Origin of the sequence: Kosmotoga sp. DU53, from assembly GCF_001639905.1 — a bacterium.
GTDB classification, from domain to species: domain Bacteria; phylum Thermotogota; class Thermotogae; order Petrotogales; family Kosmotogaceae; genus Kosmotoga; species Kosmotoga olearia.
The window spans coordinates 57,672-146,460 of sequence record NZ_JGCK01000032.1 but is presented as its reverse complement, the minus strand read 5'-3'; the positions used below and the strand labels follow the sequence as shown (position 1 = coordinate 146,460).

Sequence of the window (88,789 nt, the reverse complement as noted above, 5' to 3'; positions counted from 1 at the left end):
ATACTGTATGGTCCTGTAGGAACAGGAAAACAACACATGGCAACAGCATAGGTATCGCAGCTTGTAACCGGGAAAGAAAGTCAGATTTTACAGAACGGCCACACTGGTAAACGAACTTGTGGAAGCAAAAAGCAACGGAACATTGAAGAGATTCTTGAAGACACTCAGAAAGACAGATTTGCTCATATGCGACGAATGGGGTTACATACCTTTAGACCGAGAAGGAGCGCAACTCTTGTTTCAAGTGATTGCGGAAAGATATGAGAGGAACAGCGTAATAATCACAACGAACCTCGAATTCAGCAAATGGAATGGGGTATTCTACGATGAGAAACTCACCAGTGCCATAATAGACAGATTGATTCACCATTGCCATTTATTGGTGTTTACAGGCAAGAGTTACCGATTGGAACATTCGAGTATTAAGGCTTAATTTTTTTACCCCGGGTGCTGGTTTTTTATTTTTCCAAACGCTGGATTTTTATATTGCCAAAAACATGTATATGATCAAATAAAGCCGTCCCCTTCCCCTGGTAAAAAACACCTTCTTGGGCAGGATAATAGAATCAATTTATTCAAGGAGGTGGACAAGGGGCAAAAAACGTGTGCGAGCTCAAAGGGATTCAAAATGGGCAAAAAATTTCCATAACAAACCCCTAGCCATGACATTGTTAAACAGAATTACACACAATGATTTGATTCTCATATGCCCGGAAGGAGTTACAGAATGGGAATTTTAGGTGCTAGAAGTGGATTGGGTCAATTTCTTGTGGCCTCAAAAACCTATTGGCTTTATACAACGTGCTGGGTATTTCTGACGTGTTCGTGTCGCCAGTCCTGTCACAAAGCTTGTCAATCGCCATACTAACTTCACTAATTGCAGGCTTTGTAACTGAGAACATATCCCAAAGGACAAGCTACATTAGGAGCGCCGCGGAAATACCCTGTTATACGAAGTCAGAGTAACGTAGTAAACATTAATCGATTTCTTTCCCACACCAATGACATTTGTTTAAAACCATTGATATAGGCTTTCCGCAATTTTTACACTTCCATTTTTCCTCTTCCTCTTTTAACCATTCCTCAATTTGTCCATTCTTAATTTGTTTTAAATTGTTTATGAGATCTTCCCCATACTTTTTGAATACACCATACCATTTTTGAAATTTACTGCAATCAGGATAATTATCACATTGAAAACAAAAATCTAGTTTTTTCCCTTCCAAGCATTTTACAATTACACAATTTCTTCCCCAAATATTATCATTCTCCCATCCAGAAGTTAAAACCAATTGACAACCTTCGCATTTAACATCTTCCGGCTTACAATTGTTGTCTTTTGCGATGCCTTCTTTAAGTTTTTGAGAGCCATCTTTGTAAGCTCTATAAATAATGCATGCTCCACAATATAACCCACATCGCCCAACCAGATTTTTGTTAACCATTTTAATCCCCCTAAAGAACGTAGTTTGTATTTAAAAATCATTACCTCTGAATTTGTATGACTTATCTATATTCGCAATACGAATATATTACTTGTTTGGTGGTATATGCGTAGTATTGCTGATATACATTTTTTTGCACTCAAAGCTTCTTTTTTAAAGGTATAAGGTAAAAATGAGGGTCATTATTTCAGAAAATCCTTCCACATAGTTTTAACTTTTTTGGCTGTCAGAGTTTATAAGCGTTTAACATCACAATATATAGCAAAAAAAAAGCAAAAAATCAAGTTCACGAAATTCCTCATAAAAAATCTACTCGAAAAGGAAGCGTTGCGGCAAAAATAAATCCGCTCAAAAAAGGATGATTTTCTCGAGTACCAGGAAAGGTGAGTGAGAGAATAAAGAGGTTGGATATGAAGAATGTTGAGAATTCGCAACTTTAGCGGTTTAAATGAGCATTCTCAATACATAATTCCCTTGACTCTATTTGCCTTGTCATAGTTTTTTCTGCTTTGATTCTCCTTCTCTTCACTGGTTAAATCAGTAAAAATTCGGAAGAACAGGAAAAAACTTTTTCGATGACTCTTTCTCATTTAGTCTTTCATAGGTTGAACAACTTCTTATAAACCAGCTAACACTCACATAAAACAAGAGATGTACAAACTTAGTAACCCGCTAAAGAACAAAAAACGTACAGGAAAACGTGCTCAATTAAAATGCTTAGCATGGAGTATATACCAGGATATTGTTTTTTTATTAATATTTTGTCTAAGGACTCAAGATAATGCCTTCTTTACATTGTTTTTGTGCCCGCAGTGATATAAGTTTATAGTGCTTGAAATGAGGTTTTGGAGCCACGCGATTAGACTATTTACGATTTTGAAAGCAAAATGAAATATTATAAGGTTAACATGTGAACGAATGTTCAGCACAAATGTGCAGGAGGAGATGCAGATGTCAGGAAAAGCATTGAGGTTGAATAGAATTTTTAAGGACGATGGTAAAACGGTTATCGTAGCGCTCGATCATGGGCAGTTTCAGGGGCCATTACCTGGCATTTCAAACATGCCGGAAACCTTAAGAAAGATTGTTGCAGGTGGTCCTGATGCTTTGATATTGAATCCGGGAATTGTTGCAAAACATTATGATCTTCTCGCGGGCAAAACTTCTGTTATAGTAAGGATCACCGGTGCATCGACAAATTACAGCCCTTCTTTCGATTATCACCGACTCACAACATCTGTCGAACACGCCCTTTCGATAGGTGCAGATGCGGTTATCGTTATGGGCTTTATCTGTGGACCTGGCGAAAGCAAATCTCTTGAACTGATCGGGCATGTTGCTGAAGCCTGTGATAAGTGTGGTCTGCCATTGATTGTTGAAATGCTGCCGCAGGATCTTGAGCATTTTACAGATCCAACGTATATTTCAACCGGTGCAAGGGCTGCATATGAACTCGGTGCTGATGTACTGAAAGTCTACTACACTGGAAATGACTCTTTCCGCACCATCGTTGATTCAGTTGCGATACCGGTGGTAATTGCTGGTGGACCGAAGGATAAGGATGCATTTGTTATGGCAAGTGAGGCAATTCAACTTGGAGCAAAGGGAGTTGCCTTTGGTCGAAATGTCTTTCAGGCAGAGGATCCCATGAAATACGTAAAAGAGCTCTCAAAGATCGTACATGGTTAAAAGTGTAATTAGAAAATGATGTGAGACAAAGGAGTTTAGCGGAATGGATTTAAACGAACTTGCGTATCGTGTTGCGCGGCTTTATTACCTTGATGGTCTAACCCAGCAACAGATTGCCAATCGCCTTGGTATATCCCGGCCAAAAGTATCGAGGCTTTTAACTTATGCACGGGATGTTGGGATGGTTGAGATAAAGTTGAAAGCGCCTGACGTTGAGAGTAAGGAGTTTCTCTCGAAATCCCTGAAAGAGCGCTTGAATCTAATGGATGTGATAGTAACAGAGACAATTGAGAGGAATGAGGAAGACATTCTAAAAAGGGTTGCAAAAGCCGGTGCTGAGTTTATATCCAGAACGTTGAGGAACGGTCAGATTGTAGGCTGGGGTTGGGGAAGAACTATGTTTAGGACTGTGCAATCCCTAAACAGCACAGATTCCCATTTTTCAAGTTTGTTCATTCCTCTTATTGGGGGAACAGGACAGTCAGTTAAGTATTATCAGGTTAATTCCCTTGTTGAAAAAGCTGCGGAGATCTTCAAAGCTCAGGTTATGTACCTCAATGCTCCGGCGTTTTTTGCGGATAAGAATACATTTGAGTTATTTCTTAAAGAAAAACAGGTTTTAAACGTTCTGGAAATGTGGAGAAGATTGGATGTTGCTATCTTCGGTCTTGGAAAGCCCATTCATGATTCTGAGATTATAAAGTCCGAAATCGATAGTTCAATGATAATAGATCTCATAAGGGAGAAGGCTGTTGGTGATATCTTAGCCAGATTTTTCAATAAAAATGGCGAAATCTGCAAGTCTTCACTGAATAAGCTTATCCTCGGCATAAATATAGATGATCTTCTAAAAGTGCCTCTGAGAATATGTTTGTGCGGTGGAGAAAAGAAAGTGGATGGAATAATAACAGCTTCTAAGAAAGGGTATTTTAATGTGCTTGTAACAGATTCCATAACGGCTAATTTTGTCCTTGAGAAGCTGAGAGAGGAGAGAGGGGAATGAAGGCACTCTTCTATTTAGGACCTAAGAAACTTGAGTTGAGGGATATTGAGGAACCAAAGAATGAAGACGGTGTAGTCATCAAGGTTTTGGAAACAGGCATATGTGGGACCGATATTAAAACCTTTTTGCGAGGGCATCATCTTTTTAAACCGCCAACGATACTGGGGCACGAATGTTACGGAATTGTCGTGGAAAAACCTGCTTTTGTAGAACATCTCGAAGTCGGTGATTATGTTGCGGTCGCTCCGTACGGTGAATGCGGTGTCTGTGAAAAATGCAGAAAAGGGCTTCCCGAGCTTTGTAAGAATAAGACATATCTTCCGAGCGGCTGTTTTGCACAGTACATAACAGTTCCTGCGAATCATAGTTTGAGGGGTCTTTTCAAGATAGAGAAACCGGGAAAACAGGTAGTACTGGCAGAGCCTCTTGCGTGCGTAATTGGTACGGTTAGAAAGTTTGGTGTTCCCGAACGTGTTCTGATAGTTGGCGGAGGAGTTATGGGAACGCTTTTTGCCATTTATTTAAGCGTTAGGGGAACATCTGTCAGGATTGTAGAACCTTTCGAGTGGAGAGCTTCTTTTTTGAAAGATATGGGGCTTGATGTCATGGAACCTGATGCTCTTAAAGAAAAAGGCTACGATATGGTAGTGATTGCCGCAACCATAGATGAACCTTTCCAGTACATGGATTTGATGCGGGATGGCGGGAGTTTGCTACTATTCGGTGGTTACCCGAAGGATAAGAGGCTCACATTAAATCCATTCCATCTACATTACAGGGAAATAGTCGTTAGCGGAAGCTTCGGATATAGCTTGCCCGATTTTGCTGAAGCACTTGAAGAACTTGGAATAGAAAATGAGCTTTATTCAAAGCTTGTTACGCACAGTTACTCAGTATCTGAATACGACAAGGCTTTTGAAAAAGCTATGGACAAGGAGTGTATGAAAATCTCACTGAGGATGTGGGAAAATGATGAAAAAGCGTAAGCTTCGCGAAACCATAACCGCTTATGTGTGCCTTTCACCGACATTGGTACTTGCCACCATTTTCATGATAATTCCCATGATCGTGGTATTTTACGTCAGTTTCACCAACTGGGATTTCGTAAGCCCTGTTAAAAGGTTCGTTGGTTTGAAAAACTATATCTATATCTTCAGTGATGAAAAGTTTCTCAAATCAATAAGGAACACATTCTACTTTGCCTGTGTGAAGATACCGCTTGATCTTGTGATATCACTTTTTATTGCCGTTTTGCTTGACAAGAAGATCAGAATGAAGAAATTCTACAGAGTATCTTATTTTGCACCTGTGGTAACACCTATGGTTGCGGTGGCACTCATATGGATATGGCTTTTCGACCCAACTTTTGGTCCGTTCAACCAAATTTTGTCTTTTGTAGGTTTGAAGCCCATAAAATGGTTGTATGATCCAAATTGGGCAATGCCGTCTGTAATCCTGTTTTCTCTCTGGAAAGGGCTTGGTTACGATATCATCATATTCCTTGCAGGGCTTCAATCTATACCAAATCATTTGATAGAGGCTGCTTACATAGATGGTGCCAATTCAAGGCAAACCTTTTTCAAAATTACTCTTCCCCTTCTCTCTCCGATCGTTTACTTTGTTGTACTTATGGGGATTATTAATTCGTTTAAGGTCTTCGCACAGATATCTGTAATGACACCTAAAGGTGGTCCTTTGTACAGTACCGGTGTGATGGTGTTTTACATATACCAGCAAGCTTTTGAAAATTACAAGATGGGAAGGGCATCTGCAGCGGCGTTGATTCTGTTTGGCATGGTTATTGCTTTGACACAAGTCCAAAAGAGACTTGGCAGAAAATCCGTTGAGTATTCTTGAGCGGGGTGATGGGAATGAAGAAGACATGGTACATACATTTGATACTTTTGATCGGTGCTATGCTCATGATTTTTCCTTTTGTTTGGATGTTTTTATCTGCTTTCAAAACGGATATGGATGTTTTCTCCTATCCCCCAAAATGGCTGCCATCAACCTGGACCTTTGAAAATTTCTCCAGAGTTCTTGAGATGATCCCCTTCGGGAGATATTATCTGAACAGCATTATAGTGACTTTTGCAATAACCTTTGGTCAGGTTTTCTTAGCTATACTGGCGGCTTATGCTTTAGCAAGGTTGCACTTTCCAGGAAAGATCCCAATAATGATCTTTCTTCTATCGACAATGATAATGCCGTTCCAGGTCACTCTAATACCCACTTTTATCATTGTGTACAAGCTCGGATGGATTGATACCTATCAGGGACTTATTGTTCCGTTTCTTTACAGTGGGTTCTCCATATTTTTCCTCAGACAATTCTTTGTAACGATTCCCAAAGATCTTGAAGATGCTGCAAAGATAGATGGTTGTGGCTACTTCAGAATCCTTTTTAACGTCATTGTTCCAAACTCTAAAGCTCCCATAGGAACGATTTCCCTTTTTGTATTCCTGACATACTGGAGAAGTTATTTGTGGCCACTTGTAGTTACCAATTCTCCTGAAATGAGAACCCTGCCGATAGGTCTCAAATATTTTGTAGAAGAAGGCGGTACACAGTATAACTTGATGATGGCCGCATCACTGATGGCTATTGTTCCTGTATTAATTGTATATATATTGGCCGAGAGATATCTGGTTAAATCCACAACGTTAACCGGTTTGAAGTTTTGAACTCTAAAGGAGGAGGTGTTTTGTTATGAGAAAGCTTCTTTTAGTGGGGTTGTTGGTTCTTTTCACAATTACGGTGCTTTCTGTGGAGATCGTGTTCTGGTATCCTTTGAGCGGAACAAAAGGGCAGGTATTGAAAGAGATTGTCGAGAGGTTCGATAAGGCTCATCCGGATATAAAGGTAAAGCTTGTTTACACTGGAAAATACAGAGAAACTGCTCAAAAGGTTATGTCGGCATTGGTAACCAAGAGCCTTCCGAATGGAGGAATAATTCCTGCCGGTCCAATATTCACAGGTGCTTATGGGAATTACAAGATACTCGAGTATATGTTGTACGATCCTGATTTTGATATTAGTGATTTCTATGATGTCGCCTGGGATTATGCAAAGTACAAGGGTAGAATATGTGCTATACCATACAACATAAGTACCCCGGTTCTCATATACAACAAGAAACTTATGGAAGAAGCCGGACTCGATCCCAACAGACCGCCCGAGACATGGGAGGAATTACTGGAATACGCCAAGAAAATAACAAAGGACCTGAACGGCGATGGTGAACCAGACGTATGGGGATTGAATATTAAAGACACTCCATGGCTTTTCAAAGCAATGCTGTTCCAGAATGATTGTGAAATAATAGATGCAGATACTATGACCCCTCTCTTCGATGGTCCGAAAGGGGTAGAAGCCGCTGCTTTCTGGAAGAAATTAATCGATGAAAAGGCAATGCCCGTCGGAATGCATAATTTAGCTGACAAACAGTTTATATCTGGAACCCTCGGTTTTTATATGGGAAGCTCTTCAAGGATAGGAAAATGGTGCGGAAAACTGCCCTTTGAGGTTGGAGTCGCATTCCTTCCAAAGAAGGTTAAAAGGGCTATTCCGATAGGTGGAGCTGTTCTCGTTATGTTCCCTCACAGCAAAGAGGAAGATGACGCCATGTGGAAACTCATAAAATGGCTCGTATCACCCGAGAATCTCGGTGAATTCTGTATAAAGACCGGTTATATTCCTATAAGAGAATCTGTTTTGGAAGTACCTGAGGTTAAAAAATTCATGGAAGAAAACCCAGATTATAGAGTTGCTTTTGAACAGATGAAATATGGAAAAGCTTACTGGCATTTTGAACAGATGGGAACAATGGACTATCTATTATACGAATACCTCGACAAGATCGAGAGGGGTATATTAACACCAGAAGAGGCAATGAAAGAAGCAGCAGAAAAGCTTAAGAAGGAGATAGAAAACGAATGAAAATGAACCTGTCATTTTCGACTGCAGCCTTGTTTCCGAGAAACAGTCTTGATTCTTTAAAAATTGTAGAAGAAGCGGGATTTCAGTATGCAGAATTAATGCCTCAGTGTATGGAGGAAACAAAACCTTGCTTTGCGAAAGAAATAACGAGCAGAGTGAAGATAAAAGTTGCCTCCATACACTTCCCGCTTGTCTTTTTCTCGATGTTTTACAACCCTTATCCCGGAATGGTGAGGGAAGCAAAAACTCTGATAGACAATATCACCACACTTGCGGAAACCCTCGGAACGGAAGTCATTGTCATTCATCCGCCCTATTTTGGTAATGAAACCACGGAAAGATTATTTTACACCCCTATAATGGATAATATGAGATATCTATGCGAAAAGTCCAAGGAAAACGGCGTAAAAATTGCTCTTGAAAATTCACCAAAGGGCGGGCGTACACCTGAAGAGATGCTGCAGGTAATTCGTGCTGTGAACCATGAGAATATTTTTCCAATGCTTGATACAACAGAAGCGGTTGAGTCCGATCAAGATCCCGTGGAGATGCTGAAAAAACTGGATGTGATACACATTCATGCAAGTGATCATAAAGGTGAAGCCAAACATATTCTGCCGAACGAAGGAGATCTCGATTGGGTAAAAATCGTTTCTATTTTGCAGGAAAAGGGATTTTCCGGGTTCTTCACCGTAGAACCATCCTACAGATACTTCCTTGAAGAACCGGTGGAGAAGATGAAGGCCGTGTTGAAGTTTTTAACGAATTTGCAGGGGTGACATGCTTGAGAGCTGGAGTGATAGTAAACACATCGGCTGGTAAATTCGAATATATAAGAAAAAGGATATCGAAGCTAAAAGAAGTATTCGATGAGATAGTTACTGGTTCGGGTAGATTTGGTGGAGATTTCCTGGAAGACGTTAAGATAGTTGACATTGTTTCAAGCGATTTTAAAAGCGCGATCAGGGAATTAACGATTGAGCTCTCAAAATGTTCAGACGTTATAGTAAGTGTTGGAGGAGACGGCACGGCCAATTTCATTGCTGCAACGCTCATTGATGAAAAATTAAACACCCCCATAATGGGTATAGCCGGGGGGACCGCAAATGTCGGTCCCCTCGTCCGCTTTTCATTGGAAAATATAGAAAAGCCTTCACATATAGACTTCGTGGATTGTCTGAAGGTCTGGAAAGGGAACGAGCACATAGGTTATGCATTTATCGATGTCGTTTTTGGGGATACTTTTCTGGGAACGTTGAATGGAAAGATGGTTAATCTCAGCGTAAAAGATTTTCTGGAATCCGGCAGGAAAGTTGAGATAATACCCTGCGACGATATAGCAGAAGAACTGGATGATTTTGAAAAACGGCAGGAGAATTTCTCTCAGCTCAAAAAAAGTTGCGCAAATTATAGCATCTCCTTTGAATTTTTCGGAATTCTATATAGGAAAAGCAGTTACAGGAAAACTTTCCTGGGCTTCTTTTTTCAAATCAGTCGGAATCCTGACTATCTCAAACAGGGTTATTGTGGATTCATACCTTAAAGAGCACGATCTGGAGGATCCTGTACTCATCGAGCAAATCCTTTTTAGAGATGGGGAAACCATCGAGGTATCTGGAATTAAGAGAGGTGTGTACATCGTACTTGACGGAAACCCAATGTGTGAATGTGACTACCCGATAAAACTGCAAGGGCTCAGAAAATGTGTTAAAGTCCTTTCAGGTAGCCAAAAAGCTGGTTGGCCAGTGGGGTGGAAAAAATGAAGATAAAAAGAGAAAAGTTAATGAACTTTACCGCTGATGTGATGAAAAAGATGGGATGCGACGATGAAAAGGCGAGAGTGGTTGCCGAAGTACTCGTTGAAGCAGATATGAGGGGAATATCGTCACACGGAGTAGCAAGGTTAAAACGATACGTAAATCATATAAAAGAAGGGATTATAGATCCGAATGGTGAACCGGAAATAATCTTTGAAACTCCTGTTTCTTTAGTTATAGACGGAAACAACGGGGTAGGACAACACATTGCTAAATTTTCAATGGAAAAGGTCATAGAAAAAGCGAAAAAATACGGAATTGGAATGGCAACCGTCCGAAATTCAAACCACTATGGAATAGCTGGATATTACGCTGAAATGGCTGTGAAAATGGGTTTAGTAGGAATATCACTCACCAATACAGCCCCCCTGGTTGTTCATACATTCTCGAAGGAAGCCCTTCTTGGAACAAACCCAATAGCTTTTGCTTTTCCAACGAGTGAAAAATATCCGATACTCATAGATATGGCAACAAGTGTTGCGCCCCGGGGAAAACTGGAAGTGTATTCCAGATTGAACAAAAAGATTCCGAAAGGCTGGGCCGTAGATGAAACGGGGCATACAACAACAGATCCAGAAAAAGTTCTTTCTAATTTAAAACAGAGAAAAGGCGGAGGACTTCTGCCTTTGGGTGGAGAAGGGGAAGAATTTAGCGGTCATAAAGGTTATGGATTGGTGCTTCTGGTTGAGCTTCTGACTTCGGGGTTGTCACTTGGTTCTTTCAGTTACGATACTTATAAAGGAAAAGGTAAAATAACACACTTTTTTGCCGCGCTTGACCCGGCGATTTTCGGCAATCCTGAGAAAATAAAGGAACATGCGATGGAGTTGATAAACAGTTTGAGAAACGCTAAAAAAGCGGATGGAAAAGAAAGGATTTATGTGCACGGAGAAAAAGAATATGAAAAACGCGAGAAATCACTCGAATGCGGAGTGGAGATTGACGAACCTACATATTATGAATTGAGAAAAATCGCTGAAAATTTAGACATTCCCTGGTAGAGAGGAGAGGAAAGATAAAGTGCTCATTTTTAAGCAAGTTCTTGAAGCCTTTGCAGTCGGAGACGCTATGGGGATGCCCACTGAATTCATGACCTTGAAAATGATACGTAATAGATTTGGTTTGATCGATACATTGATCGACCCTTCAATTTCTCTTATTCACAAAAACTTGAAAAAAGGGCAGATAACAGATGATACAGAACAGGTGCTTTATCTGCTCGAGACATTTTATGAAAAGAAAGGGGTAACAGTTGAAGGGACAGTCGAAGGACTTCGTCGCTGGATAGAAGAGACCCATGCAGATGAGAAAGGATATATCGGGCCAAGCTCTCTAAAAGCGCTGAAGAAGATACAGGACGGTGAAAATCCTGAAAAAGCAGGTACAGGTGGAACGACATGTGGAGCCGCTATGAGGGTTTTGGCACCGGCACTCAGCGTTGAGAAGGGCAACAAGGAAAAACTCAAAGAAGCTATACGCGCGTGCTCTATTCCCACTCATAATACAAATATAGCTTTAGAAGCAGCCATGAGTCTTGGTTTTGGTTTTCATACCGCTGTTATGGGCGCTTCTTTCGATGAGATACTCGAGTCAATTCTTGAAGGTGCAAAAATAGGCAGAGAGATATCGGGCAATGAGTTTGTGGGAGCATCCACAGGTGAGAGGATAAGATATGCGCTGGATAAAATAAGTAATCTCCATTCACCAGAAGAGGTAATGTCTTTTATATATGATGTTATTGGAACTAATATGGAATCTAATGAAGTGGTTCCCGCAGCAGTATCAATCTTTGCCTACGCAAGAGATGATACGTGGCTTTCAATACGGATTGGTGCTTCTATTGGTGGAGATACCGACACCATAGCAGCGATTTCTGGAGCTCTTTCCTGTCTTTACAGCAGAGGTCACAATATTCCCAACGAAGTCGTCGAAGAGGTACTTCGAATTAACAACCTGAATCTAGAAAGATACGCTAAAATGGTTCAAGAAATGCTTGGGGGTAAAAAATGATAGTGATCTCTCTGGGAATAATCAGTGTAGGTGTTATATTTGGGATATTCAATTTGATACTCATTCCCTATCTTTCCGCGCAATTTGGCTCACAATCCATACCCGGACAGCTTATTTCTCTGGGAATGCTTTCAACGATTTTTCTAAGCCCATTGCTAGGCTTTCTCAGCGATAGGATCAGGAAGAGAACGCCTTTTATTTTTGCCATAACGTTGATGGCATCACTGGGAATAATTGGGTTGACATTACACTCGCTGGTGTTAAAAGGAATATCAGCGGTTATCCTTGTAGCCAGTGCTTACAGTTTTTTAACTCCTTATTCCGCACTGGTAAGTGACTATAGCACCATCGAAAGCAAAGATAGAAATTATGGCTTTGTGACAGGAGTAATGAGCCTTTCCACTTTCATCACATCGTTGTTTATAAGAGCTATCTATGATTCTAAACCAAATCTGACTTTCCTGGTTTTGGGAATAGTTGTGTTGATTTCTATAGCCCCCACGATGATATACACCAAAAAGCACCCTGTAAAGTTCTCGGAATTTGAAGCAGGACAAAAGAACAGCAATTCTTTCAATGTTCTCAGAAAATATCCAGGACTACTGGCTTATTTCATAATGGAATTTGGGTTATGGTTCGCCCTTGGAGGGCTTTTCCCTTATTTAACCTCTTTTTTGAATTCTGAGGCAAGCATGAATATAGGGACGGCCTCAGCATGGATTGGAGCTTCCACCTTTTTTAGTGGTATCGTATCTTTCGCTACCGGAAAGTTCAGCAAAATAATCGGGCAAAAAAGGCTGTTTATAATTTCGTTAACTACAATCACTTCGTTTTCAGCGGTTATAGCGCTTTTCTATCACTCCATTTTAACTGCCTCTGCAACATCAGTGTTTGCAATAGCATGCTTCATCACGTTGAGCATAGCAACAGGTTTTTTATACTCCTTAAATTCCTCTATACTCTCAACTATGGTTTCTGAAATCGATCAAGGAAAAGTATTTGGGATAAACAGCGTAATTGTGGTTATTTCCCAATCTATCTCTGTAAGTCTGATCGGTAGTGTAATCGACAGCAGAGGGTATCAATGGATGTTTGTGGTCATTTCTCTCAGCCTTGTTTTGGCTAACATCAGTGCATTTTATATATCATCTTTTCCAATTGGTAAGAATAAGAAAAATCAAACTGTAAGCCCCTGAAAATCACAAAGAGAAGGTGAAAAATGTTGAAAATATGGATTCTAATAAATGATAAGGCTAAAGCCGGATTTGAATCGGAACATGGATTCAGTGCCTTGATTGAATTCAGAGACAAAAAAATTATCTTCGACACCGGTCAAAGTGATGTCTTTCTCAAAAATGCCAGAAAACTTGGATTGGATCTTAGAAACATAGATGCTGTGGTTATAAGTCACGGACACTATGATCATGGAAATGGGTTGGAATCATTATTGAGGGAAACCGGTCCCAAGCGGATTTTCATTGGAAATGGATTCTTCAACCATAAATACGGCGGAGGGAAGTACATAGGTCTCGAACACACCATAGATTATTACGAAAAGCTGGGCGGTAAGTTTCAAACGATAGAAAAGGATTCTGAAATCTTCGATGGCATTCAGCTTTTAACAGCCGTACCTATGATAAGTTTTGAGCAACCAGAAGAGAAATTTAAAGTTGAAGATGAATCGAAGAAATTAAAACGAGATTTTTTTGAAGAAGAGCTATATCTCTCTCTTGAATCTCCTGAAGGCACAATTATAATCACCGGATGTTCTCACCGTGGAATAATAAACATAATGTCGCGTTTGCCTAAGGACAAAAAGATAAAAGCGGTAGTTGGAGGATTTCATCTTATAAAAAAAACAGACGAAGAACTTTATAAGATTGCCGAATCTCTAAAAGCTTTCAAGCTTGAAAGTCTTTATCCGTGCCATTGTACAGGTGATAAAGCCATTAAAATCCTGAAAGAGATTTTCAACTCACAAGTTAACGAATGCCTTTCTGGCGGATTTATTGAGATCCGATAAAATTCGTTTTCCACTTCATTCTGGTATTTGTGGTATATTCTCTTTGCATGTACAGTTAAAACCACTATATAATCCGTCAGGGGGTATAATGCTTTGTGGTACCCGGGACATATTGAAAAAGCAAAGAAAAACATTCAGAAACATCTGAAGATTGTCGATGCGATCGTTGAATTGGTAGATGCACGCATTCCATATACAAGTAGAGCATATGAATATGAAAAGCTCTTTGGGAATAAACAAAGAATCCTCGTGCTCAATAAAGAAGACCTCGCCGACCCGGCCATCACCTCCAGATGGCAGAAATACTTTTTAAAAGGTAACGTCCCTATTCTTAAAATCAATCTAAAAAGTGCGGATGCTAGAAGATTCCTTACAAAAAAGGTCTTTCCTCTCATAAAAAGTCGATATGCCGAAAAAAGAATCATAATAGTTGGAATACCAAACGTTGGAAAGTCGACGTTCATAAACCGCTTGAAGGGGAAAAAGTCTCTTGCTGTAGGAAATACCCCCGGTGTTACCAGGGGAGTTCAATGGATTACCGTCAGTAAGCAGCTTATGGTTTTAGATACCCCGGGTATTCTGTACACGCGGCTCCATAGTCCTTCGATAATTACTAAACTCGCCGCAGTCGGTTCACTTCCGCTGGAAAAACTTGATATTCTGGAAGCTTTCAAGGATGTTTTCACGTTACTTACTGAACGTTATGGAACGGCAGTATTATCCGGTCTTATTGACATAAATACCGATGATCCATTCGAATTCCTTGAAACCTTTACAAAAAAGAGAAGGTTTCTTCAGTCTAAAGGAGAATTGGATCTCGAGCGCGGAGCATTTACTTTCCTCAGAGAACTTGCTAATGGCAAGTTAGGTCGCTTTTCTTATGAAACCCCTGAAGAAATTGAGCAACTTGTGTCTCAAAAGGGAGGAGAACGATAACATTTCAAAATAACTGCAAAACGTTTGTACGAAACCATCTTGGGAGTCTGGTTAGGGGAAAAGAAAAATGAGAAAAAAAGGGGAGAAGAAATCTCGTAAATTTCTTGTGCTGAGTGGTGGAGGCGCAAGAGGTTCTGCGCACGTTGGCGTGATTCGTGCTCTTGAGGAAAGAGGATTTGTTCCCGATGCGATAATTGGTGTGAGTATTGGTGCCGTCGTCGGAGCTGGATATGCTGTCCTGAAAGATGCAGAACTTCTCTGGGACTATTCGGTGAAAATCTACAAGCGCGCCGCTAAGTTTTTTCCTTTTAATTTTTCTTCAGTCTCCTATGGTCGCAATCGTCTTCTTGTGAAGATAAGCTGTTCCTACATGGCAAAGAAATCTTCTGTTTTACCATCAAAATTGTATTTCAGGGTTTTCCGGAAATATCTTGGCAAACTACACTTTGAAGATTTACTGATTGAGTTTCACTGCGTATCTACCGATCTAAAATCCGGCAAAACTATCCTTCATTCTTCAGGGAAACTTTTTCAGGCGCTCCAAGCATCCATGGCAATCCCCGGAATCTTCCCTCCGGTCGTACTTGAAAACAGCATCATGGCTGATGGCGGTACGCTGAACAATCTACCGGCAGATATTGCAAGAGACCTTGGGGCTGATTATGTGGTTGCGGTTGATTTATCTGGAAAAAGCTATCCAATCACCATCCCCGAAACTTCAAACGCTTTGTTGAACGCGATGAATCTTATATGCGAGAACAGAATTCTTTCTTTTTTAAGGAAAGAAGCAGATTTTATAATTCGTCCACCTGTCCAAGATATAGATAGTCTCGATTTCAGCCGTTGTCTTGAGATCATGGAGAAGAGCTACGAACAAACCCTTAATCTCACACTTCCTGAGGAGATGTTCCAATGAGAATACACGTCGGTGGGTTCTGTCTTCAAGGGTTAGTTGCCATACCGGTTTTAGAAAAACTTTTGTCTGAAAAAAAACAAAGATTGGAGATAATTGCTAACGGACTGGCTGGTTTTTATGCGATTCTTTTTGAAAGTTTTGGTAAAGAAGAAGCCCGGAAGAGACTTCAAGGGTTTATTAAGAAATTTGAAGGAACCCTGCGTGTGATAAATAGAAGGCAAAAAAGCGAGAATATAGACAAAAAAACGGACAAGGAAAAAGCAGATAGAGTATTGTGTTCTCTGGTCCACCTCGATAGCGGCCCACACCTGGGAGCAAGCCGACGAATTTCTGACAGGGTTAAGTGGGAACACCAGTGTTAAAGCCGAAGTAATAGATCTTTCCAGACAAACTGTTGAACTCTATGAAGCTTCTTCAGTTGATGTAGCAAGAGCCTGTCTGGCTTTTCCGGGAGTCTTCCCGCTTTTCAAAGGAAAGTACGTGAACACCACATATCTTTCTCAGATACCCGTGTCATTTCTTGAAGATGGCGACACTGTCGTCGTTAATCTTCGTGACCCCTCCCGGATTGAATTTGAAAGCGCCAGCGAGATCCTTCTTCAGGCCATGGAATGCAGGATGATAGAGCTTGCAAAGCGTTCGCTTGCTTCGAAAGACGTCAGGAAAATAGAAATCATGACACAGGTTCACTGGAAAGATATTAAAGGACTTGAGACTTCTCAATGGCGGTTCCTGGAATCTGTGGAATTCTCCTTATCCGAGATTGAGTTTTGAGTTTTCTGATGGCTTCTGGTATCGTGCAATCGCTGCCTCGAGAATTGAGTTAACGAGATCCTCGTACTTCCAGCCGATGGGACTAAGCATCTTCGTCAGATCTGAATAAACAGGAACAAGAAGTGGTAATGAATTAACTTCGATTATATAAAATTCACCGCCGCGCATTCTAACATCAATCCGTGCAAAATCAAAGAGACCTATAGCTTTAAAGGCTCTTTTTGCGTAATTTTCTAACTTCTTTCTCTGGCTTTCTTCCAACCTTGCAGGACAAATGTAGGTCGTTTTTTCCCCATAATGATGTTTCACCCTGTGGGAATAAAAACGTTCCAATCCTTCAGGAAGATTTGAAAAATCGATCTCCAGTATGGGTAAAACCCTCAGATCATCGCCATTACCTATAATTCCAACGGTAAATTCTCTTCCGTCTATAAACTCTTCTACGATCGCAGGTTGATTGAATTTGTTCATGATCATCTCAACCTGTTTTTTCAATTCCTTCTTGGTTTTTTACAACGGAATCTCTGGAGATGCCGAGAGCACTTCCTTCGCAGGAGGGTTTAACAAAAGCTGGGTAAAAGTCTATTTCAGGAATATTATTCGGGTCATCTATCTTGACGAACCTTGGGGTGGGGATACCGGATTTTTCCAGTATCAGTTTTGTTATGCTTTTATCAACGCATATTGCGTGGACGATCGCCGATGAGCCGGTGAAAGGTACTCCAAGCCTATCTAAAATTGCAGGGGCATGAACCTGTTTAGAATGTTTTCCACCACCGGTTGAGAGGTTGAAAGCAAAGTCATATTCTTTCACTGTTTCTATAAATTTTTCGTCTATTGGAAGAGGTTGAGGATCATACTTCTTAGAGAGAGCCGTAATAACGGCTTCCACCATCCTTTTATCTTCTTCACTCATTGGAAGGTCATAAACCACCGCAACTTTCATTTTTTCATCTCCTTTACACTTCAAATCCCAACAACTTCAACCTTTGAGCTTCGGAAATCGGGTTTCCCTTTTCATCCACAGCGTAATAAGCACCATTTATTGCTCTTGTATGAACCTTTCCGCAGGCGACTGACATCTTTTTAAGTCCCGGTGCATCGAGTATGCCTGTTTTTATAGCGGCCTGGATGACTCTTGGATCGATTAAAGGATCGTCTAAATCTTTGCCTAGGCTTTCTATCGCTCTAACGATAAGCATTGCTTCTTCCTTTAACTGTTCCTTTCTTTCCTTAACAACTGGATCTGCTTCGAAATCAGGCAATCCTTTCATTGCCTCGAGATACGCTTTTTTCACCATTTTGACGCTTTCAATTATCTCTTTTGAAGTAGCCCTTTTTATGGCTTCAGAGTAGGCAACCACGTGAATTATATTGGGTTTCAGATATGCTGCGGTGAACATGGAAGAAACGAGCTGTCCCATCGCCATATACGGATCGGCGGGAAAAGACATCAATCCTGTTCTCACCATGCGATACGAGATGAAATCATTGTCATGAAGTGATTCGATAAGCTCTTTTTTTGCCAGCATTTTTGCTGTATCCATCTTTGGTGATATCTCGGGGGGAGTATTGAACATATACTGTGCAATGTAGTACTTTACTCCAAGCTTTTTTGCATTGTAAGCTGCGATGTACGCTGTGGCAACTTCCACGGCACCGTGACAGTATCTCAATGCCCATTGATGGGATTCATTTATCTCTACGGGTATTCCCATGGAAGCGTTCCAGCGAATTGCTTCCTGGTTTTCCTTTATAGCTTCAAGGAGGGGTCTATCGGAACGCCTGTCAAGGTCGGAATACCATGTGAGGGGTATCGCTGCCCAGGCATTGTGTATCGTTTCGTGTAGCAAAGCGGAGAATTTGATCAAATTTCTGGTTCCTGAATAGCAACGTAAAAGAGGATAGTTTCCCCTTCTACTTGCCTGGTACATGCGTGTAAAATCATCGCGAGTTCTAAAAGGAGCACCGCCAGCGCCATCCTGTGCTGGATCCATCTCTTCGGGCGTGAAAAAGAATTGCTGGGCGTTTTGATCTGGTGCGAGTGAAATGATATCGAGCAAACCGGATTCCGCTAATTTTTCTATTTCTCTTTCTGTTTCTTGGAGTGTGGGGAGGCCTATGTGGTGTCTTATCAACGGGTAAGGGGATTTGTACTTTATTCGTTCAGTAAGGGTCTGAGGAGGTATCTCATCTTCTTTTTCATCACGCTTTCCTCTTAAGAACATCGCTATCTGATCAATGCTCATGCTTCCATCAAAAACTTTGGAGATAAAAGAAAACTCCCGTGCTGCTTTTGCTGTTTCTACAGTTCCACCGAAGATGTATATTTTATTTTGAAGACCGTACCTTTTTATTTCCATCTCAAATTCCTTCAAAAGATTCCGAAGGGCATCCGAATCGAGACGGTAGCTTATTGCCACAATATCTGGGTCAGTTTCGATTATTCCCCCAATGAATTTTTCCAGTGGTACAGCCCCCCCAAGGTATACAGTGTCATATCCTTCTTTGTTTGCTAAATCGAGAAAATTGAGCACACCGGCTACATGAACATCGCTTCCAAGGGCACCTGCGATTATTTTCTTTTTCGACATCATGTATCTCTCCCGTTCTCAACAAAGTTCCATATCTGATCCACGGTCATATTGGCAAGTCCAAGGTGCTCAACCGTTCTTCCGTCTTTCCAGAAATTTCTTCTGAGCGCAAAATTAGCAATGTTGACAATCGAATCGATAGCTGGTGTCGGAATACCGAGGTACTTTCCGAAAGAGCTTATAGGCACGAGACTCATGGGTACATCTTCGAGAATGTACCTATTAGAAAGACTAACGGGTGCAGCTATTCCCTGATATCCTTCATTGTTATGAATTGCGTCGTACAGATCGATACCCTGGACGTCGTAGGCGAAATCGATCCATTCAACAGCCGTCATCGGTTCTGCCCCGAGTGCACGGGCTATCTGGCAACGTTCCTCATCGATTTTTTCCAGAACTCTTGCCACCGAAGGGCTTATTCCCTCAAGGTAAAACTGGAAATTTCCATGCCTTGATTCTACCCAACCAGCGTTCATCAAAAGTGCTCCGGGGTGGAATACGGCTCCTATGTTGTTGAAACTAGTGTAAAGAACATTCGGAGAAACCACGAATTCAGGAAGCACTTTAGGTAGAGTTTCGAAAAGTAGATCGTTTTTAGACGCAGGTAATGCGGCAACAGGAACAGCATTTTTAATTTTAAATATCTTTACTGTTCCCGGCCCCGTGATTCTTGAGGCGAAAACAAAGGTTTGAGCTTCGGCAATAACGATATCTTTCTTGACATTCATCTCGTCTAATACTCTTCTAAACTCCAGTGCACCACCGGTTCTGCCAGGATTAAGGACAATGACCTGACCATCTTCAAGATATGGAGCGACTCTTTTAGCAACGGAAGCATGCGCAAAAGCGGGAACTACCACCATAATTAATTTTCTTCCTTCTATTGCTTTTTCGATGTTTGTTCCAACGTAACTTAGCGTAGCAACGCCACTGGATTCGCCCTCTATTCTGATCTTTCGTGCATAGAGAATTCCGGATATTCTTTTCCGGCTTCGATTAAAAAGAGCAACGTCATGTCCATGCATTGCGAGATAAGCGGCGATAGCCTGTCCACCATTGCCAGCGCCAACAACGCAGATTTTCATGTTGCCACCTCCCATATCCTGGAACCGGTGGAAACTTGAAGAAACTGAATTTAATGGGTAAGAAATAGAATAAAACGAAAGTGAAAACCCGTCAAATCAATTATAACCATAATCTATTAAGAACCGAAGACAATTAAACACACTTGGAAAAGGTACTGAGAAAGAGTTTTTAAACTTTTTTAGGAATGTTGTCGAGAATCTTCTTTATTTCAATTTCAATGGATCGATGAAAGGCAAAAACAATAACCGAAAGGAATAGTGATAGAATAAATTTCGAGAAATATACGACAAACAAAAAATTTTTCAAGAGTGGGTGATAAAATGTCAGGCAATGATCATGATTACAGGCATTGGAGGGGTTTACTTGATGTACTAATCGAAGGAGCTTATATTGTTGATAAGCACAGAAAAATACTTTACTGGAACAAAGCAGCAGAAAAGATAACCAGCTACCGTAAAGATGAAATTCTGGGAAGATCCTGTATGGATAATATCCTTATGCATGTTGACGAAGCGGGAAATAGTCTTTGTAAAGGAGATTGCCCGCTTGCAAAGACACTTAAAGATGGAAAGATTAGAGAAGCAAACGTGTATCTTCACCACAAAGATGGTTACAGAAAACCTGTATGTATCAGAGTGGTTCCACTCAGAAATGACTATGGCGAAATACACGCCGCCCTAGAGCTCTTCAATGACAAAACACCTGAAGAAGCACTTAAACAGAGAATGACTGAACTTGAAAAACTTGCCATGTTTGATGAATTGACGAAACTTCCAAACAGACGTTACGTTGAAGAAAGATTAGAAGATTTCATGAATGATTTCATGAGGCATAAATTGAGATTCGGTGTAATTTTCATGGATATAGATCATTTCAAAAGTTTTAATGACACCTATGGCCATGTCGCAGGCGACAAAGTATTGAAGATCGTGGCTAATACGCTTCTCGGTGCCTCAAGAGTTTCCGATGTTGTCGGTAGATGGGGTGGTGAAGAATTTGTTGCGCTCATCAAAAACGTTAACATGAAAACTATTGAAACAATAGCTGAGAGATATCGCCTACTTGTTGAGAGCTCCAGTTTCGAACTAAATGGAGAAAGTTTGAGTGTAACCATCTCGATTGGAGCTACCCTTGCAAAACAAGGCGACACAAAAGAGAGTATCATAAAGCGTGCCGATGAGCTGATGTATATAAGTAAACAAAGGGGTAGAAACAGGCTTACTATCGGTTAATTCACTTTGCTCTTGCTAATTCGGCAACTATTTTGTTTCCCTTTATCTTGCAGCGATTGAGAGAATCAATAACCAATTCAGCATATCTGCGCTCAACTTCCACATAACTATGCTTACTCAAAAGTTCAATTGAACCTATGCGATCACCGGGAATACCCGCCTCGCCGGTAATTGCTCCAACAATATCTCTAACGCTTATGTTATGCTTACTCCCCGCGCTGACGAACAGCTTTATCATCTCACGGTCACGATTGTTATTCTTAGCCCCAGCCTCATTCTGAGAATAGGCTCTTTTTGACATCATTCATTTTTATTAGTGCAGCAGCTATTTCCATTGAGGTGTAACCCCTTGCAATAAGTTCCTCTACAGCAGGAACGTAATCACTTAGATTGCCCTGTTCGAGGATATCATTGATTTCACCAAGAAAGCTTTCCATTCTTTTTGTGTTCACATCCTTTTCTGAGGGCACGTTTAAGGATTTTATCTTGATTTTTGTATAACGTTGTATTTCTCTCAACCTGTGAAGAGAACGACCGTAGGCGAAACTGAAGGCTTTTCCGGTTTTTCCTGCCCTTCCAGTTCTTCCTATTCTGTGAACATAATATTCCTCATCCTGGGGTATATCGTAATTAAAAACTGCCTCGATATCATCAACGTCTATACCACGAGCAGCAACATCGGTGGCTACAAGAACTTTAATCGATTTATTCCTGAAACTGTTCATGACTCTGTTTCTCAATGATTGACTCATATCTCCGTGGAGCCCGTCGACAAGATAACCTTTAGCCTGAAGCATCGGAACAAGTTCATCTACTTTCTTCTTCGTGTTGCAAAAAACCAACGAAAGTTGCGGATTGTAATACTCAATGAGCTTTGAAAGAGCATCAAACTTTCTGGATTCCCCTATTTCAAGATAATATTGTTCTACCGTGGAAACAGTCAATTCTCTATTTATCACCTTTATCAGTTCAGGTTCTTTCTGAAATTCCTGAGCCAGAGCTATAATTGCTTTCGGCATGGTGGCTGAAAACATAGTGATTTGTCGTTCTTTTCCAACATGGCTGAGTATGTACCGTATATCCTCAAGAAACCCCATATTTAGCATCTCATCAGCTTCATCCAGCACTACAAATTTTGTGTCATCGAGCTTGAGCGTCTTTCTTCGCATATGATCCATTATTCTGCCGGGAGTACCAACAACAACTTGAATTCCTTTCTTTAGGGTATTTATCTGTCGTTCTATGGATTGCCCACCGTATATAGCAAGTACTTCTATTTCCTTGCGATTAGAGGCCAACGCAGCTATTTCGCGTGCCACCTGAACAGCCAGTTCCCTTGTTGGGCAGAGAATAAGCGCTTGTACTTTTTTTGATGAGTAATCCAGCATTTCAAGAAGAGGTATTCCAAAAGCGGCTGTCTTACCGGTTCCGGTATGTGCCTGGCCAATTATATCTCTTCCATTTAAAATCACCGGTATTGCTCTAGATTGTATCGGAGTAGGTTCTACAAACCCCATTTTTTCAATGGAGTTCAACATCTTTCGGGATAAACCCATTTCACTAAAATTCATATTCATTCGTCATATCCTTTCAAATAGATTCCATAAATTATATACTTTGATAAAGGTTCATTTATCACAAATGATGTCAGTGAGGTAAATTTCTCTCTGGCTGTAAAGAGTAAAAAGCAGCTGCTCTACCCAGACCCGATACCCGCTCTTCTACTCTTCCCGCCGCAGACACGTGTCACCGACAGAATTAATCGTTTCCTCGGCGAAGTCAGTCGCGTCGATCTCGAACATCGGATTCTCGTGTTTTTTGTCGCAAACGTCACTCTACCAATTGACAGCCTTTGCAAACGTCTATTGTTTCCCACTCCGAAGGAGTGCTTACCAGATCTTTTTCGTTGTTACTATTATTATAAATGCGTTTGTTAGTTAAACTAACTATCCATCAATCGATTTCTCATGTAACATCATTGCTCCTTGCTTCTCTACAAAACGATTGTATAATTTAGAGTACCTCAGAACACTATTGCGGGAGGGATTATATGTTTACCAGAAGAAGGGGGTTTACTTTCATAGAGCTGCTTATAGTCCTTGCTGTTATAGCGGCGCTTCTTGCCAGTATTACACCTGTTGCCATGAATGCGATAAGAAAAGCCAAGGCGATTCAGGTGGCATTTAATCTCAAAGTTCTTGCCGGGGGTATTCAGAACAAACTATTGTTAGATCGCGAGCTGCCTTCCAATATTTCTGAAATTGGTAGGGACATAGATACACAAAATTACGGAATAGCTTATACTTCTTCTGGCGGTCATTATGTCATTGTGGTTTTTACAACCGAAGAGGTGAAATTTGACACCGTTCACGAGATACTTCCGGCTTCGAGCGATTCCACCGCGATAATTCCTGCTGGTGCGGATTATCTGGCCGGAGGACTTCAGAATGCGAACAATGCTACTGTTCTTTATCGTATAGAATTTGATATTTATTAATCTCTTTTGCAAAAATCAGAGCAGCCTCTTGTGAGGCTGCTCTGACGCTTCGTGATGGGGAAATCTTTCGAACAGGGGTGGGGTTAGCACGTTGTATTTAATCGAGGCTTCCTTATTGTTCTCCCAAGTGTATCTCTATCATACTTCCATTCTTTAGAAAAAGCTTTAAAGCTCGTTGAATATCTATTACGCATTGATTTATTTATTGACAACTTGATTAATCCGCATGTTGACGAAAAGCGCGAAAGATGAGAATATTATAGTGAGACCAATATTTGGGGTGATACGATGCGAATGGTACTCACAATTGAAGGTATGAGTGATGATGGGTCCGTTGATTCTGTACGGCGAGTAATCAAATCTGTTCTTGGCAGGGAAGTTAAAAGCGTTGAATTCTCTTCAGGAAAGGTTATTGTGGAAGCAGATTCTCTTGAAATCGTTGAGAATCTTGAGGAGAAACTTTCAGCAAAGGGATATCGGATAATCAAAGTTGAAAGCTATTAAAAAGGCGGGTTTTGAGCCCCGCCGTTTTAATTTTCTTCATCTTTTGGCCATTTTTGGAAAGTAAGGAAGTCGGCTATATAAAACCAGATGGTTGTCAATATCGTTAGAAAACTTGCTCTAAACGCCATGTTCTTTGGATAAGCTATTAACTCCATACCTTTAGGTTCTTCATCTTCTCTCTCTGGCTCGTAGTCATATCCTCTGATAAGTGTCGCAGGAGTACTTTCGTTCATCTGGCCCATGACAAGGCCTGCGATTCCTGCCATAGAATCGACAACAAGGTCGTTTCCTCCAAGATGAGGTTCTCCAAAAAGATCTTCCTTACCGCTTTTTCTTGTAATTGGATCAATACCAGAATAACCTATGGCAACGTCTTGCGATCCCATTCTCCCTAACACGGAAACGGTATCGGTGATAATCACAGCAACTTCTTTACCGGTTAAATCTGTGATTTCTTTTCGAATTCTTTTGGCGCTGGCACAAGGATCCTTTGGTAGTAGCGTAACATAGTCTGGTGGGGAATTGGAAAAATCTATACCAGCGTCGTCGAGATAAGCCGCATGGTTATTGACAACAAAAACATATGTTGATATATCGAGTGCTTGGCGCGTACCTTCCGGGTTGGCTGAAAACTGAAGCATTCGCTTCCATATGACGGGGTTTTTCGCAATTTTTTTGAAAGGTATAACGGCCAGAACCTTTCCTTCACGCATTATCAGTTCAACTTCACGGGGATCTTTATGGAAAAGTTTGCCGAGAATCTTCGCTTTTCTCGAGGGAATCACTGTATTCAAATTAATCGTTCTACCATCGAAAAGCGAGACTAATTTTGAAGTGAGTACAAAAACATCCTTATCCCGAACCTCTATCCCTTTTTCTTTAAGGGCATTAACAAGATATTCTCCCGCTGTGGTTCTTCGGGCTTTTTCGGGTACGATAGCCTCCGAAACACTTATCGGTATAACCCTGAGCTCTCCTTTTACAGTTTGTTCCGACACATGTGTGCCTCCTTTCAGATCTCGCTTTTTCTTTTTTTTTTATTATATCACCGGAACATATTGAAGATATGTTCAATCTAAGGGGGTATAATTTTTTCGAGGTGATAGAATTGAATTTCAAAATCTTTGCTACTATAAGGGACTTTTCAATTGCCCGAGAGCTGCTGAATGCTGGAGTAACTGCTTTCAGAGTTAACTCTTCACATATGGAGATTGGTAAGCTAATAGAGTTTTTAGAAGAATACCAATTCCATTTCTATAACATCCCGCTTTATATTGATCTTAAAGGCAACAAACAGAGACTTCGCAAAGATCAACGAACCGTTGAACTTATTCCAGGGGAAAAGATTGTTTTTGCTACAAGTGAAAGCCCGGAAATAAAAACCCTTTTAGTAGAACCTGCTGTATTGAAACTTCTTTCCCCGAACATGAATGTTTCCCTAAATGATGGAAAGATAAAGTTGAAGATTCTCGATAACGATGGAAATAGAGCCTATGCAATAGTACTGAAAGCTGGAAGAGTCCATGGAGCTAAGGGAATAAACTTTGAATTCCTTTCGGATAAAAATTTCAGATCTTTTTCTTTAACCGAGAAGGACGTGGAAATAATCTCAAAAACACGTGATTATCCCTTTGTGAGATACGCATTATCCTTTGTTAGTTCTCCTGAACAGATAAAAAATCTAAGAGCAATTTCACGAAGGTATGTGGCTGCTAAGATAGAAAATTATTTGGATTTGGATAAACTGAAGGAAATTTCAAGTGAAACCGACGAAATCTGGTTTTGTCGGGGTGATCTTGGAGCACATCTTGGAATGAGGGGACTTGCAAAATTCTATGGTGAATTTGTGAAATCTATGCGGGATTTTACCTGCCCTGTCTTCATGGCAGGTGAGGTTATGGAACACATGGTAGACAATCCCCGACCAACGAGAAGCGAAATTTGTCACCTTTATGACCTGATAGAACACGGTTTTTCAGGCATAGTACTTTCCAATGAAACAGTATCCGGGAATTTCCCAATTGAAGTAGTTAAGGTTGTCAGGGAGGTTATCAGCGGTGATTGATTTTACAGTAGAGATAGCGAAAAAACTTGGTTTGCCAACATGGAAGGTCAAAAACTCCATTGAACTCCTTGAAGAAGGAAAGACAATTCCTTTTATTGCAAGATATCGAAAAGAGAAAACAGGAGAATTGAATGAAATTCAGATTAGGGAAATCGCTGATATGCTGGAGTATCTTAAAAAGCTGGAAACAAGGAAAGAGGAAGTTTTAAGATTAATAAGTGAAAAAGGCAAACTGACTCCAGAGCTTGAAAAGGCGATAAAAACCTCTGAAAGCCTTCAGGAAGTGGAAGATTTGTATCTTCCCTATAAAACCCGAAAGAAGACAAAAGCTGACATGGCGAGGGAAAAAGGGCTTGAACCGCTTGCTGAATTCCTTTTATCGGCGAAATCTCGTGATGACAACTTCGTTCAAAGCTTTATATCGGAGGAAAAGGGGATAGTGTCTATCGAGGAAGCTTTGGTAGGCGCGAAGGATATTATAGCGGAAAAGATATCTCACAATGTTGAAATAAGAGTTTTTTTACGAACGTTGTTCAGTGAAAAAGGAATAGTGAAATGCTTACGAGGGGACGCCGAAGACCCGAAAGGCATTTATCGAGACTATTATGAGTTTTCGCAACCTATTAAAAAAATCCCTTCACATAGAATTCTCGCCATATTTAGAGGAGAACGGGAAAAAGTTCTAAAAGTTACTCTGTCACTTCCCTTCGACCCTGGCTCTTCGCTTCAAAAGAAACTTGGAATTTCCTCTTCTTTAGCGTATTTTTCCGAACTTCTGGAAGCGTTGAAAGACTCTTATGAAAGGCTGTTGAAACCATCTATCGAGCGAGAAGTCAGGAGTGATCTAAAGGTTTCTGCCGAAGACAGGGCGATCAAAGTTTTCGCAAAGAATTTGAGAAACCTCTTGCTGCAACCACCGATGGGCGAAAAGGTTGTTATGGGAATTGATCCTGGCTACCGTACAGGTTGTAAGATAGCGGTGGTTGGAAAAGATAGCTCAGTTCTTTACCACGATACTATTTATCCGACACCACCGCGAAATGATAAAAAATCCGCGCAGATGAAAGTGGCTAATGCGGTAAGACTGCTTGGAGTAGAGATAATAGCCATTGGAAATGGAACCGCTTCACGTGAAACTGCGAGTTTTGTGGCTGAAACCATTAGAACCTGCAATCTGAATTGTAAATTCATGATCGTTTCCGAAGCCGGAGCATCTGTATATTCGGCGTCCAAGACGGCTACTGAGGAACTCCCAGAATATGATGTAACTACCCGTGGTGCAATTTCAATCGCGAGAAGGGTTCAGGATCCCCTTGCCGAGTATGTGAAAATCCCGCCTGAATCGATAGGTGTGGGAATGTACCAACACGATGTGTCGAGAAAAAACTTAAAAAAAGCACTCGATAGAGAAGTGGAATCTGTGGTCAACTACGTGGGAGTTAACCTTAACACCGCTTCAGAACATTTACTGAAGTACATATCCGGCCTAAATGCGAGAATGGCAAGAAACATTGTTGAGTACAGAAAACAGGTTGGACTTTTCAAAAAGAGGGAAGACCTATTGAAAGTCAAAGGAATCGGTAACAAGGCATTTGAGCAGGCTGCTGGATTCTGCAGGATAATAGATGGTGAGGAACCTTTAGATAACACCATTGTTCATCCTGAATCCTATCATATTGCCCGTGAAGTATTGAAAGAAGTAGGAATTCTCCCGGAAGAAATAATCCGGAAACGTGAAGAGTTAAGAGGAAAACTGGAAGAATTCGATATAGAAAGTTTCGTAAAAAAAGCGGGGTTCAATCCCATTACTGTAAAAGAGGTAGTAAAAGCATTAAAGAATCCCGGGCTTGATCCACGGGACGAATTGCCAAAACCCATACTGCACGATGATGTTCTTTCAATAGAAGACTTAAGACCTGATATGGAACTTGAGGGTACCGTAAGGAACGTAGTGGATTTTGGAGCTTTTGTCGATATCGGCGTCAAGCAGGACGGATTGATCCATAAAACAAGAATGGGAAAAAATGTTTGCGATCCTCTCGAAGTTCTGTCTGTTGGACAGATTGTAAAAGTAAAAGTTCTGAGTATTGACCTCGAAAGGGAAAGAATCGCCCTTGAACTCGTAGAAAAACGTTTTTGATTTTACCGTTGTTATGATAATTTCCAGCCTGTTATTACGAAACTTGCGCCACCATCAGGTGGATCCTCAACCTTTACGGTTAATCCCAACGTATCACAGATCTTTTTGAAAATTGATAAACCAAGGCCATGTCCAGAACCGCTTCTTGAGCGTTCTGCCTTGAAAAATCTGTCAAATATTTTATCCTTAATTTCATCTGGTATCCCGGGACCATAATCCCTAACATATAAAGCCTTTCTTTCGCTATCCCAACCAATTTCCACTGGCTTACCTTCGCCGTGTTTTGCCGCATTCTCCAGGAGTATCTTTATAGCTATGGAAAGCAGGCTTTCATCGGTTTTTACATTTAAATCGGGCACGACGTTTTTTATCTTTATTCCATAAATTCTAGTGATATCCGAAACGTTTCTTTCTACCAGGGTCCTCAGATTCAAAATTTCCAGATTTGGTGAAAGGTTTGGTTTCGAAAGAAATAGCAAACCTTCAGTAAGGGTAAGCATCTTTGCAGCTGTTTCTGCTATATTTTTCGCTGATTCTTCAACGATTTCTGGGTCTCTTGCTCCCCAACGCTGTATCATTCGTGAAAAACCAAGTATAGCAGTTAATGGGGAACGTATCTCGTGGGCTACATCAGAGGAAAACTGCTCCTGCCTTTTATAACCATCTTCTATCCTGTCCAATGCTGAATTTATCGCCTGAGTAAGTTCCAATATCTCTTTCGTGTTAGAGTCAACAGATATTCTCTTTGAAAGATCACTCACCACAACTTCTTTTAAGAGTTCCATCGTTCTTTTAAGTGGTGTCGATATCTTGGAGCTTATATAATATCCCACAATGCCTGAAAGAATCAGCGATAACATAATGGCAACAATAAAAGCTTTTTTCAAGCCACCAAGCAGAAAATCGTATTCAGCAGTTCTTATGCCCAAAAGCACCTTTTTTCCGGAATCTATAAATCCATAGAACAGGTAGGTATTTCCATCTATTTTTAGGAGTTTTCGTCCTTCAAAAAAATCCGGTGCTGGTATTCCATCCGGGTTTTGAAGTACACTATCATCAACCATAATAAAAAGACTTTTTGAAATCCTGCTTTGTGGTCCACCCGACATTCCGCGTGGCCCTGATGCTATACCATGCCTTTGGGCATTAAAGTTGAAGAAATTTCTAAAATTCTTCTCCAGCTCGGTAGCGTAATTTCGTACAAACAGCTCGGATGAAAGACTATAAACAAAAAGGGCAAAGAAAACCATGACGAGCACGGTTATCATAACAATACTGATAAATAACTGAAGTGAAAATGGTATGGATTTACTCCTTCGCAACGTAACCAACACCTCTTACCGTTTTTATGATCTTCCCCGCTGATCCAAGTTTCTTTCGCAGATAATTTATGTACACTTCCACAACGTTAGGATTCCCCCATTCTTCCGTTCCCCATACCAGCTCTAACAGCCTATCTTTTGACATAACGATTCCTGCATTCGTAAGAAGGACTTTTAGCAAATCAAACTCTGTCCTACTAAGCTCGACAGGTTCACCATTAACCTTTACCTCTCTGGAAGAGAGGTTCATTTCTATATTACCGTATAAAATTTTTTCTGAATAGCCCTTTCTTCTCAGGACTGCTTCCAGTCTGGCCAAAAGCTCTTCAATGTGGAAAGGTTTTACTATGTAATCATCAGCACCACTTTTCAATCCCCTGACCCGATCTTCCAGCTCTCCTCGAGCTGTCAACATAATTACTGGAAGCTCCGTTGAAAAGTCTTCCCGGATTCTTTCTAACACGGTAAAACCATTCATCTCCGGCAACATCACATCCAGCAAAACAACATCTGGAAGCTCCTTTTCAAGTTCGTCGAGAGCTTGTGGACCGGTAACGGCTGTTTTTACTTCATAGCCTTCGTGTTCGAGTTCCAGCTGAATGAATTTTCTTATGTGAGGATCATCCTCTACGAGAAGCACTTTTGCTTTCAAGTTATCCCACCTCACTTTCCTGTTCTTTTTCTTTAATCGTTGACAAACTTCCAAGAATTATCCCGACGACCATCATTATCAACCCAAGTCCTTCAATCATTGTGATTTTTTCCCCCAGCAAGATAACTGCAAAAAGTAGTGCAAAAGCGGGCTCACCAACGTAAACTAACGATGAACCGAGAGAGCCTACATACTTCTGATACTTCAATTGAATAGCTATGGCAAAAATTGTAGCAAAAATAGCGGCAAAAACGGCTGTAAAAAATATTTCCCGGTTCAAAATCACTTTACCTGGAATAACCGGTATCAAAATAACGTTAACCAGCATAACTGTTACAAGCTGTGGTAAGAGGAGAGAAAGTTCAGATTCATTTTCCCGGGTGAAATGTGTTATGAAAAGGACATGCAAAGCATACGATATTGCACATAACAGAGTCAGAAAATCGCCTAAATTAAAACCGCCACCGGCTGGACTCGTGAGGAAATAAAGTGCCATGATAGAAATTCCAAGCGCCACAATTTGTAAGAATGTAGGAGCTTTTCTTTCTAAAAAAGGAGCCATAATAGCCACCAATCCAACATACAAAGCTGTTATGAAGGCACTTTTGGACGCTGTTGTATAAACTAACCCCCACGTTTGAAAAACATATCCACCAGAGAGAAATAATCCAAGAATTACTCCATGAAATAATTCTTCTTTTGTCAAAGAGCTGAAGAAGTTTTTCCTAAAAGCCTTAAAAGGAATCAAGAAAATGATAGCCATAAAAAAACGTAAAGCATTGTAAAAAGCCGGCGATAATGAGTTTATAAGAATAACTTTCTGCAGCGGAAAAGTTAGTCCCCAGAAAACCACGACAAGAAGTAGATAGATATTCGCCAGAATTTTCTTACTTAGCACAATTATGTATTCCCTCCCGCAATACCTCAGAAAAGTCTAAGATTACTATCATATTACATACACAAAGCTTGACTAACCATGATTCTTGTGGTATAATTTAAAACAGAGGCGCGAAAAAAAGCGCCTCTAATTTTTTATTGTGATAGTATAATCAGTAATGCTATGATACTGACCGCGATGCCCATAACCAAAATCATTGTATTTATTTCTTTTCTTATCTCTTCTTCAGTCTTGGGAACAAGCTGAACATCGATTGTGCTTACTTCACCTTCATCTACATATACTTCTTGCGTAACAGAGTGATACTTCCATTTTGAAACTCTAACCGATCTATACCCAACCCTGGCAAAATCGTGATAGGGGGTTTTTCCAACATATTTTCCATCAACGTAAACATTCGCGCCAACAGGGTCGGAGAAAACATCTATGAACCCATAAGGATAGGTTGGAAATAACTGAAAATCAAATTGCCTCGAAACAGCACTTACATTTATGACATCCGGACCGTAAGCGAGTTCCTTGTCGTTGAACATGTAAACACTGTGTTTTCCTTCCTCAAGTTTCAATTCGACCGGAGCGATTCCAGAATAAAGTCCATCGACATAAACTTTTGTGTTCGGGCGATCGGAATCTAACCTCACACGCTGGAGGTTCGGAAGGTAGTTGATATAATGATATGTTGCAGCAACAGTCCAAGGAACGTTGTCAAGCGAACGAGTAACCGTAGGGACGAAAGCAGTTACATCGCTCAAGAAATAAGTAAAAATTGAATATTGTAATCGTATAAAAACAGGATCCAGAAAATACAATGGTTCTGTTGACGCTATTAATATGAACACTTCCTTGCCTGTGATATCTCCAGTTAACAAGCGATACTCTGAAGAGGTCCCTGGAAGCGTGTATTCAACATCTGCTTGAATAAAATTATCCTTCTCGAATTTATTCGGAAACAGAACTTTTATTTTCCCATTCGGAAGGATGTCGAGAATGGTTACGTAAGCATCTTTGTTTGTCTTAAAATGAATTACCATCTCTTCACCAGAAAGATACATTGAACCAGTAGGTTTGTTAGTCCATAATAGTGCTTTTAAGTCGCTTTCTGGTGGAACAAGTCTGATATTTTCAGGTTCGTATTGTATGCCAGCATAAGCGAATAGTACCCCTGAGAAAAATAGGATCATCGCAAAGAATGAAAAAGAACTTTTACTCACCCAAATCCCTCCTTGGTTCATGTGATGAAAAAGATACTCCGAGAACCGAGATCCGAGAATCCGAGAGAGCAACGAAGCTGCGCTCCGGACGCTTGCAGAGGCTGATGAAACCCGTTGTTGGTTGTATGTTATGCGTTGTACGTTTGTTTTTCCAAACTCTAAACCCGCTCTTTTCTAAGCCCTAACCTTCAACATTCATTTTTGCTCTTTACGTACGACCTACAACCTACAACGACTACATTCTCGGCTCTCGACTCCCAGTTTTATTTTCCATCTCTCGGCTCTCGGTTCTCGACTCCCGGGTTTTATTTTCCATCTCTCGGACTCTCGGCTCTCGGCTCTCGATTCTCTAATATGCTTTCTATAGCAGCTTTTATAACTTTCGCGGAATTTTCTAATCCTTTCAATTCATCGTCCGAGAGTTTTAAAGGAAGGATTCTTTCTATTCCTTTTTTACCCAGAACACTGGGAACACTAAAAGGAACATCCCGCATTCCTCTAAACTCTTCATGGACACTGGATACCGTTAAGACAGAATGATGATCTCCAGCGATAGTTTCAAGAATTCTTGCCACAGCAAGGCCGATACCATAGTATGTAGCGCCTTTCTTTTCAATGATTTTATAAGCAGCATCACGGGTATTCTCGAATATTCTTTCGAACACCTTATCTCTTTCGCACCCTTTAGCCAAGCAGCCATTGCAGAATTCTTTTATTGGAACTCCTCCCACATTCGCCGTGGACCAACTGGCGATTTCACTATCCCCATGTTCTCCTATAATATAGGCATGTACACTTCTCGGGTCAAGTTTGCAATGATCTGCTATATTCTGTCTGAGCCTTGCCGTATCAAGTGTCGTACCTGAACCGATAATTCGTTCTCTTGGTAGCCCGGATTTCTTCCACGCTACCCACGTAAGCACATCTACGGGATTTGAGACCATCAGTATTATCGGATTTTCGGAATATTTGAGACAGCTTTCAACTATCGAAGAGATGATCTTCGCATTACTTTTAAGAAGCTGTAATCTCGTTTCACCAGGTTTTTGAGCTCTACCGGCAGTGATAACGACAACATCGGAATTTTTCGTTAAACTGTAATCATTGCCGCCTTTTATCCTTACAGGATGAACATAGGGAGCTCCATGACTCAAGTCGAGAGCCTGACCTTCCGCTAAATCACCGTTTATATCCACGATGCTTATTTCCCTTGCTACCCCTTTTATCATCGTTGCATAGGCGATTGACGATCCAACCATTCCCGCACCAATTATGGATACCTTCATGTTTTTTTCCTCCCCAATAAATTCTCCAGGTGAAAGAAGAACCTTTCCTTTAGTTTACCTTTTTCCACCTGTTCCACGATTTTCCCCTTAATGAATATAACGGCTTGATCTTTTGTTCCTGTCACACCTATATCCGCATGTTTTCCTTCGCCGATACCATTTACAACACAACCCATGACAGCTACTGTGAGTTCCTCATCTATTCCTTCCAGCCATTCTGTTACTTCTTTTGCAAGAACTTCTACCTCTATCTCGGTACGCGCGCAGGTGGGACAGGCAATCACCTGCGGCCCTTTCAACTTACCAAGTGATTTAAGGATTTCTTTTGCTATGAGAACTTCCTTTATCGGATCCCCAGCCATAGAAACTCTTATAGTGTCTCCAATTCCTTTGATGAGCAATGCCCCAATCCCTATGGATGATTTCACGATCGCGCTCTCACCAACACCGGCTTCAGTAACACCTATATGAAGTGGATAATCAACTTTAGAGTGGATATAAACATTCGCCTCGATAGTTTCCATGACAGATGAAGACTTTGCGGAGATGACTATTCTATCAAACCCCATGGATTCAAGAATTCTCACTTCTTCCAGGGCACTTTCGGCAAGAGCTTCAGCTTTTTGAAGATGAGTGTAACCTTTTTTTATGGACCCGGAATTCGCCCCTACCCTTATGGGAACGCCATATTCTTTTGCTACCCTAACAACTTCCCTGACCTTCCAGTCAGCACCTATGTTTCCCGGATTTATTCGAATCTTGGAGGCACCGGCTTTTATAGATTCTATGGCGAGACGATAGTCAAAATGGATATCGGCAACAATCGGGATCTTTACGTTCTTAACTATCTCTTTCAGGCTTTTTATACTCTCAAAATCCGGGACAGATACTCTGACTATCCCGCATCCAGCTGATGAGAGAGCTCTTATTTGCGAGATAGTGGCATTTACGTCTGCGGTCTTGGTATTTGTCATAGATTGAATTACGATAGGGTTATTTCCGCCTATTTCAACATTCCCAATTTTTATTATTCTGCTCACAGAAATCTTCCTATATCTATAAAGGTTATGTAGATTAAAATTCCCATAATTATTATAAACCCGATTGTGTGAATATAACCTTCTACCTTTGGATCAATTCTTTTTCTAGTAACCATTTCAACGAACGCCAGAACCATTCTCCCACCATCGAGAGCTGGAAGGGGAAGCAGGTTTATGACACCTATGTTCAGGGTAATGAATCCAACAAGGATTAGGATGGTTTTTAACCCCGCTTTTGTTGCCTGACTGACAAGGGTAACCATTCCGATAGGTCCTGAAAACTCATTCAGACTGGTCCCACCGGTGAATAACCGTGAAAGTATCTTGACCATTGAGAATAAAAGCTCGTTAGCCCATTTGAAACCCAAAGAAAAGGCATGAAATACATTTTTGGGATACCAGTAAGAATAACCAAGCTGGAAAACATTGGGTTCTTTCATCAGATTGGTTATTTCAGTTTTACTTGTTTCCAGCGTTAGTTCTTTACCATTGCGAAGAACCTTAATGGTCAATTCATCCGGTAATCCTCTACCAAACCATTCCATTTTATTCCCTGAAAGGTGGATGAAAAGCTGATTTTCATTCAAACCTATTATTTGAGCCAGCCTTGATAGATCAACTCCATTTTCGAGTTTCATGCCGTTGACTTCGAGAATTCTGTCACCAGCCTTAAATCTTCCAAAGTCCTTGTTCAGAACAGGCTCGAAATTGCTGTAATATATTCCAATTGCATACCTCTCTTTGGTAACCGAAACACCTTCAATTACCCCGGAAAGCTGAGTACCATCTTTAAAGGTTATCTTGATGGTATTCTCAGGAGTTAAAACGCTGGAGAAATCGCTGTATTTCCCATCAAAAGGTACTCCGTTGAATAATTCGATAATACTTCCTTCTTCTGGTATCATCTCAGCATCTTTGATCACGAGAATAGCTTCTTCGGGAAAGAGAGCTGGCTTCACGTTCAGTTGAAGTTCTTTTCCGTCTCTTTCGATTGTTAGAGTCAACTCTTTACCTTTCGAAATGAGATCACTGAGAGTATTTTCCTGAATCAGGACCCTGCCGTTAACCTCAAGAATTCTATCTCCAGCCTCTAAACCGGCGTAATATGCCGGAGTACCTGGTTCCACCTGTTCGATACGAACTTCAGGGAAACCCCAGAACGCCCCAACAAGAGCGAATATAATAAATCCAGCTATTATCGAAAATAACGGTCCGGCAAAAGCTATCAGGAAACGTTGCCATGAGGGTTTGTTGGAAAAAAGCTCGTCTTCGGGAATTTCTTCAGAAAGTTCTCCAAAATCTTCACCAGCAAGTTTCACATATCCTCCTAGAGGAAGAACGTTTATTCTGAATTCTGTTTTTTTGCCTTTTTTAGAAAAAATTCTGGGGCCAAATCCAACAGCAAATTCTAAGGCCCTAACACCAAAAATCCTTGCGAAAAGATAATGTCCGAACTCATGAACAACGACTATCGCCGTCAGTATAAGAAAAAAGTAAACTAACGTGAGCATTTTCTCACCTCTTCCTGTGCAATTTTTCTTGCCAATACATCGATAGCCTGAACCTCTTCGAAGTCTTTAGGACTTATCGGTTCAATACGCTCGATAGTTTTTTCAATTATCCTATAAATGCTACCAAAAGAAATTCTACCCTCCACAAAGTTTTTGACTGCTATTTCATCAGCAGCGTTGAACGCGATTTGTTTCGACGGTATCCCGATAATTTCACGTGCTAGTTTCAAAGCCGGATATCTTCGATAATCGATTTCCTCCAGAGAAAGGGAATAATCCAGAGGAGAAGCCGTGAAGTCTTTCAGTGCAGCCCTTTGGGGATAAGTTAAAGAATAAGCTATCGGAATTCTCATGTCCGGTTTGCCGATGTGAAGTTTTATTGTTCCGTCTGAGTAGATTACTCCGGCATGGATTGCGCTATTCTTGCAAACATATGTCAAAATGTCTTTTTCATCATAGGAAAAGAGATAATGGGCTTCTATAATCTCAAGTCCTTTGTTCACCATAGTAGCACTATCAACAGTTATTCTAACCCCCATAGACCAGACAGGGTGATTCAAAACATCTTTCAGTGTAACTTCATTGATTCTATCGAGCGGATAATCTCTGAGTGCACCACCTGAAGCGGTGATGAATATTTTCTCTGGTCGAACATCGCCTCGAAGCAACTGAAAGAGCGCACTGTGTTCACTATCAACAGGAATAATTTCTGCCGAATACCGCTTTGCCTTTTCCAGCAGAAGTTTTCCACCACAAACGATGGACTCTTTATTAGCAAGACAGAGCCGTTTAGAATGCTCAATCGCCTTGAGACTGTATCTCAACCCTATCGCGCCGCTGGCCGCAAGAACTGTGTAATCAGGTTTGGCTGTCTCCAGCATCTCTTCAATTCCTTCAGCACCATAAAAAAACTTCACAGATGGAAAATTAACTTCTAGCTCTCTATTTGGCTCAAGCATAGCAGCGTATTCTGGAGAAAATTCGTGGAGTTGTCTTTCAAAAAGTGAAAAGTTGTGGCCACAAGCCATGGCCACAACTCTAAAATTATCAAGTTTTCTAATCACTTCAAGTGTTTGAGTTCCAATGGAACCTGTGGAACCTACTATCGCTATTTTCTTCAAGAGCTACACCTCGAATCTTTTCTTCAGTTCCTCTATATCTCCTTTGGCTTCCTCTACGATTTTTTTAATCTCTTCCGGGGATTTTTCCTTGATATTCTTCACCTTTTCCTCAACTTTCTGACGTTTACCGGGGATACACTTACTCGGGTTTTCTTTCTCCTCCACTATTTTAATAGCGAAAGCTGCACAACCGGGATACCCGCAGAGACCGCAGTCTATTTTTGGAAGAATGGAATAAACTGCCTTGGCAACCGGTTTTTCATCAAGCATTGCTCTGTACTTTTCCACTTCTTCTTTGCTTGGCCTTGAAGGTTTCTTGGGCTTTGTTTCTTCGCTTGGCGCTGCACCAGCGAAGAACTCTTTAACAGCTGCTTCTGGATCGCCACCGGCTTTTTCCCATATCTTTTCTATAGCGTCATCAGAGGCTTCAAGGAGTTTCTTTATTTTCTCCGGAACGCCGGCTCTTCTCCCGGGAATACAACCATCAACAGACGCTTTACTTTCGCTAACCGCTTTTGCGAATCCGGAACATCCGGGATATCCACAGGCCCCACAATTTATTCCAGGGAGTACAACCTCAATTAATTTCTCTTTCGGATTTTCTTTTACAGCGAATTTTGCCGCTGCAAAAGCGAGAAATGTACCGAAAACAAAACCTAGAACTCCTAAAATCAAGGCCGAATAAACTATTATCATCCACCATACCCCCTCACAGCTTCACGAGGCCCTGGAATCCTGTGAACGCCATTGAAAGCAAGCCGGCTGTTATGAGAGCGCTTGCGGTACCTTTAAAAGCTTCCGGTAACTCTACAAGATCCATTCTTTCCCTAATTGTTGAGAAAATTATTAAAGCAAGAGCAAAACCTATTCCTGCACCAACAGAGTTTATTATGGTTTCCAGCAGATTGTATTCAAGCTGAACATTGAGAACAGCAAGACCAAGAATGGCACAGTTCGTGGTTATTAGCGGCAGATATATTCCGAGGCTTTCATACAGTCCAGGACTGGTTTTCTTCAAGACGATTTCAACGAACTGAACAAGAACGGCTATAACAAGTATAAAAACTATGGTAGTCAAAAATGGTAGCCCGAGGGCAACTAATAGAACATTCAGCAACCATGTGATCACGGAAGCCATAACCATAACGAAAATAACCGCAAGACTCATCCCGATAGCAGTATCCACTTTTCTGGAAACCCCAAGGAAGGGACATATCCCAAGAAACCTTGAAAGAACAAAGTTATTAACTAATACAGCGGAAAGAAATATGAAGAACAATCTTGTTCCCATTCCCATCGTCATAATCACTCAACCTCACTTTCCGGCTTTGGCTTTCGAAGCTTTGTTCCTTCTTGCACCGATGTAATTGAACAATCCGGCTAACAGACCAAGAGCAATGTAAGCCCCCGGTGGGAGCACCATTGCAAACATCTTTATATCGGTCAAATGAACATTGAACACACTACCGTTACCGATAATCTCTCTCACAGCTCCGAGCAGCACAAGTGAACCGGTAAATCCAAGACCCATTCCCAGACCGTCCAGGAATGAAAGAAAAACGCCGTTTTTCGATGCGAAGGATTCCGCACGTCCGAGAATTATACAGTTAACAACGATAAGTGGAATAAACAACCCAAGAGTCTTCCAGAGGTCATATACAAACCCATGCATTAGCAAATCTACGACTGTAACAAAGGAAGCGATGATGACTATGTAAGCCGGGATACGTATTTTATTTGGAATAACTTTTCTTAAAAGAGAAACAACTATGTTCGACATGATGAGAACAGCTGTTGTGGCCAATCCCATACCCAAACCATTCACAGCGCTGGTTGTCGTTGCAAGCGTTGGACACATTCCCAAAACCTGTACATATGTTGGATTCTGAGCTATGAATCCGTTGGTGAGGACCTTCATCTTATTCAGTTTTTCGGCCATTAGTTCACACCTGCCTTCTTGAGAAACTCATACATTGCATTGATTGAAGTCACAACAGCTCTAGGGGTTATTGTCGCACCGGTCATCACGTCACTTGTTTGAATGATGCCTTCGGTGTTTCTGCGCCTTTCCATTTCCATTTCGTCATTGACAGCCCCTTTACCGGAATCCTTATCAACCTTCAGGTGTTTCTCAAGCCCTTCTTTTGTAATCGGATAGAAACGCTTCTGTATGTTTTCATCAGCTATTTTTGCTCCTAATCCGGGAGTTTCTTGAGAGTATTCAATAACCTTGATAGCGTTTAATCTGATACCTGAAGTATCTTCCACAAAAGCTGCTATTGTAATAACATTTCCACCGTAACCAACGGCCTGTCCGGTGAGAATATATATCTTACTGCCATCTTTTGCTCTGAAAACATAAGCGGGTGCCAGAACTTTTCCTTTACCATCGGATGAAATATATAAGAAACCTTCTTTCGGTGTGAAGCCTGAGGGAAGCCATTCGTACTTTGAAAGTTCTTGAGCAGTTTCTGGAATAGCCGACCTTTCGATGAGAAGCTCACCAGTATTCGAATCTGTCAGGACTTTTTCTATTGCTTTTATTTTGGCACTTATTTCTGCTTTTTCTATTGGTTCTTTAACGAGTGTATATACAAGTGACAATCCCAAACCGGCTATGAGGGTTATCAACATGAGTGTTAGTCCTGTTTTGATATACTCACGCATTGGCTTTCACCTCGCCAAATCTCTTCGGGCGCGTTACAGAATCTATCAGTGGCACAAAGGAATTCATTATCAGGATTGAGAAGGAAACACCCTCTGGATAACCTCCAAAATATCGGATAACCATGGTGATCACACCACAACCCAATCCGAAAATCCATTGCCCTTTCGGTGTCATAGGACTTGTGACCATATCGGTTGCCATGAAAAGCGCTCCAAGCATTAATCCGCCACCAAAGATGTGGTACAACGGATCCCCGTATGCAGGGTTCACAAGGTAGAAAATTGCCGAGATCAAGGCTACGCTTCCCACATAAGCGATCGGTATCATAAGCTTTATTCTTTTACGAATTACCAGCCATACAAAACCAAGAATCAACAATAATGCACTCACTTCACCCAGAGAACCTGGAACCGTTCCGAGGAAAAGGTCTTTGATTCCCCAGATGGTTTCCTTCCCATCTTTTAACAACGCCATTGGTGTGGCGGTTGTTTGCAAATCAAAGGGTGTGTACCAGGTTGTCATCTGTACCGGGAAAGAGATCAGCATGAAAACACGTCCAACCAGGGCTGGATTCCATATATTCTTTCCCAATCCGCCAAATACATTTTTCGCAATCCCTATTGCTGCAATAATTCCAACAAGAGTCTGCCACCATGTCACCGCCAGGGAAAGGTTAAGAGCCAAAAGCAGGCCAGTAACCGCGGCACTACCGTCCGGTCTGTAATCTTTTTTGCCTCTTAGAATTCTCATGAAAAAGAAGTCCAAAAGTTCTGCGGTTACAACGCTGAACACTATCAGGAACAAAGCTTTCGCACCGAACAGTATTACAGCCATCACACTGGCAGGCAACAACGCTATAAGAACATCAATCATAATCTTCCGTACGCTATTGGTTGATCGTAGGTGAGGTGCTGCTGCAACATTTAGCTTCACTTTTTTGCTCCCCCTTTCAACGCACGGTAAACCTTTTTAGCCAGCTTAAAACTCTTGACAAGGTCAATGTTTGCTGGACAAACATAAGAACAACTTCCGCATTCCATACAGTCCATAAGTCCTTCATCAACGGCTCTGTCGTAAAGCCTGTTACTGGTGTAAAGATAAAGCTGAAAAGGTTGTAGATACATGGGGCAGGCTTTAACACATCCTCCACATCTGATACAGGGGAAGCTTTCCCTTTCTCCTACAACCTCTTTTGTCATTACCGTGATACCTGAAGTTCCTTTCATCACAGGAATATCTATTTTGGGAACGGCTATTCCCATCATTGGACCACCAAAGACAACTCTATCGACGTTTGCTTCCATACCACCAGCCAATTCAATGAGCTCGCTGGCAAGGGTCCCGATTCTCGCTACAATGTTTATGGGTTTTTTAACTCCTTCACCGGTTACAGTAACAGCCCTCTCGATGAGAGGTTTTCCCAGTTCGATAGCTTCATAAACAGCAAAGGCAGTTCCAACATTTTGTACAACAACACCAACGTCCATTGGAAGACCACCAGACGGAACAATTCTTTTCGTAAGGGCATAAATAAGCTGTTTTTCAGCACCCTGGGGATACTTAGTTTTAAGAACTCTAACCTCAATTCCATCACCTGCGGCTTCTTTCATTCTTCTTATAGCTTTTGGTTTGTTATCTTCTATACCTATAATTGCTTTCTCAACCCCAAGTGCCTTCATTAATGCTCGAATCCCGCGAATAATCTTTTCTGACATTTCCAGCATCAAACGATAATCAACAGTAAGATAAGGCTCACATTCAGCACCATTAATTATAAGAACGTCGATTTTCTTATCCTTAGGTGGATTTAATTTAACGTGGGTTGGAAATGTGGCTCCACCAAGACCAACTATACCGGCTTCTTTAATTCTTTCTATGATTTCATCTCGACTGAATTCTTCGTACGATTTTGCTGGTTCGAGGAGTTCCCAGTCATCGTCGCTAGTTTTTTCGATTACAATTGCATCCTGAGGTTTTCCGAGAACAGGATGATACATCTTGGAGATCTCCACAACCTTCCCTGTAACCGGGGAATGTAAATTCGCCGAGATGAAACCAGCAGCTTCAGCGATCTTCTGTCCTGTTTTGACATCATCACCGGGTTGAACAATTGGTTTTGCGGGTACACCTGCATGATTGGCGAGGAAAACAAAAACCTTTCCTGGTAGTGGGGCTCTGGATAGTGGAACATCTTCAGAAAGAGTTTTTTTCTCAGGCGGATGAACCCCACCTTTGAAGCTCAACAGTCCCATCATCTACCACCTTTCTATCCAATAGATTTTATGTATTGATAACGCCGGTAAGAAATGAAAAATAGGGGCTTACGCCCCTATTATAATACAGGAAATATTTATAAACTACTCCTCAAATTTTCGAGGTTTTAAAATGTCAAATCAGCGACATTTTCAATTGGCTTATTCAGCTTCGACTTTTATTACCCTTGGAGCATCGTCGTACTCGGTAATCGGGCTGATTTCAGAGATATATTCCATGACGACATCGGCAAGGACGAATCCGGTGTCATAACCTTCGAGTCCTTTGAGCATTTTGTAACCGTCTCCACCGGCAGCCATATAGTTGTTTGTAACGAGAGTGTAGGTCTTACTGAGATCTATTGGCTCTCCTTTGATCATAACATCCTTGACCTCGCCGTTTTCAATTTTGTAGCTAAGATTTGCTACTTGTGGTCTGGCACCTTTTCCAGCTGGAATCGTTGTGGTGTATTTGAGTACTTCCATCAACTGTTCCCCTGTGATCTTTATGATGTAAAGGGTATTGCCAAACGGAAGAACCTTGAGAATATCGCGGTATGTTATCGGTCCGGGCTGAATTGAGGCTCTGATTCCACCTGCGTTGGTTATGGCGAGGTCGGCACCAGTCTTCCAGACCATGGCATCAGCTACAAGGTGACCGAGATTTGTATCCTGATTTCTGATTATTGCTCTTGTTCCTTCAAGCAGAATCTTGGTTTCACCAACAACGGTATCGAGTTTTTCATCCCCAAGCTTCTTGAAATAATCAAGAACGATATCAACAGCTCTGTTGGATTCTATATTGGCTTTCTTTATCGGGATGGATTCGTAGCTGACGAAAACGATTCCGCCATTTTCTACTTCGAGATCGAGCTTACCGAGGTATTTGCCCCATTCTCCAGCTTGAATGATGAGAGTTTCATTTACAACCATTGGTTCGGTGAGAAGAGAATGACTGTGACCGTCAACAATGACATCTATGCCATCAACTTGTTCAGCGAGTTCGATAGAGTTAACACCTACGATAGGTTTGCCAGTACCAAGATGTGTTAGGGCAATAACAAGGTCTGCCTGTTTTTTCAGTTCAGGAACCAATTCCTTGGCGACTTCGATGACACTCTTCCATTCATAACCTTGAGCATAAAGGGCTTCGAGGATTTCCGTTTCCTCGGTGGTGAAACCAACGATCGCAACTTTCAATCCACCGACTTCTTTAATTATGTAAGGGGTGAAAGCAGGTTTTCCATCTTTATAAATGTTTGCACTCAAGAATGGGAAGTGAGCCCATTTTATCTGTTTTGCCAGAACTTCCGGTGGGTTGTCGAATTCATGGTTTCCAAGGACGATCGCATCCAGTCCCATGAGGTTCAATGCAACGATATCCGCTGCGGCGTCTATGAGGTCGGATTCAGGTACACCGGTATTGAGATCGCCAGCGTGCAAAAACAACGTATTGGGATTCTCTTTCCTGAATTGATCAACCAGGGTTGCAATCAAAGCAAAACCACCTATATCGGGATTTTTCCATTCACTAAAAGTCCATGCATGCCCGTGTGTGTCGTTGATGTGCAGGATGGTTATCTTTTCTGCAAGAACAAATACCGCAATGAGTACTAATAGCGATACTAGAAGCAGTTTTCTCATTTTCCCTACCTCCTTCTTCCTTTTTTGTTTTTTCTCCTTCCCCTGTATCTAAGGGTTCGATAGAGCCTATGAATTCGAATGTGACACCTTGCTCAGGTGTATTTATTTTAACAGAAAGAATCTCTATTTTTGTATCGTTTTGATAGATGGTTTCTGTGGTGATTTCTGTTGTTTTATTTGCGTTATTCGGGAATGTATGGAAAATACTCCTTATATCAAGACTTAGTTTAAAGGTATCTTCAACGAGTTTTTCCTGTTTTTTTGTATAACTGTCGAGGAACCATATCATAGCAACTAAAATCACTGTGAGTGCCAGACACAGTGAGGTGAAAATCAAAGAAATTCCATTTTTTCTATCTGTTTTTTGGAAAGACAGTTTCGCCACTGTTGATGTCACCATCTATATCGGATTCTTTTACGTGATTCCATATAGCAACGTTCTTTCCAACACGCCTTCCAGAAGGAATAACGACATCGGAGCCGACAACAACAAGCCCAGCGTTGTATATATCCGGGAACATATTGTTCTCTTTTTCTTCACCTTCTCCGAGATGAGTGCCGTTTCGTATGATGCTGTTCTCACCTATGATTCCCTTATCGATAACACAATTCTCTTCGATTATAGTATTGGTCATAATCACGGAGTTTTTTATTGTAACGTTCGGTGCAATATAAACTCCCTGAAAAATAACGGAGTTCTCCACATATCCGTGAATAACAGCTCCTTCACTGACCAATGAATTCCGAATATTTGCGTCGTTAGCAACGAAAGCTGGTGGATATTCCTCGGTATGAGTATAAAATCTCCACGTTGGATCATGGAGATTAAGAGGAGGAAGCGGACGTGTCAACTCCAGATTGGCTTCCCATAAAGACCTTATGGTTCCAACATCTCGCCAGTATCCTTCGAAAGGGAAAGCAAACAGAGAACCCTGATTTTCTTCAACAATTCTTGGCAGTATGTTCTTACCAAAATCATGGAAACTGTTGGGATCTTTTTCATCTTCTATAAGCATTTTTTTCAGGAATTTCCATTTAAAAACGTAGATACCGAGGGATGCCAGATTTGATCTTGGTTCTTTTGGTTTTTCTTGGAATTCAACGATTCTCTCATTGAAGTCAGTTACAACGATTCCAAATCTCGAAGCCTCGGACATAGGAACCCTCATACAGGCGATCGTACCATCGGCAGCTTTCGAATAATGGAAATCTATGAGTTCATTGTAATCCATAGCATAGATATGATCACCAGATAGTATAAGGACAAGTTCTGGATCGAAGTCGTCAACATAATCTATATTTTGAAAAACCGCGTTGGCTGTTCCGGAATACCAATCAGAATCCTCTCGTCCCTTATAAGGTGGTAGTATTACAACGCCACCGTCTTTTCTATCTAGATCCCATGGTCTGCCAATCCCAATGTGTTTACTGAGTGTATGAGGCCGATACTGCGTCAGAACCCCAACGTTGTATATACCTGAATTTACGCAGTTACTTAAAGTAAAATCAATTATTCTGTATTTCCCACCGAAAGGAACAGCGGGTTTTGCCATTTCTTCTGTGAACAATCCCAATCTGGTCCCTTGTCCCCCGGCGAGAATGAGAGCAACGGTTCTGTTTGCCATTCGTATCACCTCATAAAACCGCGAACTTTTCTGCAATAGCTGGTTTCTCAGGAGACCCAATAAATCTTCTTCCAGACCGTATCACTGTATTCTTATCTAACACCGCATTTTCAACGTAAGCACCTTCTTCTATGAGACAGCCTTCAAGTACTACCGAATTTTTCACAATAGCTCCCGCAAGTACCTTAACGTTTCTGAAGAGAACGGAGTTATGGATCCGTCCGGATATAATGGAACCATCGCTTATCATGGAATTTGAAACCCGTGCTGTACCGGTTATCTTCGGTGGTGGCAAATCTTTTAGCTTGGTGTAGATCTTTCCGTGCTGGTAAAAAAGTTCTTGCCTTACTTCTTCAGAGAGTATGTCTAAATTGGTTTTATAATAACAATCCAAACCACATTTAAGGTTTCTCCAGTATCCTTCAAATCTATACTCAACTACTCTGAGTGAATCTACATTGGACGCGATGATATCCTTGACGAAATCTACCTTACCTTCGGGAACATTCGCATAAAGCAATTCTCTCAGAAGGAATTTGTTCATGAAGTAAACGCCGAGAGGAACGGAAAATTTTTCATTTTCAATGTTTTCGTCTTCCATTTTCCATTCAACGACTCTTCCCGTTTCGTCGGAAATGGTTTTCTGGTGAACGGCTTGATGCTTTACAAATTCAGATCTTGCGGTTAAAACTGTTATATCAGCTCCAGTTTCGATATGTGCTCTGAACATTTTGCTGAAATCGATCTTGTATATACTGTCACCATCACTGATAAGAGTGTAGTCTTCATTTCCTCTTTTCAATATGGTCATGTTCTGAAAAAGGGCATCAGCACTTCCTACATATCCAAGAGTTTCTTTGGATGCTGTATCGTAAGGCTGGAGTATAAAAAGACCTCCTCTTTTTCTGTCGAGATCCCATTCCTTTCCTGAGCCGAGATGATCCATAAGGCTCCGGGGACTGTATTGAGTAACTATTCCAATCTTTGATATACCGGCATTAACCATATTGCTCAACGTAAAGTCGATGGCTCTGTATTTTCCGAAAACCGGTAAAGCTGCACTCGTACGCTTCTTTGTTAAGGGTCTGAGGGTTTCTGCGCGGTGATTTGCCATAACCAATCCAAGGACTTTCACAATTATCACCTCAATAATCTACGCATGGAAGATTCGTCATGAATGAAAAATCGGGGATTTGTGGTGGTCGATGAGTCTTCAGAGAAGGGAGAATTATCTTAGCAGCTTCTTCAACGGCATTATCAAATAACTCAAGGAAAGTGGCCCGGCTTTCCCAGCCGGTGGTTGGATGATACCAGGAACGCTTGTTGAGGTTCAACACGTCTTCGTTCAGTAACAGCTGTTTTTGGGAACTTCCAGGTGTAAATATCTTTGTGAATCCTCTGAAGATATTCGCTAAAGCTGAGCGGTCTTTTCGCGTTAGCATTTCTCTCATTCTACCGTAAGCTTCAGAAAAGCTTATGCCGTCTATTCTGAAAACATCATAAAGGAATGTTGCATAAAGCTGATCGATGATTTCAGGGACCTCTTTAGGCAATATTCCCAGTGGATTCAATGTATCGATGGAAATTTTTAAGAAACGTTTTACCATTTGAATGTCTATTACCTCTTCAAGATCGGTATGTTTGCTGCTGTTTCCAGCACGTGAGATTATGTATGGATGAGTCAATCTATCTAGTGTGTGATGACAGATTATGCCGTATACATAGGGACTAAAATCTTCAAATAAATTTTCTGAAAGGTAGGAGAGAAACTTACCGCACTTGTGATTATGCAGTCTGTGACCGGCGGTTTTGTATTCTTCATTCTCGTGGTAAAAGAAAACATTAGGTCCCTGGGTTCCCAGATGGAACAGGAAAAGGGAATCCTCCTCAAAACCGATATTCAGTTCTCTTAAAACCCTGTCACCGTGAATGAGGTGGGTCCATATAGCTGGCACCTCTATCACCTCTTTTCAACAACTGTCCACACACACTTTAAATAAAGCGATTCCGGGATTTGCAAAACCCAGGGATGATCTAAAGACTGGTAGGTTATCCCAATATTTTTATACTGAACGTCTAATTCCAAAGATACCTTTCTTAATGCTTCAATAAGATGTTCCAGCCCAAGATTATAAGCGCAACTGCAAAGGCAAATTACTCCGTGGCTTTTAACCACCGGAACGGAGAGAGAGACTAATTCTTTTAAAAGTTCTATTCCTCTACGAAGTTCCTTCCTTCTTTTTATCAACGATGGAGGATCTAAAACAACTATATCAAATTGTTCCTTCTTTTCCAAAGATTTCAGATATTTGAAGACGTCCATCTGAACAAAACTCATGCGTTCTTTTACATCATTCAACGCTGCGTTGAGTTCAGCTACTTCTAGATCTTCACCGGATTTATCGACGCAAACAACTTCAGCACCCGCTTTGGCCATATTTATTCCAAAACCACCGGTAAACGAAAAGAGATCGAGAGCTCTCTTGAAAGCGAATCTTTTTACAATTTTCCGTGCCATTTTTCTCGAATCTCTTTGGTCGAAGAAAAACCCGGTTTTTTGCCCGTTTGTAAAGTTCACGATATACTTCAATCCATTCTCTTCGACCTCTACAATTGGGGTTTTTATCTCGCCATAAAGTAGTCCCGTCTTCTTTTGTAAAACTTCACCGGTGCCCATTTCAAAATCGCTTCTCTCATAAACCGCAGCAGGAAGAAGAAGCTCTACGATAGAATTTACCAGCTGTTTTTTCAATAGTTCTACAATGGAATTTCTGAACTGTACAACTATAACTTCACCATACCTGTCGGCAATGAACCCGGGAATTCCGTCGGCTTCACCGTGAAATAACCTGTAATAGGGCTTATCAAAAAAACGTGTTCTCCATTCCAGAGCTTTATATAATCTTTCTCTGAAAAAATTTTCGTCTAACTCTACATCTTCAGTGGTCAGAAACATTATCTTTCTGTTCGAAAAGGGATTGTATAAGCCTTTTCCCACGAAGGCCCAATCATTCGAAAAAACATTCACCGGGGAGCCAAGGATTAGCTCACCCTGAACTTCACTGATTTCATCTTCAAAAACCCACGGGTAACCGTTGAGGAGCTTCTTTTCCTTTCCTTTTTTTAAAACAGCTATGACCATCAGAATTGTTCCTCTAGTAAGAGCTTATAATCCACGATTTCACTGGTATCGAAGAAAATCGACATTTCGTGTTTGGCATGCTCGGGACTGTCGGAAGCATGGACTATGTTCTTTCTTATCGTGACTCCAAATTCTCCCCTGATCGTCCCGCTGTTAGCTTCAAGAGGATCCGTTTTTCCTATAACATGGCGAACAACCTCAACAGCCCGGGGTCCCTCAAGGATCATCGCAACTATTGGACCGGAGGTAACAAACTTCAGAAGCGGCTCATAGAAATCCTTCCCTTTGTGTTCCTTGTAGAGTTTCTCCGCCTGCTCCATTGTCATTTTCAGCATTTTTAAAGCTACGATTTTCAGCCCTTTCCTTTCAAATCTGGATATCACTTCCCCGATCAATTGCCTCTGTATCGTATTTGGTTTCAAATAAACAAATGTTCTCTCCATAAAATCCCTCCCATTTAAAAATATATCATACATATAACATTTGCTAGCTTTCAGCTATAATTAAATTATGGGAGTTATGAATGAGACCTTTCTAAAAACATTGGAGAACCTTATACATCTGGATAAAGGTATAACGGTAGCGTTCATTGGAAAAGCGCCAAGTTTTTTGTTGCAGAGAGCTTTTGAGTTTGTTCGGAGTGATACGAAATGGAATTCGCAACGAGAAACCGAGGATCTCCTGGTAGTACAACCATCTTCAGGAAACATAGGAATTGACGATATATTGGATGTTGAACGTTTCTTGCTCCATAAACCTGCAAATGGCAAGAAAAAATATGTTGTCATTCATAGAGTTGAAAGGCTTACTCCTGAGGCCTCCAATGCTTTTTTGAAAACACTTGAAGAACCACCGGAATTTGCGACATTGATACTGACAACGACTTCGTGGGAATCTCTTCTTCCAACGATAAGGAGCCGGAGTATTTTCTTTGAAATGGATTATCCTTACGAAATGTTAGATGCTCTGAAGAAAAAGTACAGGGAGGATGTTAAGTACATTTACGCGGGTTGCTTTGAAGATTTCGAAGTTCTGAAACATTGTCTCGACAATGATGTGTCACAATTGATAGAAGCATTGAAGAGCTTTGAGCAATTGAATTTTCAGGATCTGGTGACAAAATTTGAGAAACTTACGGATTCTCGGCCTGAAGAATATTTGATGCGACGAAAGTTTTATCTTGAGGTTATTCGTAGGATTGTTTCTGAGGGGGAACACGAGTTTTTTAAGAAATTTGTGGTATTGAAAAAAACTTTGAACACCAACGGTAATTATTTCCATACTCTTCAGGAGATTGCAGCGGTTTTGGGAACGTTGATTCATGACTCGTTCATTATCAGTAGAACTTCAAGATGGAATCTCATACAGAATTTGGAATTACTCGAATGGTTGATGGACCTGGATCTTAAAAATACGGCAGAATCTGAGGAAGTTTTCCTGTGGTGTCAAAGGTTATCGAGATTGAAAATTGGTTCGTTGAATAGAGATCTCATATTACACAGAATTCTTTACAGCGCAAGAGAAATTTTTGTGAAACGCTAGAAATGGAGGGAAAATATGCCTGAGATATATGGACATGTTTATGGTGTGGAATTCCACGCTGTTGGAAAACTCAGTAAATACACCGCAGAAGATTTGCAATTACGTCCAGGGGACCGTGTGATCGCTATGGGCGAGTTTGGTCTTGATGTTGGAACGGTTAGATATGGCCCTGTTATAATGAGAATAGATCAGTTAAGCGAAGAGATAAAGCCAATCTTGAGAAAGATGACAGAAGAAGACGAAGAGGTTCACAGAAAGAACCAGGAAGATTCAGAGAAAGCCTTTGAGATTTGTAAAGAGCTCATCAAGAAACATGGTTTGCCTATGAGGTTACTTGAAGCAAGATATATGTTTGACCGTTCGAGAATCGTATTTTATTTTGGAGCCGATAGCAGGGTGGACTTTCGGGAACTGGTCAAAGATCTCGCAAGGACATTCAAAACGCGTATAGAGTTAAGACAGGTTGGTATCCGTGACGAGGTTAAAATGCAGGGAAGTCTCGGACTGTGTGGTATGGTTGCATGTTGTGTGAGATTTCTCAGAAATTTTGAAAGCATTACGTTAAAGCATGCGAAAAAACAGCAACTGTTAATTAACCCTGCAAAAATCTCAGGACGATGTGGCAGGTTGTTGTGCTGTCTTGCTTACGAGCAGGATCTGTACGAAGAAGAACTTAAAGATATACCCGATGAAGGGACCGTGGTGGAATACCAGAACAAAACCTGCAAAGTTCTCACCGTCAATATTTTTCTCAAGATGCTGACGCTTGTAGCGGATGACGGTCAGCTATTGAAAATTCCTTTCGATGAATTCAGAAAAAGCCAGGTTTCTTTTCTTTCAGACACAGATCCAGAAGAACTTCTTAGAGAGAAAGATGAAGACATAGAGCTTGAAGAAGATGATAAATAGTTGAGGATTGGAGGTATCAGAATGGCGAAAAAAAAGCTTTCAGAACAGAAAATAGCTGAACTCAAAGAACTTGGACGTATCTGTCGTGGTGATATCTTAAAGATGACCACAGTTGCTAAATCAGGTCATCCTGGTGGTTCGATGTCATCGATAGATATCTACCTTATGCTTTATGCGTATGCAAATATCGATCCTGAAAATCCTTTCGACCCTAACAGAGACAGGGTTGTTATTAGTCATGGCCATACTTCTCCAGGTGTTTATGCGGCACTTGGGAGACTTGGTTTTTTCAATATTGACGAAGTTATTGCAGGATTCAGACATGCTGGCAGTATTTATGAGGGTCACATAACCCGTGGCATACCTGGTGTGGAATGGACTACCGGTAATCTCGGGCAAGGGCTTTCTGCCGGTGTTGGTATGGCCCTTGCTTCTAAGATAAGCGGCAAGAATTTCCAGGTTTACGTTGCAATGGGTGATGCTGAACAGGCAAAAGGACAGGTTGCTGAAGCCAGAAGGACAGCGGTGAAGTACGGGTTGAACAATCTGGTGGCAGTTATCGATTATAACGATGCACAGATATCTGGAAGAGCTCATGATGTTATGTTTGTCGATATAAAGGCTAATTATGAAGCTGACGGCTGGAAAGTCATCGAAGTCGATGGCCACGATTACGAAGCTCTTAACGATGCGCTGTGCGAAGCTTCCAATTATTCGGAGGGACCTGTGGTAATAATTGCGAAAACAGTTATGGGTAAAGGTGTCAGCTTTATGGAAGATGTCGTTGGATATCACGGAAAGCCACTAGATCTGGAAGCTTGTAAGAAGGCTCTCGCTGAACTCGGAGTAGAAAATGATCTTGAAAAGTACCTTGAGATGAGAAAGAAATTACCTTCCTATCACGAGCCAATTGTACCGCCGACGGAGTTCGTTGAAATCGATCCCGGAACACCGATAACTTACGGCGCTTCTGAAAAACTTGATAATCGTTCCGCTTTCGGGAAGGCTTTAGCGGATCTTGCAAAGATTAACAAAGGAAAGGCGCCCATAGCGGTTGTTGATTGCGACCTCAAACCTTCAACGAAACTTGAGGATTTCGAAAAAGTATGGCCCGAGAATTTTGTCCAGATCGGTGTGCAGGAACACAACGCTGTAACGGTTGCTGGCGCCATGTCCATATCAGGTGCGAAAACATTCTTTGCAGATTTTGGGGTCTTTGGAATTGATGAAACCTATAACCAACAAAGACTCAACGATATAAACAAAACTGACTTGAAGGTTGGTGTAACCCACGTGGGTATAGATGTTGGGGAAGATGGAAAGACCCATCACTGTCTCGACTATATAGGTGCCATAAAGAATCTATACGGTTTCAAGCTAATCGTTCCTGCAGATCCCAACCAGACAGACAGAGCTGTAAGATATGCGGCTGTAAACAAAGGAAATTTCATTATAGCCATGGGACGCTCGAAAATGGATATAATAACGGACGCAAATGGCAAACCTTTCTTTGGTGATGACTATAAATTTGAATATGGAAAGGTTGATGTCATTCGCGAAGGAAAAGATGCCACGGTTGTCGTTACAGGACAGGTAACAACAGAAGCAGTTAAAGCTGCTGATGAGCTTAAGGCTGAAGGAATAGAAATCACCATTTTGAATGTAAGCTGTCCTCTTGACGCAAATTTTGAGGAAGTAAAGGAATATCTTAAGGGTAAAGTTTGTTCTTTTGAAGATCATAACGTGAACAGTGGCCTTGGAACGCTCCTTGAAAGCTACTTTGCATTGGCGGGATTCCTGCCGGAGAAATTCGAAAAAATCGGAATCGATAGGTACTTCATTTCTGGAAGTAAAAAAGACCTTTATAAAATTGCCGGACTTGACGCGGAATCGATAGCTGAAAGAGTCAGGAAATGGGTGAGATGAAAGAGTATTATAAGAAAGTTCAAGAGTTTTGCAAGAAAAACGATTTGGATATTGACACAGAGTGGATTTTCAAAGCTCTGTGTCATTCTTCTTATGCAAATGAAGTTGTACGTAAGGGAATGAATGTTGAATCGAATGAAAGATTGGAATTCCTTGGGGATGCTGTGCTGGCTCTTTCGCTTGCAGATCTCTTGTACAGAGAGTACGACGTAGATGAAGGTGTGATGTCAAAAACACGTGCGGTCGTAGCAAGCGAAAAAGTTCTGGCAGAGGTTGCTCGGAATATGAACATAGGGGAGTACCTGCTTCTTGGCAAAGGAGAGCTAAAGACTGGCGGAAGGGGACGGGACTCGATACTGGCCGATGCTTTTGAGGCTATCCTTGGCGCCCTTTATTTGAGCGAAGGATTCGAGATAGCGAGGAATTTTGTGAAAGAGAAATTAGGAATCTATATAGAAAAAGCTTTGAATAAAGAACTTGTGCTTGATTACAAGACGACCCTTCAAGAATTAACACAGGGTAATCTGGGTGTACGACCTGAATATTCTTACATAGAAAACATCGGCACTCCTCAGAACAAGCTCTTCCACGTAGAGGTGCGGGTTAATGGAAAAGCGCTTGCCGTTGGTTACGGGAAAACGAAGAAAGCTGCGGAACAGGACGCCGCGAGAAAGGCTTATGAAAAACTTCTTAAAGATTTAGAAGAGCAGGGGATTGAGCCAAAAAATAGTGAAAGACTGACGTAGTTTTTTGCTTCAGAGAAATATACCGGTTTTGTATCGAAAAAGAAACCATGTGAACAGGAACTGCCCTTTTGCAAACCTTTGCTGGTGAGCGTTTGATTCTGTCAAAGCCTCCTTTCCCACGTGAAGAGATTGTTCTATCTCTTTCGCAGATTTTCAGGAAGTAAAATGGTAAAGCTGGAGGTGTTGTTTTGGCAAAGAGTTGTACTCGAATCCTTGGTATCGATCCTGGCTTTGGCACTTTAGGATACGGTTTGATAGATGTTTCTGGCTCAAAAGTCTCGCTGGTTGGTTACGGTGTTATTCAAACAAAACCGGGTGAGCCGATCCCAAATAGACTGTTGAAGATATACGATCGCCTCCACGAAATTGTGGAAGAGTATCGACCAGATGAAGCTGCTATCGAAGAGCTTTTCTTCTTCAGAAACGTTACAACTGCCATTCAGGTTGGAGAAGCGAGAGGGGTTGTTTTGCTGGTTTTGAAGCAGCTTAGTATTCCCATTTTTGAATACACACCGCACCAGGTTAAACAATCAGTTACTGGATATGGTCGTTCTGAGAAGGGGCAGATCCAGCGGGTTATGAAAAAGTTTCTGGGAATGAACGAAACTCCAAAACCTGATGATGCTGCGGATGCTCTGGCAGTTGCATGGTGTCATATCTCCTTTCGAAGATTTCCCGGAGGTGCTCATAGGTGAAGTTACGTTTCAAAGAATTGAATATACCAATCTCCAGGATTGTTGAAAGAATCCTTGGTTTTTATCCGGAGTACAGCTGTGATTCATTTTATGTGCTGGATGCAGTTGTGGACCTCTCAAAGAGAGAAATGACTCTTGTATTCGATGACAAACTTCCAGAAAAAATCAAAAGATTTCTTCTGGAGCGTTTTGTAAAAGTAGCTTCTGCGCAACTAAACATAAGGGTTTCTCTTGGGTTCAGACCCGTCAGTGAATCTTTACATCATCCGGATGGAGTTCCTTTGGCTGGCAAAGAGCCCTCCGGAGTAGATGATGCTGAATTTGACATCGACGCTTTTATTAAACACACGAATGGACTGGCTTCTTATCTAGAACAGTCGGATATCAAATTTGATGGTGAGAAAATAATCATACACGTTAAAAATAGTTTTGCAGAAGCGCGTATAAGATCAAAAAAAGATGATTTACGACAGGCGATAAAGAAGACTGCAGGGAAAAATATCCCTTTCGAAATAATTTTTGAACCCATACAGAATGAAGCTAAGCCAGATATTGTGCCCGAAACACCTTTAATACTTTCGCCTTCTTCAGCGACTTCTGGCGAATCAGCACAGGTTTTGAAACCCTCTAAAAAGGAGAGTACAGTAATTCTCGGGAGAAGAATCAGACAGGCACCACAGAAGATTTGTGATGTTATGGGTAGAGAAAAAGATGTGGTTGTTGCTGGAAAGGTCTTTGGTCTTGATAAATGGAATGGAAAGGTGTCTGTTCTTACCTTCAATGTAACGGATTTTACAGATTCGATAATCTGTAAGTTGATCGGCGCAAAAGCCAGAGAGGTATGGAATGGAATAAATAACGGGGACGAGCTTTTGGCAAGAGGAAAGCTTGAATATGATGACAGGATAAAAGAAGAAGTTTTAATGGTAAGAGACCTGAACCAGATCGAACTCCCGAAGCGGAAAGATAATGCCGAGGAGAAACGCGTCGAACTTCACCTCCATACAAAAATGAGTGCACTCGATGCTATTGTCGATGTTAACGAATTGTTCAAAACCCTTAAAAGTTGGGGACACGATGCTGTAGCCCTTACGGATCACGGTGTTGTTCAGTCCATTCCAAATTTCTACTTTGCCGCGAAAAAAAGCGGGATAAAACCTATCTTTGGAATGGAAGGTTACATGGTAAATGATTCAGAACCCATCGTAAGGGAAATAGAAGATAAAAACCTTGAGTTGATGAACAGCATTTATGTGGTTTTTGATCTTGAAACCACCGGGCTTGATCCTTCAGCAGATGAAATCATTGAAATAGGCGCTGTTAAGCTGAAAGGAACCGAAGTAATAGGAGAATTCTCATCTTTTGTAAAACCAGAAAGAAATCTTTCTGAAAAAGTTACCAGAATAACAGGGATCAGTGATGGAGAATTGGAAGATGCCCCATCGCTTTCTGAAGTACTACCGAAATTTCTCGAATTTTGTAAAGATTCTGTTCTGGTTGCTCACAACGCAACTTTCGATTACCGCTTTGTAAGAAACGCGGTCAAGCATCTGTACAACGAAGACTGGAAATTACCTTATATAGATACTCTGGCTTTATCCAAAAGCCTTCTCAAATCGAAAAGCTATTCTTTAGACAATGTTGTTAAACGTCTAAAACTCGGAGATTTTGAACATCACAGGGCTTCAGAGGATGCGAGAATAACCGCTGAGGTTTTCAAGAAGCTTCTCTCTATGGCGAAGAAGAGAGGAATAAAGAAGATAGCAGAGCTCGAAAATTTGAGAAAGCACATAAACATCTCGAGCTTGAGACCGCTTCATGTAACCATACTCGCAAAAAATAAAACGGGTTTGAGAAATCTCTATGAGCTTGTTACGTTGTCACACACAAAATATTTCTATAAGAAGCCTCGAGTACCGAAGAGCATTCTTCTCGAAAAGCGTGAGGGATTGATCATTGGTTCAGCTTGTATATCTGGAGAACTTTCGAAGGCGTATCTTTCCGGAGCAAATGCTGCGGAGCTTGAGGAGATCGCGAAATTTTTTGATTTTATAGAGATTATGCCGCTGGATGTTCTGGACTACAACGAAGCAGAAGCTCATATAACACGAGAGAATCTCAAAAATATGATACCGCGAGTTCTACAGGATAGGCAAAAAACTGAACATTCCTGTGGTGATGACCGGAGATGTTCATTTCTTAGAACCAGAGGATGCTATTTACCGTGCCGTACTTGAAGCTGCACAAGAGTACCAGAATTTTGACAAGCAACCCTCTCTCTATCTTAGAACCACAGAAGAAATGCTTGAAGCTGCAAAGGAGATTTTTGAAGACGAAGAGATCGCTTACGAAGTTGTTGTAAAGAACAGCAGAAAAATAGCCTTAATGGTTGAGAATATAGCACCTATAAGAGGGAAACTTCATCCACCCATTATCGAAGGAGCGGACGAACAGGTACGGGAACTAACATACAAAACGGCCCATGAGATCTATGGAGATCCACTCCCGGAAATCGTTGAAAAGCGTCTTGAAAAAGAGCTTCGTGCTATCATAGGTCATGGTTACGCTGTCCTTTACCTTATTGCTCAGAAGATCGTTAGAAAGTCCAACGAAGACGGATATGTTGTTGGTTCCAGAGGTTCTGTTGGAAGTTCTCTGGTTGCGACGATGCTGGGAATTACCGAAGTGAACCCGTTACCACCTCACTATGTATGTCCTGTATGTAAACATTCGGAATTCGTTCTGGACGGTTCAGTTGAATCCGGATACGACCTTAAAGACAAAAGCTGTCCCGAATGCGGTGCGCTAATGCAAAAAAACGGCCAGAACATTCCTTTCGAAACCTTTTTGGGGTTTGAAGGTGACAAAGTACCAGATATAGATTTAAACTTCTCGGGAGAATATCAGGAAAGAGCTCACGCATACCTTGAAAAACTTTTTGGTAAAGATCACGTTTTTAGAGCAGGCACGATAAGCACGCTTGCTGAAAGAACCGCTTATGGGTTTGTAAAAGCCTACATGGAACGTTCCAAAAAGCAGTTGAGGAGGGCGGAGATAGACCGTCTTGCTTCTGGAATCGTTGGAGTCAGAAAAACCACAGGACAGCATCCTGGCGGTCTTATGATCGTTCCGAAGGACAGAGATGTGCATGAGTTCACCCCTGTACAGTTTCCAGCAAACGACACGAAATCTCGAACAATGACAACACATTTCGCTTACGAAGTGATTCACGATGATCTGGTCAAGATAGATGCGCTGGGACACGATGATCCAACTTTTATAAGGATGCTCAAAGATATAACAGGTGTCGATCCAACGACTGTTCCCATGGATGATAAAGATACTTTGTCTATATTCTCTTCGACGAAGGTTTTAGGAATAAATCCTCGTGACTTAGGTACAGATGTGGGAACTCTCGGGATACCCGAGTTTGGTACACAGTTTGTTCGGGGAATGCTCCGGGAGACCCGTCCGAAAACCTTTGGTGAGCTTGTGAGAATATCCGGGCTCTCCCATGGAACAGATGTTTGGTTGAATAACGCTCGTGATTGGATAGTTTCGAAAAAAGCAACGCTGTCAGATGTCATTGCATGTCGAGATGACATTATGAATTATCTGATTTCAAAAGGAATAGAGCCGTTAAAAGCATTCAAAATAATGGAAAAGGTGAGAAAAGGGAAAGGCATAACGGATGAGGAAGTTGAAATGATGCAGGAAGCAGAAGTACCAGAATGGTTTATTGAATCTTGCCGAAGGATCAAATATCTTTTCCCGAAGGCTCACGCTGTTGCTTATGTTAGTATGGGTTACAGGGTGGCGTATTTCAAGGTTCATTATCCCCTGGCCTTTTATTCAACTTACTTTACGATAAAGGGTGACGAATTCGATGTAGATCTCGCTCTTGGTGATGTAAGTGGTATAAGAAAGGAAATTACAAATCTCAAAAATAATGCAAACAAGAATGTCAAAGAAAGATCCAAAGAAACGCTTCTTGAGATCATGCTGGAAATGCGCCTTAGAGGTTATTCCTTTCTGCCTGTTGATTTAGAGAAATCAGATGCGAGACGTTTTTTGATAGAAGGCAACGCCTCAGAATACCTTTTAACAGGCTAAAAAACCTTGGGTATAAAGTAGCCATTTCGATAATAAAAGAGCGTGAGAAGAGGCCATTTAGTTCAGTGGAAGATCTTTTGAAAAGGACTTCGATCAACAAAACGCACGTGGAAATACTGAGAAAGTATGGGGCCTTCAAAGGACTTCCTGAAAAAGAGCAAATAACACTCTTTTAGGGTGAAGATGAATGCAATTCGTTCTGAAAAACGGGGAATACAAAAAAATACTTGAGCTATGTGAAAAATTTGCCGGGACAGTTGAACCCGGCTTTCGCTTCGTGAGATTGCATTACTTCAAAGGGCTCAGGTTCTTTGTGAGTGATGGTTGTGGAAAGCTTGAATTAGCTGTAAATAAAGAGGTATCTCCGTTCTCAGGAACATACATCTTACCTATTGACCAGGTAAGGGTTTTGAAAGAACGGAAGTCGAAGGAGGAGAATATCCAATTTTCTCTTGGCGATAAAAAGCTTGTGATTTCTGCCAATGGCGATAGATTGATCATAGAAAACTCAAAGATAGAAGAGCGACCTAGAATGGAACGGAAGTTTGAAGCATTGTTCAAGATGGAATTATCCGAATTCAGGCGAAAATTAAACTTCGCTTCCTCAATAAACGTTGAAGGTGAGATGGTAACGATCTTCGGTGGTGGCAATGAAACCGCTATGGTTTCAACGAGTTCGAATATGACCGTTATTGCATTTTTGAAGACCGAATCAAAAAGAAATTTCCAGGTATCTTTACCTTACGTAACGGTGAGACATTTATTCAAAGCACTGGAAACTTTGAAGAATGTGGAGATCGTTTTCGGAGACGGTATCAATGACGTTGGACTAAAGGCGGGTCCTTTGCTGTTTTCTTTCTGTAATGACAGAACACCGGTATATGAGGAGAGGATATTTTCTTTGAAGAAAAATACTTACAAAGAGACACCGATAGACAGAAATCTTCTTCTCACAGGTTTGAAGAAAATGGCAAGACTCGTGAAAAAGGGATTCAGTGTTCTTTTAATTTCAAAAGCTGAAACACTGAAACTTCTGGTAAAAACCGGAAATTTTAAGTACGAAACCACTCTCGCAATAAGTGAGTTCCCGGAATTTTTTGCTAAAATTGATCCTCACAGATTACGTTCGGCGGTTTCACGGTGTAGCTCAAAAAAACTTTTTATAGCGATTCACGGTAAAGAGCTTCTCATATCAGATCGACTAAAAGAATATATGGTTTCCATACCCATCACATTATGAAAACTTTGCTGAAAAGATAGAAGACAAATCCAGAAATGCCTGCTGTAACCGGTACTGTTACAAGCCATGCCCAGAGGATATTCTTGAGCACCCCTTTATTAACGGCTTCGAACCCCCTCGCCATTCCGACTCCGGTAACAGCCCCGACAACGACGTGAGTCGTGGAAACGGGCATTCCAAAGACGGAAGCTATGAGAACAGATGTGGCTGCCGCGAAGTCGATGCTGAAACCACGGGTGTTGTTTAGTGTTGTGATTTGCGTTCCGACAGTTGCCATAACCTTTCTCCCCCAAAGCCCTACGCCCAGAGCTATACCGAAGCCACCGATGGCAAGCATCCACGATGGGATGTTCACGGTTTCTCCAATTCCCCCGGCTGTCAGGGCGAAATAAACCACCGCGAGAGGTCCAATCGCATTAGCAACATCGTTGGCTCCATGGGAGAAGGACACATAACAAGATGTCAGGATCTGCATTTTTCTGAATGTAGATTCTACAACCTCGTAACAGTCTCCTGTTTGCTTCTTTTTGAGAAATCTTCGTATTAGCAAACTGCTGATAACAAAAGAAATAACAAAGAACAATAATCCCCAGAATAATGACATATTGACAGGGTTTTTAAGTGTTTTCACGGTGAAAAGGAAAGCAATTGTAAAGAAGGCAAAACTGATGAAAATGGGTGCGTAACGCTTTGTAGCAGTCATCAAATCTTCTTTTTTGAGAATACTGGCTGCAATTAATTTGAATACCACATATGCGATGAATCCACCGACAAGAGGTGATATAATCCAGCTACTTACGATCATGAGCATTTTTACCCAGTTTACAGCCTGCAGTCCTCCAGCTATCAAACCGAATCCAACCATTCCGCCAATGATAGAGTGGGTTGTCGATACCGGCATGCCACCAAGAGTAGCCAGGACGAGCCAGGCAAATGCTCCTATGAGAGCGGAAATAGCCCCAAAAACAAGAGCATTTTGAGAACCTATAAAGGCCGGTTCCAGTATTCCTTTGGTGATGGTACTTGTAACGTGTGTGCCAAAAAGGAAAGCACCGGAGAATTCGAGAACAGCCGCAATTAGCACAGCCTGTCTAACGGTAATTGCTTTAGCACCAACAGCGGTTGCCATGGAGTTAGCGACATCGTTTCCTCCGATGGTCATAGCAAGACCGAATCCTAAAGCTAGCGAGATATATAAAAGCAAGAAAATCCCTCCAGATGAAAAAATTTGGGCCTTCTTATGATTTGATTACCATAAGAATAGCTTCCGCAACGTTTTCAGCGCTATCAGCAATGTCCGAAATTGTTGTCGTCAATTTCTCGAGGTAGAGAATATCCACGGGATTCATCCTATTCTTTTGGGTGTAAAGCATTTTTCCGAGTTCTACCGAACGAACATCCGTGTCGAACTCGTAATTTTCTAGTTCATCTATTTCCTTGACTTCTTTACCGATCTCTTTAGGAGCAAAGGAGCTTTCAACAATGTCAAGCAGTGTTTTTATTAAGTCGTGCATAAGTTGTACCGACTTAAATGAATCTTCGCCAAGGCTGATGAAATTTTTTGGAATGTCGGTTTTTTCGAGACCTTCAACCGAGTTCATTTGCAATATCTTTAAAACATCATCAACCCCATCTATAACACTATCGGCTTTGTGGAGGATGGTCATTAGATCTGATTTTTCGAAATACACGAATTTGAGTTTCATATAGCTTGCGCGAATACGTGCTTTGATATCATCAGCCTGGCGTTCCAGTTCCTCAACTTCTTTTGACATCACGGTGATTTTCTTTAAGTCTCCTTCGAAGTAAAGCTCCAGCGCTTCTGGTAAATAAGAGGAAGCCTTTAAGACCAGATCGGCATGTTCTTTAAGGAGTCTCAAAGGGCTTTCTTTTGGAAAGAGCTTGTCAATTAATCTGGGCAACTCATCACCTCCTACTTGGAGTTTAGCATTATCACGATAAACAGACACTAAAAAAAAGAAACAAGAATCGACCAGATAAATTTGGCATTCTTTAGTAACGGTCGCTATAAGATTATATTGCGATTAGATTGGTATAATTATATATATGAATGAAAGCGGACCATACAAAACCACATTTTTGAAATGGCAAACTTGACATTCGATTGCTAACTAAATATAATTAAAATGCGAAGATAGAACACGAGGTGAAAAAGGAGGGAATGATATGGCTGAAAAAGAATACATTGTAGGTATTGACCTTGGAACAACAAACTCTGTTATTGCCTGGGTTAAGCCTGATGGAAATGTTGAGGTTATCCCCAATGCTGAAGGTTCAAGAACCACACCATCTGTGGTTTCGTTCAGTAAAACCGGTGAAATAATCGTTGGTGAACCCGCAAAGCGTCAGGCTATTCTCAACAGTGACAGAACTATCAGATCAATAAAAAGAAAGATGGGGTCTGATTATAAGGTCAAGATAGATGACAAAGAGTATACACCCCAGGAGATAAGTGCCTATATTCTGAAAAAACTCAAAACAGACGCTGAAGCCTATCTGAACGGTAAGGTAACCAAAGCGGTTATAACTTGTCCAGCTTACTTCAATGATGCTCAAAGACAGGCTACAAAAGAAGCTGGTATTATAGCAGGATTCGAAGTTCTGAGAATCATCAATGAACCTACAGCCGCGGCAGTAGCCTATGGGCTGGACAAAAGCGAAGGTGACAAGAAAATCATAGTGTACGACCTTGGTGGAGGAACCTTTGATGTGTCGTTACTTGACATCGGTGATGGAGTTGTTGAAGTTCTTGCAACGGCTGGAAACAACCACCTTGGTGGTGATGACTTTGACCAGAGACTCATTGATTACATAGCCGAAGAGTTTAGAAAACAGCATGGCGTTGATCTCAGGCAGGATAAACAAGCCTACCAGAGACTTAAAGATGCGGCCGAGAGGGCTAAGATAGAGCTTTCTTCAAAATACGAAACGGAGATCAGCTTGCCTTTCATAACAGCGACAGCCGAGGGACCGCTCCATCTTGAAATGAAGATAACAAGATCCACTTTTGAATCGCTGATAAGAGATCTTGTTGAATCAACAAGAGAACAAATTGAAAGAGTTCTGAACGATGCCAAGATGTCACCTCAGGATATTGATGAAATCATACTTGTTGGTGGTTCTACGAGAATTCCATACGTACAGAACTTCATCAAGAATATATTCGGTAAAGAACCCAACAAAACCGTTAACCCTGATGAAGCAGTGGCTATTGGTGCGGCGATTCAGGCTGCTATACTTGGAGGAAAACTGGAAAAGGATCTTGTCCTTGTCGATGTAACGCCACTCACGCTGGGAGTCGAAGTAAAAGGAGGGCTCCTGGAACCGATAATCGAAAGAAATTCAACGATCCCGATAAAGAAATCCAAGATCTTTACTACAGCTGAAGACGGTCAAACAGAGGTTGAAATAAGGATCTACCAGGGTGAACGAACCATGGCCCGCGACAACATATTCCTTGGAAGCTTTAAGCTTACGGGTATTCCACCGGCACCGAGAGGTGTACCTCAGATAGAGGTTACCTTCGATATCGATAGTGACGGAATTGTGAACGTTTATGCCAAGGATCTTGGAACCGGAAAACAGCAATCGATGGTTGTTACCGGAAGACACAAGCTATCCGAAGATGAAATCAAGAAGATTATCGAAGATGCGAAGAAATATGAAGAACAGGACAAGAAGAAGAAACAGGAGATCGAACTCAAAAACCAGGCTGATGAACTCGCTTATCGTGCAGAAAAGATGCTCAAAGAGAATGGGGACAAGATTTCACCCGAGGACAGAGCAAAAATAGAGAATATAGTAAAAGACTTGAGAGATGCGATAAGTTCAGATAATATACAGAGGATCAAACTACTCTTCGATCAGTTGCAGCAGGAGATTATGAAAATCGGCCAGGCTATTTACCAATCGGCTCAGGGTGGGCAGACTGATCAGACCGGAAATCCTGGAGACCAAGGTGGAAATTCTGAGTACATACCACCGAAAGACAATGCCTAAAATGAATAAACTGAAAATTTTGTCGGGGAGGTGATAGCATGTTGGTTCCAAAGAAGAACGTTTCTGAACTCTTCAGACCCTTTGAGGAAATTCAGAAAGAGATCGATAAGCTTTTCAGCGAAGCCTTTAGAGGACTCGATGTAAGAAGAGGAGAGTACGGCATGCTCATCCCCGAAGTCGATATCTACGAAACGGACGATGCCATATTTGTGGAAATGGAAGTACCTGGCATAAAGAAGAAAGATCTCGAAATCAAAATTGAAGATGGAATCCTGACAATCAAAGGAGAGAAATCCTCTGAAAAAGATGACAAATCTAGAAACTACCATCTCTACGAGCGTTCCTATGGTATGTTCCAGAGAGCTTTCAGATTGCCCGACAGTATCGATACGACCAAAGTTAAAGCAAAATACGAAGACGGCGTCCTGAAAATCGAATTGCCTAAGAAGGAAGAAGTCAAGAAAGAAACGGTAAGTGTGAAAGTTGAGTAATTGAGATGAAATCATACGGGGCGCCTTTAAGGCGCCCTTTTTAAAACTGGAGGTGAGAGAATGATAAATTATGAAGAATACACGGAGAAGGCGAAAAAAATCCTGATGGATGTTCAGGATATATTGACAAGATATCGCCAGAATCAATTTGGCAGCGAGCATATTTTGCTTGCTATCCTCGAAGATGAGGATAACTTTGCTTATGAGATTCTGAAAGAGTTGAAGGTTAATATGAGATCCCTTCGCCGTGATGTCGAAGAGGTTATTGCGCGCTATGGTGGGCGTGTTGAATCTTCCAATCAGATTTATATTACACCCGACGCACGCCACATCATAGAAGCAGCCAGAAACGAAGCCAAAAGAATGCACGACGCCAAAGTTGGTACGGAACATCTGTTACTTGCTATGCTTAGAGAGGTTTCGTCAGTAGCGGCAAGAATCCTGATGAAACACGGATTGAACGTTGATACCGTTTACAATGCCATGCTGAGTGCCAGGCAAAAGGGTGAAGCGTCCGAAAACGAGAATGTTGATGTTCTCAAGCGTTTCACCATAGACTTAACCGATTTGGCAAAGCAAGGAAAACTGATGCCTGTTATAGGCAGGGATGAAGAAATAAGAAGGGTCATCCAGATACTCGGTAGAAAGACCAAAAACAATCCTGCCTTAGTCGGGGAACCTGGTGTTGGTAAAACCGCAATAGTCGAGGGGTTGGCTCAGAGAATCGTTGATGGTGACGTTCCCGAATACCTGAAAAACAAAAAAGTGCTTGCTCTGGATATGGGAAGAGTTGTTGCTGGAACCAAGTTCCGTGGAGAATTTGAAGAGAGAATGAAGGGGATAATTGATGCGGTGAAACGTCTTGCTGGAGAAGTGATTTTGTTCATAGATGAGATTCATACCGTTGTGGGTGCCGGTTCTGCGGAGGGTTCAATGGATGCTGCCAACCTTATGAAACCAGCTCTCGCGAGAGGAGAGCTTCAATGTATAGGGGCAACTACTCTCGATGAGTATAGAAAGTACATCGAAAAAGACAGGGCTCTTGAAAGACGATTCCAGCCAGTTTATGTAGACGAACCTTCAAGGGATGAGGCACTGGAAATTGTAAAAGGATTGCGAGAGTCGTATGAAAAGCATCACCAGGTTAAGATAACGGATAAAGCTCTTGAGGCGGCCGTTGATCTAAGTATGAAATACATAACAGACAGATACCTACCAGACAAGGCTATTGACCTTATAGATGAAGCTGCATCTTATGTACGCCTTAAAGCCGGATATCTTCCGGATGATTTGAGGAAGATGGAAAAAGAGCTCCAGGAGCTCGACAACAGGATATCCGAGCTCGTTCAGGAAGGTGATTACCAGAAAGCCGCGGAACTCAAAACGAAATTCGAGAAAATCAGAAAAGAATACGAAGCCAGAAAGGCTGAATGGTTTAAGAGTGACAACGCTCAGAACAATGAAGTTACGGAAGAAATAATTGCTTCAATCGTCGAGCAGTGGACCGGAATACCAGCCGGGAAACTTCTCGAATCTGAAAGGGATAAATTGAAAAATCTCGAAAAGCTAATTCACGAACGTTTCATAGATCAGGAAGAGGCTGTTAGTGCGGTTGCCCATACCATAAGAAGGGCACGTGCTGGTCTAAAAGCACCGAACCGACCATGGGGATCATTCCTATTCCTTGGACCAACAGGTGTCGGGAAGACGGAACTTGCGAAAACACTGGCAAATATACTTTTTGGTAGCGAAGATGCGATGATAAGAATCGATATGTCCGAATACATGGAAAAGCACTCTGTATCGAGGCTTATTGGTGCGCCTCCGGGATACGTCGGATACGAAGAAGGTGGTCAATTAACTGAGGCGGTTAGAAGAAGACCCTACTCCGTCATATTACTTGATGAAGTTGAAAAAGCACATCCTGATGTTCACAATGTTCTACTTCAAGTGATGGACGATGGAAGATTAACTGATGGAAAAGGAAAAACCGTTAATTTCTCCAACACCATACTCATCATGACCAGTAATGTGGGTTCTGAAGAGATGACGAAGGGTAAATTCGACGAAAACACAACGGCACTTGTCGAACAGAAACTTAAGTCAGCATTCAAACCGGAGTTCCTGAATAGACTCGATGCCATCGTGTTCTTCAAGCCGTTGAGCAAAGAGCACCTGAGAGAGATCGTTAAATTGAGATTGAAAGAGGTCGAGGAAAAACTCAGCGAACAGGGTATATCCATGCGTTACACCGATAAAGCCGTCGATTACCTTGCGGATAGAGGATATGATCCCGTATATGGCGCAAGGCCGATAAGGAGGCTCGTTGAAAGAGATGTGGAAGGACAGATTGCCGATATGATAATCAGCGGCGAGCTTTCCGAAAACGATGTTGTCGTTGTGGGTGCCGATGATTTCGGCATAAAGATTTACAAAGAAGAATAATCATTTCGAAAGCTCTAAGGCATACGCGGCGGGATATTCCTGCCGCGTACTTTTTTTGTTGTATAATTGGTTCTGTCAAAATTCTTATGGAGATGATAGCGTGAGTTATCAAACAGTTGTAGCGGTGTCGATTTTTCTTATTTCCTATTTCTTCCTCATCACCGAACGGCTTAACAGGATGCTTGTTGCTTTATTTGGCGCAACCTTCATGCTTATTTTTGGGGTGTTTAGAGATCCTGCAATTGTTTACAAAGAATACGTTGACTTCAACACCATATTTCTCCTCATAGGAATGATGATCTTCGTAGCCGTTATGAAAAAAAGCGGTATCTTCGAGTACTTTGGCGCGTTGGCGCTAAAGCTCTCGAGGGGTAGTATGGTGAAACTATATCTGTATATGGTTAGCGTAGTAGCCCTTGCTTCCAGTATTCTTGATAACGTTACAACAATCCTTGTTTTTGTTCCTATTACTCTTGCTATCGCTGATGCTGTAGGTCTTGACCCATTTCCTTTGGTGCTTGGTGAAATTTTTTCATCAAACATCGGTGGTGCCTTAACGCTTATTGGTGACCCGCCAAACATAATGATAGGTTCCGCTGCGGGGTTGTCTTTTATGGATTTTATTGTCAATCTTGGTCCCGCAATTGTACTCATATTCATCGCCACCCATACGATGATAATTTTTCTGCTTAAGAAAAAGCTCAGTGTAGATCTTACAGACGCAAAAGGTATCGAACTAACCAAAGCAGTTACTAACAGAAAAAACTTCAGAATATCTATTGTATTACTAGTCATTACGACGTTTCTTTTTCTCTTTCAACATGAGTTACATTTAGAAAGTTCAACGATAGCCCTTCTGATGGCAGCGTTATCTCTAACGATTATGGACAGAAAAAATGTAGAAGCAACTCTGGAAGAAGTAGAATGGTCAACGATATTGTTTTTTATTGGGCTTTTTGTTGTAGTTGGAGGTCTTGAAGAAACCGGTGTGCTGGAAAATTTTGCACATTTACTTATAAAACTTTCAAGAGGTTCTTACCATCGTACCATGCTCTTTATAACAAATGCTTCAGCAGTAATTTCAGCGTTTATAGATAACATCCCTTACACTGCTACGATGATACCTGTAGTAGAATCAATGAAAAAAATAAACCCGGAAACCTTTTCAAACCTGAATCCTCTCTGGTGGTCCCTGTCTTTAGGAGCGTGTTTGGGAGGTAACGGCACTCCCATCGGAGCATCGGCGAATATCATAGGTCTCGCGGTTCTCAAAAAATATTATGGTAAAGAAATCAGTTTCGTGAAATTCATGGCTTACGGTATGCTGGTTGTCCTTGTAAGTATGATCATATCCAGTGTATATTTGATGGTGAGATACTGATTGACGAGAATCCGAAAAAGCCGCTTCGCGGCACGAATCCCTTCGGGATTGTTACGACCGGCTACGCCGGTGTTGCGAACTCCTGCGGAGTTGTCGCGAACTGCTTCGCAGTTGACATGCGCCTGCGGCGGATTAAAGCATGTTCTATTCCGGCTCGAAGAGCCGCATGGCCGTGACGAAGTCACGCATAGCCTGGGCAAAGCCCAGCACAGCCGCTGCGAAGCAGCGCACAGCGTCTGCAAACCTCAACCTCGTGAGCGTCCGGAGCGTAGCTGCTATCTCGGATTCTCGGTTCTCGGATTTCTTAGGAAAGGAGGTAGTTCCCTTGGAAAAGATTTTTGTAACCTATAAGATTCCGGAAATAGGATTGAAACTACTGAGCAAATTCAATGTTGAGGTCAACGAGGAAGATAGAACCCTTTCGAAAAAAGAGATAATAGAAAGGGCACAAGATGCGACCGCTCTGGTAACGCTTTTATCCGATAACATAGATGCTGAAATAATAAACGCACTTCCAAGACTCAAAATAATTGCCAATTATGCTGTTGGATTCAATAATATTGATATAGAAGCTGCGAAAGCAAAAGGAGTAATCGTTACAAACACGCCGGATATTCTTACAGATGCCTCTGCCGATCTTGCAATGGCTCTATTGCTTGCCACTGCTAGAAGGATTGTTGAAGCAGATAAATTTGTAAGGAAAGGCCTCTTCGAGGGATGGAAACCGGAGCTGTTCCTCGGAATTGAGTTGAACGGAAAAACTCTCGGGATAATTGGACTTGGAAGGATAGGAAAAGCTGTTGCTAAGCGGGCTCAAGCTTTTGGGATGAAAGTTATATATCATAATAGAAGGCCACTAACAAGTGAAGAGGAAAAAAATCTTGATGTCGAGTACAGAAGTTTGGAACAGCTGTTGAAGGAATCTGATTTTATATCTCTTCACGTACCTCTGACCAGTGAAACTTATCATCTCCTTAGCAGAAGTAAATTGAAGCTCATTAAGCCATCAGCGGTACTGATTAACACATCGAGAGGCGCCGTTGTGGACGAAGAAGCTTTGATAGAGTTTTTGCAGCAGGGTAAAATAGCTGCTGCGGGACTGGATGTTTATGAGAACGAACCTGAGGTTCCGTATGCTCTTAAGGAACTTGACAACGTGGTTTTACTGCCGCACATCGGTTCGGCAACAGTAGAAACCAGAAACAACATGGCTGTTCTCGTAGCAAAAAACATTCTCGCGGTTCTCGAAGGAAAGAAACCTTTGACGCCTGTTTATTGATGTCGCCAAATATTTAAGGTGATAACGTGCAAAAAAAGTATTTTTACGACAATCCAGACTTTGAATTTACGATAACGAGAGAGATAAGCGGTTTCACGTTACCTGAACCTTTTCACAGGACAATAAAACCTGAAATGACAGGCAATGATGTTTGGAGAGCAAAATACTTACTCTCAAGGTATCTCTTCTACAGAGGGTTCGGTACGCCATTTCCAATAGACCAGAAAGCTTGTTCAAATTTTTTTGACGCTTTGATTGAATTCAAAAAAGAGGAAGATATAAAGGAGAAACACTGCGGCTTCGAGACACTAAAGAAACTCACGAAATATGCGGAAAACAGCTATTATTTTTTCCTGAAAATCACCCTTCCGGATGACAGAAGCAAGCTTGGAAACCTTCACCTTTACGACGGAGAAGGGAATGAAATTTATTCCTGTCTCGCTCGAGGTCACGGACAGCATGATTCAAAAACGGAAGAGAGCCAGAAAATCGAAAACGGTGATACACCTATCGGCATATATCTTTCTTCCTATGAATCCGGGATTTTGAAGAATACACCAGAGAAATTCGGACCAGCTGGTCTGTTCAGATTATGGCAACCTTTATATGGATACGCACTTGGAATTTACAAAGTCAACAGAGACGGTATTCTCGTTCATGGGGGAACAAAAGCAAAAGAACTTAGAAGAAGCCATGGATGTGTCATAATACACGATACAGACCAAATAGAAATCCAGAAAAAGATGATAGAGTTAAACCATCCATTCCTTCTTCCTTCACATTATGTTCAGTTTTACACAGGAATTGTTTTTGTTGAACGGATGATATAAAAATTAGAACGGCAAAGAAAGCTTTCCAAGCGTCGCTTCTCTTTCTGCACCCGTAACATTCGGGATATTTGTAGTGACGCCGTTCAAAAACTCATTTGCCAGAACAGCAATGGCGATCGCTTCTTTCGCTTCGACGAAGGTTTTGTCTGGTATTTCAATTTCGTATCCAAAGGAACGGATATCGTCTATAAGTACAGGATTGAATGCTCCCCCTCCAGTAACGATTAACTTTTTCGTCTTTGGCACATGTTTCTTGATATTCAGATGAATGGAAAGCGCTGTGAATCTGGTCAAAGTGCGCACAAGATCCTTAGGAGGGCATTTGATACCATCCAGAAATTCTTCGTTGTACCTTTCCCTTCCCGTTGTCTTTGGGGGACTTTTTTCAATATAGTCTGCGTCTTTCTTCACCAACAATTCAATAACATCATCGTGGATTTTGCCTTTTTTTGCTATCTTTCCATCAATATCAAAGGGTTGTGAGTAATACTTATTGACAACAACGTCTATCAAACAATTACCCGGTCCCGTGTCAAAGGCTATAACGTTTTCTCTTTTTTTAGATAAATAAGTCAGGTTTGCAATACCGCCAATATTCAATGTAGCAGTACCGCTTTCTCTTCCAAAAACCACCCAATCAAAATACGAAACGATTGGAGCACCCTGCCCTCCCAGAGCCATGTCTTTTGTCCTAAAGGAATGGACTACCGGTACTCCAAGTTCGACAGCCAAAACATCAGCTTCCCCTAACTGTAAAGTTGCACCGGCTTCCGGCATATGGTAAACCGTTTGGCCGTGATAACCAATCAAATCAAATTGCAAGCCTAGACCTTTAATCATTTTCACATGCTCACGTGCCAGAGTAAAATTCAATTCCGTGATATCCTTAACCGTTGAAACATTCGGGTTATATGCACGAATAATTTTTTCTCGTAGGTCTTTTGGGTACGGGATAGATTTAAAGAATTCTAAAGAAAATCTCAAATCTTGAGTTTTACCACTGACCTTGACTAAAGCGATATCGAGTCCGTCAGCTGATGTACCGGACATTAAACCGAGGACTACCCGTTCATCTTTTTTTAGCAGCTTCAGAAACTTTTCCCACACTTCATAACCCTCCAAAAATGACGTTGTGAAGTAATATCCTGATACGTCCAATTCCCTCACTGAATCTCTTTATAAAAACACGATTCGTGAGCAAGATAACGAATTTCTCACCATCACACCATATGCTTGTCCCCGTAAAACCGGTGTGCCCGAAAGCATGATCCAAGTGCAGAAGAATGTCACCAGCACTCGAACCATTATAAGGTGCTTCCCACCCAAGATGTCTTCTTTTTCCGTTTGAATCGACAACATGCTGTGAAAAGAGATTCACGACTTTCTTGCTCACGATTTCGCCTTTTAACAGAGCACTCATAAAGATAAAAAGATCGCGTGCACTTGAAAAGAGTCCAGCATTTCCGCTGACCCCACCTAAGTAATATGCAAGCTCATCATCAGGTTCTCCTATGAGCCTTTTGCCTTCCCGTATTGACGTTGGGGCAATATTTTCATATTTTTCAGGATTGAAAGAGGTATTGTTCATTCCTATAGGATAAAGAATCGAATAAACGAATTCATCAAACGATGTCCCGGAAACGGCTTCAACAACAGCCATTAACGTAATAAAATTCAGACATGAATACACGATTTTTCCGGGTTCATAAACGGGTTGAATCTTTAGAATTTCCTCTAACAGCGCCTTTCCCTTCAAATGTTTCCAGAGTTCCGTATACGGTGCCATACCTGAAGTGTGGGTTAGTAACTGGAAAATAGTAATGTCAGCTTTTTTTCCTTCAACAGGCAAAAAGTAACCGAGCCTATCGTTCAGATGCAGCAATCCCTCTTCAAACAGCTTCATTACGGCAGTAGTTGTTGCAACAACCTTTGTGAGGCTGGCAATATCGTATATAGTATCCAATTGAGTTTTTCTGACTCCGTCAATTGTCCCATAACTTTTTTCGTATAATATCTCTCCAGGTCTTCCAACAAGCAACACAGCTCCCGGATAAATCTTGTTTATTCCGCTTTTAACGATCTTATCCACTGTCTCCCACATTTTCTCCACCTCTCTCCATCTCTTATGTATTATACAGATTGATATATAATAATATAAAAAACTTACCCTATACAAGGAGGAAAACTATGATAGAAAAACTCGAAACCGAACAGTCAAATCCAAAGTCTCACAATATCGATTCTTTAAGTACGATCGAAATGCTCAGGCTTATGAACCACGAAGACGCTACTGTACCTTTAGCTGTCGCTGAACAACTCGAAAAAATAGCAACAGTAATTGACATGACGGTAAGCTCGATTAGATCAGGCGGAAGGGTAATATACTGTGGGGCTGGAACCAGTGGAAGATTAGCCGTTATTGATGCAGCGGAAGTCGTTCCCACCTTCGGAGTCAATGAAGGTCTATTTTTACCGTTGATGGCAGGAGGAAAAGAAGCATTTTTTAAAGCCGTAGAATCTGTAGAAGACGATGAAATTGGCGGCGTAAATGATTTGATAAGTATCGGAGTAAAAAAAGAAGACACCGTGATCGGTTTAACCGCCAGCGGACGCACCCCTTATGTGAAAGGAATTTTGAAAAAGGCAAAAGAAGTAGGATGTAGAACCGTGTTAATTGCCAATGTAGAAAATCCTGAAATAGCACAATGGGCTGATGTAGTTATAAAACTGCGAACCGGTCCAGAGGTTATAACAGGAAGCACGAGATTAAAAGCTGGAACTTCACAAAAAATGGTTTTAAACATGATAAGTACAGTGACTATGATTAAACTCGGTAAAGTTTATAAAAATTACATGGTCGACGTCCAGATCCTCAACACGAAGTTAGAAGAACGAGCAACCAAAATTATTTCTGAAGTCACAGGAATCAGCAAAGATGAGGCAAAGAAGTTTCTGAAACTATCAGGAAATAAAACAAAGCTTGCTATTTTAATGGTACTCTCAGGGAAAACAAAAGAGGAATGTAATAACGTACTTGAGCGCACGGAATTTTTGTCTGAGGCCCTCAAAATGTTGTCAAATGGCAATAACGCTGATTAAACAGAATTTGACTTCGATGGAAGTTTTTTTATAAAATGAAGTTGTATATATAACTAGACATCATAACAAGGAGATGAAGGTTTTGGAATCTGTTGATAGGAGTAGCCCGATTCCCCTCTATTACCAGATAAAGTTGAACTTAAAAAGGTTTATCGAAGATAACAAGCTGAAACCAAACGATCCTCTGCCTCCAGAAGAGGAATTGGCAAAGTATTACAAGGTAAGTAGACTAACCGTTAGACAAGCGATGCAAGAACTGGTAAAAGAGGGCTTAATATATAGAATACAGGGTAAAGGAACATATGTAGCAGAAAACAAGATGATTTCTGACCTTTCCCATCTTACTGGCTTTAGTGAGGAAATGGAAAAAATTAGAAAAAAAGCCTGGTCAAAAGTTCTTACAAATAAACTCGTTAAACCTCCTGAAAAAGTTGCAGATGCTTTCCATATTTCTGGTGAAGCAAAGGTACTGCTCTTATCCAGGTTGAGATATGAAGGTGACCGCCCAAGATCAATCGAGAACGCATATTTGAATATTTCAAAATATCCCATACTCAGAAAAATTTCACAGTACGATATGTCAACCAAATCACTCTATAAGCTTCTAAAAGACGAGTTTTCGATTTATCCGACTTTTGCTGAAGAGGAAATTGAAGTGGTTCATGCCGAAGAAAGCGTAGCAAAGATCCTTGGAATAAAAGAAGGGGATTGTGTTTTATCGATTGTTCGTATCACTTTTTCACAGGAGAAAATTCCCATTGAATATGTTTACTCGAATTACAGAAAGGACAATTTTAAACTCAGGGTCACTTTGAAAGCCAGGTGAATTTGATGTTTTCTGAAAGTTTTAAGATGCTCCTGCTTGGAACATTAACACTCTCTCAATTTGTAAGTATGATGTCCATTGAACAGAAAATTGGACAGCTTTTCCTCTTTGGATTTCAGGGAATCTCTTACAATGACCAGATCCAGTTGTTGATAGATAAGAGAGTTAGAGGTTTTGTCATTTTTGGACGAAACGTTAAAGATAAAGATCAGGTAAAAGAACTTGTTGAACAGATCAAAACACACTGTGATGATATCCCGCCTTTCGTTGCCGTTGACCAGGAAGGCGGTATGGTCGCCAGAATCAGGGATATCTTTGTACCTCCAAATGCTATGCTGTTGGGCTCTGTAAACGACACGGAATTAACCTATAAAGTAGGTTATCTAACGGGAAAAGCGTTGAGAGATCTGGGAATCAATATGGACTTCGCACCGGTACTTGATGTTAATTCAAATCCCTTTAACCCAATCATAGGAGTGCGATCGTTCTGGAACGAGCCAACAAGGGTAGCTACGAATGGAGTTGCTTTCTTTAAAGGTCTTCTTTCTGCCGGGGTTATTCCAGTGGGAAAGCATTTTCCTGGGCATGGAGATACGGATACAGATTCCCATACTTCACTTCCAGTTATCAATAAGCCTGAAAGCAACTTTATCGAAACTGATGTATCCCCTTTCAAAATCGTTGTAGAAAATAAGATACCGGCATTGATGACTGCTCATATATTATTGCCTTTTTGGGACAACGTTCCAGCCACAATATCTAAGAAAATAATCTCCTATTTGAGAGAAAAGTTAGGTTTTGATGGAGTAATCATCAGCGATGACATGCTTATGAAAGCAGTCTCGGAAGGTAAATCCGTGAAAGAAGTGGTGAAACAATCACTGTTAGCCGGTGTCGATATGTTCATCATTTGGAAAGACTTAAAAACCCAGCTGGAAGTAGCGGATTACATCCTCCAGGAAGTAAAAAACGGAAATATCCCTGAGGAAGTTATAGATAATGCGGTTAAAAGAATCACGAAACTTCGTCTGTTAGCGTACGCTTCCGAACTTAATGAACTCGATCTACAAGTAGAAAAGATCTGGGAAGAAATTTCTGATGGAATAGCACTGTGCAAGGGTAATTTTTCCCTGGAAAAGGACAAAAAGTATCTCATCTTCTTCCCCTATAACCCGGGTGTATCGATTGTTCAAGAGCGTGCTTATACCAGGGAATACATAACGTCTTTACTAAAGAAAGAAGGAATAACTTTCAAACTGGTTAAATACAATCTACGCTCAACCCCATACAGATATATAAAAACCATAAAAAAAGCAAGTACTTATGATGGGGTAATAATATTCACGATGGATACCTACAGAAACAAGTATTCCGCTGAACTCGTAAATCTGTTGATTCACGAAAACAAGAATAACCTCTTGATTGCGATGCAATCTCCTTACGATTATCTTTTTGTCAAAGACAAAGAGTTGGTTAATGCGTATATAACAACATATGATTGGAATGAATATCTCGCTATTAGATTGTTAGATTATTTGATTGACAACACCCCACTTAAAGGCGAGTGCATTTTAACAAAGGGAGGGATTTAGTCATGAGGCGTGTTTTGCTGGTAACCGTATTGCTTATTAGCTTGCTTGCGGTTGTTGCCGAAGGTAAAGTTGTGCTCAAATTCTGGAATTTCTGGTCTGACAAATGGATGGGTCCGGTGATCGAAGAATTCATGAAGGAAAACCCGGATATCGAAGTACAGATGGAAAGACTGACGTGGTCCGACGGATTCAACAAAATAGTCACTGCTTTTGCTGCTGGCGATACACCAGATGTGCTGGAGCTCGGTTCAACATGGGTCGCTCAATTTGCGGCTGACGGTGCGCTTCTGGAAGTTGATGTCAGCGATCTGCTGGATAAGTACAACATGTGGGATCCTGTGATCTACAAAGGTAAATATTACGGTTATCCATGGGTTGTTTCTACCAGAATTCTTTTCTACAACAAGGAACTCTTTAGAAAAGCTGGACTCGATCCTGAAATAGCACCGAGAACATGGGACGAGCTTCTGGATGCCGCGAAAAAAATCAACGCATTAGGTGATGATATCTTTGGATTTGGAATCAAAACAGGACAGTACACAACATGGCAAACATTCCTGCCCTTTGCATGGTCAAACGGCGGAAGTGTGTTGTCAGAAGACTGGAAGAGCGCTGCTGTAAACTCTCCTGAATTTGTTGAAGCACTGAGTTTCGTTCAAAAACTCACAAAATACTCCATGATAGACTCGAACCTCAACGTAAGACAGGCTTTCATGCAAGGAAAAGTAGGTATCATCATGGACGACGTTGGAAGAATCAAGTCATTCGCGAAAGATGCTCCTGAACTAGATTTCGGTTATGCTGTTTTTGTTAGACCGGATAAGTTGTGGTCAAAACCAACTCAGTTTGGTGGTGCCGAGGTTATTGTTATCCCAAGAAACACCAAGTATCCAAAGGAAGCTGAAAAACTTGCCAGGTTCATAGTTGAAAAAAGATCCGCAATGGCTATTTCCTCAAGAATACCGACATTGCTTCCGGCTGACAAAAGCGTTAAAGACGACGAGTTCTTTAAGAACCAGCCCGGTTTCTTTGTTATCATGAACCAACTCCAGTTCACAAAGACACCCCCTGCACATCCAAAGTGGGTTGAGATCCAGGAAATTCTCACCCAGTACATAACCGAGGTTTACAACGGAACGATAGATCCGCAGTCCGCAATGGATATGGCAGCGGAAGAAATAAACGTAATTCTTGAAGAATTTGAAGAAGAGTACGGCGAATAATAGCGATAACAAATAATAGAAAATGGGGTGGGGCTTCCCACCTCACCCCTTTTTTTGAGGTGGTATCCACATGGCAAGTAAAAGACTTAGAAATTCTCTCAAAATTTTTCTGTTGCTATCACCGTGGATAGTTTCTTTTCTAACTTTCAAACTCTATCCCGTTGGTTATTCTTTTTATTTGTCTTTTACCCGTTACAACCCCATCAGAGGGAAACCTCCTACTTTTGTTGGTTTGAAAAATTACATAAAACTGTTTTCTGACCCGACTTTCATGAAAGCTCTGAAAAACACTCTGATTTTTGTGGTTGGCACTGTGCCAATTACAACCATAATAGCACTGCTGATAGCGGCGGTTTTGGTGAGTAACCTTAATATCAAAGGGAAGCAAATTTTTCAATCAGGTTATTTCATGCCTGTTGTTACCTCGATGGTAGTTATAGCAACCATCTTTTCTTATCTTTATTCACCGTATGGATATTTAACGGCTTTAATGAAATTCTTTGGAGCTTCTGTAAGGTACGGTAGAGGAATCCTCGCTGAACCGAAATATGCGCTGCCTGCGATTATGGCAATGGATATCTGGGCCAGTTTCGGATATTATACAATCCTTTTTCTGGCTGGCTTACAATCAATCAACCAGGAAATTTATGAAGCTGCAGCGATCGATGGTGCAAAGGGATTCTATCTGTTCAGAAAGGTTACATTACCCCTGATTTCCCCAATGCTATTGTTTGTGCTCGTTATAAATACGATAAGGTCCTTTCAGATCTTTATCGAAGTTTATGTAATGACCCAGGGTGGCCCGCTGAAAGCCACAACTACGATTGTTTATTATCTCTACGAAACAGGGTTTCATAAAATGAAGATGGGTTACGCTGCTGCAATGTCTTATGTGTTGTTTATGATCATACTTGCATTTACGCTCATACAGAAGCTGGTTATCAGGTATCAGAGGTGATATTGTTATGATAATAAAAAGAGACTGGAGATACAGGTTACGCCAAACAATCGCATACTCACTTTTGATTTTTTTGCTAATAACAACCCTGTTTCCGCTCTATATAATGATTTCAACATCGCTAAAACCTGAGGGCAACATACTCCCAAGCTGGGATACCCTTATCCCGAAAGAAGTTACATTTAAAAACTATGTTGATGTTTGGAAGAGCGCAAATTTTAACAGGTATTTCCTTAACAGCGTTATTGTCACCGTGTCCGTTACCATTTTGAATATCATACTCGATTCAATAGTCGCTTACGCATTGTCCAGGAAGAATTTCAAGGGAGCAAACCTTGTACTTTTGATAATTTTGGCAACAATGATGATCCCCGCACAGGTATTGATGATTCCCCTTTTCATACTCATTAAAAAACTCGCAATGTATAACACTTACTGGGCTTTAATACTTCCCTTTGCAGTTCAGGGATTCGGAATTTTTCTTATGAAGCAATATTTCGACGGACTTCCAAAATCCCTCGACGAAGCTGCTCGAATAGATGGTGGCGGGGATTTCACAATACTTTTCCGGGTTCTTTTTCCAATCTCCAGGCCAGCAATAGCTGTTCTGGGTATCAATACATTCCTGACCACATGGAACTCGTTCTTATATCCTTTAATCTTCACGAATACCGATAGCATGCGGACACTTCCGATAGGAATCGCATATTTCAACACACTTCACGGAATTGATTACGTTCATTTGATGGCTGGTTCGAGTATTGCGACTATCCCAGTAATTGTGGTTTTTCTGGCCTTTCAGAAACAAATCATATCCGGTCTGGTCAGAGGGGCTGTTAAAGAATGAAAAAAGTAATTTTCTTAATTTTCATCCTTTTAACTACCTCAATATTTGGGGATACGGTGAGAGAACTTGTGGATAACTTTGATGGATTCGTTGGGATCTATGTTGAAGATATCGAAACAGGGGAAATTATTACCCAGTATAACGCTACAAAGCTGTTTACGCCAGCATCCGTCACAAAGTTATTTACACTGTTAGCTGCCTTAGAAAACCTTGGTCTGGAATACACCTACAAAACGAAATTTTATTTGATCGGAGAAGATTTCGGGGTAAAAGGTTCCGGAGATCCAACTATTTACGTATCCACACTTCACGACATCATAGCCAAAATAGTGGAAGATAAGAAGATCGTTGAGATAAATAACATAATTCTCGATGACAGACTTTTCGATAGAAAAGAGATCTATGGAAGAGGTTGGATGTGGGATGATCCCAATCCGATGATAGGCGCTCTTACGATAAAAGGGCCTTCGTATCCATCGATCTCTTCTGGAATTAATCAGTATACACTAACCAGAAAATTTTTTGAGACATTGAAAAGCACCTTTGAAGAACTGGGTGTTTCCGTAAAAGGTGAAATGGTTGTCAAATACATATCAAAAAAACACGAACCGGTTTATATCCACGAATCCAAACCATTGAGAGAGATTCTGAAAAGCATGATCGAGGTAAGCGACAATCAGGTAGCCGAACAGATTTTCAGGACAGTGGGAGCAAAGGTATTGAAAAAAGGAACGATCAACAACTCCATAGCAGCCCTGATAAGAACCGTTAAAAATGTCACAGAGTACGGCGTGAACGATTTTACGATCACCGATGGTCCTGGTCTCTCAAGATACAACCTCGTTTCCCCAAAACTGGTTGTGGAAATCCTGAAGCACATGTACAAAAAGTATGGAGATACTTTTCTCGACATCCTTTCATATTCGAAAAATGATGGGACAATAAAAGGGAGATTCGATTTTGAAGTCTGGGGAAAGACGGGAACGCTTACGGGAGTTTCCGGATTGGCAGGTTTTATGAAAACAAAATCGGGGAAAATGGTGGGATTTTCGTTGTTTGAAAACAACTTTTCAAAGTCAAAAACTGATGCTAAGGGGTTTGAAAACGAAATTTTGGAAATAGTGTATGAGGGGAATTGAAAACTGAGAACCGAGAGTCCGAGATAGCAGCTATGCTGCTGAAGTGCGGAGCTACGCTCCGGACGCTCACGAGGTTGAGGTTTGCAGACGCTGTGCGCTGCTTCGCAGTGGCTGTGCTGGGCTTTGCCCAGGCTATGCGTGACTTCGTCACGGCCATACGGCTCTTCGAGCCGGAATAGAACATGCTTTAATCCGCCGCAGGCGCATGTCAACTGCGAAGCAGTTCGCGACAACTCCGCAGGAGTTCGCAACACCGGCGTAGCCGGTCGTAACAATCCCGAAGGATTCTTATCTGCCGCGAAGCGGCTATCTCGGATTCTCGGGTTCTCGGATCTCGGTTCTCTGCGCTGTTCCAAACAGATCATTTAAAGTTTCTCTTCGCCTTATCAATACTATTTCACCGTTTTCTTTTACCAGTACCTCCGCTGGCCTGAGGGTAGAATTGTAGTTGTTAGACATTGAGAATCCGTACGCTCCCGCGTTTTCAACGTACAACAAACTGCCGACTTCAGGTAACTCTATTTCTATATCCCATGCCAGCTTATCTCCAGATTCGCAAAGGGGACCGACTATATCTATTTTCCCGGATAAAGCAGTGGGCTCGAGAATCTTGATACCATGATGCGCACCATAAAGTGCTGGCCTGATTAAAGTATTCATTCCTCCGTCCACAACAACAAAATATTTGTCATCAGTCTTTTTCAAGTTCAGAACCTTTAACAATAAAATCCCTGATGGGCCAATGATGTACCTGCCGATCTCGCATATAACTTCCTTGAAATTCTTCAAAAGCGGGACAACTTTTTTCCTGTATTCTAATAAATCCAGCTCCTTTCCATCGTAATTTATTCCCCATCCCCCACCAATGTTGATCTTCTCAAATCCATATTTTTTTGATATCTTCAGAGACTTTTTCGAACGCCTCAACGAAAGGGGCAACGGTGGTTATCTGAGACCCTATATGAACGTGTAATCCCTTGATTCGGCTATCGGGGAATTTCTTCAGAAATTCATCGAGTTTATCCAACGGGATACCGAATTTATGTTTTTTCAGACCAGTGGAGATATGAGGATGTGTACGCGCATCTATATTAGGATTCACTCTGATAAACAATTCAACGTTTGCTTCTGTCTTTTTCCAGATCTCCATTTCTTCAAAAGAATCTACGTTCACATATTTCACGCTTCCAATGAACTTCTTTATGTCTGTTTCTGTTTTTCCATTACCGTTCCATACCAGTTTTTCAGGCGAAGCACCTGCCAATTTTGCAGCATAAAGCTCTCCCGGGGTAATTACATCCATCCCGAAGCCTTTATTGTAAATGACCTTCAATAAGTGGGGGTTGTTGTTTGCTTTCACAGCAAACGTGGGAAAAACATTTATTCCCTCAAAAACTCCTAAAACGTTGTCTATACGGTTTTCGATCTCTTTCTCAAAATACACATACACGGGTGTCCCATAAACTTTCGCAATCTTTTTCAATAATTCTTTCATTTTTTCACTCCTAACACCGTAAACTGGTTGATGTAATGCCTAAATTGGCTATGTTAGTTGTGAAGCCGAGTACAACCAACAAAGAGGTATTCATACTTACAACTAATATACCACAATTTTTGGTTGCACAACCAAAGGGTTATGAAGGGTTATAATTGGATTGAAAACATGCCAACGCCTGTTTTCTGGAAAGATCCAGGAGGTGTGCACTCTGGGATTTTTAGAAAAGCTGTTGATCAAGATTGGAATAATAGCGTTCATTTTGGCTGCCACTGTCTTTTTATTTAGAAAAATAGGGATTCCTTTCGGGAAGCTACCGGGAGATATACACATTTCGAGAGATGGATTCGAGTTCTGGTTTCCAATTACTACCTGTCTCGTTTTGAGTGGCCTTATCAGTGGAATAATATGGCTGCTGAGATTCATCGGCAATCTTTTCAATTGACTCTGGGGGATGGCTTATGGACAGCGTGGACGTTTTAAGAGTGGAATCCCTTGAGGCAAAGCTCGGGGATTTTAAGCTTGGTCCTGTAAGTTTGAAAGCCAGGGAAAATGAGATCGTAGCTCTTCTAGGCTCTTCTGGGTGTGGAAAAACTCTTCTTTTAAGGGCAATAGCTGGCCTTCAGGAACCAAGTGGAGGGAAAGTGTTCATCGCCGGCAGGGATGCAACTGCTCTATCTCCAAACACGAGAAATATAGCATTTGTCTTTCAGAATGACGCTATTTTTCCTCATCTGGATACTTTCGAAAATGTGGCCTTCCCTCTCAGATTGCGAAAAGACAAAGAAGCGGAAGGAAAGGTAGTAAAAAAAGCCCAAGAACTCGATGGGCTTTCTGACTATCTCGATAAGCTTCCAGAAAAACTACCGGCAGGAATAAGAAAGTTAACGGCAATAGCGAGAGAAACTGTCAGAAATTTTGAACTGATTCTCATGGACGAGCCTTTCGAAAGACTTGACAGAAAAATCAGGAATGAAATGCGTACGCTGGTGAAGAAAATTCTCATGGTGTTGGGACGTTGTGTTGTGATAGTCCTCAACGACCCTGAAGATGCTATGGCGATAGCCGACAGGGTTTACGTGATGAAGAAGGGAAGGTTCATAGCTTCAGGAAATCCGGTTGAGCTCTACGCCAACCCACCTTCAATAGAAGTTATGGAGATCTTTTCACCGCTAGGGGTCAATCGAATCAAAAATATAGTGTTCAGACCGGAAGATGTGGAAATAGCGGAAGATGGTGAAGAAATTGAAATCATTCATTCCAGCCCATATGACAGCAAGAAAGCTTTATGCAATGTGATTTTCAGAGCTCAACCTGCTGTGATGCTTCTACCGCTGAAGGCTATATATACGAAGAAAGGAAAAGTTAAGTTGAGAAGAGTCTTCAAAGAAGAGTGAAATGAATAGCATAAAATCCTTAGCGGGAGGAAAACCTACCTGTAATAGTAAGAAACTATAATTTTTTTGTAGAGTGCGACCCCCCTATCCCCCCTTGGATAGACAGCACTCAGGGACCCTTGAGGGTCCCTTTTTTTGTTCAACCTTTGAACTTCTGTATTCGTCTAAAACCTGCTTTTGAAAAAAGGCGCGGGTATTTTCCCGCACCTTTTTACAAGTTCATCCTCGAAAGTTTTTTATCCGACAGATAATACACTTCTCGAGCATGCCTTGAGATGAAATGCCTGTCGTGACTGATAAACAACATTCCTCCCTTGAAATTTTCGATTAAGACATCCAGCACTTCAAGAGATTCAATGTCCAGGTGATTCGTCGGTTCATCCATAAACAGAAATTCAGCTTTTGAAAGTGTAGCCCATACTATCGCAGCTCGTGTGAGTTCACCCTTGCTCAGGGTGTCAACTCGCTGAAAAACCTTTTCCCTTCTGAACTTTGCAGCCCCAAGTATAGTCCTTATCTCAGTTTCAGATATGCCGAAAACCATGAAGTTATCCAGCAGGATCTCTTTCTGGAAAAAAGTTTCGATTCTCTGGGGCAGATAAACCCAATTTACGTTCTTGTTCATATAAATCTGCCCTGTTTTTGGTTTCAGGGCTCCAATCAAGCATTTCAGCAGGGTTGTTTTCCCAGTTCCATTGGGCCCAACTATTGCAGCTCTGTCTTTAGTGGTTAGGTCTAAGTTTATATCAGAGAATAAATCCTTCGTATCGTAAGAAAAGCTCAAATTTTCACAGCTCAACAATTTTCTTTCCGCAACCTCATAATACGGGAAAAGCATTTTCAACCTTTTTTCGATGAAGGGCTTTTCGGCTTTCAATTTATCGATTAGTTCTTCTACCCTCTTCTCAACAGCTCTCGCCCTTTTTGCCAGTTTGGCAGATTTCCTGCCGATGTACCCTTTGTTCATTACCTTGTCTGCGAATTTTTTCTGAGATTCTTTCTTCCTCGACCACTCTTTTCGCCTGGCCACCTCCTGCTCGAGTTGCCGGATTTTTCGGGAGATTTCCTGTGCACGCCTTAAATCGGATTCAAATTTGTTTTGAAGATGGGCTCTCATAAGGCTGAACCCACCTCTTACCGTAACCGCTTTTCCGCGTTCTATAAATAGCGTCCGATCAGCGATTTTGTCGACAAACGTTCTGTCGTGGCTTATTACGATAAATGCTTTTCCTGATTTTTTCAACCTGAGTATTTCCTCTTCCAGTCGCATGATCATTGAAATGTCAAGGTGGTTCGTAGGTTCGTCCAGGATAATCAAATCCGGGTCTTTAAGTATTGCGCGGGTTACAAGGAGCAACCGTTTTTCTCCTTCAGAAAAATCGGAAACACTTTTTTCGAGTTCCTGTCTTCCGAATCCTAATCTTAGAAGTTCCCTTACAATACGATCTTCAAGCTCGAAACCACCCATTCCGGCATATTCGTCGAGCAGGTTCGCATAAATGAGCGGGTCGTCGACTTGGGATTCCAGGAGTTTCTTTATGCGGTGAATCTCCGGAAACTCTTGTAAAATAAATTCGACAACTCTTTCATTTGACTCCGGATTTTCCTGAGGTACGAAGGCTATCTTCTTTCCCTTTTCGACAAACACGGTTCCTTCATAAGGAAGCTCTCCTTTTATGGCGCGTATTAAAGAAGTTTTCCCGCAACCATTTGGTCCTGTTATAGCAAGAACCTCACCCGGAACAACATCGAAAGAGATATTATCTATCAGAATAAATTCATCGAACTCTATTCGAAGATTTTTTATATGCAGCATAAAACCACCTCCTCGTAAAATACGAAGCAAAAAACTTCCCGAATTAAACGGGTTCAATTAGATAGATTGGTCTTAAGAATAAAATTAAAGGTTAGCACTAGAAGTTATTAATTTGTGGTAGTAGAGGAGATGGTTTTATGCATCTTTTCACCAGCTTTTCACTAGTATTGCGCTTTATTTTAGCAGTTTTTGTATTTCTTGTCCAGTTAATTTTTTTATGTCTCCAGGGTTGGGAACAATGTCTACTTTCAAACTGCCAATAGCCGTTCTTTTGAGGTAAAGGACGTGTTTGTTGAACACTTTAAACATTTCCCTGATCTCTCTTTTGTGCCCTTCATGAATGGTTATTTCGACCAGGGTATCTCTTAGTGAAGTCCGAATAATCCTGACAGAAGCCCCGGAAGTTTTGAATCCGTCTCTCAAAACCACGCCGTTCTCCAAACGTCTTATTTCTTGGGGGCTCAGCTTCCCAGTAACCCTGGCAACATAGGTTTTCTTTATTTCAGAAGAAGGATGTGAGAGCCTTCTGGCCAGCTCACCGTCATTGGTGAGGATTATCAACCTTCGGTATCCATATCGAGCCTGCCAACGTGAAAGACTTTTTCCGGTATTTTCCCCTTTATAAGATCGGCAATTGTCTTCCGACCTCTATCATCGCTCATACTACTGAGATAACCTCGCGGCTTGTTCAAAGCATAAACCACTCGCTGTTGCTTTCTGGGCCTTACTTTCTTCCCGTCGAGTGTGATCGAATCTTTTACGGGATCAATTTCAAACCATGGTTCCGTCACGGGCTTACCGTTTATGAGAACCCTATTTCCCTTTATCGCTTCCCCCGCTTTCCGCCTCGACAGGTGGCTGTTCAGTTGAAGAAACCTCTGAAGTTTCAGAAGGGTTTACCTCCTTCGTTTCCACAATTTTTCCTTCCAATCCCTCCACTATTTCAGAAAGGTCGTTTAGCTGGAAGGTATCATAGAATTTCTGGGTTACTTTATACAGATAAGGCCTTCCAGGAAGTTTTGAACGCCTCTTCCTTAAAAGTCCCATTTTTTGAAGTTCGAGGAGCTGCGATTGTGAGGATTTTCCGCGCATCAGCTCGACATCGGTCCTTGTTACAGGCCCTCTTATGGCGACTATGGCAAGGACTTCAAGTTGAGAATCGGTTATTCTTGCGATAGGACGTCTGATTACTTCTGTGACATATTTTTGTACCTCTTTTTTTGTGTAGAATCTGAATTTCCCGTTGACCTGTCTTAAAATGACGCCTCGGTTCGGATTATTGGCGTACTCCTCCTGTAATTCTTCCAGTATAAGGAGAAGTTGATTTTCCTTCAATTCAAGAATTTTCGCCATCTTTTTGGAGGTAATTCCCTGGCGAGATGCGAAGATCATCGCCTCTATGGCTGCTTTTTTGGAGATACCTTCACTCATTTATGTACCCTCCTGAACAATGGCGTGGGCTCGAGGGTTACTATTATGTACCTACCAAGCTTAATAAGTTCAAGAACTGCAAGAAAGGTTACCACCACTTCAATACGGGTCTTTTGTTTAAGTATTTCCATTAATCTAATTTCTTCGTATTCCTTTTCTATTTCTTCCATTCTGTCTTCTACGCTGTACAATTCGGATGTTATCGTATAAACTCTTTCTTTTTCTACGGTTTCCTTCAGTATTGCTCTGAAAGCTTCTGCGAGTTTTTGTGGTAATTCTTCGGAATATGATACTGTTTCAGGGGTATCGACCTTGACTCTTTCGTAGGAAGAAGATTCGTAGAGCTTTATCTTGAGCCGCTTTGATAGTTCTTTAAGCGTTTGATATTCTTCAACCTGCCTGTACAATTCTTTCTGTTGTTTTTCAAGTTCCTGTGCCTCTTTTGGACTTAGCCTTGGAAGGAGTGCCTTTGATTTCATCTGCAATAAAGTCGATGCCATGAGCAAAAAATCGGAAGTTACAACCATATCAAGAGACTTCATCTTTTCTATGTGTGCGATAAACTCATCTGCGATAACCGTTATGGGAATCGACCTTATATCCACGCGATGTTTTCTAACAAGAAAGAGTAGAAGGTCAAGCGGACCTTCAAACTCTGGAAGCGTGAATATAAGTTTCATCTGTTCCACTATTACCACCCGAATTTCATAGCATCGTAAACGAGTCTCATCGTTTCCTGTGCGAACGCCCGAGCTTTAGCATTTCCTTCTTTAATTATCTTCTTCACCTCTTCAGGATTTTTATCGAACTCTCTCAGTTTTTCCCAGATCGGGCTGAGCTTTGCACTGAGATTCTTGTGCAGAAGCTTCTTACAATCTATACAACCTATTCCGGCCGTTTTACAGCCATTAACAACCCAGTCTAACTCCTCCTGCGAGTGGGTAAAAGCTTTGTGATATTCCCAAACAGGGCACTTTTCAGGATCACCCGGGTCCGTCCTTCTCTTTCTTGCCGGATCGGTCATCATAGGAGCTATCATTTTCCAGAGCTGTTTTTCATCTGTATCGATTGGTATAAAATTGTTGTAGCTTTTTGACATTTTCCTTCCGTCGGTTCCCGGAAGTTTTGCGACTTTTGCCAGTATCGGTTCAGGTTCAGGGAACACCTCACCGAAAAGGTTGTTGAATCTTCGTGCTATTTCACGGGTAAGCTCTATATGGTAAACCTGGTCTTCGCCAACGGGAACGCCATGGGCACGGTACATCAATATATCTGCAGCTTGTAACACCGGATACAACAAAAAGCCAGCGCTGGAAAGATCTCTATCATTTATTTGCTGTTTCTGTTCTTTGTAAGTTGGTATCCTTTCAAGCCTTGAAACGGAAACCAGCATGGAGAAAAGAAGGAATAGTTCCGCATGTTCCTTCACAGCAGATTGAATAAAAATTACAGATTTTTCCGGATCAAGGCCAGCGGCGACATATATCTTCACAATGTCCAGACTCCAACCGGCAAAATTATTCGTAGAATCTATATGAGAAGTTAATGCATGCCAATCAGCGACAAAAAAGTAGCATTCATTTCCTTCATTCTGCAGTTCGACCCATCTTTCGAGGGCTGTAAGATTTCCAAGATGTAATTTTCCTGTCGAACGCATTCCACTAAGGACACGCATTTAGACACCTCCAAAATAGTAAATTCCACTGTTAAGCTGCTTTCCATGATATTTTAACACATACGCCATTTCCAACAACATCGCTACAACCAGCAGTCAGGTTTTCAGAGGTGTGGTATCATATTCGTGGAAACTATCAAATTAGGAGGTTCAACATGAAGTTCAATACTTTACTAATAATTGTGCTAGTAGTTATGATTGGTGTTACTGTAGTGAATATGTTTTTAGGTTATTCCAACCGGTTGAAAGTGGAAACAATAAGATACACCAGTGATTATCGATATTCCTTTGATGGAACCGTTATCATGGACAGTGCCGTGGATCTGAAATTTTTAAAACCATCACAGATAGAAAAATTCCTGGAGCAATTTCAAAAGCCGGCATCCGAAAAGATATCCGAGTTCCAGAAATCTCTTGATGGGCTTTCAAGCAAAGTCAATAGAACGATGCTTGTTCAGGATTTTCAGTCAACAGCTACTCAGCTGGATTACGATGTCGTAAGAGTCGAAGAATACGCTGTGGTAAAAGGGTTCGCTACTGTGAGTGATGGGAAAGTAAATACATCCCTTGGTGATATGGAAATAAACCTGGCTGACGAGTCATTTCTGACGTTCAGTTTGCCTAAAAATGCA

Annotated in this window: 82 protein-coding genes and 3 pseudogenes (1 of these 85 running past the window's edge); 46 read left to right on the top strand and 39 right to left on the bottom strand. The window is 41.3% G+C overall.

What is annotated here, in order from left to right; all coding sequences use genetic code 11:
• Positions 1-433 (top strand): annotated as a pseudogene (locus DU53_RS04790) (ATP-binding protein); the annotation flags it as partial.
• 544 nt (positions 434-977) lie between these two features.
• On the opposite strand, the gene DU53_RS04785 reads toward DU53_RS04790, so the two are convergent.
• A complete protein-coding gene (locus DU53_RS04785) occupies positions 978-1,445 on the bottom strand; it encodes a DUF3795 domain-containing protein (RefSeq protein WP_063727745.1) in 468 nt (155 codons plus the stop codon).
• A 951-nt stretch (positions 1,446-2,396) separates the two neighbouring features.
• Between DU53_RS04785 and DU53_RS04780 the strand changes: the two genes are divergently transcribed.
• The 17 genes from DU53_RS04780 to DU53_RS04700 all read left to right on the top strand — a co-directional run bounded on the left by DU53_RS04780 (position 2,397) and on the right by DU53_RS04700 (position 16,552).
• Positions 2,397-3,134, top strand: a complete 738-nt coding sequence (locus DU53_RS04780; protein ID WP_015868312.1) for a class I fructose-bisphosphate aldolase — start codon at positions 2,397-2,399, stop codon at positions 3,132-3,134.
• A 43-nt stretch (positions 3,135-3,177) separates the two neighbouring features.
• Positions 3,178-4,137, top strand: a complete 960-nt coding sequence (locus DU53_RS04775) for a sugar-binding transcriptional regulator (protein ID WP_063727743.1) — start codon at positions 3,178-3,180, stop codon at positions 4,135-4,137.
• Complete coding sequence (locus DU53_RS04770) at positions 4,134-5,123, top strand: zinc-binding dehydrogenase (protein WP_063727741.1); 990 nt, start codon at positions 4,134-4,136, stop codon at positions 5,121-5,123. Before DU53_RS04775 ends, DU53_RS04770 begins: the two co-directional genes overlap by 4 nt.
• Entirely contained in the window at positions 5,107-5,994 is an 888-nt protein-coding gene (locus DU53_RS04765; RefSeq protein WP_063727740.1) for a carbohydrate ABC transporter permease, read from the top strand. The genes DU53_RS04770 and DU53_RS04765 overlap by 17 nt, the downstream gene beginning before the upstream one ends.
• 14 nt (positions 5,995-6,008) lie before the next feature.
• Positions 6,009-6,821 (top strand): carbohydrate ABC transporter permease, encoded by an 813-nt coding sequence (locus DU53_RS04760; RefSeq protein WP_041288655.1) that lies wholly within the window; start codon positions 6,009-6,011, stop codon positions 6,819-6,821.
• A 25-nt stretch (positions 6,822-6,846) separates the two neighbouring features.
• The gene (locus tag DU53_RS04755) at positions 6,847-8,076 is read left to right on the top strand and encodes an ABC transporter substrate-binding protein (protein WP_015868307.1); all 1,230 of its coding nucleotides are present in this window, start codon (positions 6,847-6,849) and stop codon (positions 8,074-8,076) included.
• A complete protein-coding gene (locus tag DU53_RS04750) occupies positions 8,073-8,855 on the top strand; it encodes a sugar phosphate isomerase/epimerase (RefSeq protein ID WP_063727736.1) in 783 nt (260 codons plus the stop codon). Before DU53_RS04755 ends, DU53_RS04750 begins: the two co-directional genes overlap by 4 nt.
• Before the next feature lie 5 nt (positions 8,856-8,860).
• On the top strand, positions 8,861-9,619 hold the full coding sequence (locus DU53_RS04745) for a diacylglycerol kinase family protein (RefSeq protein WP_063727734.1): 759 nt from the start codon (positions 8,861-8,863) through the stop codon (positions 9,617-9,619).
• Positions 9,603-9,839, top strand: a complete 237-nt coding sequence (locus tag DU53_RS04740; protein ID WP_063727731.1) for a hypothetical protein — start codon at positions 9,603-9,605, stop codon at positions 9,837-9,839. Before DU53_RS04745 ends, DU53_RS04740 begins: the two co-directional genes overlap by 17 nt.
• Positions 9,836-10,894: an Ldh family oxidoreductase gene (locus DU53_RS04735; protein ID WP_063727730.1), complete on the top strand. Its 1,059-nt coding sequence runs from the start codon at positions 9,836-9,838 to the stop codon at positions 10,892-10,894. The genes DU53_RS04740 and DU53_RS04735 overlap by 4 nt, the downstream gene beginning before the upstream one ends.
• Positions 10,895-10,913: 19 nt before the next feature.
• On the top strand, positions 10,914-11,903 hold the full coding sequence (locus tag DU53_RS04730; RefSeq protein WP_063727728.1) for an ADP-ribosylglycohydrolase family protein: 990 nt from the start codon (positions 10,914-10,916) through the stop codon (positions 11,901-11,903).
• A complete protein-coding gene (locus DU53_RS04725; RefSeq protein WP_063727725.1) occupies positions 11,900-13,099 on the top strand; it encodes an MFS transporter in 1,200 nt (399 codons plus the stop codon). Before DU53_RS04730 ends, DU53_RS04725 begins: the two co-directional genes overlap by 4 nt.
• Before the next feature lie 23 nt (positions 13,100-13,122).
• Positions 13,123-13,926, top strand: a complete 804-nt coding sequence (locus DU53_RS04720) for an MBL fold metallo-hydrolase (protein WP_082853823.1) — start codon at positions 13,123-13,125, stop codon at positions 13,924-13,926.
• Between the two features lie 93 nt (positions 13,927-14,019).
• On the top strand, positions 14,020-14,862 hold the full coding sequence (gene ylqF / locus DU53_RS04715) for a ribosome biogenesis GTPase YlqF (protein WP_063727723.1): 843 nt from the start codon (positions 14,020-14,022) through the stop codon (positions 14,860-14,862).
• Positions 14,863-14,929: 67 nt separating this feature from the next.
• Positions 14,930-15,778 carry a patatin-like phospholipase family protein gene (locus DU53_RS04710; RefSeq protein WP_063727722.1) on the top strand — a complete coding sequence of 283 codons (849 nt, stop codon included), beginning with the start codon at positions 14,930-14,932 and terminating at the stop codon, positions 15,776-15,778.
• A complete protein-coding gene (locus DU53_RS04705) occupies positions 15,775-16,140 on the top strand; it encodes a hypothetical protein (protein WP_063727720.1) in 366 nt (121 codons plus the stop codon). Before DU53_RS04710 ends, DU53_RS04705 begins: the two co-directional genes overlap by 4 nt.
• 118 nt (positions 16,141-16,258) lie before the next feature.
• On the top strand, positions 16,259-16,552 hold the full coding sequence (locus DU53_RS04700; protein ID WP_063727718.1) for a hypothetical protein: 294 nt from the start codon (positions 16,259-16,261) through the stop codon (positions 16,550-16,552).
• Here the strand turns inward: DU53_RS04700 and DU53_RS12470 are convergent.
• The 4 genes from DU53_RS12470 to DU53_RS04685 are packed head-to-tail and all read right to left on the bottom strand — an operon-like array spanning position 16,532 to position 20,231.
• The gene (locus DU53_RS12470; RefSeq protein WP_201029996.1) at positions 16,532-17,047 is read right to left on the bottom strand and encodes an ATP-grasp domain-containing protein; all 516 of its coding nucleotides are present in this window, start codon (positions 17,045-17,047) and stop codon (positions 16,532-16,534) included. The two genes, DU53_RS04700 and DU53_RS12470, sit on opposite strands and share 21 nt — an antisense overlap.
• Complete coding sequence (locus DU53_RS12465) at positions 17,031-17,498, bottom strand: hypothetical protein (protein WP_201029995.1); 468 nt, start codon at positions 17,496-17,498, stop codon at positions 17,031-17,033. Before DU53_RS12465 ends, DU53_RS12470 begins: the two co-directional genes overlap by 17 nt.
• Before the next feature lie 13 nt (positions 17,499-17,511).
• Positions 17,512-19,149 (bottom strand): methionine synthase, encoded by a 1,638-nt coding sequence (locus DU53_RS04690; RefSeq protein WP_063727716.1) that lies wholly within the window; start codon positions 19,147-19,149, stop codon positions 17,512-17,514.
• Positions 19,146-20,231 (bottom strand): NAD/NADP-dependent octopine/nopaline dehydrogenase family protein, encoded by a 1,086-nt coding sequence (locus DU53_RS04685; protein WP_015868295.1) that lies wholly within the window; start codon positions 20,229-20,231, stop codon positions 19,146-19,148. The genes DU53_RS04690 and DU53_RS04685 overlap by 4 nt, the downstream gene beginning before the upstream one ends.
• A 321-nt stretch (positions 20,232-20,552) precedes the next feature.
• On the opposite strand from DU53_RS04685, the gene DU53_RS04680 reads away from it, so the two are divergent.
• Positions 20,553-21,464: a sensor domain-containing diguanylate cyclase gene (locus DU53_RS04680; protein ID WP_015868294.1), complete on the top strand. Its 912-nt coding sequence runs from the start codon at positions 20,553-20,555 to the stop codon at positions 21,462-21,464.
• A gap of 1 nt (position 21,465) precedes the next feature.
• Here DU53_RS04680 and DU53_RS12460 read toward each other — a convergent pair whose 3' ends face one another.
• Entirely contained in the window at positions 21,466-21,765 is a 300-nt protein-coding gene (locus tag DU53_RS12460) for a DbpA RNA binding domain-containing protein (RefSeq protein WP_235599706.1), read from the bottom strand.
• Positions 21,737-23,041: a DEAD/DEAH box helicase gene (locus DU53_RS04675; RefSeq protein ID WP_201029993.1), complete on the bottom strand. Its 1,305-nt coding sequence runs from the start codon at positions 23,039-23,041 to the stop codon at positions 21,737-21,739. Before DU53_RS04675 ends, DU53_RS12460 begins: the two co-directional genes overlap by 29 nt.
• Positions 23,042-23,514: 473 nt before the next feature.
• Between DU53_RS04675 and DU53_RS04670 the strand changes: the two genes are divergently transcribed.
• Both DU53_RS04670 and DU53_RS04665 read left to right on the top strand, forming a co-directional pair.
• Positions 23,515-23,961, top strand: a complete 447-nt coding sequence (locus DU53_RS04670) for a type II secretion system protein (protein WP_015868292.1) — start codon at positions 23,515-23,517, stop codon at positions 23,959-23,961.
• 288 nt (positions 23,962-24,249) lie between these two features.
• On the top strand, positions 24,250-24,465 hold the full coding sequence (locus DU53_RS04665) for a heavy-metal-associated domain-containing protein (RefSeq protein ID WP_015868291.1): 216 nt from the start codon (positions 24,250-24,252) through the stop codon (positions 24,463-24,465).
• Positions 24,466-24,491: 26 nt separating this feature from the next.
• On the opposite strand, the gene DU53_RS04660 is transcribed toward DU53_RS04665, so the two are convergent.
• Entirely contained in the window at positions 24,492-25,463 is a 972-nt protein-coding gene (locus DU53_RS04660; protein WP_063727715.1) for a coenzyme F420-0:L-glutamate ligase, read from the bottom strand.
• 101 nt (positions 25,464-25,564) lie between these two features.
• On the opposite strand from DU53_RS04660, the gene DU53_RS04655 reads away from it, so the two are divergent.
• Positions 25,565-26,530 carry a pyruvate kinase gene (locus tag DU53_RS04655; RefSeq protein WP_235599705.1) on the top strand — a complete coding sequence of 322 codons (966 nt, stop codon included), beginning with the start codon at positions 25,565-25,567 and terminating at the stop codon, positions 26,528-26,530.
• Positions 26,523-28,670 carry a Tex family protein gene (locus DU53_RS04650; RefSeq protein ID WP_015868288.1) on the top strand — a complete coding sequence of 716 codons (2,148 nt, stop codon included), beginning with the start codon at positions 26,523-26,525 and terminating at the stop codon, positions 28,668-28,670. Before DU53_RS04655 ends, DU53_RS04650 begins: the two co-directional genes overlap by 8 nt.
• A gap of 11 nt (positions 28,671-28,681) precedes the next feature.
• Here DU53_RS04650 and DU53_RS04645 read toward each other — a convergent pair whose 3' ends face one another.
• The 20 genes from DU53_RS04645 to ndk form a co-directional block, all read right to left on the bottom strand.
• Positions 28,682-29,938, bottom strand: a complete 1,257-nt coding sequence (locus tag DU53_RS04645) for a HAMP domain-containing sensor histidine kinase (protein WP_063727760.1) — start codon at positions 29,936-29,938, stop codon at positions 28,682-28,684.
• A gap of 40 nt (positions 29,939-29,978) precedes the next feature.
• A complete protein-coding gene (locus DU53_RS04640) occupies positions 29,979-30,644 on the bottom strand; it encodes a response regulator transcription factor (RefSeq protein WP_015868286.1) in 666 nt (221 codons plus the stop codon).
• 1 nt (position 30,645) lies between these two features.
• On the bottom strand, positions 30,646-31,542 hold the full coding sequence (locus DU53_RS04635; protein ID WP_063727712.1) for a DMT family transporter: 897 nt from the start codon (positions 31,540-31,542) through the stop codon (positions 30,646-30,648).
• Positions 31,543-31,676: 134 nt separating this feature from the next.
• Positions 31,677-32,753: a PEGA domain-containing protein gene (locus DU53_RS04630; protein WP_015868284.1), complete on the bottom strand. Its 1,077-nt coding sequence runs from the start codon at positions 32,751-32,753 to the stop codon at positions 31,677-31,679.
• Between the two features lie 305 nt (positions 32,754-33,058).
• Complete coding sequence (locus DU53_RS04625) at positions 33,059-34,039, bottom strand: L-lactate dehydrogenase (protein ID WP_063727711.1); 981 nt, start codon at positions 34,037-34,039, stop codon at positions 33,059-33,061.
• Positions 34,036-35,079 carry a flavodoxin-dependent (E)-4-hydroxy-3-methylbut-2-enyl-diphosphate synthase gene (gene ispG, locus DU53_RS04620; protein ID WP_015868282.1) on the bottom strand — a complete coding sequence of 348 codons (1,044 nt, stop codon included), beginning with the start codon at positions 35,077-35,079 and terminating at the stop codon, positions 34,036-34,038. Before ispG ends, DU53_RS04625 begins: the two co-directional genes overlap by 4 nt.
• Complete coding sequence (locus DU53_RS04615; RefSeq protein ID WP_015868281.1) at positions 35,076-36,590, bottom strand: site-2 protease family protein; 1,515 nt, start codon at positions 36,588-36,590, stop codon at positions 35,076-35,078. The genes ispG and DU53_RS04615 overlap by 4 nt, the downstream gene beginning before the upstream one ends.
• The gene (gene dxr, locus DU53_RS04610) at positions 36,578-37,711 is read right to left on the bottom strand and encodes a 1-deoxy-D-xylulose-5-phosphate reductoisomerase (RefSeq protein ID WP_063727709.1); all 1,134 of its coding nucleotides are present in this window, start codon (positions 37,709-37,711) and stop codon (positions 36,578-36,580) included. Before dxr ends, DU53_RS04615 begins: the two co-directional genes overlap by 13 nt.
• Before the next feature lie 3 nt (positions 37,712-37,714).
• Positions 37,715-38,407 (bottom strand): RnfABCDGE type electron transport complex subunit B, encoded by a 693-nt coding sequence (locus DU53_RS04605; protein WP_015868279.1) that lies wholly within the window; start codon positions 38,405-38,407, stop codon positions 37,715-37,717.
• Between the two features lie 13 nt (positions 38,408-38,420).
• A complete protein-coding gene (rsxA, locus tag DU53_RS04600) occupies positions 38,421-39,014 on the bottom strand; it encodes an electron transport complex subunit RsxA (RefSeq protein WP_235599710.1) in 594 nt (197 codons plus the stop codon).
• A gap of 12 nt (positions 39,015-39,026) precedes the next feature.
• On the bottom strand, positions 39,027-39,650 hold the full coding sequence (gene rsxE, locus DU53_RS04595) for an electron transport complex subunit RsxE (protein WP_063727708.1): 624 nt from the start codon (positions 39,648-39,650) through the stop codon (positions 39,027-39,029).
• The gene (locus DU53_RS04590; RefSeq protein ID WP_063727707.1) at positions 39,650-40,378 is read right to left on the bottom strand and encodes an RnfABCDGE type electron transport complex subunit G; all 729 of its coding nucleotides are present in this window, start codon (positions 40,376-40,378) and stop codon (positions 39,650-39,652) included. The genes rsxE and DU53_RS04590 overlap by 1 nt, the downstream gene beginning before the upstream one ends.
• Complete coding sequence (locus DU53_RS04585; RefSeq protein WP_063727704.1) at positions 40,371-41,312, bottom strand: RnfABCDGE type electron transport complex subunit D; 942 nt, start codon at positions 41,310-41,312, stop codon at positions 40,371-40,373. The genes DU53_RS04590 and DU53_RS04585 overlap by 8 nt, the downstream gene beginning before the upstream one ends.
• Positions 41,309-42,631: an electron transport complex subunit RsxC gene (gene rsxC, locus DU53_RS04580; RefSeq protein WP_015868274.1), complete on the bottom strand. Its 1,323-nt coding sequence runs from the start codon at positions 42,629-42,631 to the stop codon at positions 41,309-41,311. The genes DU53_RS04585 and rsxC overlap by 4 nt, the downstream gene beginning before the upstream one ends.
• 162 nt (positions 42,632-42,793) lie before the next feature.
• On the bottom strand, positions 42,794-44,275 hold the full coding sequence (locus DU53_RS04575; protein ID WP_015868273.1) for a bifunctional UDP-sugar hydrolase/5'-nucleotidase: 1,482 nt from the start codon (positions 44,273-44,275) through the stop codon (positions 42,794-42,796).
• Between the two features lie 353 nt (positions 44,276-44,628).
• Entirely contained in the window at positions 44,629-45,900 is a 1,272-nt protein-coding gene (locus tag DU53_RS04570) for a glucose-1-phosphate adenylyltransferase (RefSeq protein ID WP_015868271.1), read from the bottom strand.
• Between the two features lie 10 nt (positions 45,901-45,910).
• Positions 45,911-47,035 (bottom strand): glucose-1-phosphate adenylyltransferase subunit GlgD, encoded by a 1,125-nt coding sequence (glgD, locus tag DU53_RS04565; protein WP_015868270.1) that lies wholly within the window; start codon positions 47,033-47,035, stop codon positions 45,911-45,913.
• A gap of 10 nt (positions 47,036-47,045) precedes the next feature.
• On the bottom strand, positions 47,046-47,855 hold the full coding sequence (locus tag DU53_RS04560; RefSeq protein WP_015868269.1) for a zinc dependent phospholipase C family protein: 810 nt from the start codon (positions 47,853-47,855) through the stop codon (positions 47,046-47,048).
• A gap of 5 nt (positions 47,856-47,860) precedes the next feature.
• Positions 47,861-49,042 carry a class I SAM-dependent rRNA methyltransferase gene (locus DU53_RS04555; protein WP_063727703.1) on the bottom strand — a complete coding sequence of 394 codons (1,182 nt, stop codon included), beginning with the start codon at positions 49,040-49,042 and terminating at the stop codon, positions 47,861-47,863.
• The gene (gene ndk, locus DU53_RS04550; RefSeq protein WP_063727701.1) at positions 49,042-49,485 is read right to left on the bottom strand and encodes a nucleoside-diphosphate kinase; all 444 of its coding nucleotides are present in this window, start codon (positions 49,483-49,485) and stop codon (positions 49,042-49,044) included. Before ndk ends, DU53_RS04555 begins: the two co-directional genes overlap by 1 nt.
• A gap of 76 nt (positions 49,486-49,561) precedes the next feature.
• On the opposite strand from ndk, the gene DU53_RS04545 reads away from it, so the two are divergent.
• The 7 genes and pseudogenes from DU53_RS04545 to DU53_RS04515 all read left to right on the top strand — a co-directional run bounded on the left by DU53_RS04545 (position 49,562) and on the right by DU53_RS04515 (position 60,213).
• On the top strand, positions 49,562-50,584 hold the full coding sequence (locus DU53_RS04545; RefSeq protein ID WP_063727699.1) for a hypothetical protein: 1,023 nt from the start codon (positions 49,562-49,564) through the stop codon (positions 50,582-50,584).
• 15 nt (positions 50,585-50,599) lie between these two features.
• Positions 50,600-51,493, top strand: coding sequence for a stage 0 sporulation family protein (locus DU53_RS04540; RefSeq protein WP_015868265.1), 894 nt, complete (start codon positions 50,600-50,602; stop codon positions 51,491-51,493).
• Positions 51,494-51,514: 21 nt separating this feature from the next.
• Positions 51,515-53,419, top strand: coding sequence for a transketolase (locus DU53_RS04535; protein ID WP_015868264.1), 1,905 nt, complete (start codon positions 51,515-51,517; stop codon positions 53,417-53,419).
• Positions 53,416-54,165, top strand: a complete 750-nt coding sequence (rnc, locus tag DU53_RS04530; RefSeq protein ID WP_015868263.1) for a ribonuclease III — start codon at positions 53,416-53,418, stop codon at positions 54,163-54,165. The genes DU53_RS04535 and rnc overlap by 4 nt, the downstream gene beginning before the upstream one ends.
• Positions 54,166-54,353: 188 nt before the next feature.
• Positions 54,354-54,860: a crossover junction endodeoxyribonuclease RuvC gene (gene ruvC / locus DU53_RS04525; RefSeq protein WP_015868262.1), complete on the top strand. Its 507-nt coding sequence runs from the start codon at positions 54,354-54,356 to the stop codon at positions 54,858-54,860.
• Positions 54,857-59,149 (top strand): annotated as a pseudogene (locus DU53_RS13325) (PolC-type DNA polymerase III). The gene ruvC and the pseudogene DU53_RS13325 overlap by 4 nt, the downstream one beginning before the upstream one ends.
• 11 nt (positions 59,150-59,160) lie before the next feature.
• The gene (locus tag DU53_RS04515) at positions 59,161-60,213 is read left to right on the top strand and encodes a hypothetical protein (RefSeq protein ID WP_015868260.1); all 1,053 of its coding nucleotides are present in this window, start codon (positions 59,161-59,163) and stop codon (positions 60,211-60,213) included.
• Here DU53_RS04515 and DU53_RS04510 read toward each other — a convergent pair.
• The gene (locus tag DU53_RS04510) at positions 60,203-61,417 is read right to left on the bottom strand and encodes an inorganic phosphate transporter (protein WP_153020818.1); all 1,215 of its coding nucleotides are present in this window, start codon (positions 61,415-61,417) and stop codon (positions 60,203-60,205) included. The two genes, DU53_RS04515 and DU53_RS04510, sit on opposite strands and share 11 nt — an antisense overlap.
• Positions 61,418-61,451: 34 nt before the next feature.
• Entirely contained in the window at positions 61,452-62,135 is a 684-nt protein-coding gene (locus DU53_RS04505) for a DUF47 domain-containing protein (protein ID WP_063727697.1), read from the bottom strand.
• Positions 62,136-62,400: 265 nt separating this feature from the next.
• On the opposite strand from DU53_RS04505, the gene dnaK reads away from it, so the two are divergent.
• From dnaK to DU53_RS04475, 6 genes are all read left to right on the top strand, one after another.
• Positions 62,401-64,233 (top strand): molecular chaperone DnaK, encoded by a 1,833-nt coding sequence (gene dnaK / locus DU53_RS04500; protein WP_015868257.1) that lies wholly within the window; start codon positions 62,401-62,403, stop codon positions 64,231-64,233.
• 38 nt (positions 64,234-64,271) lie between these two features.
• Positions 64,272-64,724 (top strand): Hsp20/alpha crystallin family protein, encoded by a 453-nt coding sequence (locus DU53_RS04495; RefSeq protein WP_015868256.1) that lies wholly within the window; start codon positions 64,272-64,274, stop codon positions 64,722-64,724.
• 60 nt (positions 64,725-64,784) lie between these two features.
• A complete protein-coding gene (locus DU53_RS04490) occupies positions 64,785-67,169 on the top strand; it encodes an ATP-dependent Clp protease ATP-binding subunit (protein WP_063727695.1) in 2,385 nt (794 codons plus the stop codon).
• Positions 67,170-67,269: 100 nt separating this feature from the next.
• A complete protein-coding gene (locus DU53_RS04485; protein WP_063727694.1) occupies positions 67,270-68,550 on the top strand; it encodes an SLC13 family permease in 1,281 nt (426 codons plus the stop codon).
• Between the two features lie 325 nt (positions 68,551-68,875).
• Positions 68,876-69,829, top strand: coding sequence for a D-glycerate dehydrogenase (locus DU53_RS04480; RefSeq protein ID WP_063727692.1), 954 nt, complete (start codon positions 68,876-68,878; stop codon positions 69,827-69,829).
• 26 nt (positions 69,830-69,855) lie between these two features.
• Positions 69,856-70,659, top strand: a complete 804-nt coding sequence (locus tag DU53_RS04475; RefSeq protein ID WP_063727690.1) for a L,D-transpeptidase — start codon at positions 69,856-69,858, stop codon at positions 70,657-70,659.
• 3 nt (positions 70,660-70,662) lie between these two features.
• Here DU53_RS04475 and DU53_RS04470 read toward each other — a convergent pair whose 3' ends face one another.
• Positions 70,663-71,766, bottom strand: coding sequence for an anhydro-N-acetylmuramic acid kinase (locus DU53_RS04470; protein WP_063727689.1), 1,104 nt, complete (start codon positions 71,764-71,766; stop codon positions 70,663-70,665).
• A gap of 1 nt (position 71,767) precedes the next feature.
• Positions 71,768-72,760 carry a serine hydrolase gene (locus DU53_RS04465; RefSeq protein ID WP_063727687.1) on the bottom strand — a complete coding sequence of 331 codons (993 nt, stop codon included), beginning with the start codon at positions 72,758-72,760 and terminating at the stop codon, positions 71,768-71,770.
• An 86-nt stretch (positions 72,761-72,846) separates the two neighbouring features.
• On the opposite strand from DU53_RS04465, the gene murQ reads away from it, so the two are divergent.
• From murQ to dacB, 7 genes are all read left to right on the top strand, one after another.
• Complete coding sequence (murQ, locus tag DU53_RS04460; RefSeq protein ID WP_063727685.1) at positions 72,847-73,758, top strand: N-acetylmuramic acid 6-phosphate etherase; 912 nt, start codon at positions 72,847-72,849, stop codon at positions 73,756-73,758.
• A gap of 82 nt (positions 73,759-73,840) precedes the next feature.
• Positions 73,841-74,584, top strand: a complete 744-nt coding sequence (locus DU53_RS04455) for a GntR family transcriptional regulator (protein WP_161484749.1) — start codon at positions 73,841-73,843, stop codon at positions 74,582-74,584.
• A 5-nt stretch (positions 74,585-74,589) separates the two neighbouring features.
• Positions 74,590-76,176, top strand: a complete 1,587-nt coding sequence (nagZ, locus tag DU53_RS04450; RefSeq protein WP_063727681.1) for a beta-N-acetylhexosaminidase — start codon at positions 74,590-74,592, stop codon at positions 76,174-76,176.
• A gap of 2 nt (positions 76,177-76,178) precedes the next feature.
• The gene (locus DU53_RS04445; RefSeq protein WP_015868246.1) at positions 76,179-77,399 is read left to right on the top strand and encodes a sugar ABC transporter substrate-binding protein; all 1,221 of its coding nucleotides are present in this window, start codon (positions 76,179-76,181) and stop codon (positions 77,397-77,399) included.
• Between the two features lie 70 nt (positions 77,400-77,469).
• Positions 77,470-78,357, top strand: coding sequence for a carbohydrate ABC transporter permease (locus tag DU53_RS04440; RefSeq protein WP_015868245.1), 888 nt, complete (start codon positions 77,470-77,472; stop codon positions 78,355-78,357).
• 7 nt (positions 78,358-78,364) lie between these two features.
• Positions 78,365-79,204, top strand: a complete 840-nt coding sequence (locus DU53_RS04435) for a carbohydrate ABC transporter permease (RefSeq protein ID WP_015868244.1) — start codon at positions 78,365-78,367, stop codon at positions 79,202-79,204.
• A complete protein-coding gene (gene dacB, locus DU53_RS04430; protein WP_063727679.1) occupies positions 79,201-80,343 on the top strand; it encodes a D-alanyl-D-alanine carboxypeptidase/D-alanyl-D-alanine-endopeptidase in 1,143 nt (380 codons plus the stop codon). Before DU53_RS04435 ends, dacB begins: the two co-directional genes overlap by 4 nt.
• A gap of 306 nt (positions 80,344-80,649) precedes the next feature.
• Here the strand turns inward: dacB and lysA are convergent.
• Positions 80,650-81,838, bottom strand: a pseudogene (gene lysA, locus DU53_RS13320) (diaminopimelate decarboxylase).
• A gap of 160 nt (positions 81,839-81,998) precedes the next feature.
• Here lysA and DU53_RS04415 point away from each other — a divergent pair.
• Positions 81,999-82,283: a DUF2905 domain-containing protein gene (locus DU53_RS04415; protein WP_235599700.1), complete on the top strand. Its 285-nt coding sequence runs from the start codon at positions 81,999-82,001 to the stop codon at positions 82,281-82,283.
• A gap of 16 nt (positions 82,284-82,299) precedes the next feature.
• Entirely contained in the window at positions 82,300-83,235 is a 936-nt protein-coding gene (locus DU53_RS04410) for an ABC transporter ATP-binding protein (RefSeq protein ID WP_063727675.1), read from the top strand.
• Positions 83,236-83,446: 211 nt separating this feature from the next.
• On the opposite strand, the gene DU53_RS04405 is transcribed toward DU53_RS04410, so the two are convergent.
• The 6 genes from DU53_RS04405 to trpS form a co-directional block, all read right to left on the bottom strand.
• Positions 83,447-85,051: an ABC-F family ATP-binding cassette domain-containing protein gene (locus DU53_RS04405; RefSeq protein ID WP_063727673.1), complete on the bottom strand. Its 1,605-nt coding sequence runs from the start codon at positions 85,049-85,051 to the stop codon at positions 83,447-83,449.
• 174 nt (positions 85,052-85,225) lie between these two features.
• Complete coding sequence (locus DU53_RS12455) at positions 85,226-85,612, bottom strand: pseudouridine synthase (RefSeq protein WP_201029992.1); 387 nt, start codon at positions 85,610-85,612, stop codon at positions 85,226-85,228.
• On the bottom strand, positions 85,609-85,878 hold the full coding sequence (locus tag DU53_RS12450) for a hypothetical protein (RefSeq protein WP_369816072.1): 270 nt from the start codon (positions 85,876-85,878) through the stop codon (positions 85,609-85,611). Before DU53_RS12450 ends, DU53_RS12455 begins: the two co-directional genes overlap by 4 nt.
• A complete protein-coding gene (scpB, locus tag DU53_RS04395) occupies positions 85,865-86,482 on the bottom strand; it encodes an SMC-Scp complex subunit ScpB (protein WP_015868238.1) in 618 nt (205 codons plus the stop codon). The genes DU53_RS12450 and scpB overlap by 14 nt, the downstream gene beginning before the upstream one ends.
• Positions 86,479-87,162, bottom strand: coding sequence for a ScpA family protein (locus DU53_RS04390; protein WP_063727753.1), 684 nt, complete (start codon positions 87,160-87,162; stop codon positions 86,479-86,481). Before DU53_RS04390 ends, scpB begins: the two co-directional genes overlap by 4 nt.
• An 11-nt stretch (positions 87,163-87,173) precedes the next feature.
• Positions 87,174-88,157: a tryptophan--tRNA ligase gene (gene trpS / locus DU53_RS04385; protein ID WP_015868236.1), complete on the bottom strand. Its 984-nt coding sequence runs from the start codon at positions 88,155-88,157 to the stop codon at positions 87,174-87,176.
• A gap of 155 nt (positions 88,158-88,312) precedes the next feature.
• On the opposite strand from trpS, the gene DU53_RS04380 reads away from it, so the two are divergent.
• On the top strand, positions 88,313-88,789 hold the 5' portion of the coding sequence (locus DU53_RS04380) for a DUF4897 domain-containing protein (RefSeq protein WP_015868235.1). Its footprint extends 114 nt past the window's final position; the window shows 477 of its 591 coding nt (coding positions 1-477); the start codon lies at positions 88,313-88,315; the stop codon falls past the right edge of the window.

Excerpts from the sequence above, each read along its gene's own strand:
- DU53_RS04785 (WP_063727745.1), bottom strand. The coding sequence starts at position 1,445 with ATGGTTAACAAAAATCTGGTTGGGCGATGTGGGTTATATTGTGGAGCA.
- DU53_RS04780 (WP_015868312.1), top strand. The coding sequence starts at position 2,397 with ATGTCAGGAAAAGCATTGAGGTTGAATAGAATTTTTAAGGACGATGGT.
- DU53_RS04775 (WP_063727743.1), top strand. The coding sequence starts at position 3,178 with ATGGATTTAAACGAACTTGCGTATCGTGTTGCGCGGCTTTATTACCTT.
- DU53_RS04770 (WP_063727741.1), top strand. The coding sequence starts at position 4,134 with ATGAAGGCACTCTTCTATTTAGGACCTAAGAAACTTGAGTTGAGGGAT.
- DU53_RS04765 (WP_063727740.1), top strand. The coding sequence starts at position 5,107 with ATGATGAAAAAGCGTAAGCTTCGCGAAACCATAACCGCTTATGTGTGC.
- DU53_RS04760 (WP_041288655.1), top strand. The coding sequence starts at position 6,009 with ATGAAGAAGACATGGTACATACATTTGATACTTTTGATCGGTGCTATG.
- DU53_RS04755 (WP_015868307.1), top strand. The coding sequence starts at position 6,847 with ATGAGAAAGCTTCTTTTAGTGGGGTTGTTGGTTCTTTTCACAATTACG.
- DU53_RS04750 (WP_063727736.1), top strand. The coding sequence starts at position 8,073 with ATGAAAATGAACCTGTCATTTTCGACTGCAGCCTTGTTTCCGAGAAAC.
- DU53_RS04735 (WP_063727730.1), top strand. The coding sequence starts at position 9,836 with ATGAAGATAAAAAGAGAAAAGTTAATGAACTTTACCGCTGATGTGATG.
- DU53_RS04725 (WP_063727725.1), top strand. The coding sequence starts at position 11,900 with ATGATAGTGATCTCTCTGGGAATAATCAGTGTAGGTGTTATATTTGGG.
- DU53_RS04720 (WP_082853823.1), top strand. The coding sequence starts at position 13,123 with ATGTTGAAAATATGGATTCTAATAAATGATAAGGCTAAAGCCGGATTT.
- DU53_RS04710 (WP_063727722.1), top strand. The coding sequence starts at position 14,930 with ATGAGAAAAAAAGGGGAGAAGAAATCTCGTAAATTTCTTGTGCTGAGT.
- DU53_RS04705 (WP_063727720.1), top strand. The coding sequence starts at position 15,775 with ATGAGAATACACGTCGGTGGGTTCTGTCTTCAAGGGTTAGTTGCCATA.
- DU53_RS12465 (WP_201029995.1), bottom strand. The coding sequence starts at position 17,498 with ATGAAAGTTGCGGTGGTTTATGACCTTCCAATGAGTGAAGAAGATAAA.
- DU53_RS04690 (WP_063727716.1), bottom strand. The coding sequence starts at position 19,149 with ATGATGTCGAAAAAGAAAATAATCGCAGGTGCCCTTGGAAGCGATGTT.
- DU53_RS04685 (WP_015868295.1), bottom strand. The coding sequence starts at position 20,231 with ATGAAAATCTGCGTTGTTGGCGCTGGCAATGGTGGACAGGCTATCGCC.
- DU53_RS04680 (WP_015868294.1), top strand. The coding sequence starts at position 20,553 with ATGTCAGGCAATGATCATGATTACAGGCATTGGAGGGGTTTACTTGAT.
- DU53_RS12460 (WP_235599706.1), bottom strand. The coding sequence starts at position 21,765 with ATGTCAAAAAGAGCCTATTCTCAGAATGAGGCTGGGGCTAAGAATAAC.
- DU53_RS04675 (WP_201029993.1), bottom strand. The coding sequence starts at position 23,041 with ATGAATATGAATTTTAGTGAAATGGGTTTATCCCGAAAGATGTTGAAC.
- DU53_RS04670 (WP_015868292.1), top strand. The coding sequence starts at position 23,515 with ATGTTTACCAGAAGAAGGGGGTTTACTTTCATAGAGCTGCTTATAGTC.
- DU53_RS04665 (WP_015868291.1), top strand. The coding sequence starts at position 24,250 with ATGCGAATGGTACTCACAATTGAAGGTATGAGTGATGATGGGTCCGTT.
- DU53_RS04645 (WP_063727760.1), bottom strand. The coding sequence starts at position 29,938 with ATGATAACCGTGCTCGTCATGGTTTTCTTTGCCCTTTTTGTTTATAGT.
- DU53_RS04625 (WP_063727711.1), bottom strand. The coding sequence starts at position 34,039 with ATGAAGGTATCCATAATTGGTGCGGGAATGGTTGGATCGTCAATCGCC.
- DU53_RS04615 (WP_015868281.1), bottom strand. The coding sequence starts at position 36,590 with ATGCTCACGTTAGTTTACTTTTTTCTTATACTGACGGCGATAGTCGTT.
- DU53_RS04605 (WP_015868279.1), bottom strand. The coding sequence starts at position 38,407 with ATGATAATAGTTTATTCGGCCTTGATTTTAGGAGTTCTAGGTTTTGTT.
- rsxA (WP_235599710.1), bottom strand. The coding sequence starts at position 39,014 with ATGACGATGGGAATGGGAACAAGATTGTTCTTCATATTTCTTTCCGCT.
- rsxE (WP_063727708.1), bottom strand. The coding sequence starts at position 39,650 with ATGGCCGAAAAACTGAATAAGATGAAGGTCCTCACCAACGGATTCATA.
- DU53_RS04590 (WP_063727707.1), bottom strand. The coding sequence starts at position 40,378 with ATGCGTGAGTATATCAAAACAGGACTAACACTCATGTTGATAACCCTC.
- rsxC (WP_015868274.1), bottom strand. The coding sequence starts at position 42,631 with ATGGGACTGTTGAGCTTCAAAGGTGGGGTTCATCCGCCTGAGAAAAAA.
- DU53_RS04575 (WP_015868273.1), bottom strand. The coding sequence starts at position 44,275 with ATGAGAAAACTGCTTCTAGTATCGCTATTAGTACTCATTGCGGTATTT.
- DU53_RS04570 (WP_015868271.1), bottom strand. The coding sequence starts at position 45,900 with ATGGCAAACAGAACCGTTGCTCTCATTCTCGCCGGGGGACAAGGGACC.
- DU53_RS04555 (WP_063727703.1), bottom strand. The coding sequence starts at position 49,042 with ATGGTCATAGCTGTTTTAAAAAAAGGAAAGGAAAAGAAGCTCCTCAAC.
- ndk (WP_063727701.1), bottom strand. The coding sequence starts at position 49,485 with ATGGAGAGAACATTTGTTTATTTGAAACCAAATACGATACAGAGGCAA.
- DU53_RS04545 (WP_063727699.1), top strand. The coding sequence starts at position 49,562 with ATGAATGAGACCTTTCTAAAAACATTGGAGAACCTTATACATCTGGAT.
- DU53_RS04540 (WP_015868265.1), top strand. The coding sequence starts at position 50,600 with ATGCCTGAGATATATGGACATGTTTATGGTGTGGAATTCCACGCTGTT.
- DU53_RS04535 (WP_015868264.1), top strand. The coding sequence starts at position 51,515 with ATGGCGAAAAAAAAGCTTTCAGAACAGAAAATAGCTGAACTCAAAGAA.
- rnc (WP_015868263.1), top strand. The coding sequence starts at position 53,416 with ATGAAAGAGTATTATAAGAAAGTTCAAGAGTTTTGCAAGAAAAACGAT.
- DU53_RS04515 (WP_015868260.1), top strand. The coding sequence starts at position 59,161 with ATGCAATTCGTTCTGAAAAACGGGGAATACAAAAAAATACTTGAGCTA.
- dnaK (WP_015868257.1), top strand. The coding sequence starts at position 62,401 with ATGGCTGAAAAAGAATACATTGTAGGTATTGACCTTGGAACAACAAAC.
- DU53_RS04495 (WP_015868256.1), top strand. The coding sequence starts at position 64,272 with ATGTTGGTTCCAAAGAAGAACGTTTCTGAACTCTTCAGACCCTTTGAG.
- DU53_RS04490 (WP_063727695.1), top strand. The coding sequence starts at position 64,785 with ATGATAAATTATGAAGAATACACGGAGAAGGCGAAAAAAATCCTGATG.
- DU53_RS04465 (WP_063727687.1), bottom strand. The coding sequence starts at position 72,760 with ATGTGGGAGACAGTGGATAAGATCGTTAAAAGCGGAATAAACAAGATT.
- murQ (WP_063727685.1), top strand. The coding sequence starts at position 72,847 with ATGATAGAAAAACTCGAAACCGAACAGTCAAATCCAAAGTCTCACAAT.
- nagZ (WP_063727681.1), top strand. The coding sequence starts at position 74,590 with ATGTTTTCTGAAAGTTTTAAGATGCTCCTGCTTGGAACATTAACACTC.
- DU53_RS04445 (WP_015868246.1), top strand. The coding sequence starts at position 76,179 with ATGAGGCGTGTTTTGCTGGTAACCGTATTGCTTATTAGCTTGCTTGCG.
- DU53_RS04440 (WP_015868245.1), top strand. The coding sequence starts at position 77,470 with ATGGCAAGTAAAAGACTTAGAAATTCTCTCAAAATTTTTCTGTTGCTA.
- DU53_RS04435 (WP_015868244.1), top strand. The coding sequence starts at position 78,365 with ATGATAATAAAAAGAGACTGGAGATACAGGTTACGCCAAACAATCGCA.
- dacB (WP_063727679.1), top strand. The coding sequence starts at position 79,201 with ATGAAAAAAGTAATTTTCTTAATTTTCATCCTTTTAACTACCTCAATA.
- DU53_RS04410 (WP_063727675.1), top strand. The coding sequence starts at position 82,300 with ATGGACAGCGTGGACGTTTTAAGAGTGGAATCCCTTGAGGCAAAGCTC.
- DU53_RS04405 (WP_063727673.1), bottom strand. The coding sequence starts at position 85,051 with ATGCTGCATATAAAAAATCTTCGAATAGAGTTCGATGAATTTATTCTG.
- scpB (WP_015868238.1), bottom strand. The coding sequence starts at position 86,482 with ATGAGTGAAGGTATCTCCAAAAAAGCAGCCATAGAGGCGATGATCTTC.
- DU53_RS04390 (WP_063727753.1), bottom strand. The coding sequence starts at position 87,162 with ATGAAACTTATATTCACGCTTCCAGAGTTTGAAGGTCCGCTTGACCTT.
- trpS (WP_015868236.1), bottom strand. The coding sequence starts at position 88,157 with ATGCGTGTCCTTAGTGGAATGCGTTCGACAGGAAAATTACATCTTGGA.